At 38.3% G+C, this 115,343-nt stretch carries 107 protein-coding genes, 1 tRNA gene and 3 pseudogenes (2 of these 111 cut by a window edge); 58 read left to right on the top strand and 53 right to left on the bottom strand.

Annotation, left to right across the window (positions count from 1 at the left end):
* Positions 1 to 67, top strand: partial view of a diadenylate cyclase CdaA gene (gene cdaA / locus FJR09_RS17625; protein WP_015083371.1) — the end only. Its footprint begins 887 nt before the window's first position; the window shows 67 of its 954 coding nt (coding positions 888–954); its start codon lies beyond the left edge, outside the window; its stop codon occupies positions 65 to 67.
* Positions 64 to 813 carry an isoprenyl transferase gene (locus FJR09_RS17630; RefSeq protein WP_015083370.1) on the top strand — a complete coding sequence of 250 codons (750 nt, stop codon included), beginning with the start codon at positions 64 to 66 and terminating at the stop codon, positions 811 to 813. Before cdaA ends, FJR09_RS17630 begins: the two co-directional genes overlap by 4 nt.
* A gap of 62 nt (positions 814 to 875) precedes the next feature.
* On the opposite strand, the gene FJR09_RS17635 is transcribed toward FJR09_RS17630, so the two are convergent.
* The 4 genes from FJR09_RS17635 to FJR09_RS17650 form a co-directional block, all read right to left on the bottom strand.
* Positions 876 to 1,142: a DUF3143 domain-containing protein gene (locus FJR09_RS17635; RefSeq protein ID WP_168652237.1), complete on the bottom strand. Its 267-nt coding sequence runs from the start codon at positions 1,140 to 1,142 to the stop codon at positions 876 to 878.
* Positions 1,143 to 1,197: 55 nt separating this feature from the next.
* Positions 1,198 to 1,668, bottom strand: a complete 471-nt coding sequence (locus tag FJR09_RS17640; RefSeq protein WP_015083368.1) for a J domain-containing protein — start codon at positions 1,666 to 1,668, stop codon at positions 1,198 to 1,200.
* 208 nt (positions 1,669 to 1,876) lie between these two features.
* Positions 1,877 to 2,722, bottom strand: coding sequence for a Uma2 family endonuclease (locus tag FJR09_RS17645; protein WP_015083367.1), 846 nt, complete (start codon positions 2,720 to 2,722; stop codon positions 1,877 to 1,879).
* Positions 2,723 to 2,853: 131 nt separating this feature from the next.
* Entirely contained in the window at positions 2,854 to 3,849 is a 996-nt protein-coding gene (locus tag FJR09_RS17650; protein WP_015083366.1) for a DnaJ C-terminal domain-containing protein, read from the bottom strand.
* Between the two features lie 413 nt (positions 3,850 to 4,262).
* Between FJR09_RS17650 and FJR09_RS25950 the strand changes: the two genes are divergently transcribed.
* Positions 4,263 to 4,394, top strand: coding sequence for a hypothetical protein (locus FJR09_RS25950; RefSeq protein ID WP_256370270.1), 132 nt, complete (start codon positions 4,263 to 4,265; stop codon positions 4,392 to 4,394).
* Here FJR09_RS25950 and dnaK read toward each other — a convergent pair.
* Positions 4,389 to 6,449 (bottom strand): molecular chaperone DnaK, encoded by a 2,061-nt coding sequence (gene dnaK, locus FJR09_RS17660; RefSeq protein WP_168653613.1) that lies wholly within the window; start codon positions 6,447 to 6,449, stop codon positions 4,389 to 4,391. The genes FJR09_RS25950 and dnaK overlap by 6 nt on opposite strands.
* A gap of 265 nt (positions 6,450 to 6,714) precedes the next feature.
* Between dnaK and FJR09_RS17665 the strand changes: the two genes are divergently transcribed.
* The 3 genes from FJR09_RS17665 to FJR09_RS17675 are packed head-to-tail and all read left to right on the top strand — an operon-like array spanning position 6,715 to position 8,274.
* The gene (locus FJR09_RS17665) at positions 6,715 to 7,563 is read left to right on the top strand and encodes a M28 family peptidase (RefSeq protein WP_168653612.1); all 849 of its coding nucleotides are present in this window, start codon (positions 6,715 to 6,717) and stop codon (positions 7,561 to 7,563) included.
* Between the two features lie 29 nt (positions 7,564 to 7,592).
* Positions 7,593 to 7,907 carry a hypothetical protein gene (locus FJR09_RS17670; RefSeq protein ID WP_168653611.1) on the top strand — a complete coding sequence of 105 codons (315 nt, stop codon included), beginning with the start codon at positions 7,593 to 7,595 and terminating at the stop codon, positions 7,905 to 7,907.
* A complete protein-coding gene (locus tag FJR09_RS17675; RefSeq protein WP_168653610.1) occupies positions 7,882 to 8,274 on the top strand; it encodes a DUF6516 family protein in 393 nt (130 codons plus the stop codon). Before FJR09_RS17670 ends, FJR09_RS17675 begins: the two co-directional genes overlap by 26 nt.
* 88 nt (positions 8,275 to 8,362) lie before the next feature.
* On the opposite strand, the gene FJR09_RS17680 is transcribed toward FJR09_RS17675, so the two are convergent.
* The 7 genes from FJR09_RS17680 to FJR09_RS17710 all read right to left on the bottom strand — a co-directional run bounded on the left by FJR09_RS17680 (position 8,363) and on the right by FJR09_RS17710 (position 15,298).
* Complete coding sequence (locus FJR09_RS17680) at positions 8,363 to 9,130, bottom strand: hypothetical protein (protein ID WP_168653609.1); 768 nt, start codon at positions 9,128 to 9,130, stop codon at positions 8,363 to 8,365.
* Positions 9,131 to 9,261: 131 nt separating this feature from the next.
* The gene (locus tag FJR09_RS17685) at positions 9,262 to 9,450 is read right to left on the bottom strand and encodes a type II toxin-antitoxin system HicB family antitoxin (RefSeq protein ID WP_168653608.1); all 189 of its coding nucleotides are present in this window, start codon (positions 9,448 to 9,450) and stop codon (positions 9,262 to 9,264) included.
* 213 nt (positions 9,451 to 9,663) lie between these two features.
* A complete protein-coding gene (gene fabG / locus FJR09_RS17690) occupies positions 9,664 to 10,359 on the bottom strand; it encodes a 3-oxoacyl-ACP reductase FabG (RefSeq protein WP_168653607.1) in 696 nt (231 codons plus the stop codon).
* A gap of 177 nt (positions 10,360 to 10,536) precedes the next feature.
* Positions 10,537 to 10,854 carry a thioredoxin gene (gene trxA, locus FJR09_RS17695; RefSeq protein WP_015083360.1) on the bottom strand — a complete coding sequence of 106 codons (318 nt, stop codon included), beginning with the start codon at positions 10,852 to 10,854 and terminating at the stop codon, positions 10,537 to 10,539.
* Between the two features lie 142 nt (positions 10,855 to 10,996).
* A complete protein-coding gene (locus FJR09_RS17700; RefSeq protein ID WP_168653606.1) occupies positions 10,997 to 12,292 on the bottom strand; it encodes a dihydrolipoamide acetyltransferase family protein in 1,296 nt (431 codons plus the stop codon).
* Positions 12,293 to 12,699: 407 nt separating this feature from the next.
* Positions 12,700 to 13,149 (bottom strand): YlqD family protein, encoded by a 450-nt coding sequence (locus tag FJR09_RS17705; protein ID WP_015083358.1) that lies wholly within the window; start codon positions 13,147 to 13,149, stop codon positions 12,700 to 12,702.
* 184 nt (positions 13,150 to 13,333) lie between these two features.
* Positions 13,334 to 15,298 carry a long-chain fatty acid--CoA ligase gene (locus tag FJR09_RS17710; RefSeq protein WP_168653605.1) on the bottom strand — a complete coding sequence of 655 codons (1,965 nt, stop codon included), beginning with the start codon at positions 15,296 to 15,298 and terminating at the stop codon, positions 13,334 to 13,336.
* 339 nt (positions 15,299 to 15,637) lie between these two features.
* Here FJR09_RS17710 and FJR09_RS17715 point away from each other — a divergent pair, with 339 nt between their 5' ends.
* Positions 15,638 to 15,874, top strand: coding sequence for a hypothetical protein (locus tag FJR09_RS17715; protein ID WP_168653604.1), 237 nt, complete (start codon positions 15,638 to 15,640; stop codon positions 15,872 to 15,874).
* Positions 15,875 to 16,320: 446 nt separating this feature from the next.
* Here FJR09_RS17715 and recQ read toward each other — a convergent pair whose 3' ends face one another.
* Positions 16,321 to 18,510, bottom strand: coding sequence for a DNA helicase RecQ (gene recQ / locus FJR09_RS17720; RefSeq protein ID WP_015083355.1), 2,190 nt, complete (start codon positions 18,508 to 18,510; stop codon positions 16,321 to 16,323).
* Positions 18,511 to 18,787: 277 nt separating this feature from the next.
* Here recQ and FJR09_RS17725 point away from each other — a divergent pair, with 277 nt between their 5' ends.
* Positions 18,788 to 19,366, top strand: coding sequence for a hypothetical protein (locus FJR09_RS17725; protein WP_015083354.1), 579 nt, complete (start codon positions 18,788 to 18,790; stop codon positions 19,364 to 19,366).
* Between the two features lie 167 nt (positions 19,367 to 19,533).
* Positions 19,534 to 21,009, top strand: a complete 1,476-nt coding sequence (locus FJR09_RS17730; protein WP_168653603.1) for a formylglycine-generating enzyme family protein — start codon at positions 19,534 to 19,536, stop codon at positions 21,007 to 21,009.
* A gap of 70 nt (positions 21,010 to 21,079) precedes the next feature.
* On the opposite strand, the gene FJR09_RS17735 is transcribed toward FJR09_RS17730, so the two are convergent.
* Positions 21,080 to 21,247, bottom strand: coding sequence for a hypothetical protein (locus FJR09_RS17735; RefSeq protein ID WP_168653602.1), 168 nt, complete (start codon positions 21,245 to 21,247; stop codon positions 21,080 to 21,082).
* A 281-nt stretch (positions 21,248 to 21,528) separates the two neighbouring features.
* Between FJR09_RS17735 and FJR09_RS17740 the strand changes: the two genes are divergently transcribed.
* A complete protein-coding gene (locus FJR09_RS17740; protein WP_168653615.1) occupies positions 21,529 to 21,813 on the top strand; it encodes a DUF427 domain-containing protein in 285 nt (94 codons plus the stop codon).
* A gap of 55 nt (positions 21,814 to 21,868) precedes the next feature.
* Here FJR09_RS17740 and FJR09_RS17745 read toward each other — a convergent pair whose 3' ends face one another.
* The 4 genes from FJR09_RS17745 to FJR09_RS17760 all read right to left on the bottom strand — a co-directional run bounded on the left by FJR09_RS17745 (position 21,869) and on the right by FJR09_RS17760 (position 23,937).
* Positions 21,869 to 22,303: a molybdopterin-binding protein gene (locus tag FJR09_RS17745; protein WP_168653601.1), complete on the bottom strand. Its 435-nt coding sequence runs from the start codon at positions 22,301 to 22,303 to the stop codon at positions 21,869 to 21,871.
* 114 nt (positions 22,304 to 22,417) lie between these two features.
* Positions 22,418 to 23,191, bottom strand: a complete 774-nt coding sequence (gene hisA / locus FJR09_RS17750) for a 1-(5-phosphoribosyl)-5-[(5-phosphoribosylamino)methylideneamino]imidazole-4-carboxamide isomerase (protein WP_168653614.1) — start codon at positions 23,189 to 23,191, stop codon at positions 22,418 to 22,420.
* Between the two features lie 99 nt (positions 23,192 to 23,290).
* Positions 23,291 to 23,605, bottom strand: coding sequence for a DUF3593 domain-containing protein (locus tag FJR09_RS17755; RefSeq protein WP_168653673.1), 315 nt, complete (start codon positions 23,603 to 23,605; stop codon positions 23,291 to 23,293).
* Positions 23,602 to 23,937: a DUF2499 domain-containing protein gene (locus FJR09_RS17760; protein WP_015083349.1), complete on the bottom strand. Its 336-nt coding sequence runs from the start codon at positions 23,935 to 23,937 to the stop codon at positions 23,602 to 23,604. The genes FJR09_RS17755 and FJR09_RS17760 overlap by 4 nt, the downstream gene beginning before the upstream one ends.
* A 26-nt stretch (positions 23,938 to 23,963) precedes the next feature.
* Here FJR09_RS17760 and csaB point away from each other — a divergent pair, with 26 nt between their 5' ends.
* Both csaB and FJR09_RS17770 read left to right on the top strand, forming a co-directional pair.
* Entirely contained in the window at positions 23,964 to 25,010 is a 1,047-nt protein-coding gene (gene csaB, locus FJR09_RS17765) for a polysaccharide pyruvyl transferase CsaB (protein WP_168650912.1), read from the top strand.
* 291 nt (positions 25,011 to 25,301) lie between these two features.
* Positions 25,302 to 25,853 carry a ferritin-like domain-containing protein gene (locus FJR09_RS17770; RefSeq protein WP_015083347.1) on the top strand — a complete coding sequence of 184 codons (552 nt, stop codon included), beginning with the start codon at positions 25,302 to 25,304 and terminating at the stop codon, positions 25,851 to 25,853.
* Positions 25,854 to 25,979: 126 nt separating this feature from the next.
* Here the strand turns inward: FJR09_RS17770 and FJR09_RS17775 are convergent, their stop codons facing one another.
* Complete coding sequence (locus FJR09_RS17775; RefSeq protein WP_168650910.1) at positions 25,980 to 26,654, bottom strand: fasciclin domain-containing protein; 675 nt, start codon at positions 26,652 to 26,654, stop codon at positions 25,980 to 25,982.
* Between the two features lie 407 nt (positions 26,655 to 27,061).
* Here FJR09_RS17775 and FJR09_RS17780 point away from each other — a divergent pair, with 407 nt between their 5' ends.
* From FJR09_RS17780 to FJR09_RS17795, 4 genes are all read left to right on the top strand, one after another.
* Positions 27,062 to 27,856, top strand: a complete 795-nt coding sequence (locus FJR09_RS17780; RefSeq protein WP_168653672.1) for a glutathione S-transferase family protein — start codon at positions 27,062 to 27,064, stop codon at positions 27,854 to 27,856.
* A gap of 125 nt (positions 27,857 to 27,981) precedes the next feature.
* Positions 27,982 to 29,712, top strand: a complete 1,731-nt coding sequence (locus tag FJR09_RS17785) for an ATP-binding protein (RefSeq protein WP_015083344.1) — start codon at positions 27,982 to 27,984, stop codon at positions 29,710 to 29,712.
* A gap of 537 nt (positions 29,713 to 30,249) precedes the next feature.
* Positions 30,250 to 31,233 (top strand): RNA polymerase sigma factor, RpoD/SigA family, encoded by a 984-nt coding sequence (locus FJR09_RS17790; RefSeq protein WP_015083343.1) that lies wholly within the window; start codon positions 30,250 to 30,252, stop codon positions 31,231 to 31,233.
* A 698-nt stretch (positions 31,234 to 31,931) separates the two neighbouring features.
* Positions 31,932 to 32,627, top strand: a complete 696-nt coding sequence (locus FJR09_RS17795; protein WP_174783336.1) for a hypothetical protein — start codon at positions 31,932 to 31,934, stop codon at positions 32,625 to 32,627.
* A 14-nt stretch (positions 32,628 to 32,641) separates the two neighbouring features.
* On the opposite strand, the gene cobO is transcribed toward FJR09_RS17795, so the two are convergent.
* From cobO to FJR09_RS17815, 4 genes are all read right to left on the bottom strand, one after another.
* Positions 32,642 to 33,328, bottom strand: coding sequence for a cob(I)yrinic acid a,c-diamide adenosyltransferase (gene cobO, locus FJR09_RS17800; protein ID WP_168653670.1), 687 nt, complete (start codon positions 33,326 to 33,328; stop codon positions 32,642 to 32,644).
* 116 nt (positions 33,329 to 33,444) lie between these two features.
* The gene (locus tag FJR09_RS17805; RefSeq protein WP_015083340.1) at positions 33,445 to 33,732 is read right to left on the bottom strand and encodes a DUF433 domain-containing protein; all 288 of its coding nucleotides are present in this window, start codon (positions 33,730 to 33,732) and stop codon (positions 33,445 to 33,447) included.
* 224 nt (positions 33,733 to 33,956) lie between these two features.
* The gene (locus FJR09_RS17810; RefSeq protein ID WP_168653669.1) at positions 33,957 to 34,271 is read right to left on the bottom strand and encodes a hypothetical protein; all 315 of its coding nucleotides are present in this window, start codon (positions 34,269 to 34,271) and stop codon (positions 33,957 to 33,959) included.
* 33 nt (positions 34,272 to 34,304) lie between these two features.
* On the bottom strand, positions 34,305 to 34,703 hold the full coding sequence (locus FJR09_RS17815; protein ID WP_168653668.1) for a DUF6173 family protein: 399 nt from the start codon (positions 34,701 to 34,703) through the stop codon (positions 34,305 to 34,307).
* Between the two features lie 236 nt (positions 34,704 to 34,939).
* Here FJR09_RS17815 and speY point away from each other — a divergent pair, with 236 nt between their 5' ends.
* The 7 genes from speY (at position 34,940) to FJR09_RS17850 (ending at position 43,031) form a co-directional block, all read left to right on the top strand.
* A complete protein-coding gene (gene speY, locus FJR09_RS17820) occupies positions 34,940 to 36,088 on the top strand; it encodes a deoxyhypusine synthase (protein WP_168653667.1) in 1,149 nt (382 codons plus the stop codon).
* Between the two features lie 463 nt (positions 36,089 to 36,551).
* Positions 36,552 to 36,704: a hypothetical protein gene (locus tag FJR09_RS17825; protein ID WP_168653666.1), complete on the top strand. Its 153-nt coding sequence runs from the start codon at positions 36,552 to 36,554 to the stop codon at positions 36,702 to 36,704.
* Between the two features lie 303 nt (positions 36,705 to 37,007).
* Positions 37,008 to 37,169: a hypothetical protein gene (locus tag FJR09_RS17830; RefSeq protein ID WP_168653665.1), complete on the top strand. Its 162-nt coding sequence runs from the start codon at positions 37,008 to 37,010 to the stop codon at positions 37,167 to 37,169.
* A gap of 216 nt (positions 37,170 to 37,385) precedes the next feature.
* Positions 37,386 to 38,165, top strand: a complete 780-nt coding sequence (locus tag FJR09_RS17835; RefSeq protein WP_168653664.1) for a lasso peptide biosynthesis B2 protein — start codon at positions 37,386 to 37,388, stop codon at positions 38,163 to 38,165.
* Positions 38,166 to 38,273: 108 nt separating this feature from the next.
* Positions 38,274 to 40,166 carry an asparagine synthase-related protein gene (locus tag FJR09_RS17840; protein ID WP_217361131.1) on the top strand — a complete coding sequence of 631 codons (1,893 nt, stop codon included), beginning with the start codon at positions 38,274 to 38,276 and terminating at the stop codon, positions 40,164 to 40,166.
* Positions 40,167 to 40,277: 111 nt separating this feature from the next.
* Positions 40,278 to 42,113, top strand: a complete 1,836-nt coding sequence (locus tag FJR09_RS17845) for an ABC transporter ATP-binding protein (protein ID WP_254433138.1) — start codon at positions 40,278 to 40,280, stop codon at positions 42,111 to 42,113.
* 378 nt (positions 42,114 to 42,491) lie between these two features.
* The gene (locus FJR09_RS17850; protein WP_085929769.1) at positions 42,492 to 43,031 is read left to right on the top strand and encodes a Dps family protein; all 540 of its coding nucleotides are present in this window, start codon (positions 42,492 to 42,494) and stop codon (positions 43,029 to 43,031) included.
* A 129-nt stretch (positions 43,032 to 43,160) separates the two neighbouring features.
* Here FJR09_RS17850 and hpnH read toward each other — a convergent pair whose 3' ends face one another.
* From hpnH to sfsA, 3 genes are all read right to left on the bottom strand, one after another.
* Entirely contained in the window at positions 43,161 to 44,177 is a 1,017-nt protein-coding gene (gene hpnH, locus FJR09_RS17855) for an adenosyl-hopene transferase HpnH (protein ID WP_168650908.1), read from the bottom strand.
* Between the two features lie 116 nt (positions 44,178 to 44,293).
* On the bottom strand, positions 44,294 to 45,277 hold the full coding sequence (gene hpnA, locus FJR09_RS17860) for a hopanoid-associated sugar epimerase (protein WP_015083332.1): 984 nt from the start codon (positions 45,275 to 45,277) through the stop codon (positions 44,294 to 44,296).
* 64 nt (positions 45,278 to 45,341) lie between these two features.
* Positions 45,342 to 46,109, bottom strand: coding sequence for a DNA/RNA nuclease SfsA (gene sfsA / locus FJR09_RS17865; RefSeq protein ID WP_015083331.1), 768 nt, complete (start codon positions 46,107 to 46,109; stop codon positions 45,342 to 45,344).
* A gap of 7 nt (positions 46,110 to 46,116) precedes the next feature.
* On the opposite strand from sfsA, the pseudogene FJR09_RS17870 reads away from it, so the two are divergent.
* A pseudogene (locus tag FJR09_RS17870) lies at positions 46,117 to 46,290 on the top strand (2OG-Fe dioxygenase family protein); the annotation flags it as partial.
* A gap of 116 nt (positions 46,291 to 46,406) precedes the next feature.
* Positions 46,407 to 47,150, top strand: a complete 744-nt coding sequence (locus FJR09_RS17875) for an ATP-binding cassette domain-containing protein (RefSeq protein WP_168653661.1) — start codon at positions 46,407 to 46,409, stop codon at positions 47,148 to 47,150.
* A 27-nt stretch (positions 47,151 to 47,177) separates the two neighbouring features.
* Here FJR09_RS17875 and FJR09_RS17880 read toward each other — a convergent pair whose 3' ends face one another.
* From FJR09_RS17880 to FJR09_RS17910, 7 genes are all read right to left on the bottom strand, one after another.
* The gene (locus FJR09_RS17880; protein WP_015083329.1) at positions 47,178 to 47,948 is read right to left on the bottom strand and encodes a response regulator transcription factor; all 771 of its coding nucleotides are present in this window, start codon (positions 47,946 to 47,948) and stop codon (positions 47,178 to 47,180) included.
* A 627-nt stretch (positions 47,949 to 48,575) separates the two neighbouring features.
* Positions 48,576 to 49,397 carry a hypothetical protein gene (locus FJR09_RS17885; protein WP_254433139.1) on the bottom strand — a complete coding sequence of 274 codons (822 nt, stop codon included), beginning with the start codon at positions 49,395 to 49,397 and terminating at the stop codon, positions 48,576 to 48,578.
* The gene (locus FJR09_RS17890) at positions 49,375 to 53,679 is read right to left on the bottom strand and encodes an AAA domain-containing protein (protein WP_168654145.1); all 4,305 of its coding nucleotides are present in this window, start codon (positions 53,677 to 53,679) and stop codon (positions 49,375 to 49,377) included. The genes FJR09_RS17885 and FJR09_RS17890 overlap by 23 nt, the downstream gene beginning before the upstream one ends.
* A gap of 94 nt (positions 53,680 to 53,773) precedes the next feature.
* Entirely contained in the window at positions 53,774 to 54,097 is a 324-nt protein-coding gene (gene grxD / locus FJR09_RS17895; RefSeq protein WP_015083325.1) for a Grx4 family monothiol glutaredoxin, read from the bottom strand.
* A gap of 87 nt (positions 54,098 to 54,184) precedes the next feature.
* Positions 54,185 to 54,436 carry a BolA family protein gene (locus FJR09_RS17900; protein ID WP_015083324.1) on the bottom strand — a complete coding sequence of 84 codons (252 nt, stop codon included), beginning with the start codon at positions 54,434 to 54,436 and terminating at the stop codon, positions 54,185 to 54,187.
* Positions 54,437 to 54,990: 554 nt separating this feature from the next.
* On the bottom strand, positions 54,991 to 55,611 hold the full coding sequence (locus tag FJR09_RS17905; RefSeq protein ID WP_041458583.1) for a hypothetical protein: 621 nt from the start codon (positions 55,609 to 55,611) through the stop codon (positions 54,991 to 54,993).
* 167 nt (positions 55,612 to 55,778) lie between these two features.
* Entirely contained in the window at positions 55,779 to 57,467 is a 1,689-nt protein-coding gene (locus tag FJR09_RS17910; RefSeq protein WP_015083322.1) for an NAD(P)H-quinone oxidoreductase subunit 4, read from the bottom strand.
* A gap of 274 nt (positions 57,468 to 57,741) precedes the next feature.
* On the opposite strand from FJR09_RS17910, the gene FJR09_RS17915 reads away from it, so the two are divergent.
* Both FJR09_RS17915 and FJR09_RS17920 read left to right on the top strand, forming a co-directional pair.
* Entirely contained in the window at positions 57,742 to 58,548 is an 807-nt protein-coding gene (locus FJR09_RS17915) for an inositol monophosphatase family protein (protein ID WP_015083321.1), read from the top strand.
* 35 nt (positions 58,549 to 58,583) lie between these two features.
* Positions 58,584 to 59,540 carry an alcohol dehydrogenase catalytic domain-containing protein gene (locus FJR09_RS17920; RefSeq protein WP_168631889.1) on the top strand — a complete coding sequence of 319 codons (957 nt, stop codon included), beginning with the start codon at positions 58,584 to 58,586 and terminating at the stop codon, positions 59,538 to 59,540.
* Positions 59,541 to 59,849: 309 nt separating this feature from the next.
* On the opposite strand, the gene cimA is transcribed toward FJR09_RS17920, so the two are convergent.
* Positions 59,850 to 61,535, bottom strand: a complete 1,686-nt coding sequence (cimA, locus tag FJR09_RS17925) for a citramalate synthase (protein WP_168651267.1) — start codon at positions 61,533 to 61,535, stop codon at positions 59,850 to 59,852.
* A 165-nt stretch (positions 61,536 to 61,700) separates the two neighbouring features.
* Here cimA and FJR09_RS25425 point away from each other — a divergent pair.
* The 3 genes and pseudogenes from FJR09_RS25425 to thiO all read left to right on the top strand — a co-directional run.
* A pseudogene (locus FJR09_RS25425) lies at positions 61,701 to 61,940 on the top strand ((2Fe-2S)-binding protein); the annotation flags it as partial.
* 31 nt (positions 61,941 to 61,971) lie between these two features.
* Positions 61,972 to 62,433 (top strand): hypothetical protein, encoded by a 462-nt coding sequence (locus FJR09_RS17935; RefSeq protein ID WP_015083318.1) that lies wholly within the window; start codon positions 61,972 to 61,974, stop codon positions 62,431 to 62,433.
* 129 nt (positions 62,434 to 62,562) lie between these two features.
* Positions 62,563 to 64,521, top strand: coding sequence for a glycine oxidase ThiO (gene thiO / locus FJR09_RS25955; protein WP_168653588.1), 1,959 nt, complete (start codon positions 62,563 to 62,565; stop codon positions 64,519 to 64,521).
* An 11-nt stretch (positions 64,522 to 64,532) separates the two neighbouring features.
* Here the strand turns inward: thiO and FJR09_RS17945 are convergent, their stop codons facing one another.
* Together FJR09_RS17945 and FJR09_RS17950 are read right to left on the bottom strand one after the other, a co-directional pair.
* Entirely contained in the window at positions 64,533 to 65,021 is a 489-nt protein-coding gene (locus FJR09_RS17945; protein WP_168653589.1) for a hypothetical protein, read from the bottom strand.
* Between the two features lie 2 nt (positions 65,022 to 65,023).
* Positions 65,024 to 66,328, bottom strand: coding sequence for an AAA family ATPase (locus tag FJR09_RS17950; protein ID WP_168653590.1), 1,305 nt, complete (start codon positions 66,326 to 66,328; stop codon positions 65,024 to 65,026).
* Between the two features lie 538 nt (positions 66,329 to 66,866).
* Here FJR09_RS17950 and psb34 point away from each other — a divergent pair.
* The 3 genes from psb34 to FJR09_RS17965 all read left to right on the top strand — a co-directional run bounded on the left by psb34 (position 66,867) and on the right by FJR09_RS17965 (position 71,323).
* The gene (psb34, locus tag FJR09_RS17955) at positions 66,867 to 67,046 is read left to right on the top strand and encodes a photosystem II assembly protein Psb34 (RefSeq protein WP_015083315.1); all 180 of its coding nucleotides are present in this window, start codon (positions 66,867 to 66,869) and stop codon (positions 67,044 to 67,046) included.
* 216 nt (positions 67,047 to 67,262) lie between these two features.
* The gene (locus tag FJR09_RS17960) at positions 67,263 to 69,422 is read left to right on the top strand and encodes a tetratricopeptide repeat protein (protein ID WP_168651269.1); all 2,160 of its coding nucleotides are present in this window, start codon (positions 67,263 to 67,265) and stop codon (positions 69,420 to 69,422) included.
* Positions 69,423 to 69,466: 44 nt separating this feature from the next.
* Entirely contained in the window at positions 69,467 to 71,323 is a 1,857-nt protein-coding gene (locus FJR09_RS17965) for an ABC transporter ATP-binding protein (protein ID WP_168654146.1), read from the top strand.
* A 160-nt stretch (positions 71,324 to 71,483) separates the two neighbouring features.
* On the opposite strand, the gene FJR09_RS17970 is transcribed toward FJR09_RS17965, so the two are convergent.
* Positions 71,484 to 71,789, bottom strand: coding sequence for a hypothetical protein (locus FJR09_RS17970; protein WP_168651271.1), 306 nt, complete (start codon positions 71,787 to 71,789; stop codon positions 71,484 to 71,486).
* Positions 71,790 to 72,066: 277 nt separating this feature from the next.
* Between FJR09_RS17970 and FJR09_RS17975 the strand changes: the two genes are divergently transcribed.
* From FJR09_RS17975 to FJR09_RS26235, 3 genes are all read left to right on the top strand, one after another.
* Positions 72,067 to 73,041, top strand: coding sequence for a cysteine synthase A (locus FJR09_RS17975; RefSeq protein WP_168653593.1), 975 nt, complete (start codon positions 72,067 to 72,069; stop codon positions 73,039 to 73,041).
* A 188-nt stretch (positions 73,042 to 73,229) separates the two neighbouring features.
* On the top strand, positions 73,230 to 73,541 hold the full coding sequence (locus FJR09_RS17980) for a ferredoxin (RefSeq protein ID WP_168653594.1): 312 nt from the start codon (positions 73,230 to 73,232) through the stop codon (positions 73,539 to 73,541).
* Positions 73,542 to 73,598: 57 nt separating this feature from the next.
* Positions 73,599 to 74,189, top strand: coding sequence for a DUF5331 domain-containing protein (locus FJR09_RS26235; RefSeq protein WP_168653595.1), 591 nt, complete (start codon positions 73,599 to 73,601; stop codon positions 74,187 to 74,189).
* Positions 74,190 to 74,196: 7 nt separating this feature from the next.
* Here FJR09_RS26235 and FJR09_RS17990 read toward each other — a convergent pair whose 3' ends face one another.
* From FJR09_RS17990 to pds, 4 genes are all read right to left on the bottom strand, one after another.
* Positions 74,197 to 75,189, bottom strand: a complete 993-nt coding sequence (locus FJR09_RS17990; protein ID WP_168653596.1) for a folate-binding protein YgfZ — start codon at positions 75,187 to 75,189, stop codon at positions 74,197 to 74,199.
* Between the two features lie 153 nt (positions 75,190 to 75,342).
* A tRNA-Ser gene (locus tag FJR09_RS17995) sits at positions 75,343 to 75,430 on the bottom strand.
* A 139-nt stretch (positions 75,431 to 75,569) separates the two neighbouring features.
* Positions 75,570 to 76,502, bottom strand: coding sequence for a 15-cis-phytoene synthase CrtB (gene crtB / locus FJR09_RS18000; RefSeq protein ID WP_015083307.1), 933 nt, complete (start codon positions 76,500 to 76,502; stop codon positions 75,570 to 75,572).
* Positions 76,486 to 77,925 (bottom strand): 15-cis-phytoene desaturase, encoded by a 1,440-nt coding sequence (pds, locus tag FJR09_RS18005; protein WP_015083306.1) that lies wholly within the window; start codon positions 77,923 to 77,925, stop codon positions 76,486 to 76,488. Before pds ends, crtB begins: the two co-directional genes overlap by 17 nt.
* Positions 77,926 to 78,479: 554 nt before the next feature.
* On the opposite strand from pds, the gene FJR09_RS24800 reads away from it, so the two are divergent.
* Together FJR09_RS24800 and nagZ are read left to right on the top strand one after the other, a co-directional pair.
* Positions 78,480 to 79,709, top strand: a complete 1,230-nt coding sequence (locus FJR09_RS24800; RefSeq protein ID WP_015083305.1) for a septal ring lytic transglycosylase RlpA family protein — start codon at positions 78,480 to 78,482, stop codon at positions 79,707 to 79,709.
* Positions 79,710 to 79,910: 201 nt separating this feature from the next.
* A complete protein-coding gene (nagZ, locus tag FJR09_RS18015) occupies positions 79,911 to 80,996 on the top strand; it encodes a beta-N-acetylhexosaminidase (RefSeq protein WP_168651275.1) in 1,086 nt (361 codons plus the stop codon).
* A gap of 36 nt (positions 80,997 to 81,032) precedes the next feature.
* Here the strand turns inward: nagZ and FJR09_RS18020 are convergent, their stop codons facing one another.
* On the bottom strand, positions 81,033 to 82,511 hold the full coding sequence (locus tag FJR09_RS18020) for an ABC transporter permease subunit (RefSeq protein WP_168651276.1): 1,479 nt from the start codon (positions 82,509 to 82,511) through the stop codon (positions 81,033 to 81,035).
* 802 nt (positions 82,512 to 83,313) lie between these two features.
* On the opposite strand from FJR09_RS18020, the gene FJR09_RS18025 reads away from it, so the two are divergent.
* The 10 genes from FJR09_RS18025 to FJR09_RS18070 all read left to right on the top strand — a co-directional run bounded on the left by FJR09_RS18025 (position 83,314) and on the right by FJR09_RS18070 (position 95,015).
* A complete protein-coding gene (locus FJR09_RS18025; RefSeq protein ID WP_168654147.1) occupies positions 83,314 to 87,168 on the top strand; it encodes an Eco57I restriction-modification methylase domain-containing protein in 3,855 nt (1,284 codons plus the stop codon).
* Positions 87,169 to 87,307: 139 nt separating this feature from the next.
* On the top strand, positions 87,308 to 88,495 hold the full coding sequence (locus tag FJR09_RS18030; RefSeq protein ID WP_168653598.1) for a bifunctional 2-polyprenyl-6-hydroxyphenol methylase/3-demethylubiquinol 3-O-methyltransferase UbiG: 1,188 nt from the start codon (positions 87,308 to 87,310) through the stop codon (positions 88,493 to 88,495).
* Between the two features lie 187 nt (positions 88,496 to 88,682).
* Positions 88,683 to 89,168: an ATP synthase subunit I gene (locus tag FJR09_RS18035; RefSeq protein WP_015083300.1), complete on the top strand. Its 486-nt coding sequence runs from the start codon at positions 88,683 to 88,685 to the stop codon at positions 89,166 to 89,168.
* Positions 89,169 to 89,252: 84 nt separating this feature from the next.
* Positions 89,253 to 90,008 (top strand): F0F1 ATP synthase subunit A, encoded by a 756-nt coding sequence (gene atpB, locus FJR09_RS18040; protein ID WP_015083299.1) that lies wholly within the window; start codon positions 89,253 to 89,255, stop codon positions 90,006 to 90,008.
* A gap of 146 nt (positions 90,009 to 90,154) precedes the next feature.
* Positions 90,155 to 90,400, top strand: a complete 246-nt coding sequence (gene atpE / locus FJR09_RS18045; protein ID WP_015083298.1) for an ATP synthase F0 subunit C — start codon at positions 90,155 to 90,157, stop codon at positions 90,398 to 90,400.
* A 186-nt stretch (positions 90,401 to 90,586) separates the two neighbouring features.
* Positions 90,587 to 91,018, top strand: a complete 432-nt coding sequence (locus FJR09_RS18050; protein WP_015083297.1) for a F0F1 ATP synthase subunit B' — start codon at positions 90,587 to 90,589, stop codon at positions 91,016 to 91,018.
* Positions 91,019 to 91,171: 153 nt separating this feature from the next.
* The gene (locus tag FJR09_RS18055; RefSeq protein ID WP_015083296.1) at positions 91,172 to 91,738 is read left to right on the top strand and encodes a F0F1 ATP synthase subunit B; all 567 of its coding nucleotides are present in this window, start codon (positions 91,172 to 91,174) and stop codon (positions 91,736 to 91,738) included.
* On the top strand, positions 91,735 to 92,289 hold the full coding sequence (gene atpH, locus FJR09_RS18060) for an ATP synthase F1 subunit delta (protein ID WP_015083295.1): 555 nt from the start codon (positions 91,735 to 91,737) through the stop codon (positions 92,287 to 92,289). Before FJR09_RS18055 ends, atpH begins: the two co-directional genes overlap by 4 nt.
* A 154-nt stretch (positions 92,290 to 92,443) precedes the next feature.
* Entirely contained in the window at positions 92,444 to 93,964 is a 1,521-nt protein-coding gene (gene atpA, locus FJR09_RS18065) for a F0F1 ATP synthase subunit alpha (RefSeq protein WP_015083294.1), read from the top strand.
* Positions 93,965 to 94,067: 103 nt separating this feature from the next.
* A complete protein-coding gene (locus FJR09_RS18070; RefSeq protein WP_015083293.1) occupies positions 94,068 to 95,015 on the top strand; it encodes a F0F1 ATP synthase subunit gamma in 948 nt (315 codons plus the stop codon).
* A gap of 136 nt (positions 95,016 to 95,151) precedes the next feature.
* Here the strand turns inward: FJR09_RS18070 and FJR09_RS18075 are convergent, their stop codons facing one another.
* The gene (locus FJR09_RS18075; protein ID WP_015083292.1) at positions 95,152 to 96,162 is read right to left on the bottom strand and encodes an NAD-dependent epimerase; all 1,011 of its coding nucleotides are present in this window, start codon (positions 96,160 to 96,162) and stop codon (positions 95,152 to 95,154) included.
* A 523-nt stretch (positions 96,163 to 96,685) separates the two neighbouring features.
* Between FJR09_RS18075 and FJR09_RS18080 the strand changes: the two genes are divergently transcribed.
* From FJR09_RS18080 to FJR09_RS18095, 5 genes are all read left to right on the top strand, one after another.
* The gene (locus tag FJR09_RS18080) at positions 96,686 to 100,078 is read left to right on the top strand and encodes a phycobilisome rod-core linker polypeptide (RefSeq protein WP_015083291.1); all 3,393 of its coding nucleotides are present in this window, start codon (positions 96,686 to 96,688) and stop codon (positions 100,076 to 100,078) included.
* Positions 100,079 to 100,113: 35 nt separating this feature from the next.
* Positions 100,114 to 100,296, top strand: coding sequence for a hypothetical protein (locus FJR09_RS24805; protein ID WP_217361132.1), 183 nt, complete (start codon positions 100,114 to 100,116; stop codon positions 100,294 to 100,296).
* A gap of 231 nt (positions 100,297 to 100,527) precedes the next feature.
* Positions 100,528 to 101,013, top strand: a complete 486-nt coding sequence (gene apcA / locus FJR09_RS18085) for an allophycocyanin subunit alpha (protein WP_015083288.1) — start codon at positions 100,528 to 100,530, stop codon at positions 101,011 to 101,013.
* Positions 101,014 to 101,080: 67 nt separating this feature from the next.
* Entirely contained in the window at positions 101,081 to 101,566 is a 486-nt protein-coding gene (gene apcB / locus FJR09_RS18090) for an allophycocyanin subunit beta (protein ID WP_015083287.1), read from the top strand.
* A gap of 215 nt (positions 101,567 to 101,781) precedes the next feature.
* Positions 101,782 to 101,988, top strand: a complete 207-nt coding sequence (locus FJR09_RS18095) for a phycobilisome linker polypeptide (protein ID WP_015083286.1) — start codon at positions 101,782 to 101,784, stop codon at positions 101,986 to 101,988.
* Positions 101,989 to 102,442: 454 nt separating this feature from the next.
* Here the strand turns inward: FJR09_RS18095 and infC are convergent, their stop codons facing one another.
* Entirely contained in the window at positions 102,443 to 102,976 is a 534-nt protein-coding gene (gene infC / locus FJR09_RS18100; protein WP_015083285.1) for a translation initiation factor IF-3, read from the bottom strand.
* A gap of 404 nt (positions 102,977 to 103,380) precedes the next feature.
* Between infC and FJR09_RS18105 the strand changes: the two genes are divergently transcribed.
* Together FJR09_RS18105 and FJR09_RS18110 are read left to right on the top strand one after the other, a co-directional pair.
* Entirely contained in the window at positions 103,381 to 104,316 is a 936-nt protein-coding gene (locus tag FJR09_RS18105) for an alpha/beta fold hydrolase (RefSeq protein ID WP_015083284.1), read from the top strand.
* Positions 104,285 to 104,452, top strand: coding sequence for a hypothetical protein (locus FJR09_RS18110; RefSeq protein WP_235082130.1), 168 nt, complete (start codon positions 104,285 to 104,287; stop codon positions 104,450 to 104,452). Before FJR09_RS18105 ends, FJR09_RS18110 begins: the two co-directional genes overlap by 32 nt.
* Here the strand turns inward: FJR09_RS18110 and FJR09_RS18115 are convergent.
* Positions 104,449 to 104,787, bottom strand: coding sequence for a BON domain-containing protein (locus tag FJR09_RS18115; RefSeq protein ID WP_015083283.1), 339 nt, complete (start codon positions 104,785 to 104,787; stop codon positions 104,449 to 104,451). The genes FJR09_RS18110 and FJR09_RS18115 overlap by 4 nt on opposite strands.
* A 744-nt stretch (positions 104,788 to 105,531) precedes the next feature.
* On the opposite strand from FJR09_RS18115, the gene ilvN reads away from it, so the two are divergent.
* Positions 105,532 to 106,050, top strand: a complete 519-nt coding sequence (gene ilvN, locus FJR09_RS18120; protein ID WP_015083282.1) for an acetolactate synthase small subunit — start codon at positions 105,532 to 105,534, stop codon at positions 106,048 to 106,050.
* A gap of 236 nt (positions 106,051 to 106,286) precedes the next feature.
* On the opposite strand, the gene dnaG is transcribed toward ilvN, so the two are convergent.
* From dnaG to FJR09_RS18140, 4 genes are all read right to left on the bottom strand, one after another.
* The gene (gene dnaG / locus FJR09_RS18125) at positions 106,287 to 108,197 is read right to left on the bottom strand and encodes a DNA primase (RefSeq protein ID WP_168653812.1); all 1,911 of its coding nucleotides are present in this window, start codon (positions 108,195 to 108,197) and stop codon (positions 106,287 to 106,289) included.
* A 123-nt stretch (positions 108,198 to 108,320) separates the two neighbouring features.
* Positions 108,321 to 108,536, bottom strand: a complete 216-nt coding sequence (locus FJR09_RS18130; RefSeq protein ID WP_168654143.1) for a hypothetical protein — start codon at positions 108,534 to 108,536, stop codon at positions 108,321 to 108,323.
* 115 nt (positions 108,537 to 108,651) lie between these two features.
* Positions 108,652 to 109,320 carry a response regulator transcription factor gene (locus tag FJR09_RS18135; RefSeq protein WP_148767000.1) on the bottom strand — a complete coding sequence of 223 codons (669 nt, stop codon included), beginning with the start codon at positions 109,318 to 109,320 and terminating at the stop codon, positions 108,652 to 108,654.
* Positions 109,321 to 109,480: 160 nt separating this feature from the next.
* Positions 109,481 to 110,677: a sensor histidine kinase gene (locus FJR09_RS18140; protein ID WP_168654148.1), complete on the bottom strand. Its 1,197-nt coding sequence runs from the start codon at positions 110,675 to 110,677 to the stop codon at positions 109,481 to 109,483.
* Positions 110,678 to 110,887: 210 nt separating this feature from the next.
* Here FJR09_RS18140 and FJR09_RS18145 point away from each other — a divergent pair, with 210 nt between their 5' ends.
* Positions 110,888 to 111,400 carry a Spy/CpxP family protein refolding chaperone gene (locus tag FJR09_RS18145; RefSeq protein WP_168653816.1) on the top strand — a complete coding sequence of 171 codons (513 nt, stop codon included), beginning with the start codon at positions 110,888 to 110,890 and terminating at the stop codon, positions 111,398 to 111,400.
* A gap of 118 nt (positions 111,401 to 111,518) precedes the next feature.
* Here FJR09_RS18145 and FJR09_RS18150 read toward each other — a convergent pair whose 3' ends face one another.
* The 4 genes from FJR09_RS18150 to FJR09_RS18165 all read right to left on the bottom strand — a co-directional run bounded on the left by FJR09_RS18150 (position 111,519) and on the right by FJR09_RS18165 (position 114,677).
* Positions 111,519 to 112,487 carry a hypothetical protein gene (locus tag FJR09_RS18150; protein WP_168651279.1) on the bottom strand — a complete coding sequence of 323 codons (969 nt, stop codon included), beginning with the start codon at positions 112,485 to 112,487 and terminating at the stop codon, positions 111,519 to 111,521.
* Positions 112,488 to 112,497: 10 nt separating this feature from the next.
* Entirely contained in the window at positions 112,498 to 112,743 is a 246-nt protein-coding gene (locus FJR09_RS18155) for a hypothetical protein (RefSeq protein WP_168651280.1), read from the bottom strand.
* A 422-nt stretch (positions 112,744 to 113,165) separates the two neighbouring features.
* A complete protein-coding gene (locus tag FJR09_RS18160) occupies positions 113,166 to 113,630 on the bottom strand; it encodes an Hsp20/alpha crystallin family protein (protein WP_168653813.1) in 465 nt (154 codons plus the stop codon).
* Between the two features lie 288 nt (positions 113,631 to 113,918).
* Positions 113,919 to 114,677 (bottom strand): thioesterase II family protein, encoded by a 759-nt coding sequence (locus tag FJR09_RS18165; RefSeq protein ID WP_168631862.1) that lies wholly within the window; start codon positions 114,675 to 114,677, stop codon positions 113,919 to 113,921.
* A gap of 142 nt (positions 114,678 to 114,819) precedes the next feature.
* On the opposite strand from FJR09_RS18165, the pseudogene FJR09_RS18170 reads away from it, so the two are divergent.
* Positions 114,820 to 115,343, top strand: a pseudogene (locus FJR09_RS18170) (efflux RND transporter permease subunit) (its annotated part continues 277 nt past the right edge of the window); the annotation flags it as partial.

Raw genomic sequence — 115,343 nt, forward strand, 5'->3', positions numbered from 1 at the left:
ACTTAGGCTACCTTGTCTTCGACACGCTACCCGTAGGGGTACGACCGCTTCTCAAGATAAAAAATGAAAACACAACAAACTGAATTGCAATATTTACCTCTTGATTTAAAACAAGAATTACTCCCTCAGCACGTCGCGGTAATTATGGATGGTAATGGCCGATGGGCAAAAAGTCGCGGTCTACCCCGGATGATGGGTCATAAAGCCGGTGTAAATGTTCTCAAGGATTTGCTGCACTGTTGCAAAGACTGGGGAATTAAAGCACTAACTGCCTATGCTTTTTCAACGGAGAATTGGCAAAGACCAGAGGAGGAGGTAGAATTTTTGATGAATCTATTTCAGCGCGTTTTACGCCAAGAACTGCGGGAAATGGTGGAGGAAAATGTGCAAATTCAGTTTGTGGGTAATTTATCGGCTTTACCACAGGCTCTTCAGGCTGAGATTTCCCATTCTATGGATCAAACTAAGGATAATCGCAGTATTCGGTTTACAATAGCGACTAATTATGGGGGTAGACAGGAGATTTTACAAGCTTGTCGGGCGATCGCTCAAAAGGTTAAAGAAGATTTACTACAGCCTGAAGATATATCTGAAGAAGTATTTGAAGCTCATTTATATACGGCTGGAATAGCAGATCCAGATTTATTAATTCGCACCAGTGGAGAAATGCGATTATCGAATTTCTTACTTTGGCAAATGGCTTATAGTGAAATTTATATTTCTGATACTCTCTGGCCGGATTTTAACCGTCATGAATTTCATCGCGCTTTATCTGCTTATCAACAACGAGAACGCCGTTTTGGGAAAGTCTGACAATTTTGGATTTTAGATGCAGTAATCAATCCAAAATCCCAACTTCTGACTCCTGCTATAGATTATGGCCCTGAAAAAACGGCTTCTTCGATGTCTTCCCGACTCAGGGAATATTTAAAGGAACGTTGAATATCTTGACGGTTTTCTCCTGATTGAAAATAGCGAACTGTAATTTGTTCAGTATCTAACCAAAGTTCCGCTTCCCAACTAGATCGTTGGACACGCCAACAATGTAGTTGGGTATCGTCTTGTTGACAACCTTGGTTTTTTAGCCATTGTTCGATTTGTGGTAAAGAATGACTATACAGTGGTGTATTAGCGGAAAGCATAAGCAATTCAATTCAATTCAAGATTATTGGTGATTTTAGAGGTGAGAAATTGAGTTTAACTGATTGCTTCTCCACGGAGAATGGCGATCGCAATCGCTAATAGCATACAACCAACAATGGTCAACCCCAAAATAAATAATACAAATATTTCTCCAGAAGACAAAGGGCGATCTGTAGCATCGAGATACATTGATTTGGAAAAATCGTAAGGCTTATGTACAGACTGGTTTAAATCGGGTGGTGCTTGAATTACGTCAAAACGGGAATAACCCACTTTCAAATCATAGCTCAATCGTCGTTCTGGGTTACAGAGGGTAGCGTAGGCTGTGTTTATTTGCTGAAATTTAGCAGTAGCAATATTAGCAGGTAATTCTGTCGTATCTGGATGATAGAGTTTGCTCAGTTCTCGATAAGCGCGACGAATATCAATTACTGATGCTCCAGGATAGAGTCCTAGCAGGGAGTAATAGGTAATTTCGCTGCTGTGTGGGACTTCCTCATTTTGGTTTACGGTTTTTTGAGTCACTTTGCTCAAATAAGTTTTTTTCTATTCTAAATCTCTTGGGTAGCTATAGCAGAAATAGCCACAAAACATCAGCAATTCTCATTTTGGAAATTTTGTGCGACCTATTAAAAATATTTCTCAATAACTTTCTCTAAAAAGCCTATTCTCTTGTTTAAGTTTTTCCAACTGAGATGGGTTTCAGTTCAAAATGAGAATTGCTGTCCTAATTTCATAAAATGTCGGGGTCAATATTCAATTCTCTGAGTTTGGCAGCTAAACGTTCTGCACGTTGGGTTGCTTCCTCTGCGATTTGGGTTTGTTGTTCTGCACGTTGAGCCTGTTGTTCTGCGAGTTGGGCTTTTTGTTCTGCGAGTTGGGTTTGTTGTTCTGCACGCTGGGTTTGTTGTTCTGCGAGTTTGGTTGCTTCTTCTGTGAGTTGGGCTTGTTGTTCTGCACGTTGGGTTGCTTGTACTCCATATTCTTCTGGTGTTAGCATTAACTGTCCTTCTGGCAGAAAATAACGCAATTTACCGTCATGGACACCCAAATATAAATTTAGCTGCTGACTCCATAATAAACCTTGAGGATTAGGTTCTATGGGTTGATATGTTCCACCAAACAAGATAAAACCAGCAAATTCTAAATTTTGCGGATTAAACCAGAAATATTCAGGTGTGCGGAAAATATCTTGATAAATTTGTTTTTTTAACCCTTTATCAGTGGAAGCAGTGGAGGGAGAAAGCAATTCTATAATTAAGTTAGGATATTTACCACCTTCCTCCCAGACTACCCAACTATTTCGCTCGCGGTTTTCTGTATCCAGCACTAGGAAAAAATCTGGACCACGAAAATCTTTAGTTTTAATTTGCCGAGGACTATAATAAACAGTCATGTTCCCAGCAACAAAATAATTATTAATTTTATTTATATCTCGCCACCACCAATTGAGACATTGGATTAGTAGTAGCATTTGTTGTAGATGTAAAGATGATTCCAAAGGTGGTTCGTCACTTTCTAGATTACTTGGTGGAAATATTACATCTAAACCGGGTTCAATATTTTGGCTGACGGTCATAGCTGCAAGTTAGTGGAGGATCTATTTTCATGGTAACAGATCCAGGAATCTAAAATTCTCTACCCACTCTGCATCTGAGCCATCTGTGGAGAAATTAATTTCTCTTGTTGCTTCTGTAGTTTGTTTTATTGTTAAATTAAATCAGCGCGAGGTTTAAAGGTTTCTATTTCTCGTAATTTTTCATAAAGTTCTCGTTCTTGAGGACTAATATTTTTGGGAGTTACTATCTGAATTTCCACTAATTGATCACCACGTTGACCAGTTTCGCCAGGGTAGCCTTTATTACCAAGACGGAATCTTTGCCCAGACCTGACACCAGCAGGAATGGTCATTTTCACTGGACCATCAAGGGTAGGTGCTTCGACTTGTCCGCCTAAAGTTGCTTCACTGGGAGTCACAGGTACTTGACAGAAGATATTAATGCCTTCTAACTTAAACAAAGGATGAGGATCAACGGTAATTTTTAAGTATAAATCACCACCACTAATTCCCTGATTTCGTAAGCGGATAGTTTGCCCTGTTACCATAGCTGGGGGCATAGTCACTTCGAGAGAACGTCCATCTTCTAAACGGATTCTTTCGTTACCACCTTGATAAGCTTTTTCTAAAGGTAAGGTTAATCTAGCTTCGATATCCCGACGGGTGGCACGGGGTGGCGGGGTATTAACTGTATATGAAACTTTGGTTCTGGGACTGCGAAAGGGGTCGCTAGTGCTGGTACTTCCCGGACTACTTTTGGGATCTTTGCGATTGCTGACACCAATTACTTGATTAACAAAACTTTCAAAATCGTTAAATTGGCTGGGGTCTACTTCTTGACTAGAACGAGCGTTAGCGCGGTTATCCCAACCTTTTGGCTTGGGAGTTTGTTTATTGCCAGCAAAGCCGTTTTGTTGCCAATAGCGGCTAAATTGGTCATATTGCGATCGCCTGCTAGAATCAGAAAGGATTTCATAAGCCTCACCAATGGTTTTAAATTTCTCCTCAGCTTCCTTATTCCCAGGATTAAGGTCAGGGTGATATTGTCTAGCTAAACGCCGATAAACCTTCTTGATTTCTTCACTGGTGGCATCTTTAGAAACCCCTAAAATTTCGTAATAATCCCGAAAGTTCTGCAAATTTTGCATAATCTGTTAAATGTTAGTTGTCAGTAGGGGCGAAGCATTTGGAAGATAAATTATCGGTCATTGCCAAAAATAGTTCTCCAAATGCTTCGCCCGTACAGTGGTCAGTTGTCAGTTGAAGCATTTGGAAGATAAATTATCGGTCATTGCCAAAAGTAGTTCTCCAAATGCTTCGCCCGTACAGTGGTCAGTTGTCAGTTGAAGCATTTGGAAGATAAATTATCGGTCATTGCCAAAAGTAGTTCTCCAAATGCTTCGCCCGTACAGTGGTCAGTTGTCAGTTGAAGCATTTGGAAGATAAATTATCGGTCATTGCCAAAAATAGTTCTCCAAATGCTTCGCCCGTACAGTTGTCAGTTGTTAGTAGGGGCATTTAGAAGATAAATTATCGGTCATTGCCAAAAATAGTTCTCCAAATGCTTCGCCCGTACAGTGGTCAGTTCTCAGTTGCGCTTCTACTTATGACTGACCCTGCAAATCAAATATTGGGAAAGATTTTTGAATGTAGATCAAATATAGTTAATCTAAAATCTAAAATCGAATTATAACCAATCATCGTCATCATCCCAGTTATCCTGATAGCTAGGGCGTTTGCTGCGAGTGGGACGACTTTCATAATTAGGAGAACGATTTTGATTTTCCCTGCCATAGTCCCTGTTAACACCTCGGTTAGATGAATCTCGTTGGCGATAGTTATCTCTGTAAACATCCCTTGGCGGTTCTTTTTCTTTTTCACCCACAAAGATTTCCCGGATAGCACCAAATAAATCTTCATCTTCATCCTCAGCATAATACTGACGGACCTCTCTATTCAGTTCATACAGAGCATCTTGTAAATCAGCATAAGCCTGATCAATACCGCGATCTTCGTCAGCTTGTAAACTTTCTCGTAAATTCCGGCAAATATTATCAATGCGTTGACGACGGTTGCGGGCAAATTGCATTCCCATTTCCAAAGCTACTTCTCGCAGTTGTCGTTCTGCTTGTAATATTAACGCTTCGGCGCGGGTCCGTTTTTCAACTCGTTCCTTCCTTTCTCTATCAACATTGGCGTATTTTTGAGCATCCTGAATCATGCGGTTAACTTCTGACTCACTTAAAGTAGAAGCGTCTTGAATAGTAATGCTTTGTTCTCTGCCAGTAGTTCGATCTAGGGCTGTTACCTGGAGAATCCCATTAGCATCAATATCAAAAGATACTTGCACTTGGGGAATGCCTCTGGGTGCGGGAGGAATGCCATAGAGTTTAAACCGTCCTAATGATTTGTTATCTGTGGCCATGTCCCTTTCACCTTGGACAATATTGATTTCTACGCTATTTTGGTTATTTTCAGAAGTAGAAAAGATGTCAGAACGACGGACTGGGATAGTTGTATTGCGGGGGATGAGTTTTTTCATGACACCACCGATGGTTTCTAAGCCCATAGATAGGGGTGTAACATCTAAGAGGAGAACATCTTTAAGTTCCCCAGCGAGAATACTGCCCTGAATAGCTGCACCCACAGCGACGACTTCATCAGGATTGACGTTTTCGTTGGGTTCAATGCCAATTAAATCTTGAACTAGCTGTTTCACCATGGGCATTCTCGTAGAACCACCAACTAATACGACTTCTTCAATATCTACAGGAGAAACTCCGGCATCTTTTAACGCCCGCTTAACTGGTGTTCTGATTCTACCCAGTAAGTCTACACATAAACCTTCAAATTGCGATCGCGTCAGCCGAGTTTCTAGGTGTTTTGGACCGTCCTCCGTGGCGGTAATGAAGGGTAAATTAATATCGGTGACACTAACCGCCGAAAGTTCAATTTTCGCCTTTTCTGCGGCTTCCATTAACCGTTGCAAAGCTTGGCGATCGCGTCTTAAATCTACACCTTCTGCTTCTAAAAACTGTTCCGCTAACCAATCAACTACTTTTCGATCAAAATCATTACCACCGAGTTGAGTATCTCCACTGGTAGATTTAACCTCAAATACGCCATCACCCACATCTAGTAGAGACACATCAAAAGTTCCCCCACCCAAATCAAACACAAGAATAGTTTCTGTATAACCTCGATCTAATCCGTAAGCTAAAGATGCGGCTGTGGGTTCGTTGAGAATCCGTAAAACATCTAAACCCGCAATTCTGCCCGCGTCACGGGTAGCTTGGCGTTGGGAATCATTAAAATAAGCCGGAACAGTAATCACAGCCCCGGTAACAGGTTCACCCAGGTAACGACTAGCATCATCAGCTAATTTTTTCAGCACCATAGCCGAAATTTCTTCTGGGGAAAATTCCTTATTTAGCCGGGGACAGGCAACTTTAATATTACCAATTTCATCTTTGCGAATAGTGTAAGGAACACGCTTAGAATCTGGGTTTAATTCCCCATACTTGCGCCCAATGAAGCGTTTTACCGCAAAAAAGGTATTTTGAGGATTAAGGACGGTTTGCCGTCTGGCCATTTGCCCCACAACCCTTTCGCCTTCCTTACTAAAGCCAACTACGGAGGGGGTTGTTCGCATTCCTTCTGCATTGGCAATCACCACCGGCTTGCCACCCTCCATGACGGCGACTACTGAGTTGGTTGTACCCAAGTCGATGCCAACTACCTTGCCCATGCGTTACTCGTCTCCTGTTGCGTGTTTTGTAAATTTATAATGATATAATAATACTGCTTTTAGCTTGGTGCTAAATCAGGTCAACAATCCAATAATATAATAGTCATCATTAAATCAGGAATTAGAGGCATTTTAGCAACAGCAGTGCTACTTGCTAAACTAGGATAGCATTTTCAGTCAGTTGTCAGTTGTCAGTGGTCAGTTGAAAAGGTGAATATTCATTTTTACTCTTACTCTTGTCCATTACATATTATTTTTATCCACTTTGAATTTAAAACAGCGGTTAGAAACCCATCTTCAGGAAGTAGCCAGAGAACGCAATCCCTATATGGACAGTGCGGGGCATTTTTTTGTTCAAGAATACATTCGCCAGCAATTGGGACAATGGGGAAGTGTGGAAATCCACACCTTTAAAGTCAGAGGTAAAAGCTGTAAAAACCTAATTTTAAATTTACCCGCTGCTGTCAAAAACCAAAAGGCAGATTTACCACCAATTTTAATTGGCGCTCACTATGATGGTGTATTAGGAACTGTTGGGGCTGATGATAATGCAACGGGTGTGGCGGTTTTATTAGAATTTGCCAGGAGTTTCGCCGAAAAACCCGCTAGATATCCTTTGCGGTTGGTGGCTTTTGATATGGAAGAATATGGGTTGTTGGGTAGTGCTGATTATGCAGCTTTGTTGCGCGAACAAAAGCAACCTCTTCGCTTGATGATATCTTTGGAAATGTTGGGATATCGGGATTCTACTCCTGGTTCTCAAAAATACCCTTTTCCTCTGGGATTATTTTACCCAAATCGCGGTGATTTTATTGCTCTAATTGGCAATTTGCGGACTTTGGGTGATTTAATTAGTTTAAGTGGTAATATGAAACAATCCAGTATAAATAGTCAATGGCTACCCGTACCAAATCGCGGTTTATTCGTTCCCCAAACTCGCTTAAGTGATCATTCACCTTTTTGGGATGAAGGTTATCCCGCAATCATGGTGACGGATACGGCATTTATGCGAAATCCCCATTATCACAAACCTAGTGATACTATTGCCACTTTGGATTTAGATTTTCTTACAGGTGTCTGTGAGGGTTTGGAACAGGGTATTAGGGGGTTTTAAATGTTAGTAATTTATTGGAGGTAAATTTGATGTTACAAATACAAATTAAATCTGATTCTCCAGACATTGAAAGCGAAAAAAACCTAGTTCAATCAGCTATTGAATCGGAAATTAAAAGTTTACAGCGTTCACTAGCAAAAACTAATAAGTTGTTAAATGAATTTGAAACAAAATATCAAATCTCATCTGAGCATTTTTTCACTCATTGGACAGCGGAAGACCTGGAAGGAAGAGATGAAGAATATGTGAGTTGGGCTGGGGAGATTAAAATAAAGAATAAATTAACTAATTATTTGCAAAAGTTAGAAGCAATCGAATATGTTACTCAACAATTACCAAGCTAACATTATTTCTATTATTCAAAAATATGTACATGACGGATGGATATTATCATTTAACTTTTCCGTAGATTCCAGATCAAATTATATTGGTTTTATTCAAGGAAATCTAGAATTTATCCAAGGCAATTGCCTATTTTTTAAAGAATATGTAGATTTACAAGAATCTGTTGAAAAACTTTCCTATTCTTTTCATTATCAAGACAGTGAAAATAAATTGATATTTCGCTATGATAATGCGAAACATAAGCCCGATTTAGGTTATACCAATCATAAACATATTGAAAATAAAATTATTCCATCTCAAATTCCAGATATTGAACAGGTAATTCTAGAAATTATTAGTGATTATTTAAGTAATACAAAAGGATAAATTTTATCTGGCTAAATCCATGTGCAAAGCATATCTCTTTTATTTTGATATTTAAGGTAATACCAATCTAATGTGAAGTTGCATATAATTATGGGGCTGAAAACCTTCTTGCTTGTATAGTGGTCTTAGGTTCTTCAACCTTTGCAGAGCGAAAAGATATGTTACTTGGGCTTTCCATGCTTTCCATATTCAGTTGAACTAGTGGTAAGCCATTGAACCTTGCCCACTCAAGCTGAAGCTTCTCAAAAAGAGGTGCAAACCACTCATGCTGTTTTAAGTTTGGACTTTTCAAGAGAATTGATGGAAAAGCATTAGGAATATTTGGGACTACACATAAATGGCTCTCAGATATGATCCAAACAAAATCTACATTTTCCAAACGAGGAGATGATGGCAAAGATGAACAAAGATGTTGGCTAAGACGAGAGAGGAGTACCTCTGGTGAAAAAATTTCTATATCTTGATTTAGCACCACAAGTAAACTAATGCTTTCAATCAATTCAAAAATATATTTCGTATCAACAAACTGCTTATCAGCACTACGTAGTCCTTTTTCAACCGAACGTGTAATATCTCTATGTATACGGCGATTGATAGATTCGCCATCAGGAAGATGTTTGAGTATCTTTTGGAGATCGGTTTGACCATATATCAGAGGAAAGTCTTCACGATTTCGATGTTTATCAATCTCTTCTTCAACTTTTGATGAAGGATCTTTGACTAAACTTTTTAACTCTAAAATTAATTTTCGATCAAATAAAAGGTAATCTGCTCGCTTTTTATCTTTCTGTCTCTCTTTATACGTTTCATCTAAAAGTAGAGCGTCAATGGATTCAGCGAATGAAACGGACTTCATGAATGAGTGGAAGCGATTTTCAAGTGAAACAGACATATAGGTAAAAGAGTAAGTTTCTTAAATTCCAGATAGATGATTGTAATCACTCCGAACAGGTAGTTTTGATGCTATGATTAGACTAAAAGTTCTACTTATTTAGTTTCAACAGTCAATGGCAAGCCAATCTCTGCCCTAACCTGCAAACAAGCAGAAATTGCATCTTGAATATTCTCTAAAGCCTCTTCTTTTGTCTCTCCCTGACTAATACAACCAGGAATACTAGGACATTCAATAATCCAGACACCATCTTCATCTCGATCAATCGTGACATTGAATTTCATAGTAAGTTGTAGTTAAGTAATACCTGTATTTTAGCTTTTAAAATTTCGATTATTCAACTGAACTTGCACAGTCTCAGTCTTACATGAAAGATTACCGCAGATTCTCAGAAAAAGTCAATTGCGATCGCCTTAACTAATAATTATGGGTGATACCTGCTGAGTAACAAACAGATACCACTCTCATAACCGTTCTCTTTCTCAGTCGTGTGTACTTCACAAACTACCATAAACGGGAATTGCTGCACCACGAATATCCTTAGCTGCTTCTGAGGCTAAAAAGCAGATAACTTGGGCAATAGATTCTGGTTTAACCCATTTATCAGCGTTTTCCACACCCATAGCTGCCCTGTTGGTGGGGGTATCAATGACACTGGGGAGAATGGTATTAGCTGTAATGTTAGTATTTTTGGTTTCCTCTGCGATCGCTTTTGTTAAGGCTATCACCCCAGCTTTAGCCGCAGAATAAGCTGCCAAATTTCCCGCAGGTTCAGCCCCAGCGCGGGAACTTACAGTCACAATCCGCCCATAGCCATTTTCTAACATACTTTTGAGGCTATATTTGCAAGTCAAAAAAGTTGTATTTAAGTTTAAATCTATTTGTTGTTTCCAATCATAAAAACTGTATTCGTGAGTTTTTCCCATAGAAAAACCACCGACTAAATGAATTAATACATCTACTTTTGTCATGCGACTGATAAGTTTCTCTACTGAGGCTTCATCTTCTAAATTAGCAGGAATAAAATGAATTCTGGCAAAATCCGCAGGGGAAATAATTCCTTTGAGACGTTCTACATCTTTAGGACTACGATAAGGAATAGTTACGTCTGCACCTTGGGCTATAACTGCGGGTGTTACACCCAAACCTAGTCCCCCTGTGCCACCTGTAAGTAAAACTTGTTTGCCTTTCATAAAAAGATGCACTCCTTGGATCTTCTTTATTTAAGATAGCGCGAATTTTGTTTCGCGCAATCTCTCTTAGAGATCCCGCAGGGTAGGCACAAAGGAGCAAAGGCGCAAAGGAAGAAATACACTGAAAGTTGCTGTTATAGAGACGCGGAATTTTGCATCTCTATTTTAAAACCCTATTTAAAGTTGTGGTTGTAGATGTTGTACTAACTGTGCGGCTTGCATAACACCTTCAATTTTATCTACGGGCTTTCCTTGTTTAAATAGTACCAAGGTTGGTAAAGCGGCAATGCCATACTGACTGGCTAATTCTTTATACTTTTCTGTGTCAATCTTCACAATCCGTAATCTATCTTTCAGTTCAAGGTTGACTTTTTCTAAAATGGGTACCATCATTTGACAAGGACCACACCAGTCGGCATAAAAGTCTACTAACACGGGTACATCTGAACCAGAAAGCATTTCTTCAAAGCTGTTGAATTGTTTTTTAGTTGCCATTACACACACCAACTTTTTAATTAATCGTTTGTTTTAATGTTAGTTCTTAGAATCTGGAATTTGTATATGTTTATATTTTTTATAGATCCCCTTTTTAGATTCCCGACTTCTCTCAGAAGTCGGGAATCTGGGTATTAGTCTCTTACATTGTCAAAGATTGGGGATTCGTTTCAATCAACTTCGCTAAGTCTTGCAAGAATCCGGCAGCATCAGCGCCGTAAATAATGCGATGATCACAGGTGATTGTAACTTGCATTTGTTGACGCACACCAAATAATCCATCAGGTGTGGCAACTACTTGGGGACGTGATGCACCAATGGCTAAAATAGAACCTTGTCCGGGGGGTAAAATGGCATCAAAGGTATCTACACCAAACATTCCTAAGTTGGAAAGTGTAAAAGTACCGCTGTTATATTCTACTGGTTGTAGTTGTTTAGCTCTAGCGCGTTCTACTAAAGATTTCCAATTGCGAGATAAAGAGTAGATATCAACTGCATCTGCATTTTGTAAAACGGGTGTGATTAAACCACCATCATCCATGGCTACGGCAACAGAAACGTTAATATTAGGGTGATTGACAATTCCTTGATCTGAGTAGCTGGCATTAAGGATGGGGTGTTTTTGTAATGTTATGGCTACAGCTTTGGCTAATAGCGCGGTCATTGTCACACCTTTAGACTTAATTTGTTTGTAAAGTTTATCGAGTCCATCGGTGCTAATTGTGTAACTGACACGGAACACAGGTACAGATAAACTGGCTACCATGCCCCGAACTACTGCATTTTGTAAGGTTGTGAATGGCACTACTTGACCAGGAACGGCACTAGTAACTACTGGTGTGGCGACAGGTGCAGGTGCAGCTACGGGTACAGGTGCGGCTACGGGTGCGGGTGCGGGAGTGACAACGGGGGTAGTAACGGGTTGGACTTTACCGACTGCCACTTCTATATCTTCCGCCACAATGCGACCGTAGGGACCGCTACCTGTGAGGGTATTTAAATCTACTTTGAGTTCTTTGGCTAGTTTGCGAGCGCGGGGTGAAACTACGACTCTGCCGGGTTCATGGTTAGAACCATTTTGAGATGGGGTGGCAGGGGCGGCAATTGCGGCAACGGGTACGGGTATGGGGGCAGGTGTGGAGGGGGCAGCAGCACCGTCTGCGTTGGCTAAGGACTGGGCTGTGGCTATTTCTGCTTCTGTTTCGGCAATGTATGCGATCGCTGTGCCGACTGGGGCGGTTTCACCAGCGGGAACAATGATATGGGCAAGATATCCTTCATAGAAGGTTTCCACGTCCATATCAGCTTTATCTGATTCGACAACCACCACTGTTTCGCCTTTCTCCACTTTATCTCCAGGCGACTTGACCCAGGAGACAATTTTGCCTTCGGTCATGGTGGAACTCAGCGCTGGCATAAATACTTCGTTAATGCTCATGATATGGTGGTTTCAGAATCAATTATATATGGACTTCAATCTACGAATTTTAACAGTTTTGTGATCAAGTGGGTGATTTTTTGGAAAAATCAGATTGATGATAACTATCTGTTTTTTTGGACAAAACACAACCGATTACTTGATTGTCAGCGGTTTTGGGCAGTTGAATAGATTTTTATGAGAAGATAGTTCTTCCTTATCAATTCTATGATAACAAATTCAAAATCATTTGTCAACCCCCTCAATTATTAATTTCCCCCCCTACTAGGGTAGTGGTTAAGCGTGATAATGATTGGTGTCAACTTCATGGATGAGCTTTGATAACTGTAGAGGCAGAGCCTCTGTGATAGCATTCCCAGTCAGAGACTGGGAACGAGATATGCTAAACTTCTACTTCAGTGCTAATGTTAGATGTCTCCGCGAATTTCTTCGACAATACCATCACGGAGGACAACTTCAACCTGCATTTTACTAATCAAATTATCACCTAGTTCAATCCGGAAAAAGCTTTCCATTTGAAATTGATTAACTTCTTGATCTAATTCCAATAATTGTACTTGCTGGAGGTTTTGCAGCATTTGGTTTTTCTGCTCTAGAAGTTCACTTTTCTTTTGATTGACTTGCAGTTGAATGTTGTCAATCTGTTGGAGTGTTTGGGGTCCTGGTGGTTGCACACTCTGTTTTTGAATGGCGCTAACTGCTCTTTGTCCTTCAACGTCTAATTGTTGCAGTTGTTGGTCAACTTGATTAATTTGACCTTGTAGTTGCTGTTGTACTTCCTCTTTCCAGAGACTAGTAACTATGGCTTTGACATTAATCGGGCGTTTTAAAAGCAATTGAGGGTTGGAAACATCCATAAAAATTGTCCGTTCACTCTTAAATAGTTTGTAGTTTGGGGGAAGTCAGGAGTCAGGAGTCAGGAGTCAGGAGTCAGGAGAAAAAAAGAAAGAAAAAAAGAAGAATTTTCTTCCCATTCCCCTCTGCGGGGCTGCTTCCCTATATCTCCATTAAGTTCTGAAAGATTATCTGCGATTTAGGGAATTATTTGGCAAACATTGCGTTAATAATATCGCAATATCGGGCCATGACAACGTGACGACGGATTTTGAGCGTTTGTGTCATGAGTCCATTTTCAATTGAGAATTCTTCCTCAATGAGTTTGAACGGTCCAACACGATCATCGGCTCGGTAGCTGGGACGGTTTTGAACTTCCCGATTTAATTCCTGACGAAACAAATCCTGGACTATTTTACTCTCTAAGTCAATTTTTTGACTATTATTTTGAGTTTCTGCCCATTTTTCTAAGGCTTCTAGGTTGGGAACAATCAAAGCGCCAATACTCCGTTGATCTTGCCCTACTAACATGATTTGGTCAATATAGGGTGATCTTAAACAAGCATCTTCTATGGGCTGGGGTTCGATGTTTTCCCCATTGGTTAAAACAATGGTGTCTTTTGCTCTACCTGTTAATACTAGGTCATTTTCAGGAGTTACCCAACCTAAATCACCGCTATCAAACCAACCTTCTGTGTCTATGGCTTTGGTTGTGGCTTCGGGATTTTGATAATAGCCCTGCATGATTTGTGGCCCTTTGAGCAGGACTAAACCCCGTTCTCCCACTGGTAGAGGTTGACGAGTCTCAGGATTGACAATTTTCACTTCTGTACCGGGAATGGGTTGTCCTGAAGAACCCCGTAAATTTCGCCAAGGACGACGAGCATTAGTTACTGGTGAGGTTTCTGTTAAACCATAACCTTGTAAAATTTCCACCCCAACAATTTCAAAGAAGTTATCTATATATGCAGGTAGCGCCCCACCACCGCTAATAACGTGCTTGATGTTGCCGCCAGTAGCTTCTCGCACTTTGGTATAAACTAATTTTTCACCGAGTGCATGGAATAATAATAAACCCAATTCTGTTATTTTGGCTTGGGAACGTTCAATAAATGAAGCGTGAATGTGATTTAAACTCAATCCCTGCGAAATACGCCGCGCTTCAATATATTTCTGGCTCGTTTCTAGTAAGAACTTGACCAAACTTTGTTTTTTGGCTGGTTGTTCGCGGAATTGTTTTTGCACTCCTTCATAAATTGATTCCCATAGTCGAGGAACAGCAATCATGTAATTGGGTTTAAATTTCTTTAAATCCCCTTTCACAGAACGCAAATTAGTGTAAATTTGGGTACAACCTTGAGAAAGTAAGAAATATTCTCCACTGCGTTCATAACTATGCCATGTGGGCAGAATACTGAGGACGGTATCACCTTTTTTGGGTTGGACAACCACCCCCAAACTTTTAACTTGGTGCAGCAAATTTTTGTGAGATAGCATCACACCTTTAGGTTTTCCCGTAGTACCAGAGGTATAAATTAGGGTTGCTAAACTTTCGCTGCTTTGTTTGGTAGCTATTAAAGTGTTGTTACTACCAATATCTAATAATTGGGAAAAGTTCACCACTGGAAAATTGCGTTCTGTGGGTGGTGCTTCATCAGAAAGGAGAACTACCAGCTTAATCGGTAATTCATTTAAGCTTTCTCCTAACTTATTTAGAGTTTTGAGATCCTCAATTACTAATGCGGTACTGCCACTATGGGAAATAATATAGAGTAATTCTTCTCGTTCTGCTTGGGCGCTACGGACTGCATTTACCGCTCCAGCGGTCATTATACCTTGATCGGCAATAAACCAGCGGGGACTGTTATCAGCAATGAGGGAAACCCGTTCACCATAGGGAAGAGTGTCGCTATTGTTTATATTGATGCCTAATGTCTGTAAACCAGCCGCAAATTGTTGAATTTGCCCTGACAACTGACTATAGGTAATTTTTACTTCTGGTTTGGAGTGGGGGTTATGCAGGGCAACAATATTACCAAATTTCCTGGCAGCTAAAGTCCAAATTTCTGGGAGTGACTCCACATTTGTGTAATCTACTAAACTCTGTAAAGCCAGGCTTTCCCGCTCAGAAATGTTAGCTAAGAAAGAAGTTGCAGATTGGGTTTTTGTCATAGATGCTGATGTTAAATTTAAATTGGTGATTTTTTCAATTTAATATAACGGTATTTAATAGACATCTGGTGAAAATTAAATATGCGTGACTTACAACCCTTGTAGAGACGTTCCATGGAACGTCTCTACATTCTTTTCTGGAGATGTCTAATACGTTAAAAGCACATTGTTGATGACAAATTACTGAATTATCACCGTTCCATCTAGAAAAATCTATGCTAAACTGATTTTATATAAACTAAATACTATGGTTGAGTCTTAGGACATTGCCATATATTTTAGTTTTAGTCAAACTGTTTTCACGTAAATTTCATTTGGGGGTGATTCCCTATAGATTTGATGGATGTATTATTGCTCACCGTCATCAATGCTGGGGCTTGTTTGGCTTTGCCTAAGCTGCTATCTATGGTTTTGGTTCGTAAACCTCAACAATCTCAACCATTTGCCCTTACTCCTAATTGCAAATCCGCCAAAATGGCAATGACCAGTTTCCCATATTGTACAGCCTACGGATTAACTGGTAGTCAATCTTGTAAATTTAGTCCGAATTTTTGTTCCCAATGTTCTCCTAATTAAAGAGAATATTAGCGAATAATAGCAATCCTCAATTATTTGTGAATATATTTATTTTCTTCTCTGCGCTATTCATACAGCACTTCCTGGTGTTATGAGGTACATATCTAGCGGGCAAGATGCCCGCACTACAAGAGTTTCATGATTCAACTTTGTCCCTCATAAGAGCGGAAACCGCTGTAATTCTCGGTAAAAACATCAATTTTCACAAATCAGACAGGATTGCTATACATAACAGGGAATAGAAAAGTTGCAAGTATTTAATTTACTTATGCAAGTCAAAGACATTCAAAAATTCAAAAATGGTGTTTAGAATGCAAAATCAAGATGTAGTTATCACAGGGAGAGTTATTTATGAGTTTAATTGATGGTCTATTTTTAACAATATTGAATACGGCTATTTGTTTGGTTTTACCAAAGCTGCTATCTCTGGCTTTATCGGCAAAAAACTAAAAATCAATATCATCTTTAATGGTTTTTTGTTTTTCTCTGCGCCATTTTGCTCTAACTAAACGAATTTCGTCAAAACTGTAGCTTTCACCTAAATTTTCCCGAATGGGTGTGAGGGCAATATCACCAACAATTTCTAAAACGTTCCAGATTTTCTTTTGGCGTTCTAAGGGGACTAATTTACTTAAATCTACAGGTTGTTTTTTCTCAATTAAATTGGAGAGATGATTGATAATTGTGGCAGTTTTAACGTTGCGTTGTTTAGCGATGTTTTCAATACTCAAACCCTGGTTATATAATTCCAATGTTGTTAATTCTGTATCAGAAGGTGAGTGAGAATGAGGTGAGGAACTAACTCGATTAATAGTCTTTTCTTGTAACCCTTGTTCTTGGCGGTATTTTTGAATTTCTGCTAAGAATCTTTCGCCATATTGAGATAATTTATGACTACCAACCCCGGAAAGATTGCCAAATTCATCTAAGGTTTTTGGTTGGCTTTGTGCCATTAATTTGAGGGTAGAATCATGGAAGATGACGTAGGGTGGTACTGCTTGTTCGTCTGCGAGTTCTTTCCTAAGCGATCGCAATTTTTGCATTAGCACTTCTACATCTGCTGCTTTGACATTTTCCTCTTCCCAAGTAGTTTTCTTTGCTATAGGAACAGCAATGGAAACTGGGCGTTGTTTTCGCATTACTTCCCAACTCAAAGCATTAAGTTTTAAAATTGAATAACCGTCTGCGGTTTGTTCTATTAACCCTTGATGTAAAAGTGATCTTCCTAACATTCGCCATTCATCTACTGTTTTATCTTTGCCAATTCCATAGGTAGAAAGTTGATCATGTTTATTAACAACAATTCTCTGATTTTTTGCGCCTCTTAATATATCAATAATATGTAACATTCCATATCTTTCTTTACACCTGGCCACACAAGATAGAAATTTCATGGCTTCAATTGTCCAATCTTGGACAGGTTTAGGATAAAGACAATTATCACAATTTCCACAATTTCCCGGAAATCTTTCGCCAAAATAACTTAATTGAATTGTGCGTCTACAGTCTGTCCCTTCTGCATAATCAATTACCTGTCTTAGTTGCTGTTTAGCTATTAATTGTTCTTGGGGATCTGGTTTTTGATTAATACTCCATTCAATGGTTTTAATATCACCATAATTGAAAAAAAGTGTACATTTGGAAGGTTCATCATCTCTGCCGGCTCGTCCTGATTCTTGATAATAACTTTCTAAATTTCGCGGTAAATCGGAATGAACTACAAACCGCACATCGGGTTTATTAATCCCCATCCCAAAAGCAACCGTAGCCACCATTACTCGCACATCATCCCGAATAAACCGAGTTTGATTTTTTGATCTTTCCTCATCACTTAAACCAGCATGATAAGGGAGAACTGAAACTTTATCATTTTGGAGTTTTAAAGTTATTTCATCAACTTTTTTGCGAGTTAAACAATAGATAATTCCTGAACCTTCATTTTCTCTAACTATTTCTAATAATTCTGCATAAGCACGATTACTTTTAGAACGGACTTCATAATGAAGATTTTGGCGGTTAAAACTGGCAATATGAATGCTGGGTTGTTTTAATCCTAATTGTTCGATAATATCAGCCCTGACTCTATCTGTAGCGGTAGCAGTTAAAGCAATTGTCGGTACATCAGGATAACGTTTTCTGAGTAATCTTAATTGCCGATATTCTGGGCGGAAATCATGCCCCCATTCTGAGACACAATGGGCTTCATCTATGGCAAAGGTGGAAATTCCGACTTTTTCTTTAACTACGTCTAAAAGCGGGAGAAATCGTTCACTAACGAGGCGTTCTGGGGCGACATAAAGTAATTTTATTTTACCATTCATGATCGCTTCTTCACGGGAGCGAACTTTATAGGCATTAAGACTACTATTCAGAAATGTGGCAGAAATGTTATTAGTTCGCAGTGCTTCTACTTGATCTTGCATTAAGGCTATCAATGGTGAGACTACGACTGTTAAACCTGGTTTCAAAAGTGCTGGTAATTGAAAGCACAGAGACTTACCCCCACCTGTGGGCATGACTACCATTAAATCACGATTTTCTAAGGCATCTTCGATAATTTGCCTTTGTCCAGGGCGAAATTGATCATAACCAAAGTGATGTTTTAAGGCTTTTTCTAAGTGGGGGTACTGAAGCATGGTAGATGGCTGCTGCGTGTCTGAGTTGTGATGAAGATATTAGAATTTTAACGCACGTTGGGGGAATGGGGAACGCTAGAATTTATAGATAGGAAAATGTCTGAATCAGGATGTCCAGGATTAAAGGATGAACAGGATAAAAATTAAAGTGTTGAATTTTATTAATTTTCTAAAATTTCTTCTATCCAGAGTTATAAAAAAGTGACGTAAAGTGATAATATCTGTATTTGTAATGATATTATGTACTCACGTTGCTTTATATACATAAAAATTTATTATGGATGAGGTTTCTACTAAGCTTTTAGCAATTTTCCAGAATGTGAATGAGTGGCTGAAGTTTGCAGAGGCTAAAAATGGTGTTCTGCTGGCTTTTTCTGGCGCTGCTATTACTGCAACTATCACTCTTTTAGCTACAGCACAAAATATTCCCAATTCTTTAAATTTCGGGTTGTTGTTAACAACGATTTTTCTTTGTATTTGCGCTTTGATTTGTTCCCTGTCTTTTTTGCCTAAAACAAATCTAGAGGATCTTTTGTGGTTGCGAGATAGACAAAATAAAAAATCACATTCTCAAGATCCAATAAAAGATAATTTTTGGTATTTTGGACATTTACAGAAATATAAACCGGATGAATTACTGGAAGTATTGAACGAACCCTATTTCAAGGGTAGTGTAGATATAACTAAAGTAGAATACAAGGAATATAAAGATATTGCTGCACAAATTACTATTAATGCCGAAATTGCTTTTTTGAAGTTTGAAGTTTTTACCTATGCGATAAAAGTTTTAATTACTTCTATTTTAATAATTCCCTGTTCAATTCTGATAAGTTTGGTTATTTATCGGCGTTTGTGATTTTCATGATATCTTCAATGATTTTTGACAACAAAAACGAAATATATATAATGTAAACATATACATTCTGTAAGGGTTTAGCAATGCTCAACCCCTACAGCAAACTATATTTAATATTCCCAATTTCATCAATTTAGATTTACTCACAGAAAATAAAAGCACCTATCATGTCAGAAGAAAACATTCGATTAACTGTAGTTCAACTTGATTTATTTCAGTCTTCAAAATCAACTAATTTTATTGAAGATGAATTAGGTGTAGAAGGTACGAAAATCTTTGTTTATAAGATTAGAGAATTTGTTAAAAATGCTTTTAATAAAACTTTTGAAAATCATGAAATCCATGAATATAATGAAATACATTCTTTAGGTGGAGATGGTTATCGCATATCATTTAAGGATGTAGATAAGGCATATACATTTGTAGAAAATTTTCGTAATTTGGTTGATAATTATAATCAACAAGACAACAAGAAGCGATTATTTCGTATTGCCGCAGCAACTGGTGAAGTTTTATATGATAAATCTCAATTAAATATTGACAAAATAATAGGACATCGTGTTTTGTTTACAGTTTCTCGAATGGTTACAGCAGCAGAACCTGGTTGGTTGTATGTTGATAAAGCAACATACAATGATTTCTCTCAAGATTTACAAAATAATTTTATTCTCACAAGTATTAAAGGAAAAGAGCATGATCCAAATTTGGAAGCTTATGCTTGTCGAATGTTGGAAAATGCTCCTAAATCCATAAAATCTTCTTATTTTGAAGTTGCTACTGTCAATGCAAATACAACAAATGGGGTTAAAATTATTCGCCAAAGTAAATCATATCAATGTATAGAAATAGATAATCAACCTACTCAATACTTTATCGAGAAATTATTTGAAGATATAAACCTAGAAATGGTATATATCCCAGGTGGAAAATTTAAAATGGGAACAGACGATCAAGAAATCAAGAAACTGTGTAAAAAATATCAAAAAGATTTTTATAAACGTGAGTTTCCCCAACATGAAGTAATTATAGAACCCTTTTTTATGGGTAAGTATCCTATTACCCAGGCACAATGGCAAGCGGTAGCTGAAAACGTCACAATAGTAGAGAAACAACTCGATCCTAACCCATCTCATTTTAAAGGAGCAAATCGCCCTGTAGAGTTTGTTTCTTGGGAGCATGCTGTTGAGTTTTGTTTACGCCTCTCAAACTATACAAAGAGAGAGTATCGCCTACCAAGTGAAGCCGAATGGGAATATGCTTGTCGTGCAGGAACAACCACACCATTTCACTTTGGGGAAACAATTACAAAAGATTTAGCTTTGGCTAACTATGATGGTCAACACGAAGGAACAAAAGAAGTAGGAAGTTTTAAAGTAGCTAATAATTTTGGACTATATGATATGCACGGGAATGTATGGGAATGGTGTCAAGACCATTTTCATAATACCTATGAAGGTGCGCCTGCGAATAGAAACGTATGGCAAGATGCTAAGGATAGTAATGATAGACGAATGCTACGCGGTGGTTCGTGGTTCAACCCTCCTGATAATTGCCGTTCTGCTTATCGCAATTTCAACGACCTCACCTTCGACCACGACATTATTGGTTTTCGGGTTGTTTGCAGTGGTGCGGCGAGGACTTAGTAGCCCTTTGCACTTTTGCTCTTTTTCTTTCTTTTCTTTACCCTTGCGAGGGAAAAATATTTTTCAGAAATCAAGAATGATGCCAAGCTTGATAAAATTCTGGATAGGGCATATTTTGGGCGCAATTCCAAATCGAATCATAGTCTTCACTATCTAATTTATAGCGACGTAAAGCTTGTACCATCAAGGATATATCTTTATTGCTGGTGACTTTTGTAGTGAGGAATTTATTCCTCATTTGAGGGCTGAAGCCCTTACTACGAAATCATCTCCAGATTTTTTACATTACTTAATCTACTTTGATTTATTTTCGTCTACTTACTTAATCTAATTTCCAATTAACAAGTTGCTGGACTATTTCATCGGTTTTTTCACAGTCTTTAAATTTAGCAGGACTAAAATTTATTTCGATACTTGTGATTGCTATTTCGCAAAACTTTTACCAAATTTCAGTATATCACGTAAATAAATAGTTATTTTAAATGTCACAATATAAATTGTGAACTTTTTTAAACTCAAATCATGAAAGCAATTTGGAATGGCGCTATTTTAGCCGAAAGCGATAATACTGTAGTTGTGGAAGGAAATCATTATTTCCCTGCTGACGCTATTAATAAGGAATACTTTACAGACAGTAGCACTCATACCACTTGTCCCTGGAAAGGGGTTGCTAGTTACTACAGTGTCGAAGTTAATGGACAAGTTAACAAAGATGCAGCTTGGTATTATCCTAGCACTAAAGAGAAAGCTAAAAATATAGAAGGTTATGTTGCTTTCTGGAAAGGTGTAAAAATCGAAGCTTAGTAAACAAAAAGATTCCCGACTTCTTAAAGAAGTCGGGAATCTAAGTTAAGTATTTCTAATCTTTAGCAATCACAATATCATTAGATTTAATCACAGCATAGGCTTCTGTCCCTTCAGATAATTCTAATTCTTCAGCGGAAACTCTAGTAATCATGGAAGTTAATTCAACTTTCTGAACGATTTCTAAAGTTATTTCGGTATTTATACTGCCTGTAGTAACTCGTTTTACAATTCCTTTTAAAACATTGCGGGAACTAACTTTTAATGCTTTTTTGGGACTAACAATTTCAAATTCAACATTTTTTGTTTGTGCTTGTTCTAGTGAAGTTGATAATGATATGGACGGTGATGAATATTTATTAAGTCCCCGCACTAATTCCCGCAAAATCTCAGTTTTAGTCCGCTGGGAGTTTTGACAAAATTCTTCTAATATCTTGCGTTCTTCTTCGGATGTTTGAAATGTCACCCAACCCTGGTCTTTTCTTGGCATAAAATTACTAATTTATTGAGTAAATATAATCCTAATACAATACTAGCAATAATCAATACAATCAAGGACGCAGACCCTGCGCCCCTACAGGTTTCTTTATAGTGCTAATTCATTTTAAGCAATGCTAGAAATACCGAAATCTGGTGGTATATCTTGCAGTCTTCCCGGACCAATAGCTTGTAATCCTTCTTTGAGGATAATATCACCCGTATACAAGGCTTTACCAACTATCACACCTGTTACCCCTTGGGGTTCTAAAGCTAATAAACTTAATAAATCGGTGACAGAACTTACACCACCTGAAGCAATTACGGGTATGGAAATTGCCGCTGCGAGTTCTCGTAATGCGTCTAAATTTGGGCCTTCTAGTGTGCCGTCACGGTTGATATCAGTGTAAATGATGGCTGCTGCACCTAGTTCTTGCATTTGTACTGCTAGTTGAGTGGCTAATACTGTTGATGTTTCTAACCAACCACGAGTTGCAACTAAGCCGTTACGGGCATCTATGCCAATAATAATCTTTTCGGGAAATTCTTGACAGAGTTCTTGGACTAGCTGGGGTTGTTCAACGGCGACAGTTCCCAGAATTGCCCAATTTACTCCCAGATTAAATAATTGTACAACACTGGAGCGATCGCGCAATCCGCCCCCAACTTCAATGGGTATATCAAGATTATTTCTAATGGCTTCAATAGCTGCTAAGTTGACGATTTTCCCAGCTTTTGCGCCGTCTAAATCAACTAAATGTAGTCTTGTCGCGCCTTGGTCTGCCCACATTTTCGCTACTTCAACGGGGTTTTCGCTGAATACTTGCGATCGCTCGTAGTCTCCTTTATATAGTCGCACACAGCGACCTTCTAGTAAATCAATTGCGGGGATTACTTCCATAATTGGTAATTGGTAATTGGTAATTGGTAATTGGTAATTGGTAATTGGTAATTGGTAATTGGTAATTGGTAATTGGTAATTGGTAATTGGTAATTCTTTCTATTCCCTGTTTCCTGTTCCCTGTTCCCTGTTCCCTAATTCCTGTACTGCTTGGCGAAAACCTAAGACTAGTAAGATGTTAGCAAGGGTTAAAAAAACTTCGGCACTGCCATGTAACCAGTCTACATTGGCTAGTTGTTCTCCGTACTGCATTTTGGCGTAAATGGCAGCGGGGATGGTGATGGCGACAAATACCAATGTGCCGTAAAATCCATATAGGGCTAAACGTGGCATTTGTGGACTGCGGCTAATAAACCACAAGAAACCCAGATAGGGAAAGAGAGAAAGGGCAAAGAGGGTTTCTTTTGATATCATTGTTCTGATTTGATAGATTGTGTCTCAATGGGGCTTGTAGACTTGGTAGAACGCCAAATTAGATAAGCTGCTGCCCAGAGAGTAAAGTTACCAACTAATGTCATGGTAGCTTGTAGGGTGACTAACCATTCTAATGATTCGGAATTGTCGAAATAATGCCAAGTACAAGCACACATTGCGCTAATTAAAGCTGGTAACATGGCAAAGGATAATCCCCACCAACTCCGATTTTCTGTAAGTTCACCGTATATCCAAATTAGCCAAATTGCGGCTATCCACTCAATGACGCTAGAAATATGAATTATCCAGGTGGGAATCGAAAGGGCGTGCATAATTAATCTAAAATCTAAAATTTAAAATGGGGAAAATGCGGGTTTTATTGTCTGGGTATTACGGTAAGGGTAATGGTGGTGATGAAGCTTTGTTAGCCACACTTCTGCAAATGCTACCACTTGATGTTACTCCTGTGGTGCTTTCTGGAAATCCTGAAGAAACTCATCGGCGTTATGGTGTGGAATGTTACAACCGCATGGCGGTTTTACAGGTTATCAAGGCTTTGCGTTCTTGTGATGCTTTTGTTTGGGGTGGTGGTAGTTTAATTCAAGATGCTACCAGCAGCATTAGCCCTTTTTATTATGGCGGATTAATGGCTTTAGCTCAAGTTATGGGTTTGAAAACTGTGGCTTGGGGACAGGGTATAGGTCCTTTGTTGCATTTCCAAACTCGTTGGTTAGCAAAGGGAAATTTTACAGGTTGTACTCAAGTGAGTGTGCGCGATCGCTCCAGTTCTCGGTTATTATCAGATTGGAGTATACCCCATATCCTTGCCCCTGACCCGGTTTGGGCGTTAGATTCAAAGCCAGTCCCAGAATTAGTAGATTTACCAAAACCCAGAATTGCAGTTACGTTAAGAAATCATCCTCAATTGACAGAAAACAGGTTAGCAAATTTAACTCAAGCTTTAGTTAATTTGCAGAAAGAAACCCAAGCTTTTATTTTATTATTGCCATTTCAAAAAAGTGAAGATCTAGGAATTGCGGAAAAAATTCATACTCAATTACCAGATGTGAGTAGAGTTATTTGTTCCGAAGATCCACAAATTTTAAAAGGTGTATTTCGCGGTGTGGAAATGTCCATAGGAATGCGTCTCCATAGTTTAATTATGGCAGCAAGTGAAGGTTCACGTTGTTTTGCATTGAGTTATGATCCCAAAGTTAACCGATTAATGGAAGATTTAGAAATACCTGGTTGGGATTTAAAGGATTTACCAGATGATATACATTTAATTAGTAAAAGTTGGATTAATTATTATTATCATGGTGAATCTTTGTCACCTCATAAAATTCAATCTTTAATAAATGGAGCTTTTTTACATCGGGATTTGTTGAAGGAAGCTTTAAAATGAAATTTCCTCAATAGCACTTAAGTAGTGGATACAGCAGCTTTCAGCAGTCTAAACTGTGATTTGGATGATTTGGATGATTTGCATGATTTTGGGGATAAAAAACCCATTAATCATCTAAATCAAATTAATCACATAAATCATAGTTCAGACTTTTGTCTGATATTGTCACTGCAATCACAATTAAACTTCACACCCTTACTGTGTCTTTAGTAAGAAGAGAATTGGTCGGACTAGACGTAGGGTTAATGGAACGACTGTTAAAGGCAGCGAAATACCATTAGGAGAATCATCATGGTTTTAGTTAGCGAGCGTCCAGGGACGAAAAAAATCACCAGCTTACAACAGCAGTTTATCTATGAAATGAACATCATGTACGATGCTGAAAATCGCTTCTTAGAAGCCCAGCAAATGATGTGGCAATGTTGTCAAAATAGTAAATTGAAAGCTGTGATTGAGCCACATCTTCCAGAAACTGAACAGCATATCGAAAACCTGAAACAGGTTTTATCTATTTTAGGAGAGCAACCACAACGAATTACCTGTGATCTTGCGGTTGGTTTAATTAGTGAAGGTCAAAAATTTGCCCTTTTAGCTGCCGATAATCCCAAAATTATTGACTTAGGATTGGCAGAATGGCATAGTAAGATTGAACAATTGGAAATAGCTTGTTATCGTGGTTTAATTAAGGTAGCGGAACAAATGGGACAAAACCAAGTTGTCCAGTTGTTAGAGCAAAACTTACACCAAGAAGAACAGACAGCACAAAAGCTGGAACAGTTGATGATGCAGTTAGTTCAAGAAGCGAAGCAAACTGAAGCTAAGACTACTGCTAAAGCTCGTTAGTTTGATGGCTATTTCTTCAAAAAAGTCCAGTTTAAACTGAGTCTTTTCCCATAGTAAAATCCCCGATTTTTTTCGAGAATTTGGGGATTTTAACTTACGGATTTTGATCAATCAAATACTAAAAATCTATAAACTAGGAGGTAGAATCAAATTATCAATTTGATGAATAACTCCGTTGCTACCTTCAATATCTGGCTTGATTACCTTTGCATCATTGATTTGTACACCATCACTATCAACTTTAACAGTAATAGGATCTCCTTGTAAGCTTTTTATTTCTCCAGATTTCAAATCTCCAGAGAGTACCTTTCCAGAGACTACATGATAAGTTAAAACCTTCACCAATACTTCCTTATTTTCTGGCTTCAATAAATCCCGTAACGCTTCTGCTGGAAGTTTCTTAAATGCTGCATCTGTGGGAGCAAAAATGGTAAAAGGACCATCTCCCTGTAAAGTATCTGTCAGTCCTGCTGCTGCTAAAGCTTTGATCAGGGTTGTAAAAGATCCATTAGCATTAGCTAACACTACTAGGTTTCTGGTTTCTTTTGTTTCGGTTAGAGGTGCTGTTGGGGTGGGTTTAACAGTGGGAACTTCTGTTTCTGGCTGTGTGGGTGTGGTAACTGGTGCAGTTTCACTGGGCTTTTTACCACGATTGTAGAGCGGTTCGTTGAAAATACTTGGTCTGGAATTGGGATTGCGGACTTCTTTCGCTGGAGATGGGATAGTAGTTAAAAGACCGATACTCATTAATCCCATGATTGCAGTAATTTTGGTCAATAATTTGCTGTAATTAGCGTTCATAAATTTTGTTTGTATTGATTGCATATAAGTTATATCAAGATTTATCACATTCTGCCAACTAAAAAGGTTCTTGACTGAGGAACAAGATTTTTTGTAAAAATTTAGGTAAAGTTATCAAAGAATTTAGAAGTCGGTAGTCAGAAGTAGGAATATTATAATATCCAACAATTTCAACAATTTCAACAATTTTATGCTGTGAACTATTTTGAAGATCTCAAGTGTCTGGAAAAATGCTCAATCAATTGACAGGCATAACAATCCGAGTCTAATTATCACACAAATTCGAGTAATTTTCAACTTGATGGGCAACAACTCAACCCAGAAAATGATAAATTCACAGGAAAAATGCTAAGAATTAAGGATACAATTATAAAATTAACAACTAAACAAGTTGCAGAATATACAATATGCTAGAACTATATCAGTGGGAACTATCTCAATTTTCCGAAAAAGTTCGTTTACTCCTAGATTATAAAGGACTGGAGTATCGCAAAATCGAAGTTGCACCAGGAATTGGCCAGCTAGAATTATTTCGCTTGACTGGACAAAAACAAGTTCCAGTGTTAAAAGATGGCAATAGATATATTGCTGATTCTACAGAAATCGCTAAATATTTAGATTCAGAATACCCAGATCGTCTGCTGATACCGATAGATCCCAAAAAACGCGCTTTGACTTTATTATTGGAAGATTGGGCTGATGAGTCAATCGGTGTTAAAGGTAGAAAGGCTCTATTTGCAGCTATTAGTCAAGATCAGAGTTTTCGTAAGTCGTTGTTACCAGTTTCCACTCCAGATATTCTCAGAAGTGTTATCGAAGGTGTTCCTGGTGATTTTCTGTCAGCGCTGGGTTTTGGTGTCGGTTTGACCCCAGATGTGATAAATGCGGCTGTTACTAGCTTAAAACAAGATTTGGATATTATTACCCAATTGTTGGTAGGTAGTCCTTATTTAACAGGTGATGAACCAACTTTAGCTGATTTAACAGTTGCTAGTTTATCAATGCTTTTGAAGTTTCCCGATGGTGCTTATTTGGATTTACCAGTATCTCTGAGAGGGAAAGGATTGTCCAGCATAGCCAATAATCCTGATTATGAAGCATTTTTCGCTTGGCGCGATCGCATCTATTCACAATTTAGAAAACCATTACCAGGAATCACACCACCCGGAGGAAATTCACCAACAAGTATTCAAATTGACTAAAGAATGGGTAATGGGTAATGGGTAATGGGTAAGAATTTCTTTCTCTGTCCTCCCTGTTCCCTAACAACTGACAACGAACAACTGACAACTGACAACGAACAACTGACAACGAACAACGAACAAAAATGAATTTGGGATTACCATTAGGTTCAGTTATTGAAGGTTCTCTGACTGGAGGTTTAGAAGTCAGATTACACCCAGATATCTCTGTAGAAGATATGCGGGTAGGTAAATTTCTCGTGGTACAGGGAATGCGATCGCGCTTTTTCTGTATGCTAACAGATGTATCCTTGGGTATGGCAAATGACCGCATTACAGCTAGTCCTCCCAATTGGGATGATAGTTTCTTGCGCGAAGTATTAGCCGGTAGCGGTACTTATGGGATGATCAACCTAGCACCCATGCTGATGTTTACCCCTGAATCTCCAGCATCTGGCTTTTCTAGTAATGGTAAATCCCCTAATTCTTTCATACCATCGTCTACGGGTTTAGCATCCTTTCAACCCCAAACCAGTACGACGATGGAATTATTACCTGTTAAAACTATTCCTAGTCACTTTAGCCAAGTTTACGAAGCCAAGGAAGAGGATTTTCGGAAAGTTTTTGGCTGGGAAGATGATCCTCAACGCAAAAACTTTTCTATCGGTAAACCCTTAGATATGGATGTGCCGGTTTGCATTGATTTAAACCGCTTTGTGGAACGGAGTAACGGGATTTTTGGGAAATCGGGAACTGGAAAATCTTTCCTGACGCGCTTGATTTTAGCTGGTGTAATTCGTAAGAATGCTGCTGTCAACTTGATTTTTGATATGCACTCAGAATATGGTTGGGAAGCAGTCGCAGAAGGAAAAAACGTCAACACTGTTAAAGGCTTAAAACAGTTATTTCCCGGACAAGTTGAGGTTTACACACTTGATCCAGATTCAACAAAGCGTCGAGGTGTTCGGGACGCACAAGAACTATATCTCAGCTATGAACAGGTTGAAGTTGAAGATATTAAATTATGTAATCGTGATTTAGGACTTTCTGAAGCGGCTTTAGATAATGCCAATATCCTCTTTACAGAGTTGGGTAAATCTTGGATTATTAAGTTACTAAATATGAGTAACGAAGATATTGAGATGTTTTGTGACGAAAAACGCGGACACAAAGGCTCAATTATGGCATTACAGCGGAAACTTTTTCGCTTAGATAGTTTAAAGTATATGCGTAGTGCTTGTCCGCAAAATTATATTAAAAACATCGTCCAATGTCTAGAAGCTGGAAAAAACGTAGTTATTGAATTTGGTTCCCAGTCAAATATGCTTTCATATATGTTGGTGACAAATATGATCACCAGACGGATACATGAGCATTATGTCAAAAAAGCTGATAAATTTCTCCAAAGTAAAAATCCTTTAGATCGGCCGACACCATTAATGATTACAATAGAGGAAGCGCACCGCTTTCTTGACCCAGGAGTTGTCCAAAGTACGATTTTTGGAACTATTGCTAGAGAACTGCGAAAATATTTTGTCACGCTTTTGGTAGTTGATCAACGTCCATCAGGCATAGATAATGAAGTCATGTCCCAGATCGGGACTCGGATCACCGCTTTGCTCAATGATGAAAAAGATATTGATGCTATTTTTACGGGTGTATCTGGTGCGGGTGGTTTACGCTCAGTCTTAGCTAAGTTAGACTCTAAACAACAGGCCTTAATTTTAGGTCATGCTGTTCCTATGCCAGTGGTTGTGCGGACTCGTCCCTATGATTCCACATTCTACGCCGAAATTGGCGCGATCGCTTGGGAAGAAAAAACAGACGAGGAAGTATTTACCGCTGCTGAACTAGCAAAAGCAGACTTAGGTTTCTAGTTTTAAATCAATAACTAACAACTAACAACTAACAACTAACAACTAACAACTTCGTAACATTCCTCCATTTCCAAGTAACTCAAGTTCGGTTATCCGGCTAGTTGAAAGCAACTTTAGAGGGAGTTTTCGCGTCACCATGAGTATATAAACACAGTTTTTGGAAGTTAAAGAAAAATAGTGATCAACTTTTTGCCTTGATTACTGAAATATTTATCATCTGGGAACTTTACTATTGACTCTGTTTGTCGTAACATAAAATCAAAGTAAACTCATACTGACTCCGGGTTTTAAACCGACTACTAGATAACTTAAAAAAAGAATTCTAGCAACCAACCCAATGTATTTCTGCTAAAACTCCAAAATTAAGAGAGGGTAACGAGACACATTTTTAGACTAGCAACATCTTAATAAAGGCTTAATTAGTGTAATTTTTGATGGTAGCTTTCCATGTTCATTGATGTATATTGTCAGCTTACGAATTGCCTTTGTTGAAAAAAAATATTGATTATGCTTAAAGAGTAGAGGATAAAAGCACCAATGGCTACAGTTAAAAATCATACAGAGAATGTCAATGCCAAATTTACCGCTGATATGGTAAGAACTTATCTGCGAGAAATTGGCCGTGTACCTTTGTTAAGCCGTGAACAGGAAATCATCTACGGTAAACAAGTACAGCAAATGATGGCACTGCTAGAAGCTAAAGAAGCTTTACGCAAAGAAATTGACCATGAACCTAGTTTATCAGAATGGGCTGCCCGTGTTAATCAATCAGAAACAGAACTAAATCATCTGATGGTACAAGGTAAGCGAGCCAAGCAAAAAATGATTGAAGCGAATTTGCGCTTGGTTGTAGCTATTGCGAAAAAATATCAAAAGCGGAATATGGAATTTCTGGATTTAATCCAGGAAGGAACTTTGGGATTAGAACGGGGTGTGGAGAAATTTGATCCCATGCGGGGTTACAAATTCTCAACCTATGCTTATTGGTGGATTCGTCAGGCAATTACCAGAGCGATCGCCCAACAAGGTCGGACAATCCGTCTACCAATCCATATTACCGAAAAACTGAACAAAATTAAAAAAGTTCAACGGGAATTAGCGCAAACATTAGGAAGATCACCCACACCTACAGAAATCGCCAAAGAACTAGAGTTAGAACCCGCTCAAATTCGTGAATATCTGAATATGGCGCGTCAACCAGTTTCTTTAGATGTGCGCGTCGGTGAAAATCAAGATACCGAATTGCAAGAAATGTTGGAAGATGACGGGCCATCACCAGAGTATTACACGACTCAGGAGTTTTTGCGTCACGACTTGAATAACCTGCTTGCAGAACTCACACCCCAACAGCGCCAAGTTGTAGCCTTACGCTTTGGTTTAGAAGATGGAAATGAACTCTCTTTAGCGAAAGTTGGTGAACGTTTGAACCTCAGTCGGGAACGAGTTCGTCAATTAGAGCATCAAGCTCTTGCACATTTACGTCGTCGCCGCGCTAATGTTAAAGAATACATTGCCAGCTAGGAATGTGAACACGCAACAGTGTAATTCAAAACATCCCTCTTGGTGATGAGCCTCCTGATTTTAAAACAGGGGGCAATTTTTTTATTTTAATTTATTTTGCGAAATCTGTGAATTAGAAGTTGTATGTATCTATGGGTCAACACCAAAATTCAATAGATTAGATAGGGCTTGCTGAAAAAGTCTTTTCGTGAGGGCTAGGAGTCAGGAGTCAGGAGTCAGGAGTCAGGAGTCAGGAGTCAGGAGGAAGAATTAGAAGGAGAGAAGAATAGTCTCAAATTTCAGAAAGTGATAGGTTTTTAATGGTTTCAATCCTTATTCCTTGCACCTAATTCACTTTTTTAACCGGGAAACTATTAATCTATCTAGGTTTTCGGTTTATTCAGCAAGCCCTAGATATTTCCCAAAAGTACACAATGACAATGACAAAGTATAAAAATCGCCAATCTCAATTTTACATCCCCCAACTGGATGATTTTTTGAAGTAAAGTATAAAGTTACTAAATAATTATAATCTCAGATTATTCCCCAAAATTATATAAATAGGGAGTTTTTGTTTAATTTTAAATTAAATATATAGATAAAACTTTTGAGGGAATCTTAGGTAATTAGTATTTAGTTATTATTGCAGGAATCCAGGAAACAACAATAGTTAACTTCATTACAGGAGAAATCCAGTGCTTAACCACATTTCCAAATTAATGACTTCTAGCCAATTTAAATTTCCCATCGTTGGACTGATTGTTTCGGCTGGTGTTTTAGGTATTAGTTATTCTAGTCAACAACATTACAAACTCCTGTCATCAACAGCCTTAGCTACTAATTATGTAGTCCCTATTAATCAAAGTCAGATTAACTCCGATTCTTCTCTTTTATCACGACTCCAAGAAATAAAAGAGGAAAGCATTCAAAAATCACCAGTTAATATTTCTCGTCAAATCTCTACTGATAAATTGACAGAAAATATCACAGCATTATCTACAAATACGAGAGAATTAGGAAAAAAAGGACAAGTCCAATTTCCAAAACAAGATGGAACTTATCTTTATGGACAATCATCTACACCAAATCAATTAGGACAAGGTTACATCCTCTTTCAAAAACAGCAAAGTAAAATTATTGGTGCTTTGTATGTTCCTCAATCTGAATTTAGTTGTTTTCAAGGAACTTTGGCTAAGTCAGGAGAATTAGCAATGACAGTGAGAAGTTCCCCTGGGGAAGTTGGTGCGATAGAAGTTTCTACAACAAGTACAATTCCCAAAATTAGTGATGATCAATCAACAAGTTATGCTCACTCAATAAGTTTGCAAGACTATGATCAAATAAGCTCTTTGAGTGCTAATGATAGAGAAATATTGAATATGTGTAAACAGGAAGCTAACGGTATGTATAAGTAACCTATACCTCTTTTTTAATACTCAATTCCCGCTTGAGCTTTCACACCTTGATCCTTAAAAGGATGTTTAATTAATGTCATTTCGGTGACTAAATCAGCCCTTTCAATTAATGCCGGTGGTGCGCCTCTTCCCGTGAGAATTACGTGCTTTTCCGGTGGTTTTTCAGCTAAACCTACTAATACTTCTTCAACCTGTAAATAACCCAGTTTCAGAGCAATATTAATTTCATCTAAGAGGACTAATTTAAAATCTGGGTTGTTGATAAATTCTAGGGATTTTTCCCAAGCCGCAGCAGCTTTATCCAAATCCCGATCCCGATCTTGGGTTTCCCATGTAAAGCCTTCACCCATTGCATGAAATTCCAATTGGTTTTCCCAATGACTAAAAGCGCGTTTTTCTGCTGGTTCCCATGCGCCTTTAATGAATTGAACTATGGCTACTTTATGTCCATGTCCGAGCGATCGCAAAACCATTCCCAAAGCCGCAGTAGTTTTACCCTTACCATGACCAGTATTGACGATAATTAAGCCTTTTTCCGGTATGGCTTTAGCTATGCGTTGATCTTGGACTTCTTTCCGTCGCTGCATTTTTTGACGGTATTTTTCATCAGTTTGGGATGTTGATATTACCTCATCAATTAACCGGGAAATCTCTTGATCTGCTGAATCTGGATGTAATTCTTCTGGTGTGTCGCTTTTCATAAACCCTATTGATAAATAACTGTTAAGATTGAGAGAATGAAGTATAATTTTTCTACTTCGACAAATTCATTAGTTATAATAGACCAGAAATCACATAAATTCTGTTAGCTGCGATCTTAATAATTTGTTTTATATTCTGCTTCAAGTCGTTGACATTCTTCTTGATATCGAGCGAATTGAATATCTAGTGATTCCTTATTAGCATAATAATAAGCCAACGCAGTATAAATACCTGCAATGGTCAAAAAAGGCTTATCTTCAATAATTTCTTCTGGAGTTATCCCAGATTTAATCTCATTGACAATATACTGAACAGTAATGCGAGTGTTAGCAATTCGTGGACGACCACCACAAGTGCCTGGTGTGCTAACAATCAAAGTGGAAATATCTGTGAGGGTTGGCATCGGTTTCTGAATTAATCCTCTGGGATGACTTTATTGTAAACTGAAAAGAGCGATCGCATTTCTTATTTTTGAAAGTGCGATCTCTAACTTGTCGACAATGAGGTTTCTCGCAAATATGCAAAGGTGCAAAGACGCAAAAAAAGAAATAGATTAATTTAGGATGTGGTCTAAATAAATAAAAACGGCTATATTTGATCAGGCTAACTATTTGTTACTTGAAAATATCAAGAAAGTCCAAGGTGATTTTTTGTCCATTCTACAGCAGCTATTTTCTTCATTTCTTCCCAACTAGAGAAAGATGTACTTTTTTTAATAAAATGTTCCCATTCAAACTCTGAAATATCCATAAAATCTTCGGCACTGTCAATTTTAAAATTGCTTGTTTCTAACATGGATTCAAAACTTAAAAAGTTTGTATGTTTTTGCATGAATTCCGAGTTAAATAATGCAAATATCGGTACTTTTTGACTATTATTCAGTGATTCTGCCTGATTTAGAAAATTTTTACCTTCAGGTGTCCAAGAAAAATTAGCAGCCATAAATTACCTCTTTACTTCATATTTAGTGTTTAGCTATTCCTTCTCTGCCGAAATTGAGAAACCGAAACGTCTTGGTTTTCGATTTTCATCGGACTTAACCTTGCCAGGTACAAATAAGATGCTGGTTTGTGATATGTGTTGTACAATTCTGGCTTTTTGTCCCTGGTCAGTAGTTCCTGAAAAAATTATGTAGTAAGGATCTCTATAGCTAATGCTTTCAATTTGAAGATAAATCTCTTTACCAAATGAAGCAAAGTAAGCAGCCATTTCTTCATCGGGGTTCAAATGAGATTCAAAGTCAGCAATCTCTTCAACAAGACGCTGATACATTACATTTGCGTAGCCAAATCTTTCTTGCACACCTCTTTGGATGCTCTCATTGAGAGTATCCAAGTTTGGGCGGGATGGCTGATAAAATTCTTTACTGTACATAGCTAAATAAGTAGTTAATCCTTCGTGTATTCAATATCTTCGCCAATTTACCAAATATAAGTATGAAAGTCAATAAAATCGTTACGATGTGATACCTATAGCTGGCTCCCAAATTATTCCACTGAGTATTGCCGCTAACTTATATCGCTAAATAACATTAACATTTTAGCAACTTCCGTACATTTGAATACGATAACATTGTATTCGGCATATTTACTATTCAGGATTTCCCAAAAATGTCACAAAAGCCAGGTAAAAAAATTGCACCTATCCCCATGTCTAACAATGTTAGCGTGGTTGACTTGATTGATACCTATTTTACCGCTTACAATTCAGCCCGGTTGCGGGAAGCCTGTCAACTGCTGACAAAGGAAGTGTTTCAAGAGGGTGTAACTGTGGGCGTTAGCCTTTCCGGCGCAATGACACCAGCAGGTTTTGGCGTTTCCGCCCTCGCGCCCCTAATTCGTAATGGTTTTATTGACTGGATGATTAGCACTGGTGCGAATCTTTACCATGATATGCACTATGGTTTAGGGTTTGAACTATTTGCCGGTAGTCCTTTTTTAGATGATGTCAAATTGCGGGAAGAGGGGACAATCAGAATTTATGACATTGTTTTTGGTTATGATGTACTGCTAGAAACGGACGCTTTTATTCGCAAAGTTCTCCAAGCTGAACCTTTCCAAAAACGCATGGGAACGGCTGAATTTCATCATTTGCTGGGTAAGTGCGTGTGGGAAATCGAAAAGCAATTGGGTGTCAAAAATTCCTGCTTATTGGCGACAGCCTATGAATGTGGCGTACCTATTTATACTTCTTCTCCTGGAGATAGTTCCATCGGGATGAATGTGGCTGCTTTGGCTTTAGAAGGTTCAAAGCTGGTAATAGATCCTTCTATTGATGTCAACGAAACCGCAGCGATTGTCTATGGGGCGCGAGAAAACGACGGTACAAGTGCGGCGGTAATTATTGGTGGTGGTAGTCCTAAAAACTTTTTATTACAAACACAACCGCAACTTCACGAGGTTTTAGGATTGGAAGAACGGGGACATGATTTCTTTATTCAGTTTACTGATGCCCGTCCTGATACCGGTGGTTTGTCTGGGGCGACTCCTGCTGAAGCTGTGAGTTGGGGTAAAATTGACCCCGATGAGTTACCTAGCGCTATTGTTTGTTATACCGATAGTACAATTGCTTTGCCTTTGGTAACAGCATACACTCTCAATCAATGTCCACCACGCCCCCTGAAGCGGCTGTATGATGGACGTGAGGCTTTATTAGATACTTTACAAAAAGATTATCTAGCAGCTAAAGATCAACCTGTAAGTGAGAGTAGTCAGGAAAAAGCAGCTACTTATCCTTGCGGTACACCTGTGAAAGGTTAGGGTTTTAACGTCATATTAATAAGGTGCGTCAAACTCGATAAATTGCTGATTATCAAAATATTTTCGATATTTGACGCACTCTCAAGACTGCTAGTTTTATTATAGGATTGTAAATGAATTGGAAGTTAGGAAATAGCAATAATTATCAATTTTGATGATATTGAAAACGTAAACACAAAATTTTAAAATTGCATCTTTCCTCTGATATATATATCTTTTTTTATTAAGACAAAAAACTAATGCCACAGATAGAAAAAAATATTTAATTTCCCACTAATAATGAATAGTATAGCAATCCTAAATGATTTCTGAAAAATCACAAGTATTGTAGGGTGGGCATTACCCACGATACCTATAGTATGGCTACGCCACGCAAGCTATCAAAAATCAGATAGGAGTCCTATATAACAACCAAAAAGAATTGGAAATAAAAACAATTCTGATAGCAAAAGGAGCTAATTGTATGTCATCTTTGAATAATACGCCAGAGATTAAACCTTCTTCATACCAATCTCCAAGGATAGTTACTTTAGGAAAAGCTGTCAAACTAATTCGTCAGGATAGCAGTGGACAGCTTAAAGATGGGACAGGAGGTTGGTATGTTGAGCGTTCTTAATAACTAAAAATATACAGCACTTTGCGCGACAAATTGGAACAGGTTTCATCCTGGTTTTTCAACTTATTCCCTTAATTATCGTACCTAACCGTTACGCAAAATGCTGTAAATATAACCATTAAGTAAGAAGTTTTTCTGTAAATTTTTACTTAATAATCAGGGATTAATATTTTTTTCATGTACATAGATGCGATTCAAATAAACATGAATTTTGTATTTTGTTGTGCATTAATTTATTAATCTCTGTTTTTTATCACAAAGTGGGTAATAAAAACAATTCTGATAGCAAAAGGAGTTAATTATATGTCATCTTTGAATAACACATCGGAAATTAAACCTTCTTCATACCAATCTCCAAGGATAGTTACTGTAGGAAAAACTGTTCAACTAATTCGTCAGGATTCTACTGGACAGCTTAAAGATGGGACAGGAGGCTGGTATGTTATCGGATATCCAGATGGCTAAAACTGTTCCCTGTTCGCTGTTCCCTGCCCTCACGGACAACCTTTTCAGCAAACCCTACATAGATTCAAATAAAAATGAATCTTGTTACATGACAATTCATTAATTCCTGTTTTTTATCAAAGATAAAGCTATTTATTACAAGAATAAAATTGATTAAGTCAATAAAAATAATTTAAGTAATAAATAGGGTTTCAAAATTCTACATCTTAGACCAACATGATTACTTTTGAAAAATTCTGTCCCCCTAGTCTAGCTAATAATAATCAAATAGACTACGTTCTGGGAGAAAATGTGATCCTCTTGCAAGTTAAAGACGGTACAGCCAGAATACTTGATTTCGATGGAGAATATCATGTAATCTCGGACACAGCAGCCTTAATTATTTCAGAAACTCTCAAATTCGGTTCTGAAAAAGTGGTAGATAAACTTGCCCAGAAATATTCTATAGAACTTTCTCAAGCTGAAGAAGATGTGAAATTTTTTCTCAAGGAATTAACAGATAAAAAGATTATTTATCATTTAGAAAAATCACGAAATGAGCATATAAATGGCAAGACTAATCTGTCAGTAGTTTTAGAAAAATTACTAAAATCAATAGGTCATAGTTCTGTACCTTTGGAAATAAAAGCACTGGCTATTTTGAATTTGGCATATTTCTCAGTCAGATTTTTTGGTTGGATTAAAACAGTACATATTTGGCAGAATTCATTGTCATCTAAAATTACTATTAGTGACGAAGAAAAGGATAAATTCATAGATGCTGTTGACCAAGCTATTTGCAATGTAACCACTTACCATTTGCTAAATATTGAATGTAAAGAACGGGCTTTGTGTGGCTGGTGGTTACTTTGTTTTGCTGGAATTCCTGCAAAGTTGACAGTAGGTATTGACCTGTTTCCTTTAGCAAGTCACTGTTGGTGTGAAGTTGGGAAAAATGTAGTCGGAGATGATCAAGAACGAAGTGAATGGTTCACACCAGTTTTTAGTTGGGAATAAACTATGCAATTTAGAAATTTGATATTTCTAAAGTTGTTATATGTGGAATCAAATTCAGAAAATAGTGCAAAACAGTATTATAACAATATTTTTGAGAGGAGTAAAACTGTGCAATTAGGATTTACTATAATAGGTCAAAGTTTTGGTGTGAATGTAGAAATTTATCAACCTGAAAATCGAAAGAAGGATCTGGTGACATTATTCCAAAATAACGATTATTGCGTTTTATTTATAGGTTCTCTTTACTATCAGCATGAATTATTAACTACTCTCCAACCTAATTTGTCAGCAGAAAGATTAAATGAATGTAAATCAAATATTGCTGCACTGGTTCTGACTACATATCTTCAACTAGGCGCTACCTTTCTAGAAAAATTAGAAGGTGATTTTTCTCTCGTTATTTGGGATAGTAAAAAGACACAATTAATTGCCATGAGAGATCCAATGGGAGGATATCCTCTATTTTGGATTCAGTTAAAAGATAGAGTAGCCTTTAGTACGAGTATCTGGCGACTACTTGATCTACTGCCACAAAAATCACTCCAACTAGAGTATTTAGCCGATTTTCTCGCTATCTCAGGGCAAAGAAATGAGGGTGCGACTGAACAGTGTGTTTATCAAGATATCCATCGAGTGCGTGCAGGAACTATAGTTTCTGCTGACGTTTTAACTTGTCAAATTGTCCGTAAAAATTACTGGGATTGGAGTCAGCATATTAGTGAGCCAAATTCCCATGATGTGTCAGAAATGATTGCCCAGTATGCCGATGTTCTGCATTCTGCTGTCCGTGAGCGGTTGCAGGGAAAAGTTCTAGCTCATCTATCAGGGGGTATGGATTCCACTTCAGTGGCATTAATCGCACGGGATGAAATTCGCGCTGGTTTTGCTGAAAAACCACTGCATACACTGTCACTTGTTTACGAAAATCTGCCATTTTTAGCCCGCGAGCGTCCGTATATTGAAGCAGTATTGCAAAAGGAAACTGAATTTGTGGCTCATCGTCTAGTAGCCGATGAATTATTAGATTTCGATAGCTTCATCGCTCCACCATTGCATGATGAACCCTATGCGGGACTTTGGCGTTTCGCAATGGATACAGCCACAGTTAAGGCTGCTGCCAATATTGATGCCGTAACTATGCTGACAGGTATCGGTGCTGATGATATCCATGAAATGCATCCTTATGAGCTGAATGATTTACTTCGTGAAGGGAAATTGATAGAGGCTTGGCGAGAAGCAATTAAATGGGCTAAGGTAAGAAACTGCAATGTATGGAATGTACTTAAACCTTTTGGAATTGACCCTTTAGTAAATGCTTGGTTGCCATGGCTATCGTCAGGCAATTTTCTGCAAAAAAGTCTAACTTTAAAAGAACAGAATGATTTAACTGTTCCACCCTGGATTCGTCAGGATTTTGTTAAACAATACGCATTATCAAGCCGTATTCAGAAAAATACCAGCCAAGTCTATTTTCTTTGTCAACAAGCCAGTTTATCTGTCATGATCAGTGGTCTTATCAGTAGAGCAGGTGAGGTTTTACGATGGTCTGTAGCTGCACCACTTGGTATTGCGATCGCTCATCCATTTCTTGACAGCCGAGTTTTAGCTCTTGGTTTAGGTATCCGGCAAAAAATTCCTGCTTATCCAGGGAAGATGAAACCCATTTTAGCAGAAGCGATGGGTGAACTTTTGCCACCTAAAATCACAGAGCGCAAGCGTAAGGGACATTTCAATGAGGTATATTATCTGGGTTTAGCTAAGAACGTTGACTACCTAGAGGAAATGATAGAAAAAGCTCCTATTGATGAACTAGAAATTTTCGACAAACCCATACTGCGTCAAGCTGTGCGAGAAGCGAGCTTAGGGACAGCAGATGCTCGACAATTGCAGCGTTTGGATCTTTCCCTCTGCTTAATAAAGTGGCTAAGTATGCAAGAACAATGGCAGAAAATACGTACCCCAATAGACAAAGCTATTTTTATACCAATCAACCAAAATTGAGTATAAGTTTTTCAGGAAAAAAGTTCGTTTGGTGATAACTAGCTTTCTTAATTTTTGAAAATGCGAATAATTTCATTAAGTTTGCTTGAAGTTTTCCGACGTAGCATAGCTATGTTATTGCAAGCAGCACCATTTGAATTACGCAATCTCACCTTATTAACCTTGATTAGCAGTATTACCCCAGTATTAGTCCTTTTTCTCAATAAAATTATCATTAATGAAATAGCTGGGTTATTAGGAAAAGGGACAACAAATAAGCCAATTAATTTCATTTTTCATAACCCTTTGTTACTTTGGAGTATTGGTGGGCTAATCCTGCTCAATTTGTTAAGTGATTCCATAAATACAATTGTTGGCTTTGTATTGACTTCATTACGAGACCGCGTTCGAGGTTTTGTGCAGGGACGTGTTTTTCATAAAATTGCAAACTTTCAGGACATAGCGTTATTTGAAACTCCTGAACTGTTAAATCTTGTTCAGTTGGCGGAACAAGGTGTACACAGATTAGAGCAATTATCATTCATTATTATTACTACTTTAAAAGGGTTCTTTATACTAGTCCCTACTGTCTTGATCTCTTGGTCAATTACTTGGTGGATACCCCTGATTTTACTTATTTCCCTCATCCCATCAATTTATGTAGAACTAAAATACCGTAATCAATGTTGGGAAGTCGAAAAAACTCAGGCTAATATTTCCAGGGAAATGAACTTGTATAAAGGAGTATTGATAGGCGAGAATTATGCCAAAGAATTACGCCTATTTCATTTACAGCCATTGTTACTAGAGCGTTGGAGTGGTCTTTTTAAGCTGATGTTTGTAAAAATGCAGCAAGTTCGTAAAAAAGGCATTGCTGTTGTGCTTTTTTGGTCAATCTTGGGTGGAGCAGGATTAGCATTACCCTTTGTTTATGTGATCATAGGAGCATTACGTGGCATTTATACATTGGGTGATTTAGCACTTTATACAGGGTTGATTTTACAGATTCGACAGAGTTTATATTTACTGATCAATAATAGTTCTGATTTATATGACATTCTCATGGGGACTAGTCCAATTTTTCAGATATTAGAGTTAAAGCCTAAAATGGGATTATCTGCAACAACAAATAGTCATCTCAATTATCAACCTGTAGAAATAAATAAAGTTAGTCGAAATACTTCCAGAAAACCAATTACAAAAAATTTAACAGGAATACAAATTAAAAATGTATCTTTTTCTTATCCTGGAAATGAAAAAAAGATTCTCCATAACATCAACTTAACAATTATGCCAAATGAAATGATTGTACTAGTTGGAGAAAATGGTTCTGGGAAAACAACTTTGGCAAAGTTACTCTGTTCCTTGTATTATCCAACTGATGGGGAAATTCTGTGGAATGATCGAAATTTGCGTAGTTTAAATTTGGATGATATTTATGCACGAATTGCTGTAGTTATGCAAGATTATGCCCGTTTTCCTACTACAATACGTGAAAATATAGGTTTTGGAGACTTACCTTCATTACAAAATAATACTGCCATTATATCTGCTATCAATCAAGCAGGATTGATTAAGGAAGTTGAGCGTTTATCTAAAGGTCTAGAGACTCCACTGGGTAAACAATTAGAAGGAGGAGTTGATTTATCTGGAGGACAGTGGCAGAGGATTGCGATCGCACGTTCTTTAATGCGACTATCTTGTTCAGAACTACTAATTTTTGACGAACCTACAGCAGCACTTGACCCAAAGACAGAGCATGAGATTTATAATATTTTTCGCAATATTGCTTCTAACCATATTGCTATTGTCGTCAGTCACCGTTTATCCTTAGCCAAGTTAGCAGATCGTATTGTTGTGATGGAACAGGGTAGGATTATTGAAACTGGAACACACAATGAACTCATGGCATTAGGTAGACAATACCATCTAATGTTTACACGACAAGCTAGTAGCTATCAACTATAATAGTACATTCTCAAAAACAACTCCTACAAAGAAAAATTAATCTCTAAATATTTCTAAAATCTGCTTCCTTCCACGCAAACTATCATGAATTAAACCTTCAAAAACAGAAGAAGTAGAAGGCTTTTTGGAAAAAATTACAGGTAAGAAAAAGTAAATATCATTTATAAAAGATAAGCACCGTATCCCCCTTTTCTTCAAAAATTTAGGAATATGGATGATTTTCAGCCTTGGCTTGATTACAAAAGAAAATAATCAGCATATTCCTAAATATATAAAAGTAACTGAACATTAATCTTACCTTTGATTGATGTGGATCATGCCTGTATTTTGAGAATATGTAAGGTGTTTACGTAATAATCGGAGTTAATAATAATGACCATACATAAAATAAACATTGGTTTAACAGAACAACAGCGTCACGGTGTGATGAATTTGTTAAATCAAGATTTAGCAGATGCCAATGTGTTGCTAGTAAAAACAAAAAAGTATCATTGGGATGTTGTCGGGCCTCAGTTTCGTACCTTGCATAAACTTTGGGAAGAACACTATCAAAAACTGACAATAAATATTGATAAAATAGCTGAAAGGATTCGGACTTTGGGCTGTTATCCAACAGGTACAATGGCAGGATTTTTAAGTCTTGCAACCCTCAAAGAACATAGCGATAAAATTCCTACAGCAACCAAGATGGTGACTCAATTGGTGGAAGATCATGAGCAGATTATTCGCAATTTAAGAAATCATATAGATCAGTGTAGTCAAGAATTTCATGATCAAGGTTCTGCTGACTTTTTAACTGAGTTGATGGAAAAACATGAAGAAATGGCTTGGATGTTACGTTCATTTATTGAAGGAGAAGCAGTAGAACCAGATGGTAAAAAACAACCAGCAGCAACTAAAGTTCCGGTGGGTGTGTAAATAATTCAGAAAGTTTTCATCATCAGAATCAGGATTTACTGGATTAGAAGATTAACACCGGAAAATGCTGTATTTAATCCTGTAAATCCTTAAATCCTGAGCATCCTGATTCAGACAATTTTCAGACTATTACTTCCCAAACACAGTAGTTAGAGAACGGGCAATATTTTTCGGCTGCATTGCGTCCATTGCTGCTGTCGGTTCATAACCACAATGCACCATACAATCAGTACATTTAGGATTACCACTAGCACCGCCATATTGACTCCAATCAGTCTTATCCAACAACTCCTGAAAGGTTGCATAGTAACCCTCATTCAACAGATAGCAAGGTTTTTGCCAACCAAGAACACTATAACTAGGACTACCCCAAGGAGTGCATTCATAGTCTTTCTCACCAATGAGAAAATCTAAGAATAGAGGGTTGTGATTGAAGTTCCAATTCTTCTTTCCAGATGTGTAAGGTGAGAGAATTTCTCTAAATAAAGCGCGAGTTTGTTCTTTTTGCAGAAAATGATCTTGATCTGGCGCCCATTCGTAACTGTAACCAGGAGAAATCATCATCCCGTCAGTACCCAATGTTTCCAGAAAATCGAAGAATCCCTGCATTTCTTGGATATCGCAACCTTCAAAAATGGTTGTGTTGGTAGCGACACGAAAACCCTTAGCTTTAGCCGCGCGAATCGCTTGGATAGCAGTATCAAAAACGCCTTTTCTGTCTACACATTTATCATGCCATTCCCGCATTCCATCTAAATGGACACTAAAAGTTAGATAAGGAGAAGGCTTAAACTTATCAAGACTCTTTTCTAGTAATAAACCATTAGTACACAAGTAAATATATTTCTTGCGTTTAATTAAACCCTCAACAATTTCACTTATTTGGGGATGTAGTAAAGGTTCTCCACCGGGAATAGAAACCACTGGTGCGCCACATTCTTCTACCGCCGCAAAACACTGTTCTGGGGTGAGATTTTGCTTGAGTATTTCTACAGGATGCTGGATTTTACCGCAACCAGTACAAGCTAAATTACAGCGGAATAGGGGTTCTAACATCAAGACCAGGGGAAAGCGTTTCCGTCCTAATAACCGTTGTGTAACTAAATACTTGCCAATATCTATTGCTTGTTGTAAATTAATTGCCATTTAATCGTTCTCCTCTTTTAATTACACCACAGGTTGAATTCAAAAATCATTATTTGGGTGTAGCAATGCTAAACCCCTACAAAATCAGAGGTAAAATAATGAACTTTCACTTTCACCTAATTTACATAACCTTGAGCTATAAACCAATCCACAGCATCCTTGAGGGCTACATTCAGAGGGGACTGAGGTAAACCTAATTCGCGGATAGCCTTAGAAGCATCATAATACATTGGTTGCTGTGCCATGCGGACTCCATCAATGGGAACTGTGGGAGTTTTCCCTAGAGGGGCAAGGATTTTTTCGTCTATCCAAGCTACAGTTAGGGGTATCCAAGCTGGTATAGATGTTTGCGGTGCGGGTAAATTAGTGATTTGCGAAAGTTGCTCTAGGAGTTGTTTGAGGGGAAGATTTTGATGACCAAGAATATAGCGATCGCCTGATTTTCCCTTTTCTAAAGCTAATAAATGCCCCTTAGCTACATCGCGCACATCTATAAAATTTAACCCTGTATCTACATAAGCAGGCATTTGTCGGCGTAAAAACCGCAGAATAATATCACCTGTAGGAGTGGGTTTAATATCTAATGGACCAATAGGGCTACTAGGATTAACGATCACAATATCTTGACCCTGATTAGCAGCGGATATTGCCACTTTTTCCGCCAGAAACTTTGATTTTTTGTAATCTCCTACTAATTTCTCTACCGGACTTTGATAGGTTTCATCCACAATTTCACCAAATTTACCGACACCAATGGCTGCAACGGAACTAGTATAAACGGTGCGTTCAATCCCGGCTTTTTCGGCTGCGGCCAAGATGTTGCTTGTACCGTCAACATTATGAATATAAAGCAATTCTCGGTCTTTTTGCCACAGGGAATAATGGGCTGCGACATGAAAAAGATATTGACAACCCTGCATCTGTTCCCAGATATTTGGGTTATTTAAATCACCTTTGACAATATCTACAGCCAAACCCTGTAAATTACCCAGGTTACTACTAGGACGAACTAAAGCGGTAACTTGGTATTTTGACTCTAACAGCGATCGCACTATATGAGAACCAATAAAGCCTGTCCCCCCGGTTACAAATGCTCGCATTCAATCACCCTCTACTCCTCAAGGTTTCTAACCGCATTTCAATATCCGTGATTGAGAACTCTGATCAAGATATTACAGTGTCAACTGGCTCTTTAAGGTCATTGCATTGGCTTTTCATTGTTGCTAAACCCAAATAACGGATACCTTCTGGAGATATATCAAAGCGACAAGGAAGAACTTCTAAACCTAGTTGAATTGCTTCCCGTAGCAACCGACCATATACAGGGTCTTTACTATCCCCAGGTGCAAACTCTAAACAATCACCTCGGTTAATAAAATACAGCATTACTGATCGACTTTGGGGTAAAACTTCCATTAATTCCCGTAAATGCTTTTGTCCTCTGGTAGTTTCGGTGTCAGGAAATAACGCTAAACTCCCCTGTGACCAAGTTGTATTTTTTACCTCTAAATAAATTGGGCGCTGTTGAGAACTTCCCGTTAAATAAAAATCCACCCGACTTTTCCGATCTTTTCCATAAACTACTTCACCCTTAACCTGGTCATATTCACTTAATTCTGGGAATAAATGCTGCTGTAGAGCCAATTTAATCACCCGATTAGGTAAAGCAGTGTTTACACCTACCCAAGTTGTTGCATGATCATTGACCTGGATTAACTCTAAGGTATAAGCTAATTTGCGTTGAAGATTATCACTTTTGGAAACTTGTACAGCACTACCAATGGTAGAAACTCCCGTCATTGGACCTGTATTCGGACAATGTGCTGTGATCACCTCTCCAGAATGTAATTGAATATCAGCAAAAAACCGCTTGTAGCGTTTGAGTAAAATACCAGGATATAGTTTTGGGTATTTATATAACCAATCAATCATTTTTATCACTGCTAAAAAGGAAAAGCCAGTTTTTAACAAAGTTTTGCAACCTGGAGAAATAATTTTAGTAAATGAACATCAATTTTTTCATTTTACCACTCCCATAAAACCCCAAAATCCAGAATTGGGAAGCAGGGATGTATTTGTGATCAATTATCCTAGTTTAATTTCTGACTTTTAAGAAATATTTTGAAATAGGAATATGCAGATCCCTGAGTTCTTGAAGAAGTCAGGGATATTGTGCGTTTTCTCTGATTTGTTCTATGGTTGATAGTTGACAATTTTCACCTATTCCCTATGCTCAGGCTAGAAGCTGTTAATTTTTATAAACGTTTACAACATCAACACCAATACCCGATTTTACAGGATATTACCTTGGATGTATCACCAGGCGATCGCTTGGTAATTATTGGTGAATCTGGTGCTGGTAAAACTTCCTTATTACGCCTCATTAACCGTCTAAACGAACCCACAGGCGGGAAAATTTATCTCAAAAATCAGGAATATCGCCAAATTCCCCTTATCCAACTGCGTCAACAGGTAATGCTTGTCCAACAAGAGTCTAAGCTGCTGGGGATGACAGTTGGGGAAGCCTTAGCTTATCCTTTAATTCTGCGCGGTGTACCTAAGCAAACTATTCAGGAAAAAGTCAGTTATTGGCAAGAAAAACTGCAAATTCCTGAACAATGGTTAGGACGAACCGAGGTGCAACTTGCTGCTGGACAAAGACAGTTAATTGCGATCGCTCGCGCCCTAGTTACCGAACCCCAGATTTTACTCCTAGATGAGCCTACATCAGCCTTAGACACTCCCACATCCACTCATTTAATAAGTGTACTCACTCACCTAAATCAACCCCATTCCTCGGCAATTTTAATGGTAAATCGCCAAATTGATTTAGCTCAAGCATTTTGTACCCACCTGTTACATCTTCAGCAAGGTCAAATAGTTCTCAATCAACCTGCCGCTGATACAGACTGGGACAACTTAGCAGCCAGCCTCAAGCAAGCCGAAACTCAAGCACTAGCAGAATGGACTTAACTCATTATCTGTTCCCTGTTCCCCGTTTTAAGAGCTTTGAGTAGTTAGTACAGGAAGTTGATTAGTAAATCTCTCTTTTGGTAATTTTGTGTGTGTTTGCGGAATGTTGACATTCAAAATTTCCATGTTAAACCGATATCCAACATTGCGGATAGTTTGAATTAAACTGGGTTGACGGGGATCAAGTTCCACCTTCTTCCGCAACGATAAAACATGAGTATCAATAGTGCGGGGATTATCAATAGCATCAGGCCAAGCACGACGTAATAATTCCGATCTACTTAAAGGGACTCCTCCAGCTTGTGCTAAAACGTACAATAAACTGAATTCCTGGGGCGTTAAATCAATAAACTCCCCTTGAAAACGCACCCGACGCTGGACTAAATCAATTTGCAAACTGCCATAATCTAAATAAGCTGGTGCAGTAGGTGTCCGGTTACGGCGGATAATTGCCTCAACCCTAGCCAAAAATTCTTGCATTCCAAAAGGTTTGCTTAAATAATCATCCGCCCCCGCTTTTAATCCTGCTACAATATCGGCTTCATTAGTACGAGCAGATAACATGAGAATTAAAGGCTGTTGTTGACGATGTAACCAGCGGCAAAACTCCACCCCATCACCATCTGACAAATCCGCATCTAGAATGACTAGAGTGGGTTGATGGCTGATAAACACTTCTTTTGCTTGATAAATACTGGCAGCTTGATGAACTCGGTATTCTAGTTGTTGCAAGTGCCAACCCAACAACGACCTCAGATGGGGATTCCCCTCAACAATTTCTATACAAACCGAACCCACAGTGGTAAGACCCCTTAGCGTTGATGAATCTCAAATTAACAATCTCATGGTCAAGGTTTTGTAGTTTTTGTTACTTCAATAGACATATTCTTCATATTTCCCTCAAAAAACCTTGCAGAAAATTTATTTTTTACTTTATTTGCAGCCAGGCTAGTAGCCTTATTAAATTTTTATTACGTTTACATTATATCCATTTTACAACGGCAATAGGTAAATAAAATTACTGCCCCATTACTTGTAGCGGTATGAACTAGAATCAGCTACAAAATTTACTTCCAACAGCCATACAATCCTATTACCTTCATTCTTCATTATTCATTCTTCTTTCTCCCGTCTTTCCGTCTTTCCTTTCTTCTTCTCTTCTTTTTTTATTCCTCCTGACTCCTGACTCCTGACTCCTGACTCCTGACTCCTAATTCTTGACTCCTGACTCCTGACTCCTGACTCCTATCATTAAAGTTTATTTTTGGCAATCTGTCCTACTCCTGAAGAGATATGGTAAACTCAATAGAACGGAATTTTTTTGTTTATTCGTCAACCTTAGAAAATAATTAAAACATTTTATGTTTAAAGACAGGTTAATAAAACATTATTATTTACATAAATTTTGAATTTACATTTAACCTTTCAGTTCTGATTAATAATTTCTTGAGATAATTGACACAATTCCTCTAGAGATATCTTTTCTGAATTGTACAATTCTTCAATCTTCTGTGTAGCAACTTCTAAAATTTCTTGACCACTTCTGATTTGAATATTTAATTTATCTTGATTTCCATCATAAATCACAAACAGAGAGACATTTCTCTCCATAGTTTGTGTAATCCCTTTGACTTTAAAATCAGTCACAAATTTTCCTTCTGCTGGAACATGAAGAGGTAAATTAGAAGATTGAATAATTTCCTGAATATCTGCAAGTTGTAAACTAGAAATTGCAGGAATTTTCGCTTCTATATTCACAAATTCGGCTAAATCTGGCTGCTTAATTACAACATCTTCCAATGATTCATATTGAAATGTAATTTTCCCTGCTAAATTATCAGTAATCGCATAAATTGACACAGAGTATGGAGGTTTAGGGACAGAACCCTGTGCATAAAATAAACTCCCCTCTGCTGTGACAGTAATTTGAGGTGTATCTGCTAGGGTTTGTAAAGATTGCAAATTAGCAATGGTACTTTTAACAAATACAGAATCCAGCCCTAAGATAGATGCTAAATCATTAGCTGTAGGAGGAGGATTAAACTCCATAGCAGCACGAATAATAAACTCTTCTAAAACATTAAATTTGCGGGGTTCTTTAATGGTTAATTCTAAAGAATTTTGAATTACAGTATAGCCAAATTGACGCGCTGCTAAAACTGTTAAACCAGCAGTTTCAGTTTCAATTTTCTCAACTATATATTTCAGATTTTCATCAATTGGTTTAATTACAGAAACAGGAAACATCAATAAAACCTCCATGAGAATTAACAGTTTTGGCAACTTCAGAATACATATTACCTACTGTACCGGGTTTAGTTGTAAATAAATCATGACAACCAACAATTACTAATAATTCTTGTGCGCGGGAAAAAGCCACATTCACCCGTTCTGGTTTATTGGCAAATCCCACATCTCCTTGCTGATTGTTCCTTACCATACTCACAATTACCACCGGTCTTTCCATACCTTGAAATCTATCCACTGTACCTGTTCTAATTTGCAAAGAAGGGAAAAGTTCAGATTGTAAGCGTTCATCAATTTTTCTTAATTGAGCGCCATAAAATGTAATTACAGCTATTTCTTTTTTTTGTTCTCCATTTGCTACTTTATGCACCCAAACCTGCTCAAATTGGTGACAGATACTTTCAATCACATCAACTTCTTTAATATTCAAAAATGAAGTTCCATTACGTTCTTCTTGAAATTCATTTTCTCTGGGCATTTTTACCCAGCAGAGATGATGGTAAGATTGAATGATTTCTCCTGCTAAATTATGAGCGCGTTTTGTGTCAGGTTCTAAAATCCCACATTCCAATTTACCATGATAAAATTGATTAATTGCGCCCATAATCATCGGGTGCATTCGATATTGAGTATTTAGCATTTTTTTAATGCTTTTATCAGCGGTTTCAAACTGACTTTTAAATAATGATTCTTCTAAAAATTGTAATTCTTCCCTCGTATTCCCCATTGTTTTCGCAACTTCTTCCACAGTGCTAGTATCAAGCATAGGTGGTAATTGCCGATGATCTCCTACCATGACTAATTTTTTACCTTTCAAAGCCGGAATTAGTAACTCTGGAGGAGTGCATTTACTAACTTCATCAATAATCACAACATCAAAAGATTGGAATTCTTCTGAGAAATTATAATTTGCAGCTTGAACACAAGTAATACCAACAACGTTAGCATTATCTAAATAAATCCCTCTGAGGTCTTTACTATCTTGTTCTGAGGGTTGACGAAGTTTTGCAACCCAATCTTGCACAAAATTTTGATATTTGTGCAAATAATTTTCTTCACTTTTTAGCTGTCGTTTCCATGACTTAAATTTATTTTGAATATTGCATAAAGATCCTAAATCTAATAAATCATTATTAGATAATTCTGGTTTTAATTTATCTGGGATTGTTTGCCAAATTGACTGCCACCAATGCCGTTCGCTAATTAAACTAGCTGATAAATGTAATTGTGATTTCTGTTCTAAGTCAGATATTTTTATTTGTAATTCTGCAAGTTCTTGTTGATAAATATCAGCTTCTGCTTGGAAATTTGTGAACTCTTGATTTAAAGAGTCTTTAATTGTTTCTAAAACAGTAAAAGGTGCTAATGATGAAATCAGAGTTTCCATTTCATTAATACGATTTTCCCAAAACTTGACTTGTTGGGAAAATTCCTGGGATTTTTCCCAAATATTTGCTTGTCTAGTCAGATATTTTTCTGCTAAAATCCGTAGTGGTAGGGGGATATTTTGCTGTTTATGAAGTGCTTGTAAGTTATTGATAACTTCTGCAAGTTTTAAATTAGCAGCTTCTTTAGTTTTCTTTACCTGAGATTTAGCTTCAGATATTTGTGCTGATGAAATTTCATTTTCTGGAAGTTCCTGAAATTGCTGTTGTAAAATTTCTAATTGTTGTTCAGCTTCAGTTTTAACTCTTAAAACACATTGACGCGCATGAACTAAGATAATATCTAGTAATTCTTGGGTAATGCGGGTAAGAGTAGCTTCAATGTTATTCCATTCAAAGGACTTACTGTATGTTTTTTCCAATCTAATTAAAAAGACTTGAGTGTTTTCAACTAGCAATTTTCGCTGTTTAGGATTGAGGAGTTGATAATTTTGGAATTTTTGATAGGTTGTTTGCCATTGAATTTGATCAATTTTTGATAAAACTATAGGAATTTGACTAAAACTTTCTTGTAAAAAATAACTAAAATCATGTTTTTTACCTTTTTTATCGGTAAAGTTACCCGCTATTTCATAAGATATGGCTTTTGTTAATACTCCCCAATCTGGTAAACTGATTTGATAATTTTTAGGAACAATAGTTAATTTTAATGTTTTGGCAAACATCAATAAACCTAATGGTAAACCTACCATACTTTCTGTTAATTCAAAATCAGATTCTTGACATTCTTTCAATGCTTGATATAAGTTATTGTAAGCTGTAGATTTCCATTCAACAATGGCTTCAACAATATAATCAATTTCCCGTTTGCGATTTTCCCAAATTTGAATTGTTGTCCGTAAATCGTTTTGGTTATGACAATTTTGATGATCTGTTTCTAATTTCTCCAAAGATACAGAATGCTGCTGGAAAATATAAACTAATTTTGCTACTTCCGAAATAGCTAAACCGACATCATTAGCATCTTTTAATCCCGGTTTAAATGCAGAAATATGAGTTGTGATATTTTTCTGCAACCAAACTGCTAACCCAAATGCACCAAATCCCGGACGAGTAAAACCAAGTTCTTCAATACATTTAATAGCTTGACGCACATTTTCTCGAAAATTCTGTACTTCTTGATTATTTTCTGTATAAGGTTTAATTTGTGGTAAAAAACTGTTGATTTCTGAAGATTCCCAATCTATATTTGTGGCATTTTTGAGAATATTTTCTAACCCAGTAATTAATAATTCAATTTCTTTTTTAGTTACCAAAGTTTGATGATATTCAATTTCTTGATTTTGATAACTTGTTTCTAAATTATCTTTTTCATTTTTGAGTTCATTCTGTTGCTGATTTACTTCTTGTTCTGCCAGAAAATAGTCTGTAAATCGTGGTGATAATGGTAATAATTGATTGATAATTCTAATATTTTCGTGACGTTGACTGAGATTATTTTCACAGTCAGTAGCGGTATTTTGTAGCCATGTACCAATTACTTGATCTTCTAAAAATGGCTGTCCTTCTTCCCCAACTTTTTCGGCTCGTCCCTTTCTAATAGCACGAATAACGGGATTGTGAACTAAGCGACTGAGGGCGTTATCAACGGCTAAATTAGCTTGTGAGGTAATTAATGTGCGTCCCCCGCGCAAAGCTACTTGATAGCAAATTTCCGCAATTACGGTAGTTTTTCCTGTACCTGGTGGTCCTTGAATCAGCACTAAATCTTCTGCGGACAGGACTTTTTCAACTGCGGCTTTTTGTCCAGCATTTGCAGAAGATAATAATAAGTCTTTTGAGTTAAGTTTAATCCTTTTGATAATCGGTCTGGCTTGGGAAGCGTCAAAGAGAAAGTTACCTAAATAGGGGTTTTGAGTGCGTCCTTGTTTTAATTGTTCTAAGGCTTTTTCTTTCCGTTCAATTTGTTTGATGTCTCCAGCAGCATCAAAAAATAAGTAACCATTCTTGGGAAGTTGATAATTACCTTTGGCTATATATTCGATGATTTCTCGTTCTAATCGAACATGAATAAAATTATGTTTTTGATCAATTTTTTCAATAGTTCCTAGTTGACGACCGTTGCGACGATTTCTGTCTGTGGGTACGGAATCTAAAAAGTTAACTTCTTGATTTTTGGCTTTTCTTACCCGTTCCCAAAAGTTTTCCACACCTAAAATATTCTCTTCAGAACCGTTAAGGGTAGCTGAATTAACTTTAACTTCTAAAGCGATTTGTCGAGAATTTGAGCCATGATGAGAAATTCGGAAATATACACAAAATTGCCGGGATTTAGCAATGCGTTCTTCAACTTTTAAAAATGCTTTCCAGGCTTTAAGTTGATCTTCTGTGGGGACATGATTTCCGCAAATTGGCATATTTTTAATTTTTGCCAATAATGGTTTGGGAATATCCAAACGATGTTGATGATTGGGACTTAGTCGCAACCAATAGGGTAAAGCATAGCCGTCAATATTCCCCCGCAATTCATGTAATAAATAAGCTGATAAAATTTTAAATCCGCCATGTCCATCTTGACGAATAGCAGCTTTAAATGCTAAAGTTTTTCCTAGCTTTTTCAGTTTTTTTGGTAATTGAAAGTTATCTTGATCTGTGGCTATAGTTAGTTCCCAAATCTCTTCTCCTGGTTCTTTTGCAGTTCCTTGACGACGAATATAAAACAAGCCAGGTTGTTTACCAACTAAATCAAATAATAATTCATTGGCACGCTCTCGTCGTTCTCGAAATTCAGGATATAATTGTAGAGATGATTGACCTTCAAGATGGCGAACTAAATTATCAACGGCTGAACCTATAAACGTATAACCACAATCTTCTATCTTTGTTTTATTATTCATAGTTTTGGTAAAAAATATTAGTAATCAATAATGTAATATTAATAAGGATCAGATCCCCGACTTCTTAAAAAAGTCGGGGATCTTGTAGTTGATATTAAGAAGCTAGTGTTACTTCTACCAATTCTTGTAATTCACCTTTGTTGTACATTTCAATCAAAATATCAGAACCGCCAACGAATTGACCATTAATGTATACTTGGGGAATTGTTGGCCAGTTGGAATACTCTTTGATGCCTTGACGAATTTCTTGATCTGCAAGTATGTCAAGGGTTTCAAAGGGAACTCCTAAGGTATTGAGAATTTGGACAACGTTATTAGAGAAACCACATTGGGGCATTAATTTATTGCCCTTCATGAAAACCATAATTTTGTTTTCTTCTACCAAAGTATCAATTCTTTCTTTAAGTTCTGGGGTCATGATTAGTTATTTCCTTATGTTACTGAAATTCAAGAGTTGATACGATCTTAGATTTTGTTTTCTTAATGCAAAATCCTCAATCTAAAATTAGTTTGTTGCTTGCCAAGCTTCGGGAGTGTAGGTTTTAAGTGCTAAAGCATGAATAGCTTCGCTGGATATAGCTTGTTGCAATGCGCCATAAACTAGTTGGTGTTGTTGCACCATTCCCTTATCTGCAAACTGCGATGAAACTACTGTTACCTGATAGTGATCACCACCACCTGTCAAGTCTTGTACTTGCACTTGGGCATCTGGCATTTGTGCCTTGATCATTGTCTCTACCTGTTGCGGACTTATCATAAAAATACCCGGTAAGTGGGAAACTCAGACACTTCAGTGCTGAGAGGGAAACGACACTATGGCTTACGCCACGCTTCGCTATCGACAAGCTCAGTGACCGCTCGTGCGGTTTTAACCGCCTTGAATATTTTTTCATTACCGCCTTGGAGTTGGTAAATTCGGTGTACTTTTGTAATGTACTTTCAACGGGACAATTACCGATTCAAAATTCCCAACTCTGTACGCATAATGTGTTGCTCCGAAGAGCCTCCCATTTCTGGGGTAATGTTAGCTTCGTCAATGTTTTAAGAGCTTTTTAAACTTGCAACACTGTTTCAGTGACTTTAAAACTGTTTAATTGCAAATGACAGAGCAGGGAACTAGCTACGCATTCCGGGGTGTCGTGACTCAAAAAACGTAGTCAGTGAAGACTTAGACTGGTCAGTACAGCTTGCAATTTCTTACAAGCTCAGTCCCTTTAGGGCTGAGTTACTGACCGCAATTCCTGAAAAAACTTACTTCTCTATTATTAACAGATATGTCGCGGTTGGCTGTTGCCTGTTAGCATTTGCCGATTATTTTTTACCTTGACGCGGAAAGGGGGCATCTACAAAACCTAATTCAAATAATTGTTGGTATGCTTTTGTGCCTAATTCTCTGGTGGGGTTTTGACTTTTAATGATTTGCACTAGCAAAGGGATGGCTAATTCTGGCTGATTTTGCGCTCTATGTACTAAGGCTAACTGATAGGTGGCTTCATCTCGCTTTTGGGCAGTTGCTAAAGCATTCTTGCGGTGGGAATCGGCAGCACGAATGTCAATACCTGCAAAACTAGAATTTAGGTCTTGATAAAAGCTTGATAATTGATTATAAACTTGGCGGGCTTCTTGGAGTTTTTTGGCAGCCAGAGGGTAATCTTGACTAGCAACTGCTTGGGCTGATTCTTTGATCAAGCGATCGCCTCCCTCTATACTTAAAAGATTATTACTTATTCCTGTGGGGCTGAGGGTATTAGGCTGATCTGTATTAATAGGTTTTGGTTGTTCCGTAGGTTTGATTTGATTAGCGGGTTTGGCTTGATTAACAGGATTTGATAACTTTTTCCCCTGAGCATAAGCAGGTGACAGCAGACCCAAAACTGCTATGAGTGATAAAAATGTGAAGCGAATTAAGGGAGCAGCATTCATGAGTTTAATTAGTGCAATAATTCTATAGAAAAAGTTGGGAAACCTTGTGTATCTTAACTCTCTTTGTCCTAGAGATAAAGTCAGTCACGCGATAACCATTCAAAAAGCAGAAGAAAAAATCCCCCAACTAACGCTAGAGGATATATTCTCCATACTTTGTGTTAGTCGGCAGTTACCTATTTTAAAGTTCCCAAAACAGGAGTTAACTGAGTTGCTGGAATCTGCGGATTTAATAATCCACTAGCATAAACACGAGGATTGGTTTGGGAAATAATCGTATAAGATTGGCGAACATGAGCATTGACAGCTACAGTTTTCGCATCATACATTTGCATGGCTACTTTGGGGTAGAAACCAATGCCAATAATCAGCACCAGAAAACAGGCAGCAATAAACACTTCACGGGGTCTGGCATCAGTATATACCGTTTCCGTTGGTAAAAGGCAATCTGTACCAAAACAAGCCGTTCCTTCGTCTTCTTGATTTTCCAACCCAGCATTGTTAATATCGCAGATCAGTGCCGCACCAGAACCGTAAAATACTTGACGCAGCATAGAAAGGAGATAAATAGGTGTGAGAATAACTCCCACAGCCGCTAGGAAAACTGTAACGGTGCAGAATGTGGAAGTATAAACATCGCTAGTAGTTATCCCGACAAACACCGAAAGTTCACCGACAAAGCCACTCATTCCCGGTAAAGCCAAAGATGCCATTGCCCCCATTGTAAATAGAGCAAATACCTTTGGCATAGCTTGACCAATCCCACCCATTTCTAACATGACCATTGTGCGGGAACGGTCATAAGTTACACCAGCCAAAAAGAATAACACGGAAGCAATTAAACCATGGGAGATCATTTGCAACATTGCCCCGTTGATACCCAAATCGGTGAAAGAGGCAATTCCTATTAATACAAAACCCATGTGGGAAATGGACGAATAAGCCAAACGTCGTTTCATATTCGTTTGGGCAAAGGAATTTAACGCACCATAGATAATATTGACAACACCGAGAATGACGAGAACGGGGGCAAAGTAAAAATGAGCATCGGCAAGTAGGTCAAGATTCAGGCGAATTAGTCCATATCCACCCATTTTCAACAACACACCCGCCAAAATCATGGATACGGGAGAAGATGCTTCACCGTGGGCATCAGGTAGCCAAGTATGCAAGGGGAAAATCGCCAATTTTACGCCAAAGGCAATTAACAACCCAGCATATAGTAGCAGTTGCAGAGTGAGGGGATATTCTTTTTGTGCGAGTTCTGCAATATCAAAAGTGACATTTCCGCCGCCATATAGCCCCATTGCTAGGGCTGCCACCAAGATAAATATAGAAGCTGCTGCGGTATAAAGTAAGAATTTTGTAGCTGCGTAGCGTCGTCGTTGTCCACCCCAAATACAAACTAGTAAATATACGGGGATTAATTCGACTTCCCACATAATGAAAAATAACAGCAAGTCTTGGGCAACAAATACCCCAACCTGTGCAGAATACAACACAAGCATGAGAAAATAGAACAGCTTTGGTCTGCGGTCAACTTGCCAAGCTGAAAAAATCGCCAGTGTGGTCACAAATCCCGCCAAAAGTACCAGTGGGGCGGAAATCCCATCCACAGAAACTGCCCAGTTTAGTCCTATCTGAGGCATCCAGACATAATTTTCTACCAGTTGAAAACCCGCATTACTAGCATCGTAATGTTTCCAAAAGGCATAACACATCAAAATAAAGTCAGCAATACCTACGCCCAGTGCATACCATCTGACAAGTTTGCCGTCTTTATCAGGCAATACAGGAATGACAAAGGATGCTAAAAGTGGAAATAGGACAATTGCGGTAAGCCAGGGAAATTGAGCCGCTATCATGTCAATAGGAAAAAATACTTATTGGTTAATTTTGCTATTGTACTAAACTTTTTAACAATTTCTTTATAAGTTTTTACCCCAGGTTAGCATAAAGGAATATATACATAAATATATCTTATGCTGAGGATTGAGTAGATGAGAAAACGTCTTTATCTGTCTAATGATATAAATTCGCTCTGCTTTTAAGTGAAAAATTTTAGGCTTTTGCTGAGGATAAATGTGATAAAATTGGTTAATAGTTGACAAATGACAACCGACTAATAACAACTAACAAATGAACGATTTTTGGAATACGATTCTAGAGTTTGCAGAAACCACTACTATCAGAGTGGGAAAACAATTAATGCAGGATTTTGGTAAAGTCCAAGCTTCACAAAAAGCTGATGGTAGCTTGGTAACAAAATCAGATAAATGGGCAGATCAAGAAATTCGAGATGCTATTGTTTCTACTTTCTCCGGTTACGGCATTTTGAGCGAAGAAAGTAATCAAACTTTTCCGAATGCAGAATGGTGTTGGGTAATTGATCCTTTGGATGGTACAACCAACTTTACCAGAGGAATTCCGATTTGGTCTATTTCTCTGGGGTTACTTTATCGAGGAACGCCCATTTTTGGTTATGTTTACGCGCCACCATTAAATCAAGCCTTTCACGGATTTTGGGCGGGTTCATCAGGCTTAACAACGCCAACGGGAGCATTTTTAAATAATCATCCCATTCATACCAGTAAAGATGCTCCCAGCAAAAACCACTTTTTTAACCTTTGTTCTCGTAGTACCGACATTATTCAACCGGGTTTCCCCTGTAAAATTCGGATGTTAGGAGTTGCTAGTTATAACTTTCTTTCCGTCGCAACTGGTGCGGTTTTGGGGGGAATTGAAGCCACACCCAAGGTATGGGATATTGCTGGCGCTTGGGTCATTGTCCAAGCTGCGGGTGGGACGTGGGTATCGCTCAATTCTGAGTCTTTTCCATTATCGCCGGGAATGGATTATAGCGATCGCTCTTTTCCCACAATGGTTGTGAGTAATTCCGATATAGTTCCGATATTTACACCATTTCTAGAAAGTGCAAAACTTTAACAACTAACAACTGACAACTGACAACTGAAAAAATTATGAAAGGACTTTGGCTAGAAAATAATCAATTACAATTACGCACCAATATTCCTATTCCTGAACCACTACCAGGAGAGGCTTTGGTGCGGGTTTTGCGGGCGGGAATTTGTAATACTGACCTAGAATTAATTAAAGGTTATTATCCTTATACTGGCATTATCGGCCATGAATTTGTTGGTGTTGTTGAACAAGGTCCCAAACAGTTAATTAATCAAAGAGTGGTTGGTGAAATTAACGCTGCTTGTGGTGATTGTCGTTTTTGTCGGCGGGGACAACCAACACATTGCGAAAATCGGACAGTTTTAGGAATTGTTAACCGTCATGGTGCATTTGCAGAATATCTATCTTTACCTATTGAGAATTTGCATCTTGTTCCTGAAAATGTCTCTACAGCAGCCGCAACTTTTACTGAACCCATAGCCGCAGCTTTGGAAATTCAACAACAAATACAAATATGTAAAGATGACCGAGTATTAGTAGTTGGAGATGGTAAACTGGGACAATTAATAGCCCAAACTTTAGCCTTAACAGGTTGTGAATTATTAGTAGTTGGAAGACATAAAGATAAATTAGTAAATTTAGCAGCGAAAGGAATTAAAACTGGTTTCGCTGATAGCGTCACTGATAGATACTTTGATATCTCTGTTGATTGTACAGGAAATCCTGAAGGTTTTAATATTGCTCGTCGGGCTTTACGTCCTCGTGGTATATTAATCTTAAAAAGCACCTATGCGGGAAATCTCAGTTTAGATGCTTCTGCTTTAGTGGTAGATGAAATCACTCTCATTGGTTCTCGTTGTGGTCCCTTTGTTCCAGCATTGGAATTGTTAGCGACGGGAAAGATAGATGTTCAATCTTTAATTGATAGTCATTATCCACTTTCTCAAGGTTTAGCAGCTTTTGAGAAAGCCAAAACTAAAGGAGTTTTAAAAGTGTTGTTAGAAATGAGTTTGTAATTATTTGTCAGAATCAGGATTTACAGGATTAAAGGATTTGCAGGATGTTAGTTTGCATTTAAAGATAACCGACTTCTGATATAATTGATATTGATAAATGAAAAGATGTAGAAAATAAGTTAGGTATCTCACAACTCAGAATATTCAGAATTCAAATGTAAAATGTGTGTAATCAAAATGAATAAATTATCAATAGATAATCCTGTAAATCCTTTAATCCTGTAAATCCTGATATGGCTACGCCACGCTACGCTATCAGACATTAATCAGGTAGAGACATTAAACATCTCTACCAAAATTTATCAACCTCTAAACTTTCAACGCCTTTTCAGCTTGGAAATGCAGCAATAACCCATATTCCAAACCTTCAACCACAGCTTGATAAGAAGCCTCCAAAATATTGCTAGAAACTCCTACAGTAGTCCAGCGTTGTTGACCATTACCTGATTCTACCAAAGCGCGAGTTTTAGCAGATGTTCCCGTATTTCCATTGAGAATTCTCACCTTATAATCAGTCAATTCAAAATCAGCAATTTGGGGATAAAAATTCACTAAAGCCTTCCGCAAAGCGGCATCCAAAGCGGCTACTGGTCCATTACCTTCTGCGGCTTCGAGAATATTTTTACCATTAACAGCAACTTTCACCGTTGCTAAAGAATTAGTAGATTCCTTCATTTCCACCAAATCACAATGGACTTGAAAACCTTGAACTTCAAAAAACTGCTGACGACAGGATAAAGCCTCATACATCAAAAGAATAAAACTAGCTTCTGCGGCTTCAAATTGATAGCCTTGACTTTCCAATTCCTTCATGCGGTGAAGAATTTGTCTAGCTTGGGGATGATCCTTATCTAATTCAATCCCACAACTGCGAGCTTTAGCTAAGACATTACTTAAACCAGACTGTTCAGAAATGACAATCCGGCGGTGATTTCCGACCAATTCCGGTTGAATATGTTCATAGGTTAAAGGATTCCGTGCCACCGCAGAGACATGAATTCCCCCTTTATGAGCAAAAGCCGAAAGTCCCACAAAAGGTGCGTGTTCGTCAGGTGCGAGATTAACAACTTCACTGACAAACCGACTAGCTTCTGTAAGCTGATTTAGCTGGTGTTCACCGATACAACTATAACCCAGCTTTAGCTGTAAATTGGGAATCACAGAACACAGATTTGCATTACCGCAACGTTCCCCATAACCGTTAATTGTTCCTTGTACCATTCTAGCTCCAGCCATAACTGCCACTAAGGCATTCGCCACCGCCATTTCTGAATCATTATGAGTATGTATTCCTATTTGGGGAATTTTTTCTTGACAACTAACCCCTTCGGGGTTCGTCAGTCGCTCATGGGGGAAACCCCCAAGACCGCGCTGACTCACAACTGACAACTGACCACTGACAACTGACACAATTTGCGAAACTTCATGAGGTAAAGTCCCACCATTGGTATCACATAAAACTAACCATTCTGCACCTGCTGTGACTGCTGCTGTCAACGTCTGTAAAGCATAATCAGGATTTTGCTTATAACCATCAAACCAATGTTCAGCATCGTAAATTACTCGCCGTCCTTGAGAACGCAAATACTCGATTGTGTCCCCAATCATGGCTAGATTTTCCGCCAGACTGGTCTTGAGTCCGGCTGTAACGTGCAAATCCCAAGATTTACCAAAAATTGTCACCCAGCGCGTATCTGCCGCCAAAATCGCTTGGAGCATGGGTTCATCTACTGCTTTGGTGTGAGGACGACGGGTGGAACAAAAAGGGACAACTTCTGCTTGTTTGAGGGGATTTGCTTGAAGTTGCTCGAAGAATTGGACATCTTTGGGATTTGCTCCCGGCCAACCACCTTCAATAAAGGGTATACCCAATTCATCAAGTTTGTGAGCAATGCGTAACTTATCTTCTATAGACACTGACAGTCCTTCTCGTTGAGTTCCGTCGCGGAGAGTAGTGTCATAGATCCAAAGTTGATTTGAGGGAGTTGTGGTCATAAAAATTGGGTGAACCGTTGGTTCAACACTGACACCTGAGAGACAAATTTGCGGCGATGTGCCAATATACAACAAAACGCTATTTCGGTAATTTCAATATCCCTCAGTTGGTAAGGCCAAGTAAATTAATTGAGTGTAAAGAAGAGGCTGGGGATAAGGTACACAGAGATGATCAACTGTCGAGGTATTGGCACTTATGGTACTTATGCGGTTACAGTAGAAAGTGAGGTGTCCGCAGTGAGTTAGCCTAAGCAAACACAGCGATAGCGAAGCACAATCTAGGAATCGCTTCCTCCCCATTCTCCTACAAACGGCCTGGGTTTAACTTGCCAAATTCAGGTTTTAGGTGATGTCAAAGTAACTAAATTTTATGGGTTTTGGGGTCAAGGTTCTCAATTAGTTTAGATACCAGAAGGTTAACAAGGAGAGAAACAAGATGGGTAGATGGACACCCTTGATTTTAATGGCTGGCGGCGTAGCAATTTTGCTAGGTACGTTACTGGGAATTAATTTTCCTATGGGCGGACAACAAACTGCTAATGTTCCCCAAGGACGCAAAGAATCTAGCGTTCTTCCCGCTAATATTAATGTTAATAGTGCTGCGAATGGGAATGATTCGGAAAATACTAGTAGTAATGAGTCAGAAACTTCCAGCGGAAACAATTCTAATTCTGCCAGTGAAAGCCCTCGGAATACCCGTGTAGCTCAAAGTAATGCTTCTACAGAGACTACCAACAATTCTGCTAATACTACACAAGAAACAAGTGATAGTAATAAAAGTTCCAGTTCTACAAATGATAGTTCCAGTTCTCTCAATGAAACTTCTACTACAGAACGTAATTCAAATTCTGGTAGTAATACCAATCAAAACAAAGCACCAATTCGGGCTTTGTGGTAACTAGGGAAAAATTTAGTTAGAGGTCAAAGGTCAAAATTAAAAAACTCATGACCAATGACCAATTTCCACCCCCTCTGAGTCATTTATGAGTTATTAGTTATTTACTAATAACTAATTGACTAATGACTAATGACTAATGATGTTTTAATTATTGGTGGTGGTATTATCGGGTTGGCTTGCGGTGTTGAACTCAAATTACGGGGTGCAAATGTAACTGTAATTTGCCGTGATTTTACTGCCGCAGCCAGCCATGCAGCAGCGGGAATGTTAGCGCCTGATGCGGAAAATATTACTAATGAGGCGATGTTGTCTTTATGTCGGCGATCGCGTAATTTATATTTAGACTGGACGGAAAAATTAACAAAATTAACCGCCACAAAAGATTTAAACAATACAGGTTATTGGCCTTGCGGTATCCTCGCACCATTGTATCAACAACCTGAAAACCGGGAACACAAAAACGCTAACTGGTTAGATAAAAATACGATTAACCAATATCAAACAGGTTTGGGTGCAGATGTGGTTGGTGGCTGGTGGTATCCTGAAGATGGGCAAGTTGATAACAGGGCTTTAATGAAAGTTCTGCGAACTGCGGCTACCTCTTTGGGTGTTGTTTTCCAAGATGGAATTACAGTAGAAGCGATTTCTCAACAACAGGGAAAAGTTATTGGTGTACAAACTAATACTGGGTTACTTCGCGCTGATCATTATCTTTTAACTGCTGGTGCTTGGACAAATCAATTATTACCTTTACCAGTGCGTCCCCGCAAAGGACAAATGTTGAGTGTGCGAGTCCCGGACTTTGTGACTGAATTACCTTTAACCAGGGTGTTGTTTGGTGAAAATATTTATATTGTTCCCCGCCGCAATCGCTCTATCATTATTGGTGCAACTAGCGAAGATGTAGGATTTACTGCCCATAATACCCCTGGGGGCATTCAAAGTTTATTACAATCAGCTATACGACTATATCCCCAACTAGAGAATTATCCTCTACAAGAACTTTGGTGGGGATTTCGTCCCGCTACTCCCGATGACTTCCCTATTTTGGGTCATAGTTATTGTAGTAACTTAACCTTGGCTACTGGTCATCACCGCAATGGTATTTTACTTGCACCAATTACAGCCACATTAATTGCTGATTTGATTTGTGAACAAAAAGCAGATCCTCTTTTAGCTAATTTTCATTATTCTCGCTTTTCTACTGTGTCATCTACTACTACACCAATGTTAATTCACGCGACTCCTGCCACTAACGGACACCGTAACCCAGAAATATCAGATTTAATTGTTCCCGATTCACCCTTAATTATTGCCGGCAAAAGCTTCAAATCTCGGTTAATGACGGGAACCGGTAAATATCGCAATATCCGAGAAATGCAGCAAAGTGTCGCTGCTAGTGGTTGTCAAATTGTCACGGTAGCTGTGCGACGGGTACAAACCAACGCCCCAGGACATGAAGGTTTAGCAGAGGCACTAGATTGGAGTAAAATCTGGATGTTACCCAATACCGCTGGCTGTCAAACCGCAGAAGAAGCGGTGCGAGTGGCACGGTTGGGACGGGAAATGGCGAAGTTATTGGGACAGGAAGATAATAATTTTGTCAAGTTAGAAGTGATACCTGATGCCAAGTATTTATTACCTGATCCCATTGGCACTTTGCAAGCTGCGGAACAGTTGGTAAAGGAGGGTTTTGCTGTATTGCCTTATATTAATGCTGATCCCATGTTAGCCAAGCGACTAGAAGAGGTGGGTTGTGCCACGGTTATGCCTTTGGCTGCCCCTATTGGTTCGGGACAAGGACTGCAAACAACTGCCAATATTCAGATTATTATTGAAAATGCCCATATTCCCGTAGTGGTAGATGCCGGCATTGGTGCGCCCTCTGAGGCTGCTGAGGCGATGGAATTGGGGGCGGATGCGTTATTGATTAATAGTGCGATCGCCCTGGCTCAGAATGCCCCAGCAATGGCTTATGCAATGAATCTAGCCACAGTAGCCGGTCGCATGGCTTATTTAGCCGGCAGAATGCCCACGAAGGATTACGCTAGTGCTAGTTCTCCTTTAACGGGGACTATTACGGGCTAATTTGTATTTACTTAGATCCCCGACTTCTTGAAGAAGTCGGGGATCTGATTTTCTTCTAAAACCTGACTTTTATATTTGATCAGATCACCAGAATCTTTGCCATTTTGTTGTTTAAGACGTTTCTTGAGCTTAATTTCTATAGAACTATTAATATCAGGTGTGGGATTTCTATTTAAGACAATACGTGCATAAATTTTGAATTCTTTTATTTCAGTCATCAGTTTATTTATAGATGAATCTATTTGGCTAAGTGCTTTTTGTAAATCATGTCCCTTTAATTCTACAAAAAACGCTGATTTATCTTCACAGGACAAGATTAGGTAATCACATCTTTCAGATTCTTTAATTAAGCACCCATCAACCTTAATCTTACAAATTTCTTTACCGTTATTATTGGTGACTCTATACTCTTGTTTATTCCCAGAATCTCTGACAACTATGGTTTTTCTTGAATCACAAAATTCCTGACATTCACTTTTTCTAAATAAATCGTTACACATAGTTAGTCATCCAGATTAAATAAATCATTAAATTTGTCGTTAATTATACTGGATGCGCTATCTATTTTTTCCGCTTGAATTAATTTTAATTCTTCATCAATAATTGATTCATAGCCATTTTCAGAAATAAAGTAAGCTGAAATGCGATTTGGATCAATCCAACTTTTACTATTAACAATACTTTCTACTGCTTCTCTTTCATCACCTATTTTATTTTTACCTACTTGATAAGCATATAAAAGATTATTGAAAGCAGATAAAATATAAGGACTATGAGTAGTTATAATTATTTGATTATTATAAACATTTGCTAATAAACCAATCAGTTCTACAATATCACTTTGGGTTTCAGGATAAAGATGTGCTTCTGGTTCTTCAAACACCATAAATACACTCGTTTCATCTAAAATATATCGAAATATCAGCAATAAAATCCAGACAGATTCTTGTTGTCCTGAAGAAGCATATTGTAGTTTCACATATTGGTTATTTTTAAAATAAATTCTTTCTTTATCAATATCAGCATTAAATCTATATTCACCTTTGAGGATTTTTTTTAATAAATCTAGTAAGTTAGAACCTAAATCAACAGCAATATTTCTATTTTGAATAAGAGTATTTAAATCATCTGTAAAGTAAGTTTTCAATAAATTAATTCGCTTTACAAAAGATTGTGTAAAGTAGTCTAAAATGTTTGGATTGTTGATATCTTGTAGTTGATTTGTTAATGTAGACATCAAACTTCTACCAGCAGGAATAAATACAGGAGAGTGTGTTTCCTCAAATATATTATCAATGCGCGATTTAAAATTTTTAAACTGCAATCTTCTGTCTGATTCTAATTCTCGTAATTCTTCTAATGATTTAAATTTATGCTGTTGTTCTTTGGAAATTATTTTGTAATTTAAAATTTCTGTAATTAGCAAACTTAATTCGTTTTCTAGAATGTTACTTAATTTTATTTTTGGAATAACAAAAGATTTAGATTGATTTTTGTAAATGGCTATTTGTTTTGTTGGTGAATATTGATATGCGACTCTAAATAATTCACAATCCAATGAAAGATTGAAATTATCTAAAAAATTAACTACCAGATGACTTAATAAATCTAAGAGAGGTTTAGGAGAAGTCAGATCGTTAGCATATATATAATCAAGTATTTCATCTTTAATAGATTTGAATATAAAAATAGATTTACTAATTGTACTTTTACCGCTTGCTTGGGGTCCAATTAACAGCATAACATCTGTAACATCAGCCTCAAATTTTTTAACGGGTCCAAAATTTTCTATAGAGATTCTTTGCATAATTATGATGTTTTGATTGAGATTCAAAAATATAAATCACTATGAACAGTGTAACAAAAATTTGATGGCAAATAGTCATGTAACTGAACTTCGCGCTTAATTAGGAATGAATTCTCTTCCTGAATTAGCAGTCAGCCCGCATTTCTCACAAACAATGCGATTCCTACGGAGCGCTTCGCTATCGCAATCTATATAATCTTTATAGAGAGACGGTTTCGGGCATTTTTCATGGGGTTGATTTTTGATGCAGTGTGAAAACCCAGAATCCAGATTTTATAAGGGTTTGAGGATTTTGGTGAGAAATCCGGGTCAGGTGAAATAGAATAGCACAAAGTAACAGATGAATTGTCTATTTTGTCAAGATACCGCAGATTGCAGATTAATGAGGTACAGGATCTAAATTCAAAGCCAGACAGCAAGCCAGTTTTACTCCTGACTCCTGACTTCTTTAGATTCATGTAATTATTTTTTTATTTTTATGAGAGTGCTGTAAAATTTATTTAACATTAAGTAAAGAAAGATAATAAGGAATCACTTCATGCCTTACACAAACGAAGAGGGTGGTCTTCTCAATAACTTTGCTAAAGAACCCAAGCTTTATCAAGCTGAACCACCAACAAACTCCCAAAAGCGTACTTATATTATCTTAGGAATTGCAGCGGTGCTTTTAATTGGAGGGGTAATTTTTGTCGCTTTCACTGTCTCTAATGTTAGCTAATTGGAAAACTGCCCTTTAATAGCTTTTCCTGATTTCAGGTTCTTATTTTGATCAAGAGCCTGATTTTTTGCTAGAATGGCAAAATACAAGTATAATCATAGTCTTTTTTTTTTGATATTCTAGCCCATAAAACTTGATTCATCCTGAAAAAGAGAGCATCTCCGTGAAAATCCAAATTATGAGATGTGACATTAATATTTAATTTATTCAGTCAGGATGTATACAGAAAATAGGGCTAAAACTCAACTAAATACAAGCGTGAATGAAACTGTACATACAGAAAACATTAGTTTGAATCGGCAAGTATATCAACGCCTAAAACTTGCTCTGAGTCTGGGTTTACGTAGACAAATCCTATTTGCTATATGTGATAATTTACATTTAAGAAATCGGATAGCAGCGCGGTTACACTCCACTTTAGCTTATCCAGTGGGTAAGGTCATATATCAGCGAGCTAATGTGGGAGATTTTAGCACGCCAGCTTATCCGCGATTAGTCACTCTGCGTTTAAATTTAAGTGATCCTAATCCTATAGCGCAAATCAATGAATGGTTAGCTAATTATCCACCCCCGATGGTGGGAGGATCAACAGATAATCCTGGCCGTCCCTTACCAATGCCGGGATTTCAGATTGTCGGGGTAGAAATGCTGACTAAAGAACCAGTAGCAGTACAACGTTTATTTTTGAATTATCTCCGGTTAGGTGAACAGCATTTATCAAGTCAGGAATTTAGTCACTTTGTAGAATCTAGTCTTTTATTTTGGGTTTCTCGTCCTTGGTTGTCTGCGATTCAGCAATCAGCAGCAAAATTTTGGCATTGTCGAACCGGCGTATTTGTATTTGCAGGAGAACCGACACCAACTATAGATAATAGAGGTTATCCAGAAAAATTTGCAGATTCCTATAATTTAGGTCAAGAAAATTTAGAGCATTTAGTTGTTAATGAAGAGGAAGTTTCTCAAGACATCAAACAAACAAATAAGTTTGATTTGTCTTTAACTTCAACCACAGATTTAACACAAATACCAGATGAATTTCCGGTTCAATCTCCTCAAATAACAACTCATCAGCATTTTCCTTCCTTATCTCATATTAACCAGGAGTTGCAAGGATTAATTAAGGCAACAATAAATGCTGATGATAGTGATCAAATTCAACAAATACTCTGGGAAATTGAACAGTTACATATTCAAACAGCTAAGGGAGAAGAGTTAGGGATAGCTTATCAGAATCTTGGTAATTTCTATCGGTTGCAGATTGAGCAAGGACAAGCAACTGTGGAAAATTTGATGATAGCAATTCTAGCTTATCAGGAAGCAGTTAATTATGATGAAAGTTCTCCACAACTTCCAGATATTTTGAATGATTTGGGGACACTTTACTGGATGTTGCACCGCATCCCTGATAATTCTGAAGAAGCAAAAATTTATATTCAACAAGGGGTAGACTTTTATAAATTAGCACTCAAGATAATTACAGGTGATACTCAGCCAGAAACTTATACGCGGATTCAAAATAACCTGGGTACTGCCTATGGTGACTTAGCGAAATTTGCTGAACCTGTAGAAAATTGGCAGTTCGCAGTTATTGCTTATGATGAAGCCATTCGTTACCGACAAGAAGAAATAGAACCTTTAAAATATGCTGCTTGTCAGAACAATTTAGGTACAGCTTATTGGCATCTAGGGCAGTACGATCAACCTGTAGAAAATCTCACCAAAGCGATTTCTGCTTATAAGTTAGCAGTCGTTCACTATCAACAGACAAATGATCCCCTAAAATATGCGATGATTCAAAATAATATGGGTACGGCTTATTGGAATCTTTCCCAATATGAACAACCAATAGAAAATCTCCAGTTAGCAATTCAGGTTTATAATGAAGCCCTAAAATATCGAACATCTGTGGATGTTCCTCAATCCTATGCTGCTACTCAAAATAATCTGGGTATCGCTTACTGGCATCTAGCAAATCAGCCACAAACAACAAAAGAAGATCAACAAAAATTCGTAAAATTATGTATTAATGCTTATGAAGAAGCTGTGAATACGGCTCACTTACTTAGTAGTCTACCTTTAAGTTTTGATTTATGGATGACACACAATAATTTAGGATTAGCTCATTATTATTTAGTGATAAATTTGTCTTTTAATGGTGATAAAAAAATGCTTTCTCAACAGTTAGAAGCCGCTTTAGAAAATCATTTACAAGCGTTAAGTGGATTTGATAGACAAACAGAAAATTATCAAACAACAATCAGCTATATTATTAGCACAATTCGGGCTTTTCACAATGAGTTAGGAATTCAAGGACAAAATTTAGCTTTATCTAAGCTTCCAGGACATTTATTGCCAAATGTCTTACCTAAGTTGTAATTTGGTAATTGGTAATTGGTAATTGGTAATTGGTAATTGGTAATATGAAAGAAACAGTTTTAGGGGTTCGCAATCTACAAGTTGAATTTGTCAGTGACAGCAGTAAAGTAAAAGCTATTGATGATATTAGTTTTCAGCTACATCAGGGTGAGACTTTAGGAATAGTGGGAGAGTCGGGAAGTGGAAAGTCGGTTACGGCTTTAGCAATCATGGGTTTGTTGCAATATCCAGGAAAAGTGAGTGGAGGGGAAATTTTCTTTTCTCGGACAAGTGGACAACCGCTGGATTTATTAGCATTATCACCTCAAGAAATGCAGCTTTATCGAGGTGGTGATATTGCGATGATTTTTCAAGAACCAATGAGTTCTTTAAATCCGGTTTATACTATCGGGTTTCAGTTGCAAGAAGCTATTATGCGACATCAGAATGTAAATGCAATTGAAGCGAAAAGAATTGCGATCGCGGGTTTACAAGAAGTTAAACTTTTAGCTAGTGATGAACAAATTGAAGAACAGTATCTTGATCATAATTTATCTGCATCAGGTAGCTTTAAATTAGCACAGTTGGTGAAAGAACACAAAGAAGCCATGTTGGAAAGATATCCCCATGAGCTATCTGGAGGACAATTGCAACGAGTTATGATTGCCATGGCTATCTCTTGCAATCCATCTGTATTAATTGCTGATGAACCGACTACAGCTTTAGATGTGACTGTGCAAGCGACAATTCTAGCATTGTTATATGAACTGCAACAAAGTCGCAATATGGCAATGATTTTTATTAGCCATGATTTGGGGTTAATTGCGGAAATTACTGACCAAGTAGCAGTGATGTATAAAGGTAAAATTGTCGAATATGGTGCAGCAGCACAAATTTTTAACAATCCCCATCATCCTTATACGAAAGGACTTGTAGCTTGTCGTCCTAGCTTGAACCGTCGTCCCCACAAACTGCTGACTGTTTCTGACTACATGAGTGTGACAGAAGATGAATTTGGAAAAGTGACAATTCAGAGTAAAGAACCTGCACAACCAGCAGAAACTACTAGGGACGAGACTAACACAAGATTAGCAAAGATTAGTTCACAGTCACCTCTGTTGACCGTTAGTAACTTGGAAGTCGGTTTTCCAGTCCGGGGAGTATTTGGCAGCACAAAACGTTACCATAAGGCTGTAAATGGGGTTTCCTTTGATGTTTTTCCGGGAGAAACCTTGGGATTGGTGGGAGAATCTGGTTGCGGTAAAACTACTTTAGGTAGAACATTGCTGCGATTAATCGAACCGATGAGCGGTAAAATATTATTTAATGGACAGGATATTACTCACTTGACTGGGAAAACTTTGCAGCACTTACGACGGGAAATGCAAATTATTTTCCAAAATCCTTTTAGTTCCCTCAACCCCCGGATTAAGATTGGGGAAGCGATTGTAGAACCGCTGTTAATTCATGGTGTCGGTAAGTCGAAACAACAGCGACAAGCTAGGGTAGTGGAACTGTTGGAACGGGTGAGTTTAAGTGCAGATGATATGAAAAAATATCCTCATCAGTTTTCCGGTGGTCAGCGTCAACGGGTTTGTATTGCTCGCGCTTTGGCTTTAAATCCTAAGTTTATTATTTGTGATGAATCAGTTTCAGCTTTAGACGTATCTGTGCAAGCGCAAGTTTTAAATTTATTGAAAGAATTACAAGAGAAGTTGAAACTAACTTACATTTTTATTTCCCATGATTTAAGTGTAGTCAAATTTTTGAGCGATCGCATTTTAGTGATGAATCAAGGGAAAATAGTGGAATCAGGGACATCTGACAGTATTTACTTAGAACCAAAAGAAGAATATACACAAAAATTAATTGCTGCAATTCCTACAGGTAGTCCAGAAAGAATCAGAAATAGAATCGGATAATGTCAGATTTAGATCCCCGACTTCTCCAAGAAGTCGGGGATCTTATTGATTGTAATAAGCTAAACAAATAGCAATTTCTAAACGAACCTGAGAAACCCGTTCTAAATCATTTATAAATTGCTCAGTTCCCACTTGATAATTCATGATGATTATACTTTATTTAGAGTTTTTTTTTAATTTGCGATTCTAAGAAAAGTTTGTAAAAAAGAAAAGCCAAAGCCCCAAAAATAATAATTCCGGCTAAAACTGAGGCTACTCGAACTGCAACTATAGTTGCAACAGCCAAACCAAAAAATTTTCCACCAAGAATGATTTTTCTTAGCCAAGGTTTTTGAGATTGTTCTGGTTGATGTTTCTGAGTTTTATAAACAGGTTGATCAATAGCATTGATTTGATCATCCATTTCTCGGAGTCGCTTTTCTAGCTGACGTTGAATGTCTTGATTGTGTTCATGGGGAGATTTCATTAATATCCACCTTGTTTATGAAATCATTTAGTATATTGTATGATAACTTACGCACAGAAACAACCAAAGCAATATTAACATTGCTAGATTGAGTTTAAATTCAATCTTTTGTACTTGCTTTTCAGAAATTTTCGGGAAGAAGATCCCATTAGAATTGAGATTATAGCAACTTTAATGTATTTCTTCCTTAGCGTCTTTGCTCCTTAGCGTCTTTGCGCGAAACAAAATTACATAAAAATGTCAAAATTTGATTGGGAAAAACTCAGGTAGATGCAAAATGGATATCAAAAATGGATTTGTTGGTACAATTGGTAACACCCCATTAATTCGTTTAAACAGTTTTAGCGAAGAAACAGGTTGTGATATCTTAGCCAAAGCCGAATATCTGAACCCTGGTGGTTCTGTCAAAGATCGGGCTGCGCTGTATATTATCGAAGATGCAGAAAAAAAAGGACTTCTCAAACCCGGTGGTACAGTAGTCGAAGGAACAGCGGGAAATACGGGAATTGGACTGGCACATATTTGCAACGCCAAAGGTTATAAATGCTTGATTATTATTCCCAATACCCAATCCCAAGAAAAAATAGATGCTTTAACTACCTTGGGGGCTGAAGTTCGTCCTATTCCTGCGGTCCCTTACAAAGATCCGAATAATTACGTTAAACTATCTGGTAGAATTGCGGCAGAAATGGAAAACGCCATTTGGGCTAATCAGTTTGATAATTTAGCCAATCGTACTGCCCATTATGAGACCACAGGTAGAGAGATTTGGCAACAGACAAATGGTAGAATTGACGGCTGGGTGGCATCAACTGGTACTGGTGGTACTTATGCTGGTGTGGCAATGTACCTAAAAGAACAAAATCCGGGCGTTAAATGTGTTGTTGCTGACCCTTTAGGTAGTGGACTATATAGCTATATCAAAACTGGTGAAATCAAAATAGCAGGTAATTCAATTACTGAAGGTATTGGTAATAGTCGCATTACCGCCAATATGGAAGGCGCACCTATTGATGATACTATCCAAATTGATGATTCTGAAGCCTTGCGTGTTGTTTATCAACTATTAAGAAAAGATGGTTTATTAATGGGTGGTTCAACGGGAATTAATGTCGGTGCGGCTGTGGCTTTAGCTAAACAGTTGGGTCCAGGACATACTATTGTAACTATTTTGTGTGACAGTGGTTCTCGCTATCAATCACGAATATTTAATAGTGAATGGTTAGCCAGTAAAGGATTAGTGATCAATTAGGATTTCTTAGCGATCGCCACATATACCAAATATAGTATCATAGTGGCGATTTAGATGAAGCCCAGTGCTTGGGTGTTACTTCTGATTCTATTATTAAATTATGGCTGGCTGAACGTCTTGATAAAAAAGTTACTAGCAAGTAAAAACAGTAAATATTTGGATATTTTCAGTGAATTAACTGTAAACAAATGTCAAACGTCCCAACTCAGGAACAACCCCTGCCTATTTCTGTAAAAGTATGTCAACATCGTACTTGTAGAAAACAAGGTGCAGAAGAAGTATTAGCAGCTTTACAAGCTTTACCTGCTCCTAATGTGACAATTGCAGCTAGTGGCTGTTTAGGTCAATGTGGTAATGGTCCAATGGTGCTAGTTTTACCCGAAATGGTTTGGTATTGTCGGGTTTTACCTCAAGAAATACCCAGATTAGTGGAACAACATTTATTAGCTGGTAAAATAGTTAAGAAAATGCTTTATTATCGGTTTCATCCCCAGGGATAAAGATCACTGAAAATATATAAATGCTGTAATTTAGTACAGTAAGAAGTGAGGGAATGAATGGATATTCAGCATCTACGTCAAGCATTAAAAATGAAGTGGCTAATTTATTACGAACAAAATCGTTCTTGGCTAGTTAAAATGCGAATCTGGAAAGATTATGCTGGCATCCGCAGACCTTCTTCTGGTTACATTTTAGCAACTTTATCCACTTTAGAACCAGAGTTAAAAAAAATCCTCCCCTTCATTTTGGATTTAAACAATGATCCTGATAGGATCATTGCAGCTTTGTGTTTGCACTTCAATCCTGAACAGGAATTAAACTTATTAAAATCCCAGCATTCTACCGTAAAAAATGAGATTGTGAGTACCTCTCCTGCTCATATAGCCTTGACAGATTCACCTGTACCCAAAGAACGCAAACAGGTGTTATTGAAAATGACTACAGGCATTTCTGTGATTGCAGTGGCTACACCGATTCATCATCATTCTTCAGTTAAGCTACCTGTCGGATTGGCCAGGGAACAAATAGATAAACGATTGATAACTACGGGAATTCCCAGCCCAAATATTACCGGGATTTCATCTACTTATAGCAATATTTTTCCGTCTTGGCTAGATGAATTGTGCCCAGGTAGAGGAAATGGGTAATGGACAATTAGACATTACTTAATGGATATTCGTGGGAAACAAAGGGAATAGCAATTATTTCCCCTTCTGTTTCTCCAACTTGTACTTTTAAGCCAACTCCACCAGCTTTACTCCTGATGTAACCTAGTCCAAAATGACCATCAGGAGTGGTTGTATAGCTGGTGAGTTTACCTACTTTTTCTTCCCCAATGGTGATGACTGTTCCTGGTTCAGCCGTAGCACTAAGACGAATTCCCCAAAGGTATTGCTTTACACCTTTGTATGTATTAAGTCTGGCAATGGTTTCCTGACCGATATAACAACCTTTGCTAAAGGAAACTGTCTGCCATAAACCCACTTCTAAGGGGTTATAATCATCCGTGAGTTCTGAATCGGTCGCGGGACGACCTTGTAATATTCGTAACATTTCCCAAGCGCGATCGCTCAATTCCACAGCCCCCAATCCTAGTATTTTCTCCCACCATATTTGTTTTTCGGCAATCGGTAAAATCAATGTATATCCAGGTGCAGCCAAGCCACTACCCACTGCAACTATCACCCGATCAACTAAAATATGATTACCATCTGGTTGACCAATTAAATCACCAGCTCCTAATTTTTCGACGATAGCATGGCTTTGAGGTCCAATCAGGCTTAATGTCGCTGTTTCCTCGGTCACATCAGTTAATTTAACCTTATCTGCAAAGAAGATATAGCGATCTAACCATGCCATAAGTTCCTGACGACGGTGAGGGGAAACTAACAATAAAACAGCATCATCTAATACATAAGCAGTCACTAAATCTATCGTCCGAGCGGTAGATGTCACCATGACAGTATCACAGCCCTGACCAGGTTTGCGAGATTGAAAATCATTAGTGCTTTGATTATGTAAAAAGCGGAGACGATCATCATCAGAAATCCGAATACGCCCCCAATCAGAGCGATCTCTGACCACGGACCCTTCCCTTACCGCTTGAATAGTATTTATATCGTTAGTATCAATTGCAGATGTTAACATAGTGGTACAGAGTTGATAAAATTATCACCATAAGCAGATAGAGGATGTAGGTTAACATCAAGCTCTTTCAAAACTATAGTTTTCAACTTGGATCTAGTTTATACTCAGATACCGGACTTCTTTAAGAAATCCGGTATGTAGCTTTTGTAAAAATGGAGAGGGGGGGATTCGAACCCCCGAAGGGATATAATCCCTTAACAGATTAGCAATCTGCCGCTTTCGACCACTCAGCCACCTCTCCAGGTCATGAGTAATAATCGTAGCAGAAGTTTTTGAGCTTGTCAATAGTTATTTTGTAAATAGATTCATTGACCATTGACCATTGACCATTGACCATTGACCAATGACCAATGACCAATGACCAATGACCAATGACCAAGTTATAAAACTTGAGATCGCATCCAAGCTGCTGGCAAAGTACGTAACTTTTTCCATTGGGGAACATAAGCTCGCTGACTGAACACATCATAATTATTGCGCTCAATCACCTCTAAAATCTGCTCATAGAGCATGGATGCAGCCCAAACAGGCCACCGAGCATCAGCAGAAAGATAACTAATACCTTTATCTGCTTGAATATAGAATTGACGGGCGCGATCAATTTGAAACCGCATGAGTGAACGCCAACGGTCATCCACTACGCCGCGAATACATTCTTCCTCGGTGTAATTAAATTTGGCCAAATCTTCTAGGGGAATATAGATTCTGCCTCGACGGGCATCTTCACCAACATCACGGAGAATATTCGTGAGTTGATTGGCAATTCCCAAAGCGATCGCTTCTTCTATAGGAAGATAAGGCTGTTGGCCTTGATGCCAAGGGGCGGTATAGATATTATTATCTATACCCATAATCGTTGTTGACATCAAACCTACAGTCCCCGCTACTCGGTAGCAGTAGAGGTATAAATCCTCAAAGGTTGCATAGCGACTGCGATACAAATCCATCCGCTGACCGGCGATCATATCCCGAAAGGGTTGAATGTCTAGCGGAAAGCGTTGGAGAGTATCTACTAACGCTACATCATAATTATCCAATGGGCATCCCGCAAAAATGGATTCCAGTTGCTTTTCCCATAGTTCTAGGGTTTCTGGCGTGGTAATAGCAGATGCAGGGCCATCCACTAATTCATCTGTGCGGCGACACCAGGCATAAATTGCCCAAACAGATTGACGCTTGGCCGGACTCATCAACATTGTCCCCAAGTAAAAAGTCTTGGCGTACTTAGCTGTGAGTTCCCGACAAAGGTTGTATGACTCATCTATAGAGACCAGCGTTTTCATGCGCGGGGGGGAATCAGGCAGTTGCAGCATTCTTGGCGGGCGGTCGTGTTGGCGTTTGCAGGTTAGAGGGATTTGCTACCGTCTGTGCTTGGAATATCGCCTGCGCTGTCAGTTTACCAGAAAGTACAGCCCCTTCCATGCTGGCTAGATAGCGCTGCATGGTGTAATCCCCAGTCAGATAGAAATTAGTAATGGGGGTTTCCTGGGAAGGACGGTACTGTTGACGACCTGGGGTAGCCTTGTAAACTGAACGTGGTGTTTTTACCACATGATATTTCAGCATTTTGGTAGGATTATCCCCCCCAAAGTGTTGGGGAAAGAGTTTTTCTAACTCAGTAATAGTTGCAGCAACAATGTCCTCATCGGATTTAGATATCCAATCTTTTGCCGGTGCTAGAACTAATTCCAGCATGGAACGGTGAGGATTGGCGTATTCACGGCAAGTATTACTCATATCAGCATAAACGCTGAGGAGAGGAGAACGCGAAAATAGCAGATGATCAATATCTGTTAATTTGCGGTCGAACCAGATATGGACATTAATCACTGGGACCCCTTCTAAACCCTCTAATTTTTGGAAAAATGGCATTTCTTTCCAAGAAATGGGCAAAATCGGCTTTAAGGGGTCAACTGGAAGGGCAGAGACATAAGTATCCGCTGTAAATATTTCATCTTCTGCCCCATTTAAACCGCGGAGGAGGAAGCCTTTCACAGTTCCATCCTCATTGAGTAAAATCTCTTTCAAGGGCGCATTCAGACGGACTTCACCACCCCGTTCAGTAATGTGGTCAATAATGGGCTGACACAATCTTTCTGTGGGTGAACCATCAAGGAAGGCCATTTTTGAGCCGTTTTTCTCTTGGAGAAAGCGATTCAAAGCCGTTAAAAGGACAGTAGCAGAAATTTCATCGGGGTCAATGAAGTTTAAGGCTTTGGACATCGCAATGAATACTTCTTTTTCTACCCTGGGGGGGACGTTTTGTTTTTGCAGCCACTCCCGGAAAGAATATTTGTCCATTTCTTCGACATACTTTTGCCCTTGGAGAATGGCAGGTAGTAATCCGATGCCAAAACTGATTTTCTCCGGCCAGGTCAGCATATCGTTGTTTCTGAGAATTGCTACCATCCCATTGATAGGTGCTGGTAAATCGGGGAAATCAAAGCGGCTGTAAGTCCCCGGTGCTTCGGGCTGATTGAAGATCATTGTGTGTTCTTTCCACTGCAACCGATCTTCAATATCCAATTCTTTGAATAACTGCAACATATTGGGATAAGCCCCAAAGAAAATATGCAGTCCTGTTTCGTACCAGTCCCCATCAGCATCCTTCCACGCTGCCACTTTCCCCCCTACTACGTCTCGGCGTTCCAAAACGATGGGTGTGTGACCTAGATCCGTGAGATATTTTGCACAGGAAAGTCCTGCTAGACCCGCTCCCGCGATTGCTACGCGCATTTAAACCTACTATTATTTAATATTTCTTAACTGTTTTGCCGTTCTAATTATACGTTGCAATCCGTTACATTTGGCGATTCTAGTTTGATTGCTTCCCAAAAAATTCCCAAAATTTTCCGCCAACTATCTAATTTACCCTAATCATCAGTCCAGGGATTAACACAAATTTTTTTGAAGTCAAAAATATTTAGTGTAGTTTATGACTCATCATCAATCCGTGTATATTTTTGGGTAACTGCTTGTCACAAATACAAAACCTGATTTTTTTATTAAGTATTAATATGCAAGATGCCTATGTGACTTAGTAAAGTAAATGGCAGGATAAATCGCTATTCATAAGCAAAAGTAATGGAAATATTAGTAATACCTGAAAACTAGATTTAAAACTTTTATTTATTTCAATCTCTATTACGGTATATGATGATCCCAGAGGGTTTAATCATAATTAAGTCTGAAATCACATAGAAATTATGTAATTAAAAAAACTCTCTTTTTATTCAACCTGGGGATTATTTCTCTAGGAATTGTGCATCTATCTGGAGAATAAATAAACTATGATATCAACGGGAATAATATGGGCGACATCCTTCACAGGTGGTACTTTGGTGTTGACAGCAAATTTACCGCTGGGTTTAATAGCTGCATTTTCTCCAATCCAACTTCCAGCCAACTTAGTCAAGCCCCAGGCTCAATTTCTGACCATTTCTCAAGAATATAAAACTGCTTGGCAAAAAACCTTAATATCAAAAACCTCTTTGACATTGGATTGGATAAATAGACGATTATCATCATATCGAGATAGGTCTATGACTCTACCTTCAACAACCTTGAAGGCAAAAGAAACAAAATTTTGTGCCTCTGTGCCAGAAAATATACCTGCACAACCTCACTGGCAAAATTTTACTAACTTTCGACAGATAATATTTACTCAAGTTAGTGTTCCTAAACTAGATTTGTCACCAGCTACTGTTGTGCGATCGCTCGAAAGCTTCTTTAATATCATCAACAATCCAATTGAGCCAAATGGAAGTTATGATTACTCACCAGTATTGATTGTCAAGCGGAATTCATCCAGTTATGAAGTCTGGGTTAATAACAGCTTTGTTGCCCGACTACCTGATCAAATTACAGCTAATGCTTTACAAAACCGCTTACAGCAATTAGTAATATCACGTACTAAACAACCTACGCAATTACAACCAGGTTTAGTTGATAAAACTCCTTCTCTGATGATAGGTAATAGATTACTATTTGCAATAGATCGAAAAATCTCTGATGAACTTGGTCGCAGCGGTGATATTTTAGCAATAGAATGGACGAATAATTTACGAATAGCCCTCCATACTAAACCGCTAACACTGATACAAGGGCAAATGGAAATGTATGGATTACAGTCCTCAAATACAAAACTTTCTGGTATAGCTTCTTGGTATGGTGGCTATTTTCATGGTCGCTTAACCGCAAATGGTGAGATATATAATCAAGATGATTTCACTGTTGCCCATCGTAGCCTACCTTTTAATACCTTCTTAAAAGTAACAAATTTACAAAACAATAAATCCGTGATTGTGCGTGTAAATGATCGCGGTCCGTATATTGCACCAAGAAGCCTAGATTTGTCTCGAACTGCGGCTCGTTGTCTCGATAGTGAACATACTGGAGTCGTAGCTTATCAGGCTGTGGTTTTACAACAAAATGCGCCACAAATGACTTTGAAACCATCTCCACCAAAAACTGAAAATATGGCTAATGCTAAAAGTGAGTTATTAGTTTTTAACTTTTAGTAACCTGGAAGGATAAAGTAGAGAAAATGCGTTGCATAATGGCAGTATGAATTCTGTTTCACGCAAAGAGGCAAAGGAGCAAAGACGCAAAGGTAAGAGTTTTAATTGTGTAGCGTAAGCTATAAGTTCAATCAAGAGAATTTCATACCTGAATTTAGCAACACCAGAAAATACTTTATCCTTTACTTAAATCACCAAATTATGTCAATATCTCAATTATCACAAAGCTTTGGTAATCACCTAATTCTGGGTATTTCTGGGACAAGTTTAAACGATGATGATAAACGGGCGTTAAATGAATTAAAACCGATTGGTGTTATCTTTTTTGCTAAAAACTTTCTTGACGGTGTACCATATCCAGTCTGGTTAGAAAAGTTTAAAACCCTCATTGACGAAGTTCGCCAATATTCTGAACGCGACTCCATTTTTACTACTTTAGATCATGAAGGTGGGCGAGTTGTGCGGACACCTTTACCAATTACTCGCTTTCCTTACGCTTATTTATTGCAATCTCATGCTTATGAAGTTGCAAAAGCCACAGCTTTAGAATTAAAATCTTTGGGAATTAATGTTTCTTGGTCTCCGGTTGCAGATATTTTCTCTAATCCCCAAAACCCAATTATTGGAAGTCGTGCATTTGGAAATACACCGCAAACCGCTAGTGAAGGTGCGCGGGAATATTACCGAGGATTGCGGGAAGAGGGCATTTTAGGTTCTGCTAAACACTTTCCTGGCCATGGAGACACTAGCACAGATTCCCATTTGGAGTTACCAATATTAAATTTGAGTCGGGAAGATTTGCGAAACCGGGAATTGATTCCTTTTCAAACATTAATTCAGGACAAAATTCCGTTAATTATGACGGCGCATATTTTGTTTCCGCAAATTGATCCAGAAGTGCCAGCAACCTTATCTAAAATCATTTTAAATGATATTTTGCGGAAAGAGTTAGGTTTTGAAGGTGTGATAGTTTCCGATGATTTAGATATGAAAGCTGTCTCGGAAATGTTTATGCAGTCGGGAACTGTTGCACGGGCTTTTCATGCTGGTTGTGATTTATTTATAGTTTCTCGAAATATCAATTCTTCTTCTTTGGAAAGAACATATAAAATAGCGGCAGATTTTTCTGATAGTTTGAATAATGGTAGTTTAGATGTAGGAGTTGTGGAAACTGCACGGGAGAGGGTGGAAAAGTTATTGCGGATAACTCCTCAATATCCGGTTTCGACTCTTGATAAGGAGACCTTGGTGAAGAATGCAGAATTAGCTATTAGTTGTTGTTTATAAGGGGATTGAATAAAAATCAGGAGTGTGGGTGATAGCCTACTTACTCATTGGATTCATCCAAATTTCCAACCTGCTAAAAAGTTGGGAACAAATCAAAGTTAAACACAAATAAATTACAGCCACAGCCGCATAAACTTCAAAAGCGCGATAATTTTCCGAAACAATTAATTGTCCTTTTCTAAATAATTCCTCAAACCCAATTACAGCAACTAAACTAGTATCTTTCAATAAACTAATAAACTCATTACCTAAAGGTGGTATCATGCGGCGTAATGCTTGAGGAAAAATCACATAAGTCATAGTTTGCACAGAATTTAAACCGAGTGATTTGGCTGCTTCTGATTGTCCAATTTCAATAGATTGAATTCCTCCACGCACAATTTCCGCAATATAAGCTGCACTATTTAAACTTAACGCAATTACTCCAGCCGCAAGACGATTTAAAGTCAAAGTAAAACCCATCTCTTGAGAAATTGCTGGTAAGCCAAAGTAAATCATAAATATCTGTACTAATAACGGCGTTCCTCGGAAAAAATCTATATAAGCCCTGGCTAAAAAACGCAAAGGTTTAATATGAGAAAGCCGAATTATCCCAATTAGAGAACCGCTAGTTAAACCGCAGAAACCTGATATAAATGCTAATTGCAATGTTACCAAGACACCACTTAATAAAGTTGGTAAAGATTGCCAAAATACACTAAAAGAGTTTAATTTGGCTGTGTTTTTATTGATAAATGGTAATATTTCTGGCAATATTGGCGGTGTAGATTTAAACCATTTTTGGTAAATCTGTTGATAGTTGCCGTTTTTTAAAATCTTCGTTAAACCGTGATTAATCAAAGATAAATAAGGAGAGTTTTTAGCAGTTGCAATTCCATAAAATTCCTCAGTTAGTAATTGTTCTATAACTTTGATTCCTTGCAAATTACCTGTATTAATAGCATATAAAGTTACAGGTGCATCATTAATAACTGCATCTACATTGCCATTTTGTAATTCTTGGAGGGCTAATGGTGCAGAGTCAAAACTGCGAACTTCCCCCCCAGTCACACTTTTAGCTTTTTCTGCGCCAGTTGTGCCAATTTGAACAGCAATTTTTTTATTTTGGAGACTGTCAAAACCTGTAATATTTTGATTATCTGCACGAATAGCTATGGCCAAACCTGCTTTAAAATAGGGACGAGAAAAAGCCACTGTCTTCGCCCTCTCTGGGGTAATAGTAATCGAACTAATCGCCCCGTCTATGGTTTTAGCTTGTAGCGCGGGAATAATGCCATCAAAAGGTAAACTCTGAAATTCTACCCGAAAATTAGCAGCAGTCGCTATTGCTCTCATTAAATCAATTGAAAACCCTGCTAACTCTCCACCTTTACCTTGAAACTCAAAAGGCGGAAATGCAGGTTCAGTAGCTACTCGGAGAATGTAATTTCCGCGATAATTTCCACTACAACCAGCCAATAAACCACAAATTAAGACAATAAGCACACACAACCGACTAAAATCAAATCTTACCATCTCCCCCTCGGTCGCATCATCTGCACTTAGAGTAGTTCATTCACAAGACTACAACGAAGTTATAAATTATATGAACTAAAGGAGGATGAAGAAAGTTAAGATATGTATCTTGTCTGTTGTAAATTTTTATAAAAATTCACGCAAGAACTCAAAAGGATTATCCTCCCAACAAGGTTCGGGTACTAACCAAACCAATTTGCTTTTAGAGGGTGTTTGAAAAGTTATGGTTGATGTATCAACTATTTTTTACCCCACCCTAACCCTCCCCTTGTAAAGGGGAGGGAACTGGATTTTTATTGTTTCCCCCCTTTACAAGGGGGGACTAAGGGGGGTAGCAATGTGATGAAAATTACGGAATACCACTTTTCAAACATCCTCTTAATCTCGTCTTCAATTTCATCGCTATCGTCTCTATCAAATAGTGAAGTTAAAGCTTCCCAATCGCGTTCTCTTAAGGAGTTCAAAGAGCAAACATTTACCGGATATTTTTTGATGAAATATAGGTTTTTGTGAATAATAGAAGATATATTTTTATCTAAATCATAATTTATAATTATTAAATATTCACAGAAAATCTACAAACTACAATCCTGTACATCCTTAAATCCTGGATTAGAGGATTAACAGGATGAAGAAATAGATAATTTAGCTTGATATCATCCATGAATATAAATATTTTGTTGCAAAAGTTTATCCTATATATTACAAATATTTACAATCTAAATGATTTTCATGGGTGTATCATTTCAATATCTATGCTAAAATGAACAATGATTAAATAATAAAAATAAAGTAAATACTTATGTCTAGTTTTGAGCAGTTTCAAAATGATTTCTTCAATATTTTCAATAATCAGAACTTCTATGAAGGCAAAACTTATTTAGAATATATTGCCGAACCACAAACTAATGATGAAGATAACATTGTTGATACTAAAATAGTTTTGCCATTGCTGCTTGCTTTAGGTTTTGATTCAGGAGATATAGCTAAAAATACGACAGGTAATGCTAAAGATAGTAGCCGTCCAGATTTTGAAGTAAAATTAGCAAGTGGTAATATTCGGTGTTTTCTAGTTGAAGATAAAAATACTGCATATAATCTTAAAAAATCTGATCCATTACAACAATTACGTGGTTATGCAACGAGTCGAGGTTATGAACTGGGATTAATTTGTAATGGTAAGTTGCTATTAGGTTATGATTTGTCTAACCCAAGTTATCCAAATCCTGTTTTACATCTTGATATTCAGAAAATAATAGAAACTTATCATTCAACTGGAATTGAAAATTTAACAATTGAACAAAATCAAGACCTAAAAAGTTTATATCGTAGATTTAATCAGCAAAGTTTTGAAAATATTGAGAACTTCATTCAAGACTTGAGTAAACCTGAAAATGAATGGTTGAATTGTGCAAAATCTCAAGATAATACTTCTAACTTTGATGAATTATTAATTGCAGACCTCAAACAAGCTATTAATCTTTTAGAAGAAGATGTTTTATATCAATTGCAATTATCACTGGAAGAATATGATCAATATTGTCAAGCTAAATATTTACCCAATAGTATTGATAAAATAAATATATCAGAAAATGAAACAATAACTAAAACTTTAGAAGGTTTACGGAATAAAATTAAAAATCATCTAAGAGTGTATGGAGTTCTAGAAGTTGAAGAATTTTCTGATGCTGGTGAAAAATTAATTGAATTTGCCGAAAAACCACAAGGTTCGATTCACGATTTTGAACAAATATTTTTAGATAAATTAAGAAATGCTCAAGCCAGAAAACAAGCTCAAAAAGATAAAAAACCTAGTAAAAATCAAAAGGTAGTGCAATTAGATTTAATTCCTAATATTTCCGAATCAAAACAAGAAGAACTAGGAATTAAAATTGCTGATGAAAATAAAATTAAAAAACTTGACCACACTAAGCTAAGTGAAATTTTAAAAGAATATTATAGAATTGTTTTGGATTGGAAAGCATGGGAAGCCAATCAAAATTTAACTCATGCAAATGCAATTAAAATACATCAATATTTTATATCTTGGCGTAATTTAGTTAGTAAAACCATTTTACAAGGTGCGGATGAAGATAAATTAAAAACAGAATTTGCTCGACAAACTGCTTATGTTTATGTCACTCGTCTTTTAATTGTCAGAATTTGTGAAGACAAGAAATTAATTAATCGTAAATTTTCTAATGGAGGGTTTAAATATTGGAAAGAAGAAGTTGAACCGCGATATTTAGATTTAGTGCAAGGAATGTCAATGGATTATCTTTTAGAAATGTCCTATCGTTCTGCTCAAAATATCTATACTCACTTCTTTAATAATGCTGATTTATTTAATTGGTATCGGATAAATTCCAATACTTTAATTAAAGTTTTGCACATCCTGAATGGGTTTAACTTACAACAAATTGATAGTGATATTATTGGGATGGTTTATGGTAGATATGTTGAAGAAGGAAAACATGAACAGGGTAGATATTTTACACCAAAACCAGTAGTTGAATATATTCTAGACTGCATAGGATATAAATCTGATAATCCTGATATTCGTGACAAAAAGTTATTAGACCCCGCAGGAGGTTCTGGGAGCTTTTTAGTTCATGCTGCGCGTCGTTTGATTGATTCCTATCGTTCACGGAGAACAAACACAATTCCCGTTGAAAATGTTCCTGCTATTATTCAACAGGTGAAAAATTGCCTATTTTGTTTAGATATTAATCCGTTTGCTTGTTATTTAGCCGAAACAAATTTATTAATTCAAGTGATTGATTTACTAAAACAAGCGAAAGAAGCAGATAAATTAAAAGACTGTACTATTGATAGATTTAATGTTTATAATACAGATTCTCTTTTATTAGCAAAATCGCAAGAAATTAGAACTACATTACTCAACCCTATTCTTGATTTAGAACTTTCTACGGTTGCTCAAATCAAAACACAAACAGGAATGTTTGCAGATGGTTTTGATTTTGTAGTTGCTAATCCTCCTTATGTTAAAGCTGATGAACCTGGAGCAGATATTTATCGTCGAGAAATCGAAAGTTCTGGACGATTTGAAACACTTCATGAAAAGTGGGATCTTTTTGTTCCATTTATTGAACTTTCTTGTAAAGCTACTAAGGATTTAGGTAAAGTTGGTTTGATTGTTTCTAGGGGTATTCAAACTAATAATTATGGAGAGTTACTCCGAGAATATATTGCTAAAAATCTCACTATTAATCAAGTAGATTTTTTTAATAATGTGCGAATTTTCTCTGATGCTGTTGTTAATAATACGGTTCTTTTTTTAGAAAAGATTCCCCCAGGAGATGATCATCAAGTAAAAAGAGTTTTACACACTGGTTCATTTACACAAATTCAAGAAATTAATCCTTTGAATCAATCTGAATATCAAGGGAAAGTATTTAGACAGTTTGTAGTTAATGATAGTTTTGATGATGTTACTTATTTAGAAGATATTTGTTATTGTACTGTAGGAATGGTCTTGAATGCTGATGAAACCAAAGCTAAAGGAGCATTTAAAAAAGATATTCTTTTAAGTTCACAAGCAGATAAGATTCATTCTAAGAAATATATTGATGGAGAAAATATTATTAGAGAACTAGCAATTGATAATATTCGTTATCTGGAATGGGATACTGAAAGAGTTCCCGGACAAATTCGTAGAGCAACAATTCCTGAATTATATAATTATCCTAAAATTTTATTTGGAATGACTTCATTTCCCACCTATGATCGAGGAATAGCAGAAGGAGATGGATTTTATGTTCCTGATAGTGTGAGAATTTGTGTAAGATGGGATGATGTTTATAAAGTTAAGCGTTTAGAGAAAGAAAAAAGACAGATGTATGAGCTTTCTAAAAAGCGTCAAAAACTTATTGGTGATGGAAAAGGTAAGAAATTACAAATTTATCAATATGCAGAAGAGAAAATAAAAATAGCAGAAAAATTTGATTTAAGATATATTGCTGCTATTCTTGCATCTAGTTTTGGTAAACGCTTTTTACTATTAAACAATCGTGATGAAAATATTATGAGTGTCAATAGTGAAACTCAAATAGCTAAAAGTCGTATATATCCTGATGATTTGAAAGAATTTCCCATTAAAAATATTTCTTTAGAAGAACAACAGCCATTTATTGATTATGTTAATCATTTAATAGAATCGAATTGGAATTTATATACATTGACACAATTAGGACATAAAATTAAGTTCGATTATAGTGATAGTGATCCAACAATCGAAGTTAATTTTCGGCAAGTTTTTGAAAGTCTAAATTTACCTTGTTGGAATTTTTTAAACGCAGAACCGCACAGATTTGAAATTATCGGTGAACGTAATCAAACTATCACGAAAATAAAAATAAAAGATGATAAACTTTTAAATGTTCGTCAAGAATTAATATTTTCAGAAAGTACAATAGTTTTAGAATTTCTGAAAATTTATCTTCAACAATATGAAAAACGGGGCTTAACTTGGACAGATTTAATCCAGGAAGGTAAAATACCTAAAACAGATGAATATATCCAGCAAATATTCGATCAATGTACTCGTTTACAAACAGCAATAACTGATACCATTTCTGATATTCGTTCAACTTATAAACAATTGGATGAGATGGTAAGTCAGCTATATGAACATTAGTGTTATTACGGAATCAATACCCATATCTATAAACAGTAAGGGTTTAGCAATGCTAAACCCCTACGAATAGACAGAATTTATTTTTTGCCCAAAATCCCCCCTATCCGGTAAACTCAGAAATGCTGCGTTATTCCTAATCATGTCTGACTCCCAAGTAAGTGCTGCTGTTGCGAAACTCTACGATACCTATCCATTCCCTCCCGAACCCATCCTCGACGAACCACCACCAGGTTACAATTGGCGTTGGAATTGGTTAGCTGCTTATAGCTTCTGCACAGGTAGAAAACCGCAAAGGCAAGATATCCGCATTTTAGATGCTGGTTGTGGTTCAGGAGTCGGAACAGAATATTTAGTACATCTCAACCCGCAAGCGCAGGTAGTCGGAATAGATTTAAGTGCTGGTACATTAGAAGTAGCAAAAAAACGTTGTCAAAGTTCCGGTGCTGACCGTGTAGAATTTCATCATCTGAGTATCTATGATGTAGAACAGATACCAGGACAATTCGATTTAATTAATTGCGTTGGTGTGCTTCATCATTTACCAGATCCCATTCGGGGTATTGAAGCATTAGCGAAAAAACTCGCCCCCGGTGGAATAATGCACATTTTTGTGTATGGAGAATTGGGAAGATGGGAAATACAACTCATGCAAAAAGCGATCGCTCTCCTCCAAGGTAACAAAAAAGGCGACTATCGTGATGGTGTCCAAGTCGGACGAAAAATATTTGCCTCATTACCAGAAAACAACCGCATTGTCAAGCGAGAAAAAGAAAGATGGGCAATGGAAAACCAGCGAGATGAATGTTTCGCTGATATGTACGTCCATCCTCAAGAAACTGATTACAATATTGATACATTATTTACATTAATAGACGCTGCTGGTTTAGACTTTGTGGGGTTCTCAAATCCTGGTTTTTGGCAATTGGAAAAGCTTCTAGAAAAAGCACCAGAGCTAATTGAACGAGCCGAAGAATTAACAGAACGTCAACGTTATCGTCTCGTAGAATTACTGAATCCCGAAGTTACCCATTACGAATTTTTCCTCAGTCGTCCTCCCCTCACCAAAACCGATTGGTCAGCAGATAACACATTACTAGCAGCTATTCCTGAACTTAACCCTTGCATAGATGGGTTTCCCAGTCAATGCTTATTTAACTATGATTATCAAATTATTAACTTAACAACAGCAGAATTTGAATTTATGCAAAAATGTGGTAACAATGCCACAGTGGCTGAAATTTTAGCCCAAGTCGAGCTAGACTTAAACGGAGTAAGACATCTCCTCAAACAACAACTACTCTTACTAACCCCCGGCGAGAGGGTGTAAAGTGCAGGGAGCAAAGGAGTCCGGGGAGAAATTCCTTCTTCTGATTCTTGACTTCTGACTCCTGACTCCTGACTCCTGACTTCTGACTCCTGACTCCTGACTCCTGACTCCTGACTCCTCAAAAAATAAGTTAATTGTTTTTTTCTAAAGTAGTGTTACCGGATCGTGATATGATTCAACTGACTGAATGTACAGTCATCTCATATTAGCTGTACTGGTTTCAAGTCTCGTGAGCTTGTCAGAAGAATCAATTGCACCGACTCAGACAACACAACAAGATGAGAAATCTGGTTTTGCTCAAACAGAACCAGTAACCTCTTCCATGCAAGAGTTCTATCAACTCTATCAGAAGTTGCTAGTCATCACACTTGTGTTGACGGGGATTATTTTTATCTCTGTGTGGATTTTTTATTCCTTAAACATAGCCCTAAATTATTTGATTGGGGCGTGTACAGGTGTGGTTTACTTAAAAATGCTGGCTAACGATGTCGAGAGACTTGGTGGTGAAAAACAAAGTTTGAGTAAAAATCGTTTTGCTCTGATCATGATACCGATTATATTGGCGAGTCAATGGCATCAGCTACATATTCTGCCTATATTCTTGGGGTTTCTCACCTACAAAGCTACCCTCCTCATCTATATGGTGCAAACTGCATTCATTCCTGAAGCTTAAAGTTGTAGAGGTAAAGCACAATGCTAAACCACTACAGACAATCCTCCAATCCTCGATTTTTGGGGAAAACCTTGAAGAACGCCCATGCTTAGTGTATTAAACGCTTTTAACGCTTTTCCCCTCGCCGAATTAGAAGTAGGTCATCACTTCTTGTGGCAACTGGGCAGTCTCAAAATACATGGGCAAGTATTTCTCACCTCATGGTTTGTGATTGCTATCCTAGTAATAGCATCACTAGCTGCCACCAGAAACGTCCAAAAAATTCCTAGCGGCATCCAAAATTTGATGGAATATGCCCTAGAATTTATTCGGGATCTAGCGAAAAACCAACTCGGAGAGAAAGAGTATCGCCCCTGGGTACCATTTATTGGTACGCTATTCTTGTTTATCTTCGTATCAAATTGGTCAGGAGCATTAATTCCCTGGAAGCTAATCCACTTGCCTTCTGGTGAACTAGCCGCCCCTACCAACGACATCAATACAACCGTCGCATTGGCATTGCTAACCTCCTTGGCGTATTTCTACGCTGGATTTCGCAAAAGAGGTTTAGGCTACTTTAAGAAATATATTGAGCCAACACCAATTCTGTTGCCAATTGCCATTCTCGAAGATTTTACCAAGCCCCTCTCCCTAAGCTTCCGGTTATTTGGAAATATATTAGCGGATGAATTAGTAGTCGCGGTATTGGTATTGCTCGTGCCTCTCTTTGTGCCTTTGCCAGTAATGGCTTTGGGTTTATTTACTAGTGCCATTCAAGCCCTAGTATTTGCTACCCTAGCCGGGGCATATATTCATGAAGCCCTAGAGGGACACGGCGAAGAAGGACATGAGGAGCATTAACGCCCTCAGTTGATCGCCCAGTTAAAACGAGCAAATTCGCTCAAAACATCGCTACAGCGATTTGAGAACCTAGTACAGTGTGAAAAACACATATCTAGTTGTTACGTACATTTGTAATTTTTGTAGTTAAAGCAAGGAAAATCGTCATGGATCCAATCGTACAAGCTGCTTCAGTTCTAGCTGCTGCCCTCGCTATCGGTTTAGCTGCAATTGGACCTGGTATTGGTCAAGGTAATGCAGCCGGTCAAGCAGTAGAAGGTATTGCTCGTCAGCCCGAAGCAGAAGGCAAAATTCGCGGCACACTACTTTTAACATTAGCCTTCATGGAATCCTTGACAATTTACGGTTTGGTAATTGCCTTGGTATTGCTATTCGCTAACCCTTTTGCCTAAGACCGAAAAAGTTTTGTTAGTGTAGAGACGTGAAAGATGTCACAGACAGCGAAAAGCTGGACATCTGCACGCCTCTACAAACTGGCAACTTATCGCTCATTAGTCAGAACGGGATTCGTAAAATTATCAAAGGCTGGATCATCTTACTAGCCAAGAAAATTAGTATTCCAGCCAAAGAGGAGAGAAATGTTTGATTTCGATGCTACCTTGCCATTAATGGCATTGCAATTCCTGTTGTTGGCAGCTTTGTTGAATGCAATTTTCTACAAGCCTATGACCAAGGTATTGGATGATCGGGATAATTATGTCCGTACCAATAACCTTGATGCTCGTGAACGCTTGGCTAAAGCTGAAGCATTAGCTAAAGAGTATGAGCAGCAACTATCATCTGCGCGTAAGCAATCTCAATTGACTGTAGAAGCTGCCCAGAATGAAGCTAAGAAAATTACAGCACAAAAAATAGCTGAAGCTCAACAGGAAGCCCAAGCTCAACGCGAACAAGCTGCTAGAGAAATAGAGCAGCAAAAGCAAGCAGCTATGGCAACCCTAGAAGCACAAGTTGATGCCCTCAGCAACCAGATTCTAGAAAAACTATTAGGACCTGCTTTGGTGAAATAGTTCTAACTATATCACCAAGTTGGTGCTACGAAAGCATAAACACATCAGGGCTTATGCCCAAAAATGTGGCGAAATTTAAGTGTCCAAAACATTGGCACTTTTTTCCCTGTCGGGAAAAATCAACGAATTACCAAGCGAGCAGCGCACTTGTAGATGGCTAACATGGGCAATATTTTATTACTTGCCGCAGAAGCTGTTAACTCTGAAATGGCAGAAGGCGCAGCAGAAGGCGGTTTCGGTCTAAACCTAGACATCCTGGAAACCAATCTAATTAACTTAGTAATTCTGATTGGCATACTATTCTACTTTGGACGCAAAGTTTTAACCAATATCTTGAATGAAAGACGCTCCGGTATTGAAAGCGTTATTCAAGATGCAGAAGGACGCTTGCGGGAAGCACAAACTGCTTTGGCAAAAGCCCAAGGGCAGTTAACCCAAGCACAGCAGGAAGCACAGAGAATTACTCAAGTAGCTGAACAAAATGCTCAAGCAGCTAAAGAAGCTATTTTAGTTAAAGCGAATCTGGATGTAGCCCGTTTAAAAGAAACCGCAGCATCTGATTTGAATGCAGAACTAGAAAAAGCTATCTCCCAACTTCGACAAAAGGTAGTTGCACAAGCACTGCAAAAAGTGGAAGGACAACTCAAGGGTGGTATTAGCGCAGATGCTCAACAAATTCTAATTGATCGTAGCATCGCACAACTGGGAGGCGAGATATGAAAAGTGATGCAGCAACCGCTGAAGTATCTCAGCCTTATGCACAGGCACTGTTATCCATTGCTCAATCTCAAAACTTAACAGAAGAGGTTGGGGGAGACGCACGGACTTTCTTGAGCTTATTAACAGGGAGTCAAGAACTCACAAGCTTTTTGAGCAATCCCTTTGTCAAGCCAGAGAACAAGAAAAATGTCCTCAAACAATTACTTGGTGAAGGTGTAAACCTCTGCCTCCGTAACTTTTTACTGCTGTTAGTTGACAGAAGACGGATTGCTTTCTTAGAACCAATTTTACAGCAGTATTTAGTGCTATTACGCCAACTAAATCAAACTGTATTAGCTGAAATTACTTCTGCGGTTCCGTTGACCCAAACCCAACTGCAAGCAATTACAGAAAAGGTAATTACTCTGACCAAAGCTCGTCAAGTGGAATTAGCCACAAAAATAGACAGCGATTTAATTGGTGGTGTAATTATCAAAGTTGGTTCTCAAGTAATTGACGCTAGTTTGCGTGGACAAATACGTCGTCTTTCTTTGCGTTTAAGCAGTAACTAAAAAGTTCTGATAAATGTCAGTAGTCATTAGTTAATGGTCAATAGTCAATAGCTAATAAAAAACAACTGACAACTGACCGTTCGGCTGACGCTCACGGCGAAGCAACTGACAACTGACAACTGACAACTAACAACTAACAACTGACAACTGACAAATGAGTATTTCCATTAGACCTGACGAAATCAGCAGTATCATCCAACAACAAATCGAGCAATATGACCAAGAGGTTAAAGTTGCTAACGTTGGAACAGTGCTACAAGTTGGTGACGGTATTGCCCGGATTTATGGCTTGGAAAAAGCTATGGCTGGGGAACTCCTAGAATTTGAAGATGGCACAATTGGTATCGCCCAAAACTTAGAAGAAGATAACGTTGGTGCGGTACTGATGGGCGAAGGTCGGAGTATTCAAGAAGGTAGCTCTGTAACCGCTACTGGTAGAATTGCCCAAGTAGGCGTAGGTGACGCTCTCATTGGTCGCGTTGTTGATGCTTTGGGTCGTCCTATTGATGGTAAAGGTGATCCAAAAACAACCGAAACTCGGTTAATTGAATCTCCTGCCCCTGGGATTATTGCCCGTCGGTCTGTACATGAACCGATGCAAACAGGGATTACCGCTATTGACTCCATGATTCCCGTCGGCCGTGGTCAACGGGAATTAATCATTGGCGACCGTCAAACTGGTAAAACTGCGATCGCTATTGACACCATCATCAACCAAAAAGGTGAAGATGTAGTTTGCGTTTACGTAGCTATCGGTCAAAAAGCTTCCACCGTTGCTAACGTAGTTCAAACCTTACAAGAAAAAGGCGCGATGGACTACACAGTAGTTGTTGCGGCTAACGCCAGTGACCCAGCTACCCTCCAATTCCTCGCACCCTACACAGGCGCTAGTATTGCTGAGTATTTCATGTACAAAGGCAAAGCGACCTTAATCATCTATGATGACCTTTCCAAGCAAGCACAGGCTTATCGCCAAATGTCCTTGCTCCTCCGTCGTCCACCCGGTCGGGAAGCCTATCCTGGAGACGTATTCTACATTCACTCTCGCTTGTTGGAACGTGCTGCTAAACTCAGCGATGAATTAGGTAAAGGCAGTATGACTGCTCTACCTATCATTGAAACCCAAGCTGGTGACGTATCTGCATACATTCCTACCAACGTAATTTCCATTACCGACGGTCAGATTTTCTTGTCTTCTGACTTGTTTAACTCTGGTATCCGTCCCGCTGTAAACCCCGGTATCTCTGTATCCCGTGTAGGTTCTGCGGCGCAAACCAAGGCAATGAAAAAAGTTGCTGGTAAAATCAAACTAGAATTGGCTCAGTTTGACGACTTACAAGCTTTCGCACAATTCGCTTCTGATTTAGACAAAGCCACTCAAGACCAGTTGGCGCGTGGTGTCCGTTTACGGGAACTCTTAAAACAGCCCCAAAACGATCCTCTCTCCGTAGCTGAACAAGTAGCGGTTCTTTACGCTGGTATTAACGGTTACTTAGATGACATTGCAGTTAATCAAGTAACTAGCTTTGCCCTAGGTCTACGTGGCTACTTGAAGAATGTTAACACTGCATACTTCCAAGGCGTACAAGGTAGCAAAGCTCTAGGTGATGCAGAAGAAGCAGCTTTGAAAGCCGCTCTTACCGAATTCAAAAAGACCTTCCAAGCAGCAGCGTAACAGGTAACAGGTAATAGGTAGTGGGTAATAGGTAATAGCAATAACTTTTACCCAATTACCAATTACCAATTACCAATTACCAATTACCAATGACCTAAAAATTATGGCTAATCTCAAATCAATACGCGATCGCATTCAGTCGGTCAAAAACACCAAAAAAATCACAGAAGCCATGCGGCTTGTAGCAGCGGCGAGAGTCCGTCGCGCTCAAGAACAGGTAATTGCTACCCGTCCCTTTGCAGACCGTTTGGCGCAAGTATTATTTGGCTTGCAAACCAGATTGCGGTTTGAAGATGTCAACCTCCCCCTACTGAAAAAACGCGAAGTTAAAACAGTCGGTTTGTTGGTAATTTCCGGCGACCGGGGTTTGTGTGGTGGTTACAACTCTAACGTGATCCGCCGGGCTGAAAATCGGGCCAAGGAACTCAAAGCTGAAGGTGTAAACTATACTTATGTATTGGTTGGCCGCAAAGCTACTCAATACTTTCAACGCCGGAATCAGCCTATTGATGCCACCTACAGCGGTTTAGAACAACTTCCTACCGCCGCAGAAGCTACAAATATTGCTGATGAACTACTTTCTCTCTTCCTTTCGGAAAAAGTAGACCGGATTGAGCTAGTTTATACAAAATTTGTCTCCCTGGTTAGTTCTCGTCCCGTAGTCCAAACCCTTCTCCCTTTGGATACCCAAGGTTTAGAAGCAGCGGATGACGAAGTTTTCCGTTTAACTACCCGTGGTGGTCAATTCCAAGTGGAACGGGAAAAGGTAGCTAGTACAGTTACCGCTTTACCTAGTGACATGATTTTTGAACAAGATCCAGTGCAAATTCTGGATTCTTTGTTGCCATTATATCTGAGCAATCAGCTATTACGGTCATTACAAGAATCAGCAGCTAGTGAACTGGCCGCACGGATGACAGCGATGAGTAACGCCAGCGAAAACGCCGGTGAATTGATTAAAACTCTATCTTTGTCTTACAACAAAGCCCGTCAAGCCGCAATTACCCAGGAACTTCTGGAAGTTGTCGGTGGTGCGGAAGCGCTTACTTAACTTGGTGATTGGTGATTGAAGCCATAAAATAAACTATGGCCAATCATCAATTACTAATTTTTAACCAAGGAAAATGATATTTGTCCATCTTCAAGACGGAATTTATAGAAAAGCTAAAGAGTCAATATTTTTGCATTTAAACTTGGTAATATGACCGATACCATACAACAAATCGCTCAATACCCACTTCAATCGAAGTATTGGGTTTAAAACCAATATCTTGCACCAAATCATCAACATCAGCATAAGTTACAGGTAAATCACCAGGTTGTATTGGTAGCAGATTCTTTTTGGCTTTCATACCCAAGTAATTTTCTAGGGTTTCGATGAAGTTCATTAATTCAATCGGCTGATTATTGCCGATATTGTAATTTTTATATGGTGCATAACTTGTCGCGGGGTCAGGTGCATTTCCCGACCAATTGGGATTCGATTCAGCAACTTGATCAATAACGCGAATTACACCTTCAACAATGTCATCAATATAAGTAAAATCGCGTTTCATTTTACCATAATTAAAAACATCAATTGGTTGTCCTGCCAAAATTGCTTTAGTGAAGAGAAACAATGCCATATCAGGACGACCCCAGGGACCGTAAACTGTAAAAAAGCGCAATCCTGACGCTGGCAAGCCATACAAACTACTATAAGTATGTGCCATTAATTCGTTGGCTTTTTTGCTGGCTGCGTATAAACTAACGGGATGATCTACATTGTCGTGAACGGAGAAAGGAATTTTTGTATTTGCACCGTAAACTGAACTGGAAGAAGCAAATACTAAATGTTGTACATTTGTATGCCGGCAACCTTCTAGAATATTGACAAATCCTACCAAATTACTATCTACATAGGCGTGGGGATTTTTTAATGAATAGCGCACTCCTGGTTGTGCAGCCAAATTTACAACTTTATCAAAGTTTGATTCAATGAATAATTTGGGGATACTTTCTCTGTCTGCTAAATCTAATAAATGGAAGCTAAAACCTGGTTTTTCTAAAAGTTGTTTTAGTCGATCTTTTTTTAAAGTTACATCGTAATAATCATTGAGATTATCCAAACCAATAACTTCATCGCCCCTTTCTAGTAAGTGTTTACTGAGGTGAAAACCAATAAAACCAGCCGCACCTGTAACTAAAATTTTCGTCATAATTTCACCACTGTAATATATATGGAGATTTACATTCTCCGTTTCTGCGTAAATTTTGTAACTTGTTAAGATAAACAATAATACTTAATAAATAATGTTGTATTTAATACTCATTTAATTTATATTACGTAATTTACTTCTGATATCAATCACCGAAATAGAGAATATAGCGGTTTACCAACCCGTTACTAATATAGCATTCTCATTTTTGCCTCCCGTCTGTCCCCTGGTTTTATGAATAAGTTTAAGAATCATCAGAGTACAGAATGTAGGATAAAATCTATATTCATCCCAGAAAATGGAAGTATGTATCTTCTTGAATATCAAATTTAGATTACAGATTCGACATACTTCTTAATAAACCAACAGTGTAAACGCAAAACGTTCTAATCTGAAAATCGACCGAGTTAATTTACTGGGTTTTAGAGGCGTAACATTCATAAATACGCAAAAATGTCAAGCCTTAAAATAAATAACCCAGGCTGAACAGATAAACAATTATGATAGGAGTCTTAAAAATCCCATGAGTGTTAAGGCAAGCGGTGGAAGCTCAGTTGCGCGTCCGCAACTATATCAAACCTTACCTGTCGCCACCATTTCCCAAGCGGAACAACAAGACCGCTTTTTGGGAAGAGGTGAACTAAGTGAACTTGGCAGTTATTTTACCTCCGGGGCAAAGCGGTTAGAAATTGCCAAAATTTTGACAGACAATTCCGAAATCATCGTTTCTCGTGCGGCTAACCGGATTTTCATTGGTGGTTCACCAATGGCTTTCTTAGAAAAGCCCCAAGAGAAAGAATTGGCAATGGTTGGCGCTGGTGCTAATGTCCAAGAGGGCATGAAACTAGGAACAGTCACCTACGTTGAAAGTAGTGGTGGTTTCTTTGAAAACCTCCGTTCTATCTTCAATACTTCTGCTGGTGGACCAACACCTCCAGGCTTTAGACCTATTAACGTCGCTCGTTATGGGCCTAGCAACATGGCCAAAAGCTTACGTGACTTGTCTTGGTTCTTGCGCTATGCCACCTACGCCATTGTCGCTGGCGACCCCAACATCATCTCTGTAAATACCAGAGGTTTGCGGGAAATTATTGAAAATGCCTGTTCTGGAGAAGCAACCATCGTCGCTTTACAAGAAATCAAAGCAGCGTCCCTGTCTTATTTCCGTAAAGATGCCGCAGCCACAGAAATTGTGACTGAGTACATGAATGTGTTGCTGACAGAATTTAAAGCACCAACACCTTCTACTAAAGTTCGTCAACGTCCTTCCGGTGACCAACAAGGGTTACAACTGCCACAAATTTACGCTGTGGCCGCAGAACGTCGTCCCAAGTACGCCATGAAGCCCGGCTTGTCTTCTAGCGAAAAGACAGAAATCATTAAAGCGGCTTACCGTCAAGTATTCGAGCGCGATATTACCCGTGCTTATAGCTTGTCTATTTCTGACTTAGAATCGAAAGTCAAAAACTGCGAAATCTCCATGCGGGAGTTTATTCGCCGTTTAGCTAAATCTCCCCTTTACCAAAAACAGTTTTATCAGCCTTTTATTAACAGCCGGGTGATTGAATTGGCTTTCCGTCACATTTTAGGACGGGGACCAAGTAGCCGTGAGGAAGTGCAAAAATATTTTGCCATTGTTTCCCTCAAAGGTTTGGCAGGTTTAGTTGATGCTTTGGTAGATTCTACCGAATACAGCGATTACTTTGGTGAAGAAACAGTTCCCTACATTCGGGGTCTGGGTCAAGAAGCCCAAGAATGTCGTAACTGGGGACAACAGCAGGATCTGTTTAAATACAGTGCGCCTTTCCGGAAAGTTCCTCAGTTTATTACAACTTTTGCTGCTTACGAACAACCATTACCTGACCAACATCCCTACGGTTCTGGTAATGACCCCTTGGAAATCCAATTTGGGGCGATTTTCCCGAAAGCAACCCGCAACCCCAGCAGCAGCCCTGCACCGTTTAGTAAGGATACTCGCCGGATCTTGATTCACCAAGGTCCTGGTATCAATAACCAACTCAGCAATCCTAATGCTCGGAGTGTAGCTCCTGGGACTTTGGGCGCGAAGGTGTTCAAGTTAGACCAGTTACCTGGAACTATTGGCAGAAAAGCTCCTAAGGGTGTAAGTGTCAAGTTCTCGGAAAGTTCTACCCAAGCGGTAATTAAGGCTACTTATCTACAAGTTTTTGGTCGTGATGTTTACGAAGGTCAACGGCTGAAAGTTGCAGAAATTAAGCTGGAAAACGGCGATATCACCGTCCGCGAGTTTGTGCGGATGTTGGCGAAGTCGGATTTATTCCGGAAGATGTACTGGACTTCTCTCTATGTCTGTAAAGCCATTGAGTACATTCACCGTCGCTTGTTAGGTCGTCCTACCTATGGTCGGGAAGAAAACAATAAGTATTTTGACATCGCTGCTAAGAAGGGCTTTTATGCGGTCGTTGATGCCATTCTGGACAGTGACGAATACAGCCAAGCATTTAATGAAGATACAGTTCCTTACGAACGCTATCTAACTCCTGCGGGTGTGTCTTTACGTCAATTACGTGTGGGGACTATCCGCGAAGATTTGGCGAATGTTGAGAAACAGGAAACACCTCGCTTTGTGGAATTGGGTACAGTCACAGAAATGCGGACTGAACCAGATATTGAGTTCCGCATTAACCAAGGTGTTACTAAGCAACGTGAGCAAACCAAGGTCTTTAAACTGACAGCAGTTAAAAATGACAAGGTTGCGGCGGAAACTGTGATTAGCGGCGCTTATCGGCAGATTTTCGAGCGCGATATTGCTCCTTACATCTCTAAGAACGAGTTCACGGTTCTAGAAAGTAAGTTGGTGAATGGTGAAATCAGCGTTAAGGAATTTATTCAAGGTTTGGGTTACTCTAGCCTGTACCTGAAGGAGTTCTACACACCTTACCCCAATACAAAGGTAATTGAGTTGGGTACTAAGCATTTCTTGGGTCGCGCTCCTATTGACCAAGCAGAAATTCGTAAATACAACCAAATTCTCGCTACTCAAGGGATTCGGGCTTTTATTAGCGCGATGGTTGAAAGTGCTGAATATGGTCAAGTGTTTGGTGAAGATACTGTTCCTTTCCGTCGCTTCCCCACTTTACCTGCGGCTAATTTCCCCAATACCGAGAAGCTTTACAACCAGCTAACCAAGCAAAATGATGATTTGGTTGTTCCTAGTTTTGAAACTGTGAAGCCCCGGATTAAAACTGAGAATACGCCAATTCTCGCCAAGGCGATCGCTGATTTGGCAGCCCAAGCCAAGAAAATGGACAAGACTAAACCCTTGTTTATTGAATTGGGTCGTTCTTTCAATGATGGTCGTGGTCAATCTGTAGAAGTTGGTGTTGGTACAAGCCGTCGCAAACCAGCCCGGATTTACCGTGCTACCACTGGGACAAATTCCCCCGAAACCAATCAGGTCATTAATGCTATCTACTGTCAGGTAATGGACGTATTTAGCGGTCAAGTACCTGCTTATTTCCGCCGTTCTGACTTGGATAGCAAATTGCGTAACGGTGAAATTACCGTGCGTGAGTTTGTTCTCGAACTAGCCAGTTCCGAAATCTATCGCAAACGTTTCTACGCGCCTTATCCCAACACCAAGGTAATTGAATTCCTCTTCCGTCACCTCTTGGGACGCGCACCAGCTACCCAAGGCGAAATCCGTCAATATAACAAATTATTGGCTGATAGCGGTTTAAGGGCTGCTGTAGAGGCAATTGTCAACAGTCCTGAGTATGCTCGTTACTTTGGTGAAGACGTTGTTCCCTACAAACGCTATCCATCTTTACCAGCAGGTAACTACTTGGGTAGTGTTCAAGCTGAAGCTGACTTGGTGAAACAATCTTGGTCTAGCTTGTCTCCTTCTGTTCTCACAGGTGGTCTTCCTAATAGATAGGTGACAGGTGACAGGTGACAGGTGACAGGTGACAGGTGACAGTAGAAGAAGAAATGGAGCAGGGAGCAAGGGGGAAAATTCGTCTCCTCTGCACCCTGCACCCCGCCCCCCTGCCTCTTTTGCCTGTTCCCTGTTCCCTGTTCCCTGTTCCCTGTTCCCTGTTCCCTGTTCCCTGTTCCCTGTTCCCTGTTCCCTGTTCCCTGTTCCCTGTTCCCTGAGAATGAGCAAATCTGAAAATAAGTGTTACAAAATATTAAGAGCAGTAATAAATGCTCAACATAATACTGGACAATATTTTGCGGGAGGTAATTGAGTTTTCCACCTGGTTTACACCAAATCCAGTCAATCTGGCTAGAAATGTAAATCAAGATGTAAATTCAGTACCAACCATATAAATTCGTACCAGTTTAATCAAATTCTGGTTCCATTAGTTTTGGAGGAATCCATTAATGAGTATCGTCACGAAAGCTATCGTGAATGCTGATGCAGAAGCTCGCTACCTCAGCCCCGGTGAATTAGACAGAATCAAAGGTTTTGTTGCTGGTGGCGCACAACGTCTTCGCATCGCTCAAGTATTGACCGAAAACCGCGAACGCATTGTTAAAGGTGCTGGCGACCAACTGTTCCAAAAACGTCCTGATGTTGTTTCCCCCGGTGGTAACGCTTACGGTCAAGAAATGACAGCTACTTGCTTGCGTGACTTAGACTACTACTTGCGTCTTGTTACCTACGGAATCGTTTCTGGTGATGTTACAGCCATCGAAGAAATCGGTATCGTTGGTGTCCGCGAAATGTACAAATCTTTGGGTACTCCCATTGATGCAGTTGCTGGTGGCGTTGCCGCTATGAAGAACGTTGCTGCTACCTTGTTGTCTGCTGAAGACTCCGGTGAAGCTGGTTCTTACTTCGACTACGTTGTTGGTGCAATGCAGTAAGTTTTAGCTGTTTTTTGGCTCAAACTAAAACTGTGGCAATAAGGTTGGAAATAAGGAAAAAACAACAATGCAAGACGCAATTACCTCCGTTATCAATTCTTCAGATGTTCAAGGTAAATACCTTGATACCGCTGCTCTCGAAAAGCTAAAAGGCTACTTCGCTACTGGTGAACTGCGCGTTCGTGCAGCTACAACCATCAGTGCTAATGCTGCTGCAATCGTTAAAGAAGCTGTAGCTAAATCCTTGTTGTACTCTGACATCACCCGTCCCGGTGGTAATATGTACACCACACGCCGTTACGCAGCTTGTATCCGTGACTTGGATTACTACTTGCGTTATTCTACCTACGCTATGCTTGCTGGTGACGCTTCCATTTTGGATGAGCGCGTATTGAATGGCTTGAAAGAAACCTACAACTCCTTGGGAGTACCCGTAGGCGCTACTGTTCAAGCTATCCAAGCTATGAAGGAAGTAACCGCTAGTTTGGTTGGTCCTGACGCTGGTAAAGAAATGGGCGTTTACTTTGACTATGTCTCCTCTGGCTTGAGCTAAGAGTTAGCTTTGCACTTAGTCATATAGGTGCGGCTTTGTTAAGGTCTGGAGATCAATCATGATTGCTAGAAGGTTCTCTTGCTGATTGATTGTAAGTGTTATCAGTCTAGTATTGATGGTTGATTTCCAGCCTTGGAAAAAATAATTAAAGATTTTGACTCAAGATATTTGAGATAAAAAAGTTTCTAAAACAATATCAGGAGATTTGAAACAAAATGGCTCGTTTATTTAAAGTAACTGCTTGTGTTCCCAGCCTAACTCGGACTCGCACCCAACGCGAATTACAAAATACTTACTTTACTAAGTTAGTTCCTTATGAAAATTGGTTTCGTGAACAACAACGGATTCAAAAAATGGGTGGCAAGATTGTTAAAGTGGAATTAGCAACTGGTAAACAAGGTACTAATACTGGTTTGTCTTAATTTCTATAAATCAAACATTATTTTATTTTGATTTTATCAGGGGTCAGTAATGACCTCTTTTTTATGTTGAGAATTTCATATCAGAGAATGTCAAAGAGCGGATTTCTTCATCAATTCCTGAACTTGAGCCGCTACCAGAGGATTTGGATCTGTTTTTAATGTTTTTCATTACTATCCGGCATTTTTTCCCGTTCCACAATTCCGTGTTCTATCAGCCGCTGGAGTTTTTCCTGTGGTGGACGGCGATCTAAAATATGCAATAACATAGCAAAAGTCCTGAACAACTGAGTATTATTTTTCCCACTCAGCCTTCAGGACTATCATTTTAGAATAAATTGACATAAATCTAATTATGGTTGAATGCTGAGGGAATGGGAAAAATTTCCCTGGGGTCAATTTTAGATCCTATTATTCACTAATTCATACAGCACTCATTACCAGGTTGTTGACAAGATTATTTTTTGGGTGAAATCAGCATCATCATATTCCGCCCTTCTTTCTTAGGTGCTTGCTGAAGTTCACCAAAAGGCTCTAAATCCGTAGCCATCCGTTTAAGCAGCGTTTCTGCCAAGTCACTGTGTTGAATTTCCCGACCTCGGAACATCACAGTAGCCTTAACTTTATCGCCATCTTTGAGGAAGCGTTCAGCTTGCTTAACGCGCACATTATAGTCATGTTCTTCTATTTTGTAGCGCATTTTCACTTCTTTCACATCAGCCGTGTGCTGCTTCTTCCGGGCTTCCCGCGCCTTCTTCTCCTGCTCAAACTTATATTTCCCATAGTCCATTATTCGACACACTGGCGGATCAGCCTTGTCACTAATTAGCACTAGGTCTAATTCCTTTTCCTCTGCTAATTGTATCGCTTCCTGCGGAGTTATAATTCCCAGTTGTGCGCCATCAGTGTCAATCACCCGAATTTTCGGGAAGCGAATCCGTTCGTTAATTTGGGGCAGATCGCGAGTTCTTTTTTTCTCAATCACAGGCATTATGATTAGTGGCAGCTCTATTAGTTAAGATTTTGGACTGGTCTTGAATTTAGTTAGTTTAGTTTGATATGCCATTGAAGGCAAAATACAACAGTAACTCAGAATTGGAAAATGAATATCCCTCTCTAGTGTAGCAAATTTATAAGAGAAGTTTAATCAAGTCGTTGACTGTATAGCCTGACTCTGAGTTGATTCCACTGCATTATTTAACGTAAATTACATGATATTTGACACTAATAACTATTGTTACAATTTTCTTCTGAGATACATAGAGGTATGATATCTAGAAGATGTTTCCATGATAGCAAAATTAGGTATACATTGAAGCTAACCAAATATAATGTAACATATTAAGAAAGAACGCACAAAATTAATAGTTTCCAACTAATCAGTAAGAGATAACTGTGACTACCGTAACACATTGGCAGCAAAGAGTTGGTAATCAAAGGGATTGGGTGTGGCGTGGTTGGCAAACCCGTTATACTTATATTCGTCCTCCCCATGATTATGCAAAAACAACACCTTTAATTTTACTTCATGGTTTCGGCGCGTCCATTGGTCATTGGCGACATAATTTAGAGGTTTTGGGTAAATCTCATCCGGTTTACGCCTTAGACATGATTGGTTTTGGGGCTTCGGAAAAGGCTGCAACTAGCTACAATGTGGAACTGTGGGTAGAGCAGGTTTACGATTTTTGGAAAACCTTTATTCGTCAACCAGTGGTTTTAGTGGGTAATTCCATCGGTTCACTAATTTCTATAGTCGCAGCCGCTAACCATCCTGATATGGTAAAGGGGATAGTGATGATGAGTTTACCTGATCCTAATTTGGAACAGGAGATGATCCCGACTGCTTTACAACCTCTTGTTAGCGGGATTAAAAGTATATTGACTTCCAGATTAATACTAAAACCGATATTTTATTTTGTGCGTCGTCCTGGTGTGCTGCGTCCTTGGACTAGTTTTGCTTATGCCAATCCTGAAGCTGTTACTGATGAACTTATAGATATTTTAGCAGGACCGCCCCAGGATAGGGGATCTGCCCGTGCCTTTAGAGCCTTGTTTAAAGCGACAACGGGGGTTAATTTTAGTCCTAGTGTCAAGAAGATTTTACCAAACTTAACAATTCCTATGCTGTTAATTTGGGGGAAAAAAGACCGATTTGTGCCACCAAAACTAGCAAATCAATTTGTTGGCTACAATGAAAAATTGCAATTGCTATATTTGGAAGATGTCGGTCATTGTCCCCAGGATGAATCACCAGAACAAGTTAATCAGGCGATTTTAGATTGGATTGGTAATTCGTCAGTTGTTAGTAGGGGCGAAGCATTTGGAAGATAAATTATCGGTCATTGCCAAAAATAGTTCTCCAAATGCTTCGCCCGTACAGTTGTCAGTTGTCAGTTGCAAAAAATATATTTCTCTCCCCTGCTCCTTGCTTCTTCTTTTGACTAAAAAATTATTCAGTAAATTTTAATTAGTATTAACTTGCGTTGTATCAACATCTGTAGTGCCATCAACGGTGTGAGCTACAGCAATTAGTTGATTAAGAATATCTTGGGTGGGAACTTGACCTTTTAGTACCACAGTGCTACCTGTTTGAGCAACCCAAATAGTGTCAATATCATCAAGGTCAGGATCTTGATCAAATGCTAATGCTACGCGCTTGGCTAAACCACTTTGGTCATATTCTCCATTTAATCCCATGCGTTCTGGCTCTGTTGTTTGTGTATTAACATCATCGCTAGAAGTTCGATTAACTTGGCCGCTTTCCGATTGCTCTAAGCCAAACATTCTTTGTAACCAACCCATAAATACTTTGTTCCTGTCAATTTTCACTGCTGATGACAATATATGGCTTTAATTTCAAGGCTGCATCTATCTTTGAAAATAGATAACTTTTCCACAGGAACGGAATGATTGTAATTATTAAGTATAAAATAAAAATTCAGACCGACAATGCAGCGTAGTCGAAACTCGCTTTGCAGTCGTCAGTAACCCAGCCCTAAAGGGACTGAGCTTGCAAGAGTAATCAGGCAAGCTGTGCTGACCAGACCACCTTGAGCTTAGTCTCATGGTAGCCGTTATTTAAGTCACGACACCCCGGAATGCGTAGCCCCTTCGGGGTTCAGCAGTCGCTCATGGGGGAAACCCCCAAGACCGCGCTGCTTCACTAGTTCCCTGCTCTGTCACTTGCAATTAAACAGTTTTAAGGTCACTGAAACAGTGTTGCAAGTCTAAAAAGCTTTTATAACTGGTCGTTCGCGCAGCGTGCCGGAGGCATCTAGCTAACATTACCCCAGAAATGGGAGGCTCTTTGGAGCAAAACATTATGCGTACAGAGTTAGAGAATTTGAATCGGTAATTGTCCCGTTGAAAGTACATCACAATAGTACCCCGAATTTCCTAACTCCAAGGCGGTAATGAAAAAAGATTCAAAGCGGTTAAAACCGCCCGTGTCGTTTCCCTCTCAGGGCTACAGCCGCTGAGTTTCCCACTTACCGGGTATTCTTATGAGTGCCGGTCTGCGTTCATGTCATGCTCTTTTAGTCGCCGATGAAACATACGCTGTCAGTTATTGTGGAAGATGAAGCGGGGGTTCTATCCCGCATTGCTAGTTTATTTGCTCGTCGGGGTTTTAATATTGAAAGCCTGGCTGTGGGACCTGCGGAACAGGAAGGAGTATCCCGAATTACGATGGTTGTTCCTGGTGATGATCGCATTATTGAGCAACTTACCAAACAACTGTATAAGTTAGTTAATGTTCTCAAAGTGCAGGATATTACAGAAATTCCTTGTGTAGAAAGAGAATTGATGCTTCTGAAAGTAAATGCTACTAGCAGTAATCGTTCGGAGATTATCGAATTGTCGCAGATTTTCCGAGCGCGAATTGTGGATGTGGCTGAAGATTCTTTGACTTTGGAAGTTGTGGGTGATCCTGGTAAAATGGTGGCGATTGTGCAAATGCTACAAAAATTTGGACTGAGAGAAATCGCTCGCACAGGTAAAATTTCTCTGACTCGTGAATCGGGTGTGAATACTGAATTACTGAAGTCTTTACAAGCAAAAGTCTAGTGTAATTGCAAACGGATGATCAAGAAGTTAATCATCGAAGTTTTTCATGTAATCAAGCAGCAGATATGGTGTAATGGCTATATCTGCTGCTATTATTTTGATAATAGGCATCTCCGGTAATTAAATGTGCGTGGTTTGAAACCCTTGTAGAGACGTTCTATAGAACGTCTCTACATTCATTTTCGGAGATGTCTAATGAAGATTAAAAGTTAGGTGTTGCTAAAATTTCATCTTGCCTAAATTAAGTCGGTAATAGAAAATTGTCGCTGTTTCTCAAGGTCTTGTAAATGAAGTTTTTCTATATATATGGCTTCAGCATAATATTTATCTTTTTCTGGTTCGGCCTCAGGATCTATTTTTTCCCATTGTTCCATAAAATAACGATAGCGTTTTTCTCGAAATACTCTCTCCATACAAGCTAATGCTGCTTGAATAACATGAGGAGTTCGTAATATTTCTGTTTTATTTTTTTCGTTGAGATGAAATATATGAGAAACTATTTCTAGTTCTTCTGCTAATTCTAAATATCTATTTTGCACACTAGAAATTAAATCAACTTCATCAACTGTAAATTCTGCCATTTGTTGCCATAAAAAGCGATGATGAGAAAGACTAAATTCTAAATTACGGTTTTCTAAATCTTCAATAATTATTTGCCGCTGCTGGGAAGAATGAAGATAAATAATTAATAATAATGCCTCCGCTCGTTCTAGTAAACTGCGTTCTGTGTTAACTAAAGATAGCTTTGGGGTTTTAGTTGCGGGATTACTTGTCCGCGGATTTAGAGATTTTATCCTACCAGGTTTAATTTGAGTTAGGAGATTTTCAACTCTTAGAGGAATAAGTCGAGTATCTCCTAAACTCAATATTTCTGCACAGGAAGAAACATAATAATTAAGTGTATCACTATTAACTATATTTTGCAATAGTTTAACTATTTGTTGGGTGACTTGTTGGAAATCAGTAGCTTGTTTTAAATCTCGATTTTTAATAATATTTTGAATTTGCCAATCAAGCCAAAGTGGCGCATTTGTTAATAGTTTTTGATAATCGGCTGAAGTGTGACTATGTAAATATTCATCAGCATCTTTACCATTAGGTAAATTGAGGATTTTTAATTGCACTTCCCCTGCATAAGCCAAATTAGCAATTTCACCAATTGCTCTTTCTGTGGCGTTTGTGCCGGCTTTATCAGCATCGAAATTGAGGATTAATTGTTTGGATTCTGTGTAACGTAATAATAGCCGCACTTGTTCTATACTTAATGCAGTTCCTAATGAAGCAACGGCGTTATTAATTCCGGCTGCATGGAGAGCGATCGCATCAAAATATCCCTCAACTACCACCGCTTGATCAACTTTAGAAATACCGTCTTTAGCTTCATCTAAAGCAAATAACATTTTCCCTTTACTAAATAATTCTGTTTCTGGAGAATTGAGATATTTCGGTTGTTCCTCCGTTAAAGTTCTGCCACCAAAAGCAATGACTCTACCTTGAATATCCCGAATAGGAATCATTAAGCGATCACGAAATACATCATAATATCCACCTCCTTCTTTCCGGGGTTTAATTAATCCCGCTTGTTCTACTAATTGCACAGGATAATGTTTACTTTCTACCAAATAACGGTAAAGAGTTTCCCAACCAGCAGGAGCATAACCTAAACCAAATTGTTGAATTGTTCCCTGTTTAAATTGACGAGTTTGTTCTAAATACTCTAATGCTTTTTGTCCTTGAGACTGTCTTAAAGTGTGTTGATAAAATTGAGCAGCAGTAGCAAGAACCGTATATAATTGATCACGTAAAGATATTTGCCGTTGTAATTCTTGTCTTTGTTCAGGTTCTAAAGTTTTAACCGGGACTTGATAACGTTTTGCTAAATCTAGTACCACGTCTGCAAATTGACGTTTTCCCAAGTCCATGACAAACTTAATCGCATTACCCGCTGCTTGACAGCCAAAGCAATAATACATTTGCTTATTAGGACTAACGCTAAAACTGGGGCTTTTCTCATCATGAAAAGGACATAACCCCAAAAAATCTTTACCTCGTTTCCGCAAAACTACATACTCCGAAACCACATCAACAATATCAGCCCTGAGTTTTACTTCTTCGATAGTGTCTGGATGTAAGCGGGGAATTTGCATGAGAGGTAAACAGTGAGAAGTGATATCTATTATATAGCAGGATTCACATCGAAAAATAGGGATAAAGCATGAGCTAAACCCCTACACCTATTCCCTATTCCCTATTCCCTATTCCCTATGACACTACATATCAGATGCACCAGTAGCAATTAAACATCTGAATAAGGCTGCTGACCATCCTGTTTCTTTGAGTACCGCAGCCCAATAAACTTCTACATAAGCTTGTTCAATAAAAGCTAAATCAATCGGCGTTGGTGAATGAAAGTATGAATTAGTCTCACGCAAAGGCGCAAAGGCGCAAAGATTAAGAGTTTCAGAAAGGGAATTTTTGATTTTCATACCTCAATTCAGCAATACCAATCAATCATACAAATTGCCAATTCATGTTTGCACAATGATGGAACTGTGTAAATGGATGCCTATTTTCTAACCCCCTTCTGAATTAAATTATGTGCTATTTATTTTCAATATTTTGTTGTAAGTAAGTAAAAAAACTATTTGCCAGGATAGCAGCTTGTGTGCGATCGCGTAAACTTAGTCTATTTAAGATATTGGTAACATGATTTTTAACTGTACCCTCAGAAATATACAATTTTTGGGCAATTTCTCGATTATTATCACCAATAGCAATTAACCGCAAAACTTCTTTTTCTCTAGGGGTGAGTTCCGCTAAGTTCGCTGGTACAGCTAATACTGGTTGTGAATTAGCCGGAAATTGAGTGACTAGTTTTTTGACTATTCCTGGTCCCAATTGGGAATATCCTTTGTCAACTGCACGAATGGCGACTGCTAACTCTTCTGAGGGTGTATCTTTAAGTAAATAACCCATTGCGCCATTTTGTAATCCTGCTTTCACATATTCATCATCATCAAAAGTTGTTAAAATAAGAATTTTGCTGTGAGGAAAATGGTGATTAATTTCTTTGGTAGCAGCAACTCCATCTATGATAGGCATTCTGATATCCATTAAAATTACGTCAGGTTTTAATTTTTCAACTAGATTAATTGCGATTTGACCATTTTCAGCTTCCCCGACAATTTCTATATCTGCTTCTAATTCTAATAAGGCTCTTAAACCTTGACGAATTAAACTTTGATCATCTACAAGTAAGACTTTAATCATTTTTGTTGGTAATTGGTAATTGGTAATTGGTAATTGGTGATTGGTGATTGGTGATTGGTGATTGGTAATTGGTAATTGGTGATTGGTGATTGGTGATTGGTGATTGGTGATTGGTGATTGGTAATTGGTAATTGGTAATTGGTAAAAATATTCTCCCCTGCTATAAATAAGGGATATCAACTATAATTTTACAACCATGATTATGACTGCTATGAATATGAAATTCACCTCCTAATGCCAAGGTGCGATCGCGCATACTTTGTAAACCAAATCCAGTAGTATTTTGCTCTAAATCAAAACCTCTGCCATTATCCTGAATTGTTAACTTCACAGTTTCTAATGTTGTTGTTAATTCTAGTTGAACTTCTGTGGCTTGGGCATATTTAGAAATATTAGTTAATGATTCTTGAATAACTCGATAAATAGGAGTTCTGACTTCCATAGACAATGGAGAAATAATGGATATTTGACAACTGGGTAAAATGCCAGTAGAACGCTGAAAATCTGCCGCAAGATTCTGAATTGCCTGTTCTAATGATTGTTCTTGTAAAGGATGGGATCTCATGGTAGAAACCGATTGACGGACATCTTGTAAGGCTTTTGAACCGAGTTCTTTGGCAGTGGCTAAAAACGTCATTGCTCTAGGTATATCGTGTTTTGATAACTTTAAAGCAGTTTCTAATTGAAGATTTAAAGCCGTCAGAGAATGTCCTAAAGAATCATGAATTTCTCTAGCAATACGGTTGCGTTCTTCCAAAGTTGCCTGACTTTCAATTTTCAAGGCATATTGACGGAGTTTTTCGTTTGCAGCTTGGAGTTTATCTCGACTTTGCCGTTCAGATAAAACAGTATTCATTAATACTAAAACAAATACTAAACTTAAACCAAATAAAACTGCTAAACTAAAACTAAAAAACCAAAATCTTTCTTGGGCTATTGGTGAAAATCGTCCAGGAGGCATCCTTTGTCTGAGGGTAAGTAAAAATAAAATAAATGAGGAAAAAGTAACTGCTAATCTTCCTGGTAGTGGAAAAATTAAACAACTGCGAGTTACCAAAATTAGATAGAGAAAGGGAAAAAGCCTCGCACTTCTACCACCAAAAAAGCCAGTAATTAAAATTAATATAACTTCAATAGTCGTATAAATAAATTTATTGATTTTATTGTAAGTAGGCAATCTTAAACCCATTAAACCGAAAAATGTCAAACTGCAAATTGTCAGTTCTGGATACATGACAGAAAAGCGCGGTGAAGGAGATGGCATTAATGCCATTAACGCTGAAAATCCTAATAGTAGCCATTCTAAATAAAGTAGAAATCGAAAAGGATGATTATTAAATTGAATAGGACGATTCATAAAAAATTGATAATTGAAAAAATGGCAGCCTAACCTAGATTTAATATATTTGTATCATGATTCAAGTTCAATAGGATGAGAGGAAGATATTGAAATCCTAATTTCATGACTAAAGTCATGGGTGTAGACGTGACCTTTGCCTCATATCATTACTGGGCGTTAATCTATATGATAGGAACTATAGAAAGCCGACATAACCAAAAGGTATTTATGAAACTGAAGACATTATCACTGATTGCTGGTACTCTGGCTTTAACTTTAATCGCAACTCCATTTGCAGTTCAAGCGGAACAAAATAATCCATCCTCACCTCAACCTGGTAAAGAATGGCAAAAAAAGGGTCAATTTCAAAAGTTGAATTTGACACCTGAACAAAAAGCTAAAATGAAAGAAATCGGCCGCAGTAACCGCGCTCAAATTGAAGCTGTTTTGACTCCCGAACAAAAGACCAAATTACAAGCTGCAATGGCTGAACGTAAGGCTCAATATCAAGCGCAACGTCAACAAAGACAAGGACAAGGAGAACGTCAAGAAGGACGTGGTAAAAAAGGTGATATTTTTGCTTCTTTGAACTTAACTGAAACACAGAAAAATCAAATTAAACAAATTAGAGAGTCATCAAAACAACAAATGCAAGCTGTGTTAACTCCGGAACAGCAAGCACAAATGAAGCAAATGCGAGAAAATATGCGTTCTCGTCGTCAACAAGATAAACCTCAATAATTCTTGACTATTCAAATAAGATTAATAAATTAGGGGTGGGCTTAAAATCTCATCCCATTTTTGTATATAGGCAAACTTTAGAGAGGGCGTTACAATTTGTTAACGCCCCTTTTTTGGATCATTTCTGGACGATCATATTCATATCCCAAGTATACAAACCGATTTGGTTAGGAACTCTCACAAAGCGGCCTGTGCGATGACCCCTAGATAGTTCATTGAGAACCTTATTTTTGACCTCTCTGACTTCTTCAGCATCTAAATGTCCATAAATACCATTGACTATCTCATTCACATTGAAAATTCGTCCGGCATTTTGTTCTAGAAATAAGGTCAGAGCATCAATTAAAAATTGACCATCAAATTGTGCCAACATCGGGACTACTTTCATCTGGGGTCTAGTGAAATGTTTGTTGGTTTTGGTGGATTTAATACTTCTAGATATTCCCTTACCTTGAATTGGTCCTAGTGAATTTACATCTAGGGTATAGCAACCAGGTTCATTGGGAATTGCTGACCAATAACCACTTTCTCTCCCTTGAGTTAGAGATGATTGGACTCTACCTTTAACGACTTTAAAGATAGTAGACTCTAAATTACCGTAGAGCGATCGCACAATAAAATCTATGTGACAGACAGTTCCCACATATTCTCGCAATAGCTTTTTAAGTGCTTCCATGCGAGTCATATTTTCATACTGAGCCAGCATGGGAACGTCTTCCCCTTTACCAACATAGTGACGACGTTGAAAGGAAAAATTGCCTGAGTTGCTAACTTCAGAAAGGGAATGATCAACCTTGAAAGAGTCTGATTTAGGAACTTCTGACTCTAGAGAATCCAAATATTCTACACGAGAACTCTGATTAGAAGACAACAACAACAGTGAATCTTCTTCAGCAGCCTCAACTTGTTCGTTGTCATGAGGATAAGACCAAGTAGACAACAAAGATTCTACATTATCTAATTGCGATCGCGCCTCTATAAATAGACGTTGGTACTCTTGTGCGAGACTCCCATAGTAATCTCGTAATTCCAACAATGGCGTAATAAACACATCGGGTGGTGCTTGTAATTGTCCTGGAGAATTCATAGTAATTCACTCAACCTAAATCTATATTGCTGGTGTAAGTCATGGCTCTAGGTTTGCTCGGTGTCGATACCTGGAGTGATTTTTTAGGAGGTTGGGGAGGACGACAACATTCACAATATAAAGGGCGAGTTCCGAAAGTCTCTCGTTTTGTAGCCTGATTACATTCTTTACAGACAAAGTTGAAAACTCGCGTATGAATCTGCCTTTTGTGCGCTCGGACAGTATATTCTCTAACATCAATTACTTTGGTTGCCATAATTAATAATTGCCAGTCTTAATCCTCTTTATATAGCTATTCAAGCAAATGAAACTGTATCAGTGTGTGTTTTCATAGAAGTTTTCTAAAAAATTAAAAAATCCTATCCAACTCAGAGATACAACCTGCTATTTCCGATATATTAACAGGGACTGGGATATATTGCTCATCCCTTACATAAAAGGATGAAAAGAAATATAGGTTAAACTTGTTGCCCTCAAGACTTGTGAATATAAGAATGCTTTTTTAGCATCTATCTTGAGAATTAACTATATCATTGAAAACATATTTTTAGGCATATTTTTAAACCTGAACCATTGATAATAAATTATGATCTCGCCTACTAGTAACAAAAAAATGAAGGATGAAGTAATTATAAAATCCCTCACCCTTCCTGATCTAGCCTAATCAAAGGCAACTAACTAAAGACGAACCTTCACAGCTTTGTGTTTTTCCGATTCGGCTTTAGGAATAGTTAGATAGAGAATTCCATCCTTATATTCTGCCGCTACCTTCTCATTATCCACAACAGCAGGCAAGGCAATTACCCGTTGGAACTTACCATAACGGAATTCCGAGCGAGTCAAACCTTCTGCCTCCGTTGTTGTTTCCGACCTCCGCTCACCGCTAATAGAAACCGATTCAGGAGTGACTTCGACATCAAGATCCTTTGCGTCCAAACCTGGTATTTCTACTTTCAACTTCAAATCACTATCAGTTTCTGCAATCTCAGCCGGAGGAATGAAAGTTAACCCCACCCTTTCAACTGCATCAGGTGGTAATAATTGTTCAAACAAGCGATCCATTTGCTGCCGGATAATACCCATTTCAGGGAATGGTTCCCAGCGTTCTATTTCCCGTAACGGATTCCAACGTACAAGTGTCATAACTATCTCCTCAAAAATTCACTATTGGACTTTCTGATTTGGTGAGACTAAATCTTCAGCTTGTGACTTGGTAAACAATAATACTACTGGCAAAATCTCTAACTCTTAACTTCTTGAAGCCTAATCTTTAGCCTCCCAATTAGATGATAGCACTAGAAAATCAATTAATTACAGTTCGGTTTTATAGATATAATCTTCGTAATAACCGTACTATTGAGCTAATAACTTCAGGTTCGTATGTTAGAATGCGAGAGTGGATATTGCTACTATTTTTTAGCCAAAAATATCTTAAATATAACACTGTACAGATTGAATTACACTATTAACTAAAGTGCTTTTAGCCGTATTGATAAAAAAGTGATCACCACCGATCATTTTCAATGAAAAAGGGGCAACAGTTTGTTTTTCCCAGGCAGAAAGAGCAGTATAGCTAACTGTTGGATCTTCTGACCCACCAAAAGCACTAATAGGACAATTTAGAGGTGGTTGAGAAGTATAAACATAGGATTCCAAAACTGTAAAATCAGCCCGAATAATCGGCAAAAAAATCTGCATCAATTCGGCATTTTCTAGCACCATTTTGGCAGTCCCATTAAACTGGGATATTGCGGCTAAAAAATCGGCATCTGGTAATTTAGAAATGGGTGGGTTTTCCCTAGGGAATTGTGGGGCGCAACGGGCAGCAATAAAAAGATGCAAAGGATAAAGATTATATTCAGAACGCAGTAGCCTAATTAACTCAAAACTGATTAATGCACCCATACTGTAACCGAAAAAAGCAAAAGGTTTATCTAGACAGGGGATGATATTAGTGGCTATTTCTCGGACTAAAGGGAGGATTTTTGTGTATGGAGGTGATTTGATTTGTCTGCCTCTACCGGGAATTTCGATAGGACATAATTCAATAGTTGCGGGTAAATCATCAGCCCAAGTCCGAAAAACTGAGGCACTAGCACCAGCATAAGCAAAGCAAAATAGGCGTAATTTAGCTTGGGGGTTGGGTTTAGGGCAAGTTATCCAAGATGTGAAAGTGGTTTTAGTTGTCATGATGGAGGTTTATATGGGGTTAATTGCTAATTTGATTGCTGGATCTAGTTTTAAATTAGGAAAAAAGTCACAATAGTTTCATGACTTTTTTCCTAGTCAGGTTAGGAAACTTGGCTCATGCAGAAAATTAGATCAATTTTATGTAATTTTAGAATTGCAGCCAGAATACCAACGTGATCCAAATGCTTTAGCGATGCTGTATGTGCGCTCAAATAATGGTAAATTAGTTCCTTTGAGTGCCATAGCTAATATTACCCAAACTGTTGCACCTTTAACAGTAAACCACCTTGCACAATTACCTTCAGCAACTATATCTTTTGACACTTTACCAGAAGTTTCTTTAAGTCAAGCCACAGCAGCCATTCAGAAACTGTCCGAGGAAATTCTACCATCTACAATTACAACTAATTTTCAAGGTTCAGCCCAGGTTTTTAATCAGTCTTTTGGAAATCTAGGCTGGTTATTACTAATATCCATTGTGGTAATTTATCTAATTCTTGGTATTCTTTATGAAGATTTTATTCACCCAATTACCATTCTTTATGGTTTACCTTCTGCGGGTTTTGGTGCTTTGTTGACGCTGTATATTTTTCAAGTGGAATTAAATCTTTATTCGTTTATTGGCATGATTTTATTAGTCGGTATTGTCAAGAAAAATGGGATCAT

Origin of the sequence: Dolichospermum sp. UHCC 0406, from assembly GCF_009712025.1 — a bacterium.
Lineage (GTDB): Bacteria > Cyanobacteriota > Cyanobacteriia > Cyanobacteriales > Nostocaceae > Dolichospermum > Dolichospermum lemmermannii.

Excerpts from the sequence above, each read along its gene's own strand:
- FJR09_RS25950 (WP_256370270.1), top strand. The coding sequence starts at position 4,263 with ATGCTTCGCCCGTACAGTGGTCAGTTCTCAGTTGCGCTTCTACTTATG.
- FJR09_RS17845 (WP_254433138.1), top strand. The coding sequence starts at position 40,278 with ATGTTATTGCAAGCAGCACCATTTGAATTACGCAATCTCACCTTATTA.
- FJR09_RS18095 (WP_015083286.1), top strand. The coding sequence starts at position 101,782 with ATGGCTCGTTTATTTAAAGTAACTGCTTGTGTTCCCAGCCTAACTCGG.
- sfsA (WP_015083331.1), bottom strand. The coding sequence starts at position 46,109 with ATGATTGATTGGTTATATAAATACCCAAAACTATATCCTGGTATTTTA.
- hpnA (WP_015083332.1), bottom strand. The coding sequence starts at position 45,277 with ATGCGAGCATTTGTAACCGGGGGGACAGGCTTTATTGGTTCTCATATA.
- FJR09_RS17760 (WP_015083349.1), bottom strand. The coding sequence starts at position 23,937 with ATGCACGCCCTTTCGATTCCCACCTGGATAATTCATATTTCTAGCGTC.
- FJR09_RS17775 (WP_168650910.1), bottom strand. The coding sequence starts at position 26,654 with ATGAACGCTAATTACAGCAAATTATTGACCAAAATTACTGCAATCATG.
- FJR09_RS18115 (WP_015083283.1), bottom strand. The coding sequence starts at position 104,787 with ATGGGTTGGTTACAAAGAATGTTTGGCTTAGAGCAATCGGAAAGCGGC.
- FJR09_RS17935 (WP_015083318.1), top strand. The coding sequence starts at position 61,972 with ATGGGTAGATGGACACCCTTGATTTTAATGGCTGGCGGCGTAGCAATT.
- apcB (WP_015083287.1), top strand. The coding sequence starts at position 101,081 with ATGCAAGACGCAATTACCTCCGTTATCAATTCTTCAGATGTTCAAGGT.
- FJR09_RS17980 (WP_168653594.1), top strand. The coding sequence starts at position 73,230 with ATGTCAAACGTCCCAACTCAGGAACAACCCCTGCCTATTTCTGTAAAA.
- FJR09_RS17965 (WP_168654146.1), top strand. The coding sequence starts at position 69,467 with ATGAAAGAAACAGTTTTAGGGGTTCGCAATCTACAAGTTGAATTTGTC.
- speY (WP_168653667.1), top strand. The coding sequence starts at position 34,940 with ATGTCACAAAAGCCAGGTAAAAAAATTGCACCTATCCCCATGTCTAAC.
- FJR09_RS17700 (WP_168653606.1), bottom strand. The coding sequence starts at position 12,292 with ATGAGCATTAACGAAGTATTTATGCCAGCGCTGAGTTCCACCATGACC.
- FJR09_RS18165 (WP_168631862.1), bottom strand. The coding sequence starts at position 114,677 with ATGACAACTAAAACCACTTTCACATCTTGGATAACTTGCCCTAAACCC.
- FJR09_RS17815 (WP_168653668.1), bottom strand. The coding sequence starts at position 34,703 with ATGTACAGTAAAGAATTTTATCAGCCATCCCGCCCAAACTTGGATACT.
- FJR09_RS17810 (WP_168653669.1), bottom strand. The coding sequence starts at position 34,271 with ATGGCTGCTAATTTTTCTTGGACACCTGAAGGTAAAAATTTTCTAAAT.
- FJR09_RS17990 (WP_168653596.1), bottom strand. The coding sequence starts at position 75,189 with ATGTTAACATCTGCAATTGATACTAACGATATAAATACTATTCAAGCG.
- fabG (WP_168653607.1), bottom strand. The coding sequence starts at position 10,359 with ATGAAAGGCAAACAAGTTTTACTTACAGGTGGCACAGGGGGACTAGGT.
- FJR09_RS18020 (WP_168651276.1), bottom strand. The coding sequence starts at position 82,511 with ATGGTAAGATTTGATTTTAGTCGGTTGTGTGTGCTTATTGTCTTAATT.
- FJR09_RS17910 (WP_015083322.1), bottom strand. The coding sequence starts at position 57,467 with ATGATAGCGGCTCAATTTCCCTGGCTTACCGCAATTGTCCTATTTCCA.
- FJR09_RS17950 (WP_168653590.1), bottom strand. The coding sequence starts at position 66,328 with ATGCAAAGAATCTCTATAGAAAATTTTGGACCCGTTAAAAAATTTGAG.
- hpnH (WP_168650908.1), bottom strand. The coding sequence starts at position 44,177 with ATGGCAATTAATTTACAACAAGCAATAGATATTGGCAAGTATTTAGTT.
- atpA (WP_015083294.1), top strand. The coding sequence starts at position 92,444 with ATGAGTATTTCCATTAGACCTGACGAAATCAGCAGTATCATCCAACAA.
- FJR09_RS17975 (WP_168653593.1), top strand. The coding sequence starts at position 72,067 with ATGGATATCAAAAATGGATTTGTTGGTACAATTGGTAACACCCCATTA.
- apcA (WP_015083288.1), top strand. The coding sequence starts at position 100,528 with ATGAGTATCGTCACGAAAGCTATCGTGAATGCTGATGCAGAAGCTCGC.
- FJR09_RS17795 (WP_174783336.1), top strand. The coding sequence starts at position 31,932 with ATGACTTCTAGCCAATTTAAATTTCCCATCGTTGGACTGATTGTTTCG.
- FJR09_RS17755 (WP_168653673.1), bottom strand. The coding sequence starts at position 23,605 with ATGATATCAAAAGAAACCCTCTTTGCCCTTTCTCTCTTTCCCTATCTG.
- FJR09_RS18145 (WP_168653816.1), top strand. The coding sequence starts at position 110,888 with ATGAAACTGAAGACATTATCACTGATTGCTGGTACTCTGGCTTTAACT.
- csaB (WP_168650912.1), top strand. The coding sequence starts at position 23,964 with ATGGGGAAAATGCGGGTTTTATTGTCTGGGTATTACGGTAAGGGTAAT.
- FJR09_RS17670 (WP_168653611.1), top strand. The coding sequence starts at position 7,593 with ATGTTACAAATACAAATTAAATCTGATTCTCCAGACATTGAAAGCGAA.
- thiO (WP_168653588.1), top strand. The coding sequence starts at position 62,563 with ATGACTAATGATGTTTTAATTATTGGTGGTGGTATTATCGGGTTGGCT.
- atpE (WP_015083298.1), top strand. The coding sequence starts at position 90,155 with ATGGATCCAATCGTACAAGCTGCTTCAGTTCTAGCTGCTGCCCTCGCT.
- FJR09_RS18080 (WP_015083291.1), top strand. The coding sequence starts at position 96,686 with ATGAGTGTTAAGGCAAGCGGTGGAAGCTCAGTTGCGCGTCCGCAACTA.
- FJR09_RS17635 (WP_168652237.1), bottom strand. The coding sequence starts at position 1,142 with ATGCTTTCCGCTAATACACCACTGTATAGTCATTCTTTACCACAAATC.
- FJR09_RS17825 (WP_168653666.1), top strand. The coding sequence starts at position 36,552 with ATGTCATCTTTGAATAATACGCCAGAGATTAAACCTTCTTCATACCAA.
- crtB (WP_015083307.1), bottom strand. The coding sequence starts at position 76,502 with ATGCTGCAACTGCCTGATTCCCCCCCGCGCATGAAAACGCTGGTCTCT.
- FJR09_RS17730 (WP_168653603.1), top strand. The coding sequence starts at position 19,534 with ATGTCAGAAGAAAACATTCGATTAACTGTAGTTCAACTTGATTTATTT.
- FJR09_RS17745 (WP_168653601.1), bottom strand. The coding sequence starts at position 22,303 with ATGCCAAGAAAAGACCAGGGTTGGGTGACATTTCAAACATCCGAAGAA.
- cobO (WP_168653670.1), bottom strand. The coding sequence starts at position 33,328 with ATGAAAAGCGACACACCAGAAGAATTACATCCAGATTCAGCAGATCAA.
- FJR09_RS17725 (WP_015083354.1), top strand. The coding sequence starts at position 18,788 with ATGGATGAGGTTTCTACTAAGCTTTTAGCAATTTTCCAGAATGTGAAT.
- dnaK (WP_168653613.1), bottom strand. The coding sequence starts at position 6,449 with ATGGGCAAGGTAGTTGGCATCGACTTGGGTACAACCAACTCAGTAGTC.
- ilvN (WP_015083282.1), top strand. The coding sequence starts at position 105,532 with ATGAAACATACGCTGTCAGTTATTGTGGAAGATGAAGCGGGGGTTCTA.
- recQ (WP_015083355.1), bottom strand. The coding sequence starts at position 18,510 with ATGCTTCAGTACCCCCACTTAGAAAAAGCCTTAAAACATCACTTTGGT.
- FJR09_RS17960 (WP_168651269.1), top strand. The coding sequence starts at position 67,263 with ATGTATACAGAAAATAGGGCTAAAACTCAACTAAATACAAGCGTGAAT.
- FJR09_RS18030 (WP_168653598.1), top strand. The coding sequence starts at position 87,308 with ATGTCTGACTCCCAAGTAAGTGCTGCTGTTGCGAAACTCTACGATACC.
- FJR09_RS17705 (WP_015083358.1), bottom strand. The coding sequence starts at position 13,149 with ATGGATGTTTCCAACCCTCAATTGCTTTTAAAACGCCCGATTAATGTC.
- FJR09_RS18055 (WP_015083296.1), top strand. The coding sequence starts at position 91,172 with ATGGCTAACATGGGCAATATTTTATTACTTGCCGCAGAAGCTGTTAAC.
- FJR09_RS18150 (WP_168651279.1), bottom strand. The coding sequence starts at position 112,487 with ATGAATTCTCCAGGACAATTACAAGCACCACCCGATGTGTTTATTACG.
- cimA (WP_168651267.1), bottom strand. The coding sequence starts at position 61,535 with ATGACCACAACTCCCTCAAATCAACTTTGGATCTATGACACTACTCTC.
- FJR09_RS17890 (WP_168654145.1), bottom strand. The coding sequence starts at position 53,679 with ATGAATAATAAAACAAAGATAGAAGATTGTGGTTATACGTTTATAGGT.
- FJR09_RS26235 (WP_168653595.1), top strand. The coding sequence starts at position 73,599 with ATGGATATTCAGCATCTACGTCAAGCATTAAAAATGAAGTGGCTAATT.
- FJR09_RS18155 (WP_168651280.1), bottom strand. The coding sequence starts at position 112,743 with ATGGCAACCAAAGTAATTGATGTTAGAGAATATACTGTCCGAGCGCAC.
- grxD (WP_015083325.1), bottom strand. The coding sequence starts at position 54,097 with ATGACCCCAGAACTTAAAGAAAGAATTGATACTTTGGTAGAAGAAAAC.
- FJR09_RS17875 (WP_168653661.1), top strand. The coding sequence starts at position 46,407 with ATGCTCAGGCTAGAAGCTGTTAATTTTTATAAACGTTTACAACATCAA.
- psb34 (WP_015083315.1), top strand. The coding sequence starts at position 66,867 with ATGCCTTACACAAACGAAGAGGGTGGTCTTCTCAATAACTTTGCTAAA.
- FJR09_RS18135 (WP_148767000.1), bottom strand. The coding sequence starts at position 109,320 with ATGATTAAAGTCTTACTTGTAGATGATCAAAGTTTAATTCGTCAAGGT.
- FJR09_RS17675 (WP_168653610.1), top strand. The coding sequence starts at position 7,882 with ATGTTACTCAACAATTACCAAGCTAACATTATTTCTATTATTCAAAAA.
- FJR09_RS17885 (WP_254433139.1), bottom strand. The coding sequence starts at position 49,397 with ATGTTTCCTGTTTCTGTAATTAAACCAATTGATGAAAATCTGAAATAT.
- hisA (WP_168653614.1), bottom strand. The coding sequence starts at position 23,191 with ATGGAAGTAATCCCCGCAATTGATTTACTAGAAGGTCGCTGTGTGCGA.
- FJR09_RS17835 (WP_168653664.1), top strand. The coding sequence starts at position 37,386 with ATGATTACTTTTGAAAAATTCTGTCCCCCTAGTCTAGCTAATAATAAT.
- FJR09_RS17715 (WP_168653604.1), top strand. The coding sequence starts at position 15,638 with ATGGATGTATTATTGCTCACCGTCATCAATGCTGGGGCTTGTTTGGCT.
- FJR09_RS17680 (WP_168653609.1), bottom strand. The coding sequence starts at position 9,130 with ATGAAGTCCGTTTCATTCGCTGAATCCATTGACGCTCTACTTTTAGAT.
- FJR09_RS18140 (WP_168654148.1), bottom strand. The coding sequence starts at position 110,677 with ATGAATCGTCCTATTCAATTTAATAATCATCCTTTTCGATTTCTACTT.
- atpB (WP_015083299.1), top strand. The coding sequence starts at position 89,253 with ATGCTTAGTGTATTAAACGCTTTTAACGCTTTTCCCCTCGCCGAATTA.
- FJR09_RS24800 (WP_015083305.1), top strand. The coding sequence starts at position 78,480 with ATGATATCAACGGGAATAATATGGGCGACATCCTTCACAGGTGGTACT.
- FJR09_RS17780 (WP_168653672.1), top strand. The coding sequence starts at position 27,062 with ATGCTAGAACTATATCAGTGGGAACTATCTCAATTTTCCGAAAAAGTT.
- FJR09_RS17915 (WP_015083321.1), top strand. The coding sequence starts at position 57,742 with ATGAACGATTTTTGGAATACGATTCTAGAGTTTGCAGAAACCACTACT.
- FJR09_RS17650 (WP_015083366.1), bottom strand. The coding sequence starts at position 3,849 with ATGCAAAATTTGCAGAACTTTCGGGATTATTACGAAATTTTAGGGGTT.
- FJR09_RS17900 (WP_015083324.1), bottom strand. The coding sequence starts at position 54,436 with ATGATAAGTCCGCAACAGGTAGAGACAATGATCAAGGCACAAATGCCA.
- FJR09_RS17770 (WP_015083347.1), top strand. The coding sequence starts at position 25,302 with ATGGTTTTAGTTAGCGAGCGTCCAGGGACGAAAAAAATCACCAGCTTA.
- FJR09_RS18160 (WP_168653813.1), bottom strand. The coding sequence starts at position 113,630 with ATGACACTTGTACGTTGGAATCCGTTACGGGAAATAGAACGCTGGGAA.
- FJR09_RS18035 (WP_015083300.1), top strand. The coding sequence starts at position 88,683 with ATGTACAGTCATCTCATATTAGCTGTACTGGTTTCAAGTCTCGTGAGC.
- atpH (WP_015083295.1), top strand. The coding sequence starts at position 91,735 with ATGAAAAGTGATGCAGCAACCGCTGAAGTATCTCAGCCTTATGCACAG.
- FJR09_RS17830 (WP_168653665.1), top strand. The coding sequence starts at position 37,008 with ATGTCATCTTTGAATAACACATCGGAAATTAAACCTTCTTCATACCAA.
- FJR09_RS18130 (WP_168654143.1), bottom strand. The coding sequence starts at position 108,536 with ATGAAAATCAAAAATTCCCTTTCTGAAACTCTTAATCTTTGCGCCTTT.
- FJR09_RS17805 (WP_015083340.1), bottom strand. The coding sequence starts at position 33,732 with ATGCCAACCCTCACAGATATTTCCACTTTGATTGTTAGCACACCAGGC.
- infC (WP_015083285.1), bottom strand. The coding sequence starts at position 102,976 with ATGCCTGTGATTGAGAAAAAAAGAACTCGCGATCTGCCCCAAATTAAC.
- pds (WP_015083306.1), bottom strand. The coding sequence starts at position 77,925 with ATGCGCGTAGCAATCGCGGGAGCGGGTCTAGCAGGACTTTCCTGTGCA.
- FJR09_RS18050 (WP_015083297.1), top strand. The coding sequence starts at position 90,587 with ATGTTTGATTTCGATGCTACCTTGCCATTAATGGCATTGCAATTCCTG.
- nagZ (WP_168651275.1), top strand. The coding sequence starts at position 79,911 with ATGTCAATATCTCAATTATCACAAAGCTTTGGTAATCACCTAATTCTG.
- FJR09_RS18025 (WP_168654147.1), top strand. The coding sequence starts at position 83,314 with ATGTCTAGTTTTGAGCAGTTTCAAAATGATTTCTTCAATATTTTCAAT.
- FJR09_RS17735 (WP_168653602.1), bottom strand. The coding sequence starts at position 21,247 with ATGAGGAATAAATTCCTCACTACAAAAGTCACCAGCAATAAAGATATA.
- FJR09_RS17970 (WP_168651271.1), bottom strand. The coding sequence starts at position 71,789 with ATGAAATCTCCCCATGAACACAATCAAGACATTCAACGTCAGCTAGAA.
- FJR09_RS17790 (WP_015083343.1), top strand. The coding sequence starts at position 30,250 with ATGGCTACAGTTAAAAATCATACAGAGAATGTCAATGCCAAATTTACC.
- FJR09_RS17710 (WP_168653605.1), bottom strand. The coding sequence starts at position 15,298 with ATGACAAAAACCCAATCTGCAACTTCTTTCTTAGCTAACATTTCTGAG.
- FJR09_RS17630 (WP_015083370.1), top strand. The coding sequence starts at position 64 with ATGAAAACACAACAAACTGAATTGCAATATTTACCTCTTGATTTAAAA.
- dnaG (WP_168653812.1), bottom strand. The coding sequence starts at position 108,197 with ATGCAAATTCCCCGCTTACATCCAGACACTATCGAAGAAGTAAAACTC.
- FJR09_RS18070 (WP_015083293.1), top strand. The coding sequence starts at position 94,068 with ATGGCTAATCTCAAATCAATACGCGATCGCATTCAGTCGGTCAAAAAC.
- FJR09_RS17645 (WP_015083367.1), bottom strand. The coding sequence starts at position 2,722 with ATGACCGTCAGCCAAAATATTGAACCCGGTTTAGATGTAATATTTCCA.
- FJR09_RS17920 (WP_168631889.1), top strand. The coding sequence starts at position 58,584 with ATGAAAGGACTTTGGCTAGAAAATAATCAATTACAATTACGCACCAAT.
- trxA (WP_015083360.1), bottom strand. The coding sequence starts at position 10,854 with ATGGCAACTAAAAAACAATTCAACAGCTTTGAAGAAATGCTTTCTGGT.
- FJR09_RS17945 (WP_168653589.1), bottom strand. The coding sequence starts at position 65,021 with ATGTGTAACGATTTATTTAGAAAAAGTGAATGTCAGGAATTTTGTGAT.
- FJR09_RS18075 (WP_015083292.1), bottom strand. The coding sequence starts at position 96,162 with ATGACGAAAATTTTAGTTACAGGTGCGGCTGGTTTTATTGGTTTTCAC.
- FJR09_RS17785 (WP_015083344.1), top strand. The coding sequence starts at position 27,982 with ATGAATTTGGGATTACCATTAGGTTCAGTTATTGAAGGTTCTCTGACT.
- FJR09_RS17685 (WP_168653608.1), bottom strand. The coding sequence starts at position 9,450 with ATGAAATTCAATGTCACGATTGATCGAGATGAAGATGGTGTCTGGATT.